Origin of the sequence: Sphingobacterium thalpophilum (genome assembly GCF_038396785.1) — a bacterium.
Lineage (GTDB): Bacteria > Bacteroidota > Bacteroidia > Sphingobacteriales > Sphingobacteriaceae > Sphingobacterium > Sphingobacterium thalpophilum_A.
Genome location: NZ_CP151087.1, coordinates 4,037,007 through 4,152,349 on the forward strand (window position 1 = coordinate 4,037,007; position 115,343 = coordinate 4,152,349).

The following is a 115,343-nucleotide window of genomic DNA, read 5'->3' on the forward strand; positions in this document are numbered from 1 at the left end:
CATCCCGGCTTTTAATATACCAAGAATGACCTGTACTACACCAGCGATCACGACGGCAAGTAGAAAGGTTTCATATGCGCCCAGGCTTTGAATAGCACCTAAGACAATAACGGTAAGACCAGCAGCTGGCCCACTTACACTGAGTGGTGATTTACTGATTGAAGCGACAACGATTCCACCAATTACACCAGTCAATAATCCTGCAAACAATGGCGCACCAGAGGCCATTGCAATTCCCAAACATAATGGAAGTGCCACCAAAAACACCACAACACTAGCAGGGAAGTCATATTTTAAGTCTCTTTTCGATAGTTTCAGAAAAGCCGACGTACGAGTTCCAAACATAAAATTTGTGTTCATCTATAAATAAAGTTTTCATCAGGCAACCTTTAGTGAGCTGTAGCTGTGTATCGTTATATCATCTGACCTTCAATAACATTGACAACGTGTCTTGCTGAGAAAGCTCAACGATAAGATTCAACCGAACTAAAGCAGATCGATTACTTCAGAAAAATCAAGGATACCGCACATGCTTTATCTTTTGCATGCGGGTCGATGGAAGTACATCCCCGAGGGATGCCTTTATTAACAGTTAGGAGGCGGTGTTGGAACCGTAGGATGGAAAGCTAAAATGCTTTTCTCATTTTTAAGATAATTCTTCTGTTTTCCTTGGTTCTCAACGATAATGGTTTCAAATACAATAGGTTCTTCTGTTTTTGTATTGAAAAATTTTGAGGCGGTTTCAAGTGTGTCGTTACTTGCACCGTTATTGTTTTCGATTTCCAGTTGTAAAACGACCTGTAAGATGGTGCTTTGATCTAAGCTGTTGGAAAAAATAGGCGAAATAGAGATGGCCATCTTTGTGAAAAAGATGATAGCACAAAGGAATGCTGCCACAAATCTAAACCGCTTATTTAACATTTTTTATTACCTTTAATCTTACTGTTTACATCGTAAAAATAGTAATTCTATGTTAAATTCAAATTAATAGTGCACTAAAAATAAAATTTGGCACGAAATTGTGACGAAGAGATTATTTTTTGAAAAGTTTTCAATTTTCTTTGATTTATAAATATTAAGCCTTTCGTATGGCAAATAAAGAACAATTTATTGAGAAGGTCCAGGCCTCCTATAATCCCAAGGGAGCATTTATCTATCTGGGAGCGGGAATGCTCAATGGTGAAATTTTGGCTGAGGCAAAAGTGAATCTAGCCTTGAAAATGATGAACCGTCACGGACTTATTGCCGGGGCCACCGGAACCGGTAAAACGCGTACGCTACAATTAATCGCCGAACAGTTGTCGGATGCCTCTGTACCTGTATTTATGCTGGATGTCAAGGGCGATTTATCAGGCTTAGCAGAACCAGGTGTCACCAATCAGGCCCTTATTGATCGGGGAAACGCCGTGGGCGTGCCGTTTGAGCCGTCGTCATTTCCCGTTGAACTGTATTCACTTTCTGGCAATAAGGGGATTCCTATGCGGATTACCGTAGAAGATTTCGGACCTGTCTTGCTGGGCCGGATCCTGGAACTCAATGAAACACAAACAGGGGTATTGGCCGCAATGTTTAAATATGCGCAAGATCATCAAATGCCATTGATCGATTTTTCAGATACCAAAAAACTGCTAAGCTACCTTTCAGAAGGACCTGGTAGCGAAGAAATCAAAAGCGATTATGGTAAGATTAGTTCCGCCAGCTCGGGAACTATCCTGCGTAAGATCGTCGCTTTGGAGCAGCAAGGTTTGGCTCATATCTTTGGCGAGAAAGAGTTTGACATCAACGATTTGTTTCAAAAAGTAGATGGGAAAGGCGTGATTAGCCTGTTGAATATTTCCGATGTGCAAGATCAACCTGTACTGTATTCTACATTCTTATTGAGTTTATTGGCACAATTGTTTAAAAATATGCCCGAAGTTGGCGACCTGGATAAACCGAAGCTGGTCTTTTTCTTTGATGAAGCCCATCTGCTGTTCAACGGAGCTCCTAAAGCCTTTTTGACACAGGTGGATCAGATTATTCGTCTTATCCGTTCGAAGGGGATAGGTGTTTTCTTCTGTACACAGTCTCCAACCGATGTACCGGAGTCTGTATTGGCGCAATTGGGAAATCGGGTGCAGCATGCATTGCGTGCCTTTACACCCAACGATGCTGAAAACTTAAAGAAGACAGTCAAAACGTATCCAAAATCTGATTTTTATGAAATTGATCAGGTTTTGACCGCTTTGGGGACGGGACAGGCATTGATTACCGTATTGAACGACAAAGGTATTCCGACAGAGGTTGTTGCTACGCATTTGGTACCAGCACGTGCCGTGATGGGGCCTGCAGCTGATGCAACAATCAACCAGATTATCAATCAGTCTGATTTGAAAGCTAAATACCAGGAGCGACAGGAAAATCGTTCTGCAGCTGAAATCATAGATGAAAGAATGCAGGCCGCTGAGCAGGAACAACAACGTGCGGCACAGGAAAAAGAAGCAGAGAAGGCAAGTCGGCCTTCTTCCAAAAGACAGACGCCTTTGGAGGCTGCACAACGAACTGCGACAACGACGCTAGCACGGGAAGGAGTTAAGTTGTTGGGCAAATTAGCGACGGGTTTATTAAACGCATTTTTAAAAAAGAAATAACAATAATTTTTTGATTCTTTTCGTTTCAATACTATACCTTTGAAGGTGGAGCTGAACTTAGCTAAATTTGCTTTTAAGGGCAAATTTAGCTAAGTTTGCGGACGAAAAGAAAATTCTATTAACGCAATTTAAATATGAGTAAACCAACCCTTTTGATTTTGGCAGCAGGAATGGCTAGCCGGTATGGTTCTTTAAAACAAGTCGACAGTTTTGGCCCACACGGCGAGACAATTATTGACTATTCAATTTACGATGCCATTTGCGCAGGATTTGGAAAAGTTGTCTTCATTATCAGGGAGGAGTTCCTAGATAAAATGAAAGAAGTTTTTGATGAAAAATTGAAAGGTAAAATAGAAGTAGATTACGCTTTTCAAGATTTTGACCTAACGAAATTTGGCGTTAACCACGTTATCGAAAGAACTAAACCTTGGGGTACTGCCCATGCGGTGATGAGCGCTAAGGATAAAGTGCATGAACCTTTTTGTGTAATCAATGCAGACGATTTCTATGGTTCGGATTCTTTTCAAAAAATGGCCGAATTCTTAACAACCGAAGTCTCTGATGAGCAAATGTCATTGATGGGCTTCCAGGTTGGAAATACCATGTCTGATTATGGTTATGTTTCACGCGGAGTATGTGAGGTTACCCCTTCTGGACATATGGAAAGTGTAACTGAACGTACAAATATATACTACAAAGGTGAAGGTGACGATCGCAAAATCGTTTATGAAGAAAATGGTGTTGAAACAGACCTAGATCCAAAAACCCGCGTTTCGATGAACTTTTGGGGCTTTACACCAAAGATTTTCGAAGTGGCGCAGGCGATGTTCCCTGCATTTGTTGAGGAAAATAAGGAGAATTTAAAAGCAGAATTTTTCATTCCTTCCGTACCGGATTATATGGTGAAACATAAGTTGGCTGATTTTAAAGTGATCCCAACTTCTTCGAAATGGTTTGGCGTAACTTATAAAGAAGATAAACCTATCGTACAAGAATCGATTTCGAAATTAGTAGCTGATGGAATATATCCTGAAAAGTTATTTTAAGAGCTAAAAGAAATAGCTTATCTTTCACCTGTATTGTCAAGCAATACAGGTTTTTTTTTGACCTGTGCGCTAGATTAATTGAGCGGAAATAGATCTTAGATGAAAAAAATTCTTAAAGTGTTTGGTTATATTATTTTAGGATTGTTGTCTTTTTGTGTGCTCTATATTGTTGCTGAATACAGCCTGTCAAGAATTTCGGCTCCAACGAAGAATATAGACGAAGAGAAGACGATTCAGGTTTTTGTTCAGTCCAATGGCATTCATACCGATATTGTATTGCCTGTCGTTAACGAAGAGATGGATTGGTCGCAACTATTTCCCTATGGGAATACAGTTGGGAAACATAGCGGATATCGGTATGTAGGTATCGGTTGGGGTGATAAAGGATTCTATTTGGACACACCAGAATGGAAGGATTTAAAAGCATCGACGGCCTTTGTTGCTGCCTTTGGATTGGGGGAGTCTGCCATGCATGTGACCTATTACAATTCGGTTCAGCAGGATGAGTTATGTTTTGCTTATCAGATCAGTAGATCCCAATATCGGGATCTGATAAAATATATAGAAGATTCGTTGGATCGAAATCAAGCGGAAACTATTTTGGTGAAAACAGATGCACAGTATGGTGACTCAGACGCTTTTTATGAAGCAAAGGGAGCCTATAGCATGTTTTATTCCTGCAATACCTGGACAAATAATGCCTTAAAGAAGGCAGCTATGCCAGCAGGTATATGGGCGACATTGGACAAAGGAATATTAAGTCACTATAAAAATAAGAAGTAGCTGGAAATCCATAAGTAGGATCTCGTTGAATGTGAAGTGAGATAGTGAAAATGATAGACATAAAAAAAGCTCCAGTGATTAATCCCGGAGCTTTTTTTATGAGGAGGAGTGATTACTTCACTTCTTCGTAATCGACGTCAGTTACATCATCACCACCTTGGTTTCCACCTTGAGCTTGACCTGCATCACCTTGAGGTTGTTGTGCACCACCTTGAGAAGCAGCATACATTTCTTCAGAGGCAGCATTCCAAGCATTTTGCAATTCTTCAGAAGCAGCGTCGATATCAGCAAAGTTTTTCGCTTCGTAAGCAGCTTTTAATTTTGTTAAGCCAGCTTCAATTGGCGCTTTTTTATCTGCTGAAATTTTATCGCCATATTCTTTCAATTGTTTTTCAGTTGAGAAGATTAAAGCGTCAGCTGCATTTACTTTGTCAGCTTCTTCTTTCATTTTTTTGTCAGCATCAGCATTTGCTTCAGCTTCTTCTTTCATGCGTTTGATTTCGTCGTCAGACAAACCTGAAGATGCTTCGATACGGATATTTTGTTCTTTTCCAGTAGCTTTATCTTTTGCAGATACTTTGATGATACCATTCGCATCAATATCAAAAGTAACTTCGATTTGAGGAACGCCACGAGGAGCTGGTGGAATGTCATTCAAATGGAAACGGCCGATTGTACGGTTTTGGTTTGCCATAGGACGTTCACCTTGTAAGATGTGAATTTCTACAGATGGCTGATTGTCTGAAGCAGTAGAGAATGTTTCCGATTTTTTAGTTGGAATTGTTGTATTTGCTTCGATCAATTTAGTCATCACACCACCCATTGTCTCAATACCTAATGAAAGTGGAGTAACATCCAATAATAAAACGTCTTTTACTTCACCTGTCAATACACCACCTTGGATAGCAGCACCTAAAGCTACAACTTCATCTGGGTTTACACCTTTAGAAGGCTCTTTTCCGAAGAATGCTTTTACAGCATCAACGATTGCAGGAATACGAGTAGAACCACCTACTAAGATAATTTCATCAATATCAGATTTGCTGAAACCAGCATTTTTCAATGCAGACTCACAAGGAGCAATTGTTCTCTTGATCAAGTCAGCAGCCAAAGCTTCAAATTTAGCGCGCGATAATGAACGAACTAAGTGTTTTGGACCAGTTGCATCAGCAGTGATATATGGCAAGTTGATTTCAGTAGAAGTTGCGCTTGATAATTCAATTTTCGCTTTCTCAGCTGCTTCTTTCAAACGTTGCAATGCCATTGGGTCTTTTTTCAAGTCAAAGCCATTGTTTTCACTTTTGAATTCTTCGTTCAACCAGTTGATGATTACGTTATCAAAGTCATCACCACCTAAGTGTGTATCACCGTCAGTAGATTTAACTTCAAATACTCCGTCACCTAATTCTAATACCGAAACGTCATGTGTACCACCACCACAGTCAAACACAACAATTTTCATGTCTTTGTGTGCTTTGTCTAAACCGTAAGCTAAAGCTGCAGCTGTAGGTTCGTTGATGATACGTTTTACAGATAAACCAGCGATTTCACCAGCTTCTTTTGTTGCTTGACGTTGTGCGTCGTTGAAATATGCAGGAACTGTAATAACAGCTTCAGTTACTTCTTGACCTAAGAAATCCTCAGCTGTTTTCTTCATTTTTTGAAGAATCATGGCAGAGATCTCTTGTGGTGTATATTTGCGGTCATCAATTTCTACACGAGGTGTATTGTTGTCACCTTTAACGATTTTATAAGGTACGTGTTCAGCTTCTTTCACAGCTTCATCGTATGAAAGTCCCATAAAACGTTTGATGGAATAAATAGTTTTATGCGGGTTAGTAATTGCTTGACGCTTTGCTGGGTCCCCAACTTTGCGCTCGCCACCTTCTACGAAAGCTACGATCGAAGGAGTTGTACGTTTACCTTCGTTGTTCGTAATTACTACAGGCTCGTTACCTTCCATTACGGCAACACATGAGTTTGTAGTACCTAAGTCAATTCCTATAATTTTAGACATATCTTGTGTTTTAATTTTTTACTTAATAAATTCTATCAGTCTATTATCAACCCTTATGCCAATCCAAAAGTTTTGTAAAAAAAACACTATTTGTCATCAATTTGTCTTTAGGTACTGCCAAACTGACATTTTCAATACACCAGTTGCTCTAATATCCTTTTTTTTGCTGACTCGTTTTGGCGATTGCGTGGCATATATCTGCCAAAGATTTCCGAAAATTCGGCAAGTTTCATTTTTTTTGATTTCTTATCCCGCCAGTCAGAAGGAATAAGTTTATTGGTATAGGCGATATTGGTAGCCCAATATTGAATGTGCATTTCTGGGATGACAAGACCCAATATCATTCCCGGGAGGCCATGGCTCAAGGCTGGTCCGGCCGATACGGGGATTTCTTCCGAATAGTAGGCAATCAGATAAAGTGAGTCTTTGGTGGCACCGTTGACTCTACGGCAATTTACACCAGCAATATTGCGGAACTCTTCGGTGAAACGCCAAGTGATGCTGTCCAATGTTTCCGAAAGAATGTATTTTTCGTCGATATCAAGCTGGATGTCTGCTGTACCAGCTTTCAGATCCTGGTAGAGGACCTTGCCATTCTTGTTGGCGCCAGCTCTAAACTGCCCCCTTTGGTTTCCTCCGCTTCGGGCCGCACCCTGAGATCTGCCCCTTCTGCCATTTGCCGAACTTATCGTAGGTGCAGCCATTTTTACTTCAGCACGTTGCTTTTCGGTACCCTCGCTTTCCTCGGGCATCAACAGGGTAGAATTCTCATCAAAGTAGAAGTTTAATTTTTCTGTATGTGAATCCGGTAGCTTGTCGAGATATTCCATCATTCCCATACCCCTGTCCATTCCTTTCGAGTTCATGTCGTTGGACATCTGCCGTATGCGTGCTTTTGTGTAGGTAACTTTGTCAAAACTGATGGTACCCCTACTTCCAAAATAGGCGTATTGTGCCTGAAGGGATAAACCATACAAGCAGCAGATGATTAGTGTTAAATATATTTTTTTAATCATTTCCTTTCCCTAGATATTTGTTGAAATCCCATTTTACACCGACCAAAAAATACTGCGTCAATACCTGTTGAACAGATTCGGAATAGTTGGTGTCACTCGCATTACGGCGTGTGTTGTTAAAGGTGTTGAAAAGGTCAAAGGCCTTTACGCTGAGTGTCATGCTCTCATCTTTCAGTACTTTTTTCTCCAATTCGATATTGGTATAAAATTGATTGATTGATTTCTTATAGAGTTTTGTAGGTCCTGTGTAGCTATAGAAAAGGTTGGCCATGACATTAAACTTCTTTGGTAGAAAGTATTTGACATAGGCCGAGGTCCCACCTTGAAAACTTGTTGCGTTGTATTGTGTGTTGATCGAGTTTTGTTGGATATTGAAGCCGGCGTTTGCAGAAAGGTCGAAATCGAACCCTTCTGAATCTTGTTCATTTAAGCTTGAACCTAGGCTAAAGTTGGTATTCTTTGCATTGTTCAGCAGAAACTCGCCACCGGATTGTCCGCCTTCAAATTTGGTGTAGCTATAGCTGTTGTTAAATCTAACATTTGCACTTTTGTTAAAATTGATACGTCGATTGGCCAAAGGCTGCATATGGTTGATATTCAGACCACCATTCCAGTTGGATTTGCCGGATAGATTTTCATAAGTACTGATCTGGGCAGAGTTGTCCAGTATGGTTGTTTTGTTGACAATCGGATTATTTACGAAAGATAAGTTTCCGTTGATATTGATGTTGGTTCCTTTCAATAAACTGAAAGCATTATAGTTGGCCGAAATATTATTGTTCACCGCACGTTTTAGGTCAGGATTACCAACTTGTTGAAACAAAGGGTTGGTCTGAGGTTGCAGCGGTTGTAACTGATCAAACGATGGAATGATATTCGAACTTTGATAAGCTAAACGTATATTTTTGCTATTTGAAAGGCGATAATTCGCATCAACATTTAAATTGTTGTCCCAAAAATTCCGGGCGAGATCGATTGACCTATAACTATCATTTAACTTCTGATTCTTATAGAACGTACGGTTGGAAAAATTGATCTCCAACTTTTCCCTACGATAGGAAAAATTCACATTAACGCCCTGATTGGTGTTATTGTCGATCTGGTTTTGAGAATACAGCGAATCAAACTTTTGGGTAATATTGTCTATCGAATTTTGGGTATTTGTATTCTTCGAATGATTGAAGCTATAACCTAAAGCTAGATTGATATAGTCACTGATTCGGTTATTGAAGTTAATTGACGAGTTGAAGTCATTTCCGCTAGTCCGTCCGTGCCGATCTTGATCAATAATTGTGCTGTCTCCTGTTTTGTAGAAATAGGTTCGCGAATAGACTTTGCTGTCTGAATTTGACTCTTTGTGGTTATTCCCGACCATTAGGTTGACGGAACGACCCGCTTTTAACCGTTTTCTATAATTTAACCGAAAATTATTGTTAGAGCTTGAAGAGTTCGATTGATTGTTCTCTCTAAAGTCGCTGATCGGATTACCTGATCCGTCGCCCGTTTTGCTGTCTGTATAGGTTAGATTAGCGTTGGTGGCCCAATTGGCATTGGATTGCAGGTCCATAGTTTGCGTGGAATCCAGTCGCATGTTAAGGTTTGACCTTAAACCATTGCTTCGACTATGCCTTTCATTATCGTTTTTGCTGTTTTTTTCCTGAATGGACTCGTCTGGCAGTACATTCTTATTGTAAGTCTCCGAGTGATTCCTGTTGCTGTTGTTGTCGTAACCATAGTTGGCATTGACTTTTAGGGCTTTTTTGAAGAACTGATTTTCATAATTGGCACCAAGGTTTGTGTTCAGAGGTTCGCCCGTAATTTGGTTGTTCATGCGTAGAGAGCCTTCACGGCCGCTTGAACTGCCCATGTTGTTGTGACTCGCGGTGATGCCAATCCGCTCAGTCTTATTAAATTTCGCCGCAAAGAGATTTCCCGCATACAATTCTTTTGATCCAGCCAATGCTTCCATGTTTCCAAAGACACCCTTTCTTGCTTTCTCTTTGAGTACAACATTAACTGTCTGAATTCTTACGCCATCATCGATGCCTGACAGCTCAGCTTCCTCCGATTTTTTCTCATAGAGCTGCACCTTGTCAACGGCATCTGCCCGTACATTTCGAATGGCTATTTTAGGATCATAGCCAAAAAATTCTTCCCCATCGATAAACACTTTCTGTACAGATTTTCCTTGAGCCGTGATACTTCCATCTCCGGTAACCGTGAAACCGGGTAGACGACGTAGTAAATCCTCTAGCTTCGCATTTTTTTCTGTTGCAAAACTCGCCGCATCATATTCGATGGTGTCGCCTTTCAGTGTAATTGGAAGACGTCGGGTGACAATCACCTCCTGCAACACATTTCTTTGGGAATTTATTTTGATATCATGCAGGTCGAGATCTTTGTCTGCAATTTGGATCGTATCACTATATAGTTCAAATTTAGGGTAAGTGGCCAAAATAATGTAGCTCCCGGGTTTGATATTTTTGACCTGGAATTTTCCTTCTTCATTGGCTCGGTTAAAATAACGGAGGACTGAATCGCGGTTCAGTAAAATAATGGAAGCATTGGTCAGGGGCTTGTCATCCGCCTTGTCTAGAATCCTCCCCTTGATGTTTATTTGGGAGTAAGCACTGTTGATGACGATAAATAGTAAAAGTATTAATTGAACTAATCTTTTCATGTACGGGTTGTATCTTTCAAAGATAATTTACTTAATCGTTAATAAATGTAAAACATCTCTTCTGAATGTAAAATCTTTGGTATATAAGGCAGAGGAAATCACATTTTTTCTTGCTCTACATGTGCTTTTTGAGCATCATTTTTTTTATTGCATTCAATACAGATTGTTGGCGGAAGGTTTTTTGAGAAAGTTAGAAGTAAAATTTACCTTTGCACAAAATTGGTATTATGACGTTTGAAAATTACTTACAACAATTCGAAGATATCTTAAATCATCCTGAGAATCACCCTGCCTATCAAGATGATGAATATTATCAGTACACAAAAATGAACTGGACAAGAATGGGCCGTTGGTTAAAACGCTTTGAACCAACGTCGACTTTTGAACAATTTGTGGAGTCAATTACTGAAAAGCAACAATGGATCATTATTACTGAACCTTGGTGCGGGGATGCAGCGCATTCGGTGCCTATGTTGGCGAAGATGGCCTCAAAAAATCCCAATATCAGGGTGGATATCCAATTGCGTGACAGCGCTCCGTTTCTGATCGATTCTTATTTAACCAACGGCGGTAAATCTATTCCAATTCTAGTGATACGTAATGGACAGGGGCAGGATTTGGCTGTCTGGGGTCCAAGACCTCAAGCTTGCCAGGAGCTGTTTTTGAAGATGAAGGCGCAAGGGGCAGATTTCTCCGAAATCAAAGAGGAGATTCAAAAGTGGTACAATGCCGATAAAGGAACCGAAATCCAAAAGGAAATCCAGGCCTTGCTAGAAAAATAAGAAAAAATACATCTTTATAATAGACTGACAATTTTTAAGTTTAACCGGATAATCATCTCAGGAGTAGACCTGGTCTTTCCTGAGCATGGTTTGAAAAAGTGGAAGAATTCGCTGTAACAATCCGCTTTTAACTCGGTATATGTAAGCCTATTTCAGTATAATATATTCTGCCTTTTAACGCTGCTTGTTCGGTGCTTCTTCGGTACTCATTCGGAGCTTCTTCGGTTACAAGCGAAGAAGCTCCGAATGAGTACCGCTTCATATCCGTCGATAATTCCTATAAATACCGAAGTTGTCCTATGCTTTTCATTGTCTAATTCCAGTTTATTCCGCATTTGTTTTTCTCTGTATCCATATCGCTTTATTGCCAATAGGTTTAATATCGCCTTTGCTAAAGATTAAAAGATTTTAAGTAAAACGATCCGCTGTTTTTGTTAGCTTTATATGGATTATTGTCCATTTTATGAAGGGCATTCAGATTAACTTAAAGGATAACTAAAACAAAAAAATATGAACATTGAAGATCTGAGAGAATACTGTTTGTCTATTGGGCCAGTTATGGAGGAGACGCCATTTGGTCCGGATACACTGGTATTTAAGGTTGGTGGCAAGATTTTTTTATTGGTGGGACTGGATCAGGTTGATGAGCTGCGGTTTAATGTGAAGTGTAATCCGGAGTGGGCAATTGAACTGCGTGAAAGGCATGAACACACAGTGCTTCCGGGGTATCATATGAATAAAAAGCATTGGAATACCATTATTGCTAATCGGGAACTTGATGATAGAAAGCTTGAAGAGTTAATTTTGCATAGCTATCAACTTATTGTCGAAAGCCTGCCTGTGAAGATTAGACAAGAAATAAGTGGACGCTAAGTGTGGTTTACGTGTAAAGAATTACGGGACCTGTATTGACAGATCCACTTTCGGCAACGCAGTTTGGTCTTCCTTTCAATCAGATACCGTTGGTTTTGGAAGGTTATTATAAATATAGTCCTGGCGCGACGGTGACGGACGAAAATATGAAGCCGGTCAATACCAAAGATTCCTGTGATATCTATGCGGTTTTTTATAATCGCAAGCAGCTGATGGATTCGGAGCCTGATCCGAAGAAGAAAGTTTCCTATTTGACTGGACATAATATTTTGAAAGATCCAAGTATAGTGGCTATAGCCAGGCTGGAAAATGGTGGCGCAACAGCGACCAATGGTTTTGTCAAGTTTACATTGCCATTTAAGTACACGGCGAAAGTAAATGATGCTGACGTTGCCAATTTGGATTATAGCATTGCTATTGTGATGTCTTCGAGTAAATATGGTGATAATTTTATTGGTGCTGTCGGTAGTAAGTTAACGGTGGATGATCTCAAAATTGTAACGAAGAAATAATGAAAATGATAAAATATACAATCGCAGTGGCTGCGATGGTTTTGATAGGGTCTGTTGCAAATGCGCAGGAAAATACATCGGGTGAAAGTAAATTAGGTTTTGATGTGATGGTTGGCGGTAAGATCGGCGGAGCCGCACCGCTTTCACTGCCACGTGAAATCCGAAAAATTAAAAGCTATAATCCGAATGTTCCCTTTTTTGTCGGAGCAAGGGCAAACTATCGTATTGATCCCAAATGGGGAGTATCTTTGGGTCTCGTCTTCGAAGGAAAGGGAATGGATACGAAAGCGACTGTTAAAGGATACAAGACGACATTCAATGCTGTGAATGCTGCAAAAGAGGAGCTGAGAGGTTATTATACGGGTGATATTACAACCAAAGTGCATAATCTGTATCTGTCTGTGCCGATTCAAGCGACTTATCAGCTTTCAAATCGTTGGAATGTGCAGGCAGGACCTTATATTTCTTTTGCGGTAAAAAAGGAATTCTATGGCGAGGCTTACAATGGCTATCTTAGACATGAAGAACCTACTGGAAATAAGATTGTTGTGGATAATGCTGATTATGATTTCTCGGAAAGTGTTAGGAGTATTGATGTTGGAATGAGTTTGGGAGCCCATTATGCTATTGACAAAAGATTTTTTGCGTTGGCACAGTTGGATTATGGCTTCAATAATATTATGAAAACCGGATTTGAAAGTATTAGTTTTGGATTGCATAATATCTTTATGAATGTCGGTATAGGTTATAAATTGAAATAGCTTTCATAGCATATAAAAAAGAAATGGCCGATTCTAGGATCGGCCATTTCTTTTTTATATGCTGTTCTGCTCATTTAAACCAATTTAAATGATGCGGAGTTTTACATTTTTAATCCGATTTCTCTTAAGCGTTCATCCAGGTATTGACCAGCGGTATAATCTTCGTAGACTTTCGGGTGTTCTGCATCGATGCAGGAATCTAATGAAGCCAAACTCATGGCGGATTTTGGATGTAAAAAGAATGGGATAGAAAAACGGGAAGTGCCCATTTTTTCACGTGGCGGGTTTACTACGCGATGCGTAGTAGATTTCAACTTATTGTTTGTTAACCGTTGCAACATATCACCCACATTGATGACGATATCTTCACCTTTGGCTTTGATAGGGAACCATTCTCCGTCTTTTGTCAATACTTCAAGTCCATCCGCACTAGCCCCAATCAATAAGGTGATAAGGTTGATATCTTCGTGAGCGCCTGCACGTACGGCATCTGGAGATAAGGCATCAGGATCGCTGATTGGAAAGTAGTGTATTGCACGTAGAATAGAATTACCATTGATAACATATTTTTCAAAGTAATCTTCTTCCAGATCAAGGTAGGTAGCAATCGCTTTTAATAAGTCCCGGCCTGTATCTTCTAATTTTTTATAGACCTCCGCTGTCACACCATTAAAGCGAGGTATTTCAGCCACTTCAGGATTGTCCGGAAAATCTGCTTTGGAGTATTCTTCACCAACGATCGTTTGACCGCGTTGCCAAAATTCCTTTAAATCAGGAGTCTTCGCATCTTTCGCTTTTTCTCTTCCTTTTGCTGTATAGCCACGTTGACCTGCAAGTTCTGGAAATTCATATTTTTCCTTCGTCTCGGTCGGCAAACCAAAAAACTCAGGCACTACCTGATATAATTCTTCAATCAGCTCTTTTGATAAGCCATGATTTGCAATCGTTACAAAGCCCGTTTCGTTAAAAGCCTTGCCAATATCTTGGATGAATTGATTTCGTTGTTCTTGGGTTCCTTGAGTATAATGTAGCAAGTCCAAGCGAGGTATGTTTACTAAAGCCATACGGTGTTGATGTTTGTTCAGGACAAAGTTAACGGAATTAATTTTGATTATTAAACAGGGGATGTTAATAAAAGTTTTATGTTTTGTTTTATTTAGTTGTATTTCAGTGCTTAAAAGTTTTCCACATTTTCTATTATTGGCAAATTCAGCTAAGAAATATGAAGCGCAGTCATGCTGACGAATATATGACAAAATTTATATTTTGGATCTTGTTATTCTGATTACTAACTGGTATATTTGTTATGCAAGCATAATAAATAGCTTGTGAGTACGCTTATGAACCAAAATCAGACAATCGACTATTTTTTAAAAACAGGTTGGCAGACAATTGCCAATAAATATAATCAAATTGCTTCGCAGTACGGTTTTACCCAGGCCGCAGGTTATATTTTGATTAACATTCATAAAGAGGGTACACCTGTTTCTCAGATTGCAAATTTGACAGGAGTTAAAACAACTAGTTTGTCTCGGGTGTTGAATAATTTGGAGTCATTGGGATTTATATACCGTGAGACGAGTGAGACCGACAAGAGGTCAGTAAAAGTATACTTGACTGAATTGGGTCGGGAGAAAAGAAGAATTGCCAAGGATGTGGTGCGTAATTTCAATCAATACTTAGCGGATAATTTTTCAGAAAATGAACGTGATCAATTGATTGCTTCTTTAGCGAAACTCAATGAGCTTGCAACCAGTTACAAGGAAGAAGTAATCGTTTAGAAGTTAAACCAAATGTACAGAAGTGCATAATAAATATGTTATGATGAACAGAAATATTAGAAAAGTGGCGGTTCTCGGTTCGGGTGTTATGGGCTCGCGAATTGCTTGTCATTTTGCTAACATTGGTGTTGAGGTTTTATTGTTGGATATCGTTCCACGTGAACTGCTGCCAGCGGAACAAGCCAAAGGTCTCACGCTGGAGAGTAAGGTTGTTCGGGACCGAATTGTCAACAGCTCCCTAGAAACGGCTTTAAAAACAAACCCTTCGCCAATTTATAGCAAGTCATTTGTCAGACGTATCAAAACAGGTAATTTTGATGATAATCTAAAAGACATTGCTCATGTGGACTGGATCATAGAGGTTGTTGTTGAGCGACTTGATGTTAAAAAGTCTGTTTTTGAGCGTGTTGAGCAATTTCGTAAACCAGGAACATTGATTACTTCCAATACTTCTGGTATTCCTATTCATTTAATGACAGCGGACAGAAGTGAAGATTTTAAAGATCATTTCTGCGGTACACACTTCTTCAATCCGCCACGCTATCTTCCTTTATTGGAGGTTATTCCCACACCGCACACGAAGCCTGAGGTCGTTGACTTTATTCTTCATTTTGGCGATAAGATGCTGGGAAAATCTGTTGTATTATGTAAAGATACACCTGCATTTATTGGTAATCGTATCGGTGTTTATTCGATGTTGGCAGTTACTCATTTGGTAGAACCTCTTGGGTTGACAGTGGAAGAGGTCGACAAATATACCGGTCCTGCAATGGGGCATCCTAAATCGGCAACTTTTCGTACGGCTGATGTTGTAGGGCTTGATACCCTGGTGAATGTTGCCAATGGACTCGCACAGAATGCGCCTGAAGATGAAGCCAAGGGTGTCTTTCAACTTCCAACATTCATCAGTAAGATGGTAGAGAATAAATGGTTGGGTGAGAAAACCAAGAAAGGGTTTTATGAAAAAGTAAAAGCTGCCGATGGTAATTCGGAGATTTTGTCTCTAAATCTAAAAACACTGGAATTTGGTTCACAGCAAAAAGTGAAATCAGCAACTTTGGAAGCCACCAAGCCTGTGGAGGATATCCGCAAGCGGATGAAAGTATATGAACAAGGGGGAGATAAAGCGGCGGAACTTTTCCGTGCCATGCATTATCCATTGTTTGAATATGTATCTCGCCGTGTTCCCGAAATTACAGATGACTTCTTCCGCATTGATGATGCCATGCGTGCTGGATTTGGTTGGGAGTTAGGACCATTTGAAGTATGGGATGCGCTAGGTGTCCGAGAGACCTTAGCTAAAATTAAGGCCGAAGAAAAACGACTTCCAGGTCAGGATGGGGAGGTTGCTTCCTGGGTACACGAGATGTTGGAGGCGGGATGTGAATCATTCTATAAAATTGAAAATGGTGTACGTCACTATTATGATATTGCGACCAAATCTTATAAAGCTATTCCCGGAACGGAAGATCTGATCGTATTGGATCATATTCGGGAAAGTAATACAATCTGGAAAAATACAGGGGTTTCTATTATTGATCTTGGCGATGGTATCATTAACTGTGAATTTCATACCAAGATGAATACCATCGGCGGAGATGTTATCCAGGGCTTGAATAAAGCTATTGATCTCGCTGAAAAGGAATATCGCGGTTTAGTGGTGTCCAATGATGGGAAGAACTTTTCTGCTGGCGCCAACATTGGAATGATTTTCATGATGGCCGTAGAACAGGATTTTGATGAATTGAATATGGCCGTCCGTGCCTTTCAAAATACATCCATGCGCTTACGCTATTCGTCAATTCCTGTAGTCGTTGCGCCATTTCAAATGACCCTCGGTGGGGGCTGTGAATTCTCCATGCATGCTGATTTTGTGCAGGCTCACGCCGAAACCTATATGGGCTTGGTTGAACTTGGCGTTGGTGTTATTCCCGGTGGCGGTGGAACCAAAGAGTTTACACTACGTGCCTCGGAGGAATTTAAGGAGGATCAGATTGTTCAAAATACTTTAAAAGATAAATTCCTGACCATTGGGCAGGCGAAAGTTTCGACTTCTGCTTATGAAGCCTATGAACTAGGCTATTTGCAGAAAGATAAATTTGCAATTACAATGAACCGTGCCCGCCTTTTGGCAGATGCCAAAGCAAAGGCATTGGAATTGGCTGATGCGGGTTATGTTCAGCCTGCTCCACGCAATGATATTAAGGTTTTAGGAAACCAAGGATTAGGGATCGTGTATGTGGGGGCTTCATCGATGCGTGAAGGTAATTATATCTCTGATTATGATCGAAAGATCTCAGAAAAACTAGGCTGGGTGATGTGTGGTGGAAATTTATCGTCACCGACCGAAGTATCTGAACAGTATCTACTGGATCTTGAGCGTAAAACTTTCCTTGAGCTTTGTGCCGAACGCAAAACGCTTGAAAGGATTCAATTTATGCTGACCAAGGGTAAGCCTTTACGGAACTAAAAATCACTACTCACGAAAAAATTAAAAATAATGGAAGCATACATAGTAGCAGGATTTCGTACAGCAGTAGGCAAAGCGCCGCGGGGAGTATTTCGCTTCATGCGGGCGGATGATTTAGCCACGGATGTTATTAAACATCTTGTATCCACTGTGCCAAATTTAAATAAAGAAGATATAGACGATGTCATCGTTGGGAATGCCATGCCGGAAGCGGAGCAGGGACTCAATATGGCTCGTTTCATTTCACTGATGGGATTGGATACGGATAAGGTCCCGGGAGTAACCGTTAATCGGTACTGCGCTTCAGGTTTGGAGACTATTGCAACAGCCGTAGCAAAGATCAAGACTGGCATGGCAGATGTTATTATCGCCGGTGGGGTAGAGGTGATGTCCGGAATGCCCTTTGGAGGTTGGAAAATTGTGCCTAATCCTGTCGTGGCAAAAGAGCATCCCGATTGGTATTGGGGTATGGGATTGACTGCCGAAGCTGTAGCCAAAGATTACAATGTCTCACGTGAAGATCAGGATGCTTTTGCACTTAAATCAAATCAAAAGGCAGTTGCAGCTATTCAAAATGGTCATTTGAAAGATGGCATTGTGCCTATCACGGTAAAGGAAAATTACTTGAAAGACGGCAAGATTGCAACACGTGAATATGTTGTTGATACGGATGAAGGTCCTCGAGCCGATACTTCCTTGGAGGCTTTAGGGAAATTAAAACCAGTTTTTGCAGCGAATGGTTCCGTGACAGCGGGGAATTCCTCACAAACTTCTGATGGGGCTGCATTTGTCTTGGTGATGTCTGAAGCAAAAGTGAAAGAGCTTGGTGTAAAACCTATAGCAAAGCTCGTTAGTTTTGCTGTAGCAGGTGTTCCACCTCGCATTATGGGTATCGGACCTATCTATGCCATACCCAAGGCTTTGGCAAAAGCCGGTCTTAAAAAGGAAGATATTGATCTCTTTGAGTTGAATGAAGCTTTCGCCTCTCAATCGCTAGCCGTAATTCGTGAACTTGGATTAGACGAAGAGAAAGTTAATGTCAATGGCGGTGCCATCGCTTTAGGGCATCCACTTGGATGTACAGGAGCTAAATTGACGGTCCAAGTCTTAAACGAGTTGAAACGCAGAGGCAAAAAATATGGCATGGTGACGATGTGTGTCGGAACTGGTCAAGGAGCTGCTGGTATTTTTGAGTTACTTTGATCTTAGGAGTAAAGAACAAGGAGCAAAGATAAAAGATGCATAATTTTAGGAATTTAGAAATTTGGAAAGGAGCAATGGATTTGGCTCAAATTCTTTTAGAAACAACCAGATTATTCCCTGTTGATGAAAAATTTGGTTTAACCAGTCAATTGCGACGTTGTGCGGTTTCCGTTCCATCAAATATTGCGGAAGGATCTTCTCGTAGTTCAAATAAGGAATTTGCTCATTTCTTAAAAATATCTTTGGGATCCTGCTTTGAAATAGAAACGCAACTGGTTCTTGCAGAGAGATTCGAATACATTCCATCAGATCATAATGTCAAAATAATTGAACAAGTGGTTACACTGCAAAAACGAATAACAACATTTTTAAAAACAATAGAAGCAAAGCAATAGGGTATTGAGAGTCAATCTTTACTCTTTATTCCTTGCTCCTTAATCTTAAACAAAATGGACAATAAAGCAATTAAAGGCGGAGAGTTCGTGATTAGAGAGACTCCCTATACAGCCGTTTTTATTCCGGAAGAATTTGATGAAGAAGCCAAAATGATTCGTCAGACCTGCTTGGATTTCTTGGATACGGAAGTATTGAACAAGCTGGACCGTATCGATGCGCAAGAAGAAGGACTTATGCCTAGTTTGATGGATAAGGCCGGTGAACTGGGGATGTTGGGTGTTTCTATTCCCGAAGAATATGGTGGTTTCGGCAAGAATTTCAACACGTCTATGCTTGTTGCCGATGCGGTAGGTGGCGGGTTTTCCTTTGCTGTCGCATTGTCTGCTCATACGGGAATCGGTACGCTGCCTATTTTGTATTATGGTAATGATGCCCAAAAGGCAAAATATGTTCCAAAGCTTGCTACCGGTGAATGGAAGGCGTCGTATTGTTTGACAGAGCCCAATGCTGGGTCGGACGCAAATTCGGGCCGTACTTCTGCTAAATTAAATGCCGAAGGGACACATTATTTGATCAACGGACAAAAAATGTGGATTACAAACGGTGGTTTTGCAGATATCTTCATCGTATTTGCAAAAATCGATGATGATAAAAACCTGACGGCATTTATTGTCGAGAAAGACTTTGGTGGCATCACGATGAATCCCGAAGAACATAAATTAGGCATCAAAGGGTCGTCAACACGACAGATCTTTTTCAATGATTGCGCCGTTCCTGTAGAGAATATGCTTTCTGATCGTGAAAATGGATTTAAGATTGCTGTAAATATCCTGAATATTGGTCGTATAAAACTAGGCGCTGCCACGATAGGTTCGGCACGAATGGTGATCAACCATGCGGTGCAATACGCCAATGAACGTGTGCAGTTTAATCTGCCGATTTCTAAATTTGGCGCCATTCGGTATAAGCTGGCTGAGATGGCAACACGTTTGTTTGCTGTGGAGTCGGCATCGTATCGTGCCGGTCAAAATATTGATGATGCCTACGATGCGTTGATTGCGGGCGGTATGGATGAAGCTAAAGCAAAATTGAAGTCTGTGGAGCAGTTTGCAATTGAGTGTGCTATCATCAAAGTATGGTGTTCGGAGATGTTGGATTATGTGGTTGACGAAGGCGTGCAGATTTATGGTGGAATGGGTTACTCGGCAGATGCGCCAATGGAACGCGCTTATCGGGATTCACGGATCAACAGGATCTTTGAAGGTACCAATGAAGTGAATCGATTGCTTGTCGTTGACATGCTGTTAAAACGGGCCATGAAAGGTGAATTGGATCTAATGGGACCTGCGCAAGCCGTAGCTGGAGAGCTTCTCGCTATTCCAGATTTTGGTGAAGAGGACGATGCGCCTTTCGCTGCAGAAAAGAAAATTGTGGCAAACCTTAAAAAAGCTGGGTTATTGATTGCGGGAGCAGCAGTGCAAAAATTGATGATGTCTCTTTCCAAAGAAGAGGAAATCCTCATGAATATTGCAGATATTATCGGGTATGTTTATATCACCGAATCAGTCTTGTTACGTGCAGAAAAATTGCTGCATACAGGATCTGATAAAGCAGACTATGCAAAAGATATGGCTAAGATCTATCTGTATGGTGCTATTGATAAAATCAGCGCTGCCGGTAAAGAAGCATTATATTCTTTTGGTGAAGGTGATGAACTGAATATGATGTTGGTTGGTTTGCGCAGATTCACAAAAGCACAGCCATTTAATGTGAAAGATGCACGTCAGCGAATCGCTAAGAAATTGATAGATGAGAATAAATATTGTTTTTGATTGATAATAGATTATTGGTTTTGGTTAATGGCCGGAGAGAAATCTTCGGCCATTTTTGTGTTACAATCCTAGAAAGTCACTGTAATTATGCTAAATTTAACCTTTTAAACCCTAACCATTATATGACATCTTCAAGATCATTTACATTTACAGAAGACTGGGTAGTCGTCATTTTGGGGATCGCTACCATATTTCTCGCACTCTCAGGAATTGTTGTGCCAGTGCCTAGTTTTTCGTGGAGTAATTCCGCCGAACTCGTCGCAACGGTTTTCGACCCGACAAATTTAATGAAGCTTTTTGAGCAGTTTATTTTTGTATTCGTTACCGCGATATTGGGAGCCTTTCTTTTGGGGAAATCTGTAAAACATTTATTCGTTGTATTTCCTATTGTATTTATCCTTACCGTATTTGCATTGGTGCTGGCAGGGAATGCAACAGTTAAAGAATACAATCTCGAAGCTGTAATTTTTAGTTTGATTATCGGTTTAGTCATCAGCAATTGCTTTAAACTGCCTAATTGGTTTAAAGAGGCGCTCAGTACCGAGCTGTATGTCAAGATAGGCCTAATTCTGCTCGGGACTACCGTGATCTTCGGGGATATCCTGAAAGCGGGATCCTTGGGGCTTATTCAAGCACTGGCTGTCGTATTGTCTGTTTGGTACTTTGCGTTCTGGATCTGTAAAAAATTAAAGATTGACAAGGAGATGTCCCTAATGCTGGCGAGTGCAGTATCTATTTGTGGTGTTTCCGCAGCGATAGCAACTTCGGGAGCAATTAAAGGTGATAGCAAAAAGCTTTCCTATGTCATTTCACTGGTCCTGATTACAGCGATTCCAATGATGATTTTCATGCCTTATATGGCGGAGTGGATGGGCTTGTCGCAAGAAGTTACCGGTGCTTGGCTCGGCGGGAGTATTGATACAACTGGTGCTGTCGTGGCTTCAGGTTCCCTGGTAGGAGAAGAAGCGTTGAAGATCAGTACCATTGTGAAATTTTCCCAAAACGTATTGTTGGGACTGGCTGCTTTTGCAATCAGTATTTATTGGACTTATGCGAAATCGGTTGATGATGAAACCAAGCGGGATAAGCCTACGCTGAAAATTATATGGGAACGTTTCCCGAAGTTTGTGTTGGGATTTGTATTTGCATCGTTGCTCTTTTCATTCGTTATCTCCCCTGAGAAGATCGACGCCGTCAAAGGAAGTTTGAAAAACTTACAGGGCCTCTGGTTTACCTTGGCATTTACATCCATTGGTTTGGAAACGAACTTTAAGGATCTTTTTGCTCAAGACAACAAGAAACCGCTATATGCTTTTCTGATTGCGCAGACTTTTAATGTTATTATTACCTTATTGATTGCTCTGGTGCTATTTCGCTAAGAAGGTAAGTGTTATGATCTGAGGCGGATCGTTAAATATGATTGTAAAAATGGCTGTCCAACAAGGACGGCCTTTTTTGTTCCGTGCTCCTCATACACTCTCGGATTCACCGCTTTTTACAGCTCACTTCATAAGTCCAAAGCCAGCCGCATGCGGTAGATCATCTTGAAGACGACTGTAGCTTTCATGATTTTTCACACCGGATGAAATGCGATTAGCCTTTTTATTCTCTTTAAGTGCCTTAAAATTAATGGTTAATGGTATTTTAAAAAAAATATTATTAAATCTATCAAATTAGTAGTCTTTTAAAAAATATTTATATATTTGTATCGTTATCTGATTTTCAGGTAAATAGAAAGGTGGGCAAAAAAGACTGACTTGACTATGAATCCAACTAACCATGAAATTGATTTTGTAGAAAGGTATGTATTTAAAGTTGTTTGAAATTGCCACGCTATAAGTGCATATATGGATTTGCTTTATGCAGTATGAAATAAAAGAAAATAACAAGATAAAAAGAATGAAACAAAATTACTCTTCAAAAACAAGTTTATTGGTTGCTTCGGTAGAAGGAGCTGTTGTTGGCCTAGAAAGTTGCCAAAAACGAATGTGTTGTTAAAATTTCTCTCTTACACTCTCTTATATTAGAAAAGGGAAGCCGAGGCTTCCCTTTCACAAAGTTTTAACAATGAAGCAAGTATCGATTGGCGTTGGCACTTGTTTAGATTCACCATTAAACTGAATAAATTTATGAAAAAAAATGCTATTTTTCGAATTAGCGTCGTTTTTAGCTTGCTTTTAACGGGTTCTTACCACAGCTATGCGCAAGTAGAAAATCCTAAACCTATTATAAATGCCTCATTAACAGGTACCGTAATTGACGCCGTAACAAAAGAACCATTACAGGGGGTAACGGTTCAGCTGGAAGCTGTTACGCACCAAGTAAAAACAGACAGTAAAGGAGTTTTTCAGTTTGTAACTGGACAAAAATTACCATTTTCATTGATCGTATCCATTGTTGGTTATCAAACTCGTCATATCGTGGTGGACCATTCTCCAGCAGTGATTGAGCTTACCCCACGATTGGAAGCATTGGATCAAGTAGTGGTCACCGCACGCCGTCGTAAGGAGCAGTTGCAGGATGTTCCGATTCCCGTATCGATTATTCGTGGCGCAGCATTGGAGGATGCAGGGGCATTTAATGTCAATCGACTAAAAGAGCTTGTACCTACAGTTCAGTTATATGCATCGAATGCACGTAATACGACGCTTAATATCCGGGGACTGGGCTCAACTTATGGCCTCACCAATGATGGGATTGATCCGGGTGTTGGGTTTTATCTTGATGGCGTATATATTGCTCGTCCTGCCGCAACTTGGCTAGACTTCATTGATATTGATCAGATTGAAGTACTGCGGGGACCACAGGGTACCCTCTTTGGAAAAAATACAACCGCCGGAGCTTTCAATATCACCTCACGTCTGCCCCAATTTACACCCGAGGCCAATGTGGAAGTCAGCTACGGAAACCAAGGTTTTATTCAGGCGAAGACTTCAATCTCAGGGCCATTGGCCAATAACTTGGCTGCGAGAGCTTCTTTCTCTGGCACACAACGGGATGGAAATTTGTTTAATGTACATACCAATAGGAAGATCAATGATATTAACAACCTGGGCTTTAGAGGGCAATTGCTGTTTACCCCAACCGAGAATATCAAACTGGTGCTTTCGGGTGATGTGTCATCACAAAAAACCGATGGTTACGGCTGGGCGGTTGCCGGAGTTGTAAAAACACAGCGTGCAGACTACAGACAATTTGATGCAATTATTAAAGATCTGGGCTACGAGCTACCCTATAAAAGTGCTTTCGAGCGTAAGATTGATTTGGATACACAATCTAAAGCTGATAATAAATTGGGTGGGGTCGCATTGAATGCCGATATCAAGATTGGAGAAGGGACACTGACCTCAACTTCTGCGTGGCGGACATGGACATGGGTTCCGCTCAATGACCGCGATTATTTAGGACTTCCGGTATACACCGTTTCAGCAGGTAATTCCGTCCATAACCAGTGGTCACAGGAGTTCAGATACTCTGGTAAAATCAGTGAAAAGGTCAGCGGGGTTGTTGGTTTATTTGGCCTTTGGCAGGATTTGGGGACAGATCCCGTACATACCGAAGAAACAGGATCTGCCTTTTGGCGTTTTCAAAAAAGCTCTACCAGTGCTTTGTGGCAGACACCGGGATTATTTGATAATTTTGGAATCAAGACCGTTTACGGGATTAAAAGCACAAGCTTGGCAGCCTATACACAGATTGATTGGGCTGTAACGCCAAAATTACATATCCTCCCAGGGCTGCGCTACAACTACGATAAAAAGGTGGCTAACTACGATAGGCAGACCTATGGTGGTTTGCAGACCTCAGATCCCGCCCTGCTTGCCTTAAAGAACGGTGTATATACCAATCAGACTTTTGATGTCAATGCGGATGCAGACAATTTCTCTGGTCAACTCTCCGCAAGATATCGCTTCAATCCGAAGATAAATGCTTACGCAACGTATTCCATCAGCTATAAACCTGTCGGTATCAACGTCGGCGGATTGCCGACAGCCAATGGAGCGGTGTTGCTTGATCTCGCCGAAGTAAAACCTGAGGCTGTACGTCATAAGGAAATTGGTGTGAAGACAAATCCAACACGCAATTCACTCCTCAATCTGACCGTCTACCAAACGGATATCAAAGACTATCAGACCCAAGTGCAGACTCCTGAACCAGGGGTAAACCGTGGTTATCTGGCCAATGCCGAGAAGGTGCGTGTAAAGGGAGTTGAATTGGATGGAAACATCAACATTGGACATTTTCTCCGATTGAATGGAGCACTGGCCTATACAGATGCCAAGTATGTCAAATTTACCAATGCACCTGTCCCTTTAGAAGAGGTTGGCGGAGCTCAGGCTTTTAAAGATATTTCTGGTGGCGTCCTTCCTGGTGTTTCCAAATGGTCTTGGTCGCTGGGTGGCGAAGCGAATAAAAGCGGTAAGCTGATCGGGATTAATGGATCTTACTTTTTGGGTGCAGACCTATTTCACCGTTCTAAATTTTCGTCCAGTTCTTCATCATCCCAATACCTAAATATTGATGCCTATTCGGTCTTGAACGCCAGGCTAGGATTCAGGGGATCGAATGGTATTTCGGTGTTTGTGTGGAGTAGAAATCTAACCAATAAAGATTACTACGAGCAGTTGCTGGCGGCACCTGGAAGTTATGGGCAATACGCAGGTGTAGTTGCAGATCCAAGGACTTACGGCGTGACACTGCGATACAATTGGAAACAAGGGAATTAAATCCGTAATTCATAGTATATTCTTATCGACCGTCTCCATTTTATCATGGGGACGGTTTTTGTATTTTCGGTAATTTTCAATAGCTCCTTTTTTTTTCTGAAAGTGTCTGATCTTATTGGCCAGAAAGAACCTTCAGTTTGCTTTCATTGCTGTTGGTGTCTGCGAAGTTATGAAGGTTTTATATATGGAAATTTGTATATTAAATCATCATTAAGGTGAATGATTTGCGCATGAACGAAAAAGAGCTCTTACAACACTATAAAACAAGCGGTGACTTGTCTACATTGGGGAAACTATATTCGCCCTATATGTCTTTGCTTTATGGTGTGTGCTTTAAATACTTACAGGATCCCGATCGTAGTCAGGATGCTGTGATGCAGATATTTGAAGAACTGATACCGAAGCTTCGTCAATATGAAGTCGATAATTTTAAGAGCTGGTTACACGTTTACAGTAAAAATTATTGCCTTATGCAATTACGTAAGGATAAGCGGACGACGCAGGTTGATATTGAAAACAATTTGTTTGAAAGCGAACAAAAGCTAAATGATACCAGTGAAGCGAAGTGGGAAGAAAAGGATTTCGAGAAACTGGAAGGCTGTATGCAAACTTTAAACCGCGAACAAGAGGAATGTGTACGTTTGTTCTATCTCGAGCAAAAATGTTATAAAGATATTGCAGATTTGACTGGATATGATTTGAATAAGGTCAAAAGTGCTATTCAAAATGGAAAGCGCAATCTGAAAATCTGTATGGAAAGGAAAGAAAATGGAAAATAATTATCAATTATCAAGGATCCATAATTACATCCATGGTTTGATGAGTAAAGAGGAGATGTTTCAGTTGGAACGTGAAGCGTTGGAAGATCCCTTTTTACAAGATGCCATCGATGGTTACCGATTGCAAAATGGTGTGGATGCCCGGCAATTGAGCCTCTTACAACAGCGCCTCAATCGTAGGGTGGAAGATACTGTTGCAACAAGACACGCCCAGTATTTCACATGGCAGCGTTTGGCCATAGGTGCTACCGCGGGTGTACTTTTTGTGACTTTATTGGCCCTGTTATATTTTAAACATTTTAGCGGTAAAGCTGAGCGCACAACGGATGTAGAATTAAGTGAACCTGAAAATAGGGTATCTGTTCAACCTTTGCTGGATGGGGGGGATGCAACACCCCGTGAAGGATGGAAAATTTTTGAACAGTACCTCAACCAGAAGTCCGTAGCGCCTGCAGGAGGTGGCGAAATTATTGTCAATTTTACGATCGACAAAAATGGAGTGCCCACTAATATTAGTGCCGAAGGGCAACCCGATCAATCACTCTATAATGAAACGGTTCGCCTTCTCCAGAATGGACCAAAATGGCAGGGAACAAAAGGACGTTTAAAGATTGTTTTCCCCGCGAAAGCGGAAAATAATCCGGCACAAGCAGCTGTCATTAAACCTCCGCATTGTTTTGGAATTGAGAAGAAATAGAAGTGATCTGATAAAAGCAGCGAGCCATTTCTTTCATAGGAAATGGCTCGCTGCTCTTTTTATAGGGTTTGAATTACTTAAAATGCATATCTCAGGCCCAACTGTACTTGATAAGGATTACCATTTAAGTTAGAGACGCCAACGCCTGAACTCATATTATAAACATATTGTTGATTCGCTGCATCAAAGCTTTTGATGGCATATAGATTTTGTTTACCCAGATTGTGTCCTACACCCCAAGTTTTTTTCAAAAGGTTGGCTACATTGAAAATGTCTATCGAAGCTTCAATGCCATGTTTTTTGTAAACTTTTAGATTTTTGGCCAAGTGCAAGTCAAATACGCCGTAAAAACCGTTGATGCCTCCGTTACGTTCGGCGATGCGGTCGAGGTTTCCATTGATGTATTTTTTGATGCTTTGCTCTGCTTTTGGATCATCTAAAATAGCTTGAATGCCGGTTTTGATGTAATCGGGTGTATTTTTGTTATTTGGATCGTATACAAAGGCAAGATCATTAGAATTTACAAAATCACCATTAACATTCCCATTGACTGCTAAAGAATAGCGTGTTCCTGCAATTCCGCTGAAACGTAAACCCATCGAAACACCCCATAATGATGGCATGGTACCATAAAAGACGACTTTATGGCGGAATTGATTGTCTGAATATGTCATCGTACTCAAGTCGCGAGGATCATCTTTGACCATCAGGGAAAGGGTGGCCGAGTTGGCAACATTACCGTTATAGGAGGTATTATCTTTTGTATCGTTCCAAGTGTAAGACATGGTGATCTGACCGTCCTTATAATAACGATAAGTTCCGTCCAGTACAACGGTGTAAGAATTGTTTTTCCCCTCACTGTTCATTTCCAGTACGCGGCCTATTTGTTTGGTTTTACGGCTATTGGTCCAGTTGGCGGCACCATTTGTCGTGTTGATGCTCGATGCTGGAACATACACCCCACGGTTACCTTCGGCAGTCAACCTAAAATAAGGGTCCTCCACCATATTGCGATCTACATACATATAATTGTTGCGTCCCCAAGTTCCGTAAACACTTAACCCGAGACGTAATGAAGGTGTGAAAAAGTGATTGATGGAAACATTGGCTTTATATACCGTCGGCACTTTCACATCCTTGCTATTGGTATTGATGGTGACAAGTTTTTCGATCTTTGGGTTGTCCAACAATTCACGTCCCGGAGCTGTATCGGGATCCTTACGATATCCCGCAAAATTTGGTTTGGGAATTAAGGTCGGGTCAGTAATATCTACACCGGCAATGCGTGAACCATCAAACAACATATTGTTTAACATAGAATAGGGGTTGAGGGCCGAACCGAATATACCAGCGCCGAAACGGATGATATTTTTCTTTTCTTCATTGATATCCCAGTTGAATTGCACACGCGGCTGTATCTGAAAAGTATTGATCCCATTGTCGGTCGAAAGCCCCAGCTCGTCATAGACCGTTTGGTTGAATGTTGCCTTCTTTAGGTATTTCGTGTTGTCCAGACGTAGGCCGCCGACAATATCAAGACCTCTTGCGATTTTAGTTTCCATTTGTCCATAAAGACCTACAGCCAGGTTGTTGACCAAGGTGTTTTCTTTGTCAGTCATATATACATCACGGGCATAGCGATAAGGAGTCAGGTTGTCGAAATTTTGCAGACCGGTAAAATAAAAACGACCATTCATTTCGCTGCCGTAGCGGAAGTCCATGTTGGTATACATGACATCTGCACCGAAGGTATATTTGATTTTATCTGTATTATAATATAGGTTGTTGACCAATTGTAACATATTTCCATTAAACCATTCTGGCGCATAACGCTGCCCACCAAGCTGTATTGAATTGGTATATTTATTTGTACCGTCTACAGATTGAACGGATTCAACGATGGCACGCGGAATACTGTGTGATTGATCAAATCCAGCAACATTATGTTGTGCTTCTGAACGTTCATAGAAATGTTGTACCTTCAAATCGTTGGTCAGTTTGGAGTTGATAGACGTCCGCAAGGAGGCCATTAGGCTATTGTTTATGTACCTTCTGTTGGTATAAGATTCAAAAGCATTGATCCCTGTATTGTCCCCTTCCTGTTGATTGTCCATGTCGTAGACAAAGTTATTACGGATTGTCAATAGGTTTTTATCGTTCAACTGCCAGTCAATGCGGGCAAAGGCAGCATCGGTCTTTTTCTTTTTGTCGAAAGAACCAAACAGACGATCGGCACTAGCGCCATATTTGCCCACGGCAATGCGGGTAAATTCATCTAAAGTTGCCTGCGTTACCTTGTAACGTGCAATATCCTCCGTTGTTTGAATATCAGCGATCTGAAGAGGGCGGGTATCCATTTGACGGTCCCAGGTTACAAAGAAATGGGCTTTGTCCTTGATGATTGGCCCACCAAGTGAAAATCCATATTGATAGGTGGAGAATTTTTGTTTACGTGCCGTTCCATTCAGGTTGTACTTGCTCGAAAGCCAGCCTGCACGAGCAAAAGTGAACGCACTTCCAGTTAACGTATTTGTACCGGATTTGGTTACGGTGGTAATGCTGCCCCCTCCGCTGCGACCGAATGTGACATCGTAGTCATTGGTCACTACTTTGAACTCTCGAATGGCTTCCATAGAGATTGAATAAGCTCCGCCGCTATTTCCACCGGCCACTGTACTGCGTGAATTCATGCCGTCTACCGTAAAATTGGTCGAGGAAGCTCGCTGTCCAGCTAGATTTGTTCCACTGCTCACAGGTGATAGATCTATGAGTGAGGAGAAATTACGCCCATTTACAGGCATTTTTTTGAGATCATTGGCCGTAATGGCTGTAGATGCCCCCAATGTCTTGATCTTGTTTTTTAAATCAGCTGCAGTTCCTTGAACAATAACTTCATCCAATTTATTTTCAGCTGATGATAAGGTGAAATCCACATTGAGCTCATCACCATAGCTTAATTTATAGTCGGTCTTTTTTTGTTCGGCATAGCCAACATGGTTTACCGATATGCTGTACGGTGACCCTAAGGGTAGTTGCGGAAAGGTATAAATACCGTTTTGGTTTGTCAGTGTTGTTTGTTTAAACCCGGTAGATTCGTTTTTTACCGATACGGACGTTCCTTTTACAGGGCCATTGTTGTCCATGATACGACCTGTAATGGTTGCCTCCGTACCCTGAGCCCAGCTGTTGGTTGGAATTTGAAAAAATGTAATGATGGTCAATGAGATTAACCAAATGATCTGTCTTTGCATAATAATTTCACTTTTTAGTTGATTAGTGTCTGTCACAAGTATGTTGCGAAATTATCCCTGCAAGATTGTTAAATGGTTAAGGGTGCATTATTAAATATTTAATAAAAATGGATTATAGCTGCCTATTGCGTATAATTAATTAACCTATACACAGAGCGGGCGACTCGGAAGAATCCGAGCCATTTACTATTAGAATATCTTTAAATAGATAAATATATGTTGTTTTTGTTCAGTGCAGTGAACGATTTTTTATATTTTTGTTTATTATAATAAACAAAATAGACATTTTTCAAACAAAATAAACATTATCACATGGAAGAACTAGTTCAACAATTTAAACGACGTATACGGTTTGTGGATATGAATTTTGTGCGAAATATAATGTATGAAATTAATTGGTCCGCTCGTTTAATTGGGATCAAAGGAGCAAGGGGAATCGGTAAGACGACCTTATTGCTTCAATACATTAAGCTAAATTTGTTCGACAGGTTGGACGAAGTGCTTTATGTCAGTTTGGATGCAGTGTGGTTCAATAATAAGTCTTTGCTGGATTTAGTATATGAATTCGATCAAAAAGGAGGAAAGTATCTGTTTTTGGATGAAGTACATAAATATGAAGGCTGGGCCCAAATATTAAAAAATATTTATGACGACTACCCTGAGATGAAGATCATCTTTACTGGCTCCTCCCTTTTAGAAATTCTGAATGCCCGTGTTGATTTAAGTCGTAGGGCAGTAGTTTACAAAATGCAGGGATTTTCCTTTCGTGAATTTCTTTCATTGGAAACAAAAACTACTTTCCCAATATTTAGCCTGGATCAAATTTTAGAAGAGCATAGCAAAGTGGACTATAAAATCAATGCCATGGTTAAACCTTTTCAGCATTTTGAGAAATATTTGAAATATGGTTATTATCCTTATTACCGAGAACAGCTTGATTTATATGAGATGCGAGTAATGGAGGTCATTAATATGATTCTGGAAATTGAATTGCCGCTCTTACGAAATGTAGATATCGCTTATGTTACTAAGATTAAGCAATTGCTTGTTATCATTGCTGAATCTGTCCCTTTTGTGCCTAACATCAGTAAGCTCAGTGAAAAGATTGGTATTAGCCGGACAACTCTGTTGTCTTATCTCTACTATTTGGATGAAATTAGTTTAACGCATAATCTCTATAAGGTGGGTGAAGGTATAAGTCAGTTACAAAAACCATCTAAAATTTTTCTAGACAATACCAACCTTTCCTTCTTATTTGCACATGAAAATGTTAACCCTGGAAATCTAAGGGAAACATTTTTTGTTAACCAACTTGCATTTCAACATCAGGTGAACTATGCGGAGCAAGGAGATTTTATTGTTGATGAAAAGTACACCTTTGAGGTAGGAGGGAGAGACAAGTCCAATAAACAAATTAAAGGAATAAACAATGCCTACATTGCAGCAGATGACATTGAGTTTGGTCATCAAAATAAGGTCCCACTATGGTTGTTTGGCTTTTTATATTAATAGCATACTATTTGATGCAAATGGTAGCAAGAAAAAATCAGAAGCGGCCTGGAAGTGTGGCTAGACCGCTCTGTATTTCTATATAGAGATTTACTCTTCCCAACGAATTTTATCTGCAATAGGTGTACGGATAGGTTCACGCGCCTCAGCTTGGTGGTGTCCTAAGTAGAATAGACCGATACATTTTTGATTTTCCTCGAGATTTAAGAAACCACCCAAGTGATTGATTAAACCTGGAGTCGCCCAGTATCCACCGATATTTAGCGAGTGTGCAGCCAACCACATATTTTCAACTGCAGCAGCTGTACAAGCCAATTCTTCCCATTCAGGAACTTCACCCGTATAATTGACAACAATCGCAATGGCAACGTTCGATTGTGTTGCTTTTTTGCCCATTGTTATTTCTGTTGCTTCAGTATATTTCTCTGTCGGTGTTACTGACTTGTAGATACGTGATAATTCGGTGCCCAAACGTTCTAATCCTTCTTTGCGGAAGATCACAAAACGCCAAGGTTGTGTTCTTTTGTGTGTTGGAGCAGCATTGGCCGCTTCCAAGATACTCAAGATATCTTCTTTACTGACTTCTTCTTCAGTAAAGGAAGCTTGAAATACGGATCTTCTGTAGTGTATTGCTTTTAATACGTCGTTTTTCATTATAATTTATTTTTCCTTTATGCTTTTTCTTCCCATAAAGATACAACATGCAAAATTGTTTTGACGGCTTTTTCCATATCTTGTACAGCTACCCACTCTTGTTTTCCGTGGAAGGCATGCCCTCCAGCAAAAATATTTGGACAAGGTAAGCCCATAAACGAAAGGCGGGAGCCATCTGTTCCACCGCGGATACTTCTTCTTTCGGCCACCATTCCTGCACGGTTGATGGCTTCCATACCGATTTCCATAATTTCAGGATGCTGATCCAGCACTTCTTTCATATTACGGTATTGTTCTTTTACGACAAAAGTATAGGTGCAGTTTGGATATTGTTCCACAATCGATTTTGCGATGCCTTCCAGCTCATCTTCATGTTTCTTTAGATTGGCTGTAACGTGATCGCGTACGATAAATTGAATTTCAGCTTTTTCCACAGATCCACTGATATGAACAGGGTGTACAAAGCCGTCTTTTTTGTTGGTGCTTTCAGGTGAAAGTCGGTCTTTTGGTAGTGCATCAATTACCGCACTGGCGATTTTGATGGCACTTTGCATTTTACCCTTAGCAAAGCCCGGATGTACGGATACACCATGAATAGTCAATGTAGCTCCATCCGCTGAAAATGTTTCATCCTCAATGGTTCCCGCTTTTTCGCCATCCATTGTATAAGCAAAATCTGCTGCTAAACGTTTTAAATCTGCTTTATCAACACCTCTGCCAATCTCCTCATCTGGTGTGAAAAGAATTTTGATGTCACCATGTTTGATTTCAGGATGTTTCATTAATAAACGGGCAGCATCCATGATTTCGGCCACACCTGCTTTGTCATCTGCACCCAACAAAGTGGTGCCACTCGCTGTAATGATATCATTGCCAATTTGATTGGCTAGATCGGGATGTTCGGCGTATTTGATGATAATACTCTTGTCGTCAGGAAGCACAAGATCCTGGCCCTGATAATTAGGATGAACCAGTGGTTTAACATCTTTTCCAGAAGAGTCCGGAGATGTATCCATATGAGAACAGAAGCAGATAACAGGAACTTGCTTTGCAGTATTGGATGGAATAGTTGCATAGATATATCCATTTTCATCCATTGCTGCGTCTGAAATACCCAATGCTAGCAACTCCGCTACAAGTAACTTTCCAAGGTTCTTTTGCTTTTTCGTAGAAGGACATGTTGGTGAATTTGCATCAGATTGTGTGTCAATCTGTACATAGCGTTGAAATCTTTCGGATACCGAAAAATAACTTATGTTGTTGATCTCAAATGTGCTCATTTTCTAATAGCCTTAATGTGATAAGGGTGGTCAAACTTAGATAAATTGCTTTTTATTTGCAATTTAATTTGGTTGCATTTACAAACAATTTGTCCCTACTCAATAGGTTTAATTCTATTTGTTAACAAACTGACAATAACTGAAACTCATAGGAGGGGGCACGCCCCCAATTCCCGCTGAAAGGAATTTATTGTTATCTATAATTTATTGCTACATATAATGTGCAGTAGCGCTTTTGAACAGTAAGTTTTACCCATAGCTATGTGAAAAAGAAATCTTGGATGATCCCACATCAAAAAAAAGACCTATCAAATCGTTGACAGGTCCTTTTTTATTGTATCGTTCTCTATTTCTTTTCGTCTGCGTAACCAAATACTTTCTGTAAAATATTGGTATTTCTGCTGCCGCCTATGTTCTGTCTAATTTTTGACTCCTGGTCGGCAACTTTAATGAAAAGACCATCTATTGCTTTCTGCGTAACGTAGGCTGTAAGATTTGTCTCCACTTTATTGCCTAAAGGGAGGTTGTTGTAAGCTGAGGTCAATTGTGTCCAATACTGGTCCACATTGTTTGTACCCATGGCAGATTTGATAACAGGACTAAATTTGTTCGTTAATTCTGTCGATGTATTTGTTTTAAAAAACGTTGTCGCGGCGTCTTCTTTGCTGCCTAGAAGAATATTGGTCGCATCTGTAATTGTCATCTTTGAAAGTGCATTGACAAATACGGGGGCAGCCTCTTTAACGGCTCCCTCAGCAGCTCTGTTCATGCTCTGTATAAACTGATCGCATAATTTTCCCATACCAACAGCACGAAGTGTTTTTTCTACTTTCTGTGCTTCGGCAGGCATCAAAATCTTTACTGCCGCATCACCCAAAAAACCATCCTTCTTGGCTAAAGATTCGATACTCAGATTTAAACCATTGCTTAAAGCCTGTTTGATCCCCAATGAAGCATCTTTGTTGGATAAAGACGTCAAGGTATTGGATTTGGATGCTGTTGCTTTAGTATTTGATGCTGTCGTCGTTTTAGTACTGTCGGTTTGGCCCTGATTTGCTTTTGTCAATGTTTCACTGATTTTTTTAAAAATCTGCGCTTTACTTGCATTGGAATAAAGTAGTCCTGAGACAAATAGTGTACAATATAATAGTGGAAATTTCATCATGTTAAGTTTTGCTGTCAAAATTAAGTATATCGACTGTTAATTTATGTGAAAGTTTAAAGCAATTGCTAGGAACCATAGCTATTGTCAAGAATCGTAGCAGATGCGCTACATCGTGCTGAATCGCTATCCCTGATGCGGTATAAATAAAAAGCTGTCCCACAAAATAAAACAGCAGATTCTAAGCGAACCTGCTGTTTGTGTTATAGGGTTGTTGTAATTAACATGATATTATTTCCAGGAGAGCGTCGTTGCTACTGGAAAGTGATCTGAGGGGAATTTATTCATATACGTGTCCGTCAGGATACCATATTTTTTAACCTGGAAAGGTTTGGTAATAAAAATATGATCAATGCGGCCTGTTGGTCTGATGCTTTTGCCCCAGCCATTGAAGGAAGAATTGGGTTCATATTTGAATGTTGCCAGTTCATGTACGTCAGTGACTACTTTGCTATTGGCTAATGTGAAATAAGCCGCATCTTTTTCATCCACATTGAAGTCGCCGGTTAAAATCAAAGGTAGGTCTTTGGCAAACTCTTTTGCTTTCGCCAGAATCAACTTGGCACTCTCGGTGCGTGCAGTACGGCCGATATGGTCAAAGTGCGTATTCATGAAGATGAAGCGTTTTTTGTTGGCCTTGTCTTCAAAAATACCCCAGGTACAGATCCGCGGTAGTGCTGCATCCCAGCCTTTATTCGGGTGTTGGGTATCTGTTGCCGAAAGCCAGAAAGTTCCGCTCTTTATTGCTTTAAAGCGATTTGTATTGTAATAAATAGCTGAGTGTTCGCCCTCTTGTGCACCATCGTCGCGACCAACACCCACGTAATCAAATCCAGGGAGGAGCTTTTTAAGATCTTCAACCTGATCAAAAAAACCTTCTTGGATACCAAAGATATCAAAGCCATGGTATTTAATCAGATTGGTTAGCGGAACTTTACGGTCGTTCCACATGTTGTCAACATCGACGGTATTTCTTTGACGGATATTATAGCTTGCTGCAATAAATTCCTGTGCATAAGACAGAAAGGATAGGCAGAGCGCTAAAGCGAGAATAATACTTTTTTTCATTTAGAATCTAGTTTTTAAAAAGGTACTGAAACGGTCATGCTCATCAAGTCGGCCTGATAAGAGGTCGACTGATTAGGATCCATGATTATTTCAACGGTATTGTTATTTCTTTAATACGCGGAGCAACAACTCAGGTTCATCAGTGGTAATAAAATCAATTTTCTGATCGATTAGATTTGTCATTTCTTCTTCTGTGTTTACGGTCCATGCATTCACTTTCATACCAAGTTGATGCGCATCTTTCAGCCATGTCGCATTCTTTTTAAAGACGGAAAAGTGATAATCCACCCCATTAATCCCAGCAGCTTTTACATCTGAAGGAGATTTATCTCCTGTAAGATATTGGATATTAGCCTTAGGAGCCAATTCGTGGATCTTTTGACAAGCTTCAAAGCTGAAGGAAATGTAATCCGTAATTTTCTCAGCTTTTAAGCTTTTGACCATTTCAACCGTTTTTGTGGTCGCTTCAAGCGTACGCTCGACCCCAAGTTTATTGATTTTCAACTCAAGGATAAGGCGTAAACCCTTTAATTTTTTTCCAGCATTAATATATTCTTCCAACGTGGGAATGGATTCACCGTTAGGATGTTTCTTTTCTAAGAGCTCTTTGTAGGTTGCCGTTGCGATATCAATGCCGTAGAAATCATTGTCATGGTTGACCACAAGAATATTGTCTTTGGTCAAATGTACATCAAACTCGGATCCAAAGAGCTTAAGATCGTGGGCCGCTGTTAAGGAAGCAATGGAATTTTGCGGAAGATGGCTGTTTTTCCATACGCCACGATGTGCAATGGCTTTCGTTTGTGCGAATAATGCGGAGGATGAGATTACCATAGCCAGTGTCAGACAGCTAAAAATATGTTTTTTCATGCTATAATTATGTATGAGTGTTTGTTTTCAACGGCATAATCTGCACGTTCCACTCGGTGATTTATTCCTATTCTATTTCTCTTTTTGGGCATTTATATTACCAATTAAGATGTTTATGGTAAAAAATCGACCCCTAATGATAGGATCGTTTCTTACAAAGCTGTTTAAAAGCTGATTTTACATAGGACAAAAAAAAGTGGTACTTTTTATCTCGATGTACAAGATCTAAAGTACCACTTTTATATTTAGGAATTGTTAAGTGTAATTTATTTTTTACCGTTCCATTCGGCCATGAACTCATCGAGGAAGCTGAGCATATATTCATGGCGATGCGCTGCGATTCTTTTCGCGGCTTCTGTATTCATCTTATTCTTTAACAATAGTAGCTTTTCGTAGAAGTGATTGATTGTGGGAGCTTCCGAATGCTTGTACGCTTCCTTATCCTTATATTCCTGAACGGGAATGTTGGGATTATACATCTCACGGCCTTTGTTTCCACCAAAGCTAAACGCGCGGGCAATACCTATTGCGCCAATAGCATCTAGACGGTCAGCATCTTGCACGATCTCCATTTCTTTTGAATGGAATGAAACTTCACCTAAACTTGCTTTGAAAGACATGTTGAAGATGATTTTCTTGACATGGTCAATGATCTCAGGCGAAATTTCTAGACTTGCCAAAAACTCTCCGGCAACACGAGGGCCGATTGTTTCGTCGCCATCATGGAATTTACTGTCAGCGATGTCATGTAATAGCGCCGCCAATTCGCACACCATAACATCTGCTTCTTCATCTTCTAAAATTAACTTCGTATTGTTCCATACGCGTTGAATATGCGACCAATCGTGGCCTGCTTCTGCAAATTTCAACCGGTCTTGCACAAATGCTACTGTGCGCTCAATAATGTTATTCATACAATACTTTTGTTTTTTCGCGAGTACCCTCGTATAATTCGTATTCTAATAATCTACAATCTAATTTACCATTATAAAATTCTATACGTCGGGATGCGCGCAACCCGATTTTCTTTGCCAGATCTGGATTTCCAGTAAATATATAGCCTCTATAACCTTTGCATTCCTGTTTCATGAAATCTCCCATACGCTTATAGGTAATTTCTAGCTTGCTGTGTGTGCCCAAACGTTCACCATATTCAGGATTGAATAAAATGACACCTCCTTCTTTAGGAACGTGTGTTTCGGCAAAATCGCATACTTCAAATGAAATTAATTGCTCTACACCAGCAGTTCTTGCGTTCATCTTGGAGACGTTGATAGCCTCTTCCGAAATATCACTTGCGATAATTTGCGGAGCCGCTTTTTTATTGATCTGATCTTTAAGTACGCGACGCTCCTGGAAGAAAACTGTTTCATCATAACCTATGAAATGCATAAATGAATAGTTCATGCGTAATAACCCTGGTTTTCTGTTTGTCGCAATCAGAGCTGCCTCGATAGCTAAAGTTCCGGACCCACACATCGGGTTCACAAAAGGAGAATGACCATCCCATTTGGACGCAATAATAGTAGAGGCTGCCAGAGCTTCTAACATTGGCGCTTTTCCAGGGATCTTCCGGTAGCCATGTTTCGCTAGTGTTTCACCTGAGGTATCGAGAAAAATTTCAGCACGGTCATCTTTCCAGTACAAGTGCACAACCGCTTTATTATTGTCCGGACCTGAGTTAGGACGCATACCCTTTTTTTCCTTGATTCGGTCCACGATTGCATCTTTAACCTTGACGTTTGCAAATAATGGTGTGCTGATTGTCTCATTGTCCACATTGGAGCTGACAGAGAAGTATCCGTCAAATTGAATGAGTTCTTCCCATGCGATTTGACTCAATTCGTCATAGAGCTCCGTCGGATTATTGGCCCTAAACTCTTTTAACGAATACAAAATCTGAGATGCTGTGCGCAGGTTCAGATTGAGCTTGATCGTATCGTTTATACTGGCCTTTAATTCTACTCCTGTCGGAAATGCCCTGACAATGTCAAAACCTAACTCTTTAACTTCCTGTTGCAAATAAGGAGATAAGCGCTTATTGCACGTTATAATAACTTTATTGGGGGTGTTGAAAACTTCCATCATATTTTGTACAAAGTTAATTAAACTCTTCCTCAAAAATTGCTTAATTTTACGCTTTAATATTTATTTTTTTGATTATGGAAATTAGAGGAAAAGTACACGAGATAGGAGCGACACAACAAGTGACAGAATCATTCAAAAAACGCGATATGATTGTAGCTTATGCCGAAAACCCACAATTTGTTGAGTATATCCGTTTTGAATCAACACAAGACAGAACGTCAATTTTTGATAACCTAGCAATTGGTGAAGAGGTAGAAGTATCTTTTAATCTTCGTGGTCGTCCTTGGACTAATAAAGATGGCGTAACAACTTATTTCAATTCATTGGTCGCATGGCGTGTAACAAAATTGGGTAATGCTGCTCCAGCACCATCTTCTCCAGGTTACGCAGATATGCCTGCTCCTGTAGATTTGGCTGGTTCATCAGATGATGATGATCTACCATTCTAATCTGAATAGGATTTTATGCACTATCGCCCTTGCGGTAGCCAATAGATTAGATTATTTGAACTGTAAACAATCCAGTTCTTTACAATAGAAAGGCTTCTTCACGAAGCCTTTTTTCTTTCATAGCATCAGCATGGGCACCTGATTTTTCTTGGCGCTGAAATTGCTTGCTATACGGTGTCGTACATCAAAAAAACAATAGATATGAAATTATCCGTATTGTTCTCTTGCTTAGCAATGATTTCGCTAAGTGCATGTAATCAAACCTCAAAAGATAGTCAGCATACAACCGCAGATTCCACTGCACATGAGACTGTGGCGGTAGATACTGCCCATACATCGCAGAATTCGTTGGATTGGGCCGGTACCTATGAAGCTACTATTCCCTGTGCCGATTGTGAAGGTATCAAAACCAATATCACCTTAAAGAATGATAATACCTTTGCCATTGTCAGTGAATATATTAACAAAAATACCAAGTTTGAAGATACTGGCAAAGTCATGTGGCATGACAACGGATCCGTTGTTCATCTCACGGGGAAAGAGACAAATATGAAATTGAAGGTCGGCGAAAATAAGCTGATTGGACTAGATCAGGAAGGCCATGAGATTGATGGTCCCAATGCACATCTCTATGTGTACAATAAGGTCGAAGGAGAGAAACTGTAAAATAAAGCTCCGATAACTGAATTAGCCGCTGACGTATTTACCGTAGGGAACTTTTCGGAGAAGATACGTCAGTAAGGCGCTCGCCAACAGGGTGAGCACTGTTGCTGCAGGGATTTTCCACAAAGTGGATAAGGGGAGTAAAGGATGGATATAATTCAGCAATAAAATATGGCATAAGTAAATACCAAAGCTGTGAATGTCGATAAATTCCCAGAAGGCCTTGAGCTGTTCTGGGAGTTTAAGGCCTTGCACGAAGATGAATAAAAAGCCTGCACTCAATGCGATATTTGGTGAAAGATAGTTGTAAAGTGTCGGATCAAATTCCCTTCGTGACACACTTAAATAATATGTTCCCAAAGCTGTAATTATACAGCAGATCAGAAAAAATGTAAAACTTGATAATTTGACCATGGGGATTGGATAATTACGTAAATAGTGCCCCAAGACCAGGTAGCCCGCATAGCCAGAGAAAAAGGTCAGATCAAAGTTTGGTAAGTAACTATTGAACCATTTATTCGTAAAAAATAACGCTGCAAACCACAACCCCAAAAAGATCTCAAGCTCTCTTTTACTGCAGTTGCCCACAATTTTGCGTATGAAAGGAACTGCGAGGTAGAGCCCAAGTATCATATATAGATACCAAAGGTGTGCATTCGTTCCTGACTTTAAGCGAATTAACACAATGTTAATAACTTGTGGAAAACCGATGTAGTCAAAATCAATGTAGCGGATAAAATAATAGAGAAGATAGACGATCGTCCAAAAAAGAAAGGGCGGGACAATTTTTAACAGACTTTTCCGATAAAATTGTCCCGTGCTTTCGTCTTTCTGTAGCAGCAGAGCGCCTGAAATAATGACAAACAGGGGTACTGCAAAGCGCGAGAAGCTATTGATCCAATTGGCATAACTCCAGTCGAATGACTCAAATTCATTGCTGTTTAGGTAGCCCGAAGAGGAATGAATCAAGATAACGAGGAATATCGCAACAATACGTAGTACACTGATATAACTGGTTCGCGCCATTTGATTATGCTATTTTTATTGACTTTTACTGTCGTAGGCTTTCAAATACAGCAGCGTTAGGAGTGCGCCAATGCTCGCCATGCCCACGCCAACAAGCGAAGGTGTGTTATAAGCTAAACCCCAGGTTATTGGAATTCCACCTAAAAATGCACCTAAGGTATTGCCCAGGTTAAAGGCAGCCTGGCCACCTGCCGCAGCCAGCGTTGCAGCTTCTTTTGAAGCGCGAATTAACATCAGTTGTGTCGGCGAACCAATGGTGAAGGATACCAGTCCAGTAATAAATGCCAAAGGATAGGCTGTCCAGCCCAATGGCGATATAAAGTAAACCATCACAAGGCATAGCGCCATGGCGGAAAAACTAGCGATCGCAGCTTTGGTTGGGGAGATTGTATCGGCCAATTTTCCGCCGATAAGATTCCCGAAAAACATACCAACACCGATCAGGACCATAATCAACGGTACGCGATCAGCAGCGATGCCCGACACATTGGTCACTAAAGGTGCGATGTAACTGATCCATGCAAAAAGTCCACCGGTACCGATGGCGATAATAGCCATTAATAGCCAGGCAATTTTTTTGTTGAAGAAGTTGAGCTGGCTAAAGATGTTATTCCCTTTGGAAGCTTCAATTTTTGGCATCCAAGCATAAATTGCTGCAAAAGTGATTAACCCCAATATACTGATGATACCATACGTCAAACGCCATGAATAATGATGGCCGAGGTAGGTTCCTAGCGGTACTCCAGCCAAATTGGCAATGGTCATTCCTGTAAACATGATAGATATAGCCTGGGCTTCTTTTCCCTTTGGTGCCAACCGAGCAGCAACAACAGATCCAACACCAAAAAATGCACCATGCGGAAGCCCCGCCATAAAACGGGAGAGGCTGATCAAAAATTGACCTGGAGCAATACTAAATAGGCCGTTGAAAATAAAGAAGAGCAACATTAAAAAAAGTAATACCTTCTTTGGCGGATATTTTCCCGTAAATAGGACTAATGTTGGGGCACCTACAACAACACCCAGTGCGTATAGTGCAATCAGGTGCGCGGCAGTAGGGATCTCGATATGAAGATCTTTGGCAATATCAGGCAAGATACCCATCATCGTGAATTCGGTCATTCCGATGGCAAGTCCGCCAAATGCCAAAGCGATAATTCCTTTGTTCATTGTATTTTAAGGTTGAGGTTGTACGATAATGGTACGAAGATAATAAATAGTCGTTCCTTAACAAAACCCACTATTTAATTTATATTTAAAAACAGGATTAGAAAACAGCATAATTTGTATCTTATAAAATAAGAAAATAATTTTCTGTTTCAGTAGTTCCATCATTTTCTTCATGTTCCAAGCGGTTGCAGCTAGTAATGCATTGATTTGTGGTCCCGTTTCTCCCATGAAGTAATTTTTTGCCAGCCTAAAATCGGTTTTTAAATGTCCGATGATAGGTTCTATTGCCGCTCTGGTTCTAAATTTTTTGCGCTTTGTCTGCTTTTGATAAGCAGTGTCTTTTTTTCTTGGAGTGCTTGGGATGGAGATTTTCACGCCCTTTATTTCTGATTTTCCTCTGCCACCTCTATCGTAAAGGAGTTCTTTTGGGAGCTTTTGACCACCGGTTTCCATCTGTTCCAAAAGTGGTTCTATGGTGTGACCATCGTAAGGAGTTTGCAAAAATGCTTTAATCCCGAGAATGATTTTCTTGCCTTTGTTGGCGGTGGTTATCAAACCTACCTTATTCCCAAATTCATACTGGCTATGCGCTTTTCCTTTGGCAATACATCGGGTAAAAGGCTTGTGAATGCTGTAAATTTTATCGGCATCGTTTCTTTTTTGTGTGACAACCTTGGTGTACAATGTCATTAAATCTTTATAAAATTCTTGCTGTTCTGCATTAAAATTCCGTTGCAATTCACGAATCAGTCTCATGGCGATGGTTTTGAGCTGTCTTTGAGATTTCCTTGCCGCTTTTGCCCGCTTGGGATGTTTTCCGTTGTAGGTGTTGCGCACCATTTGTTTGCTGACTTTTGTGTAGCGTTGTCTTTGTTTTATGCCTTCATTTCCGGCTATTTTGTTGCAATAATCAATCACTTTTTTGCACAATTTTGCATCGGTAGGAAAAGAGGTATTATTCTCCTGAACGGTAGTATCGGACAAAACAAAATTTGAGGTGTTCGTCTTGGCATCGTGCATTCTTACGCTGTAGGCAAAGATTTTTTCGATACCTTTTTCGCCAATTCTTTTTCGGAAATGAACAAAATTACTCGGGTCACAAGGAAATTCGTGTTCAAAGAAAACCCTGCCACAAAAATGCTGCATATAAGGATTCATGATCCAGGCTTTTTCCAACGTCTCATCGCCCAAATTATACAAATGTTTCAGTAGCAAACAACCCACCATAAACCGAATCGGATGGCTCGGATTGCCCACTTTGGAATACAAGGGCGAAAATTCTTTCTCAAAATAATTCCAATCTATTTTTTCTGAAAGTAGAACAAGTTCATGCTCGTGGTCAATAAAATCCACCAACATTGGGCGAAATAATTCTGGCTTCTTTTCTGGATTTTTCCCCAACATATTTGCAAGGTTTTAAAGCTCTAAGATACAAATTCTTGCAATAAAAAACAAGCTATTTTAAATCCAAAATACTAATAATCAGTAAATTATAGGTAGTTTAAGGAGAGACTAAATAGATTGTACTAAAAATTATTGATACCTTTTTTGAGGGACACAAGTAACATTTTTAGTTTTTCTTAAGATGATCTGACGTTGATCTAATCTGCTTTCCAGTACCACCGAATCCGCAGCATGATAAACAACTTTAAAGCGGGGGATATACTGGCCGGAAAGATAGCAGCCTGAAATTTTCTGCTTGCCATTCTCTTTGGTATAAATACCATCGACAATGATGGAGTCTCCACGCAAAACATAAATACCCTTTGCATGTTCTGTCCAGGATCCATTTTTGTAACAGCTATCCGGAATTGTTTGTACCTTATTGTTGACGTGCATGGTCGCGTAAACAGAATCACAGGTAAACTTGAAATCGGTCAAGGTATATTGCATCATCTGCTGTTGTCCTGGAATACTGTCTTGGACCCATCCTCCCTGTAAAAAGGGTGCGCCTTCGTTCTGCATATCCGAATTGAATTTGCAGGCAGTAAAAAAGAAAAACATACCTATGGCAAGTGCCAATAGGTATGTTTTTGTTCGTATGTTTTTTATTGAAATAAAAGTCACAGCTTATTTTAAACTTCCAACCATATCTTCTGGTTTTACCCAGGCATCGAAATCTTCAGGAGTCACATAACCTAAGCGTACGGCTTCTTCTTTAAGCGTAGTACCATTTTTATGTGCTGTTTGTGCGATTTCTGCTGATTTGTAGTAACCAATTTTTGTGTTCAGTGCCGTTACTAACATCAATGAGTTGTCTACCAATTCTTTGATGCGTTTGTAGTTAGGTTCGATACCAGCTGCACAGTGCTCTTCAAATGAAACACAAGCATCACCCAATAGGCGAGCAGACTGTAAGAAGTTTGCGGCCATCAATGGTTTGAACACGTTTAGTTCATAGTGACCTTGCGTTCCACCAATTGTAATAGCCACATCATTACCCATCACTTGCGCCGCAACCATTGTCAATGCTTCACATTGCGTTGGATTAACTTTACCTGGCATAATCGATGACCCTGGTTCGTTTTCAGGGATCAAGATTTCACCGATACCTGAACGTGGGCCAGAAGCCAACATACGGATATCGTTTGCAATTTTATTTAATGAAACAGCCAATTGCTTTAATGCACCGTGTGTTTCAACGATTGCATCGTGAGCAGCCAACGCCTCAAATTTATTTTCAGCGGTTACGAAAGGTAGGCCTGTAAATTCAGCGATATATTTAGCAACGACAACGTCATAGCCGTTTGGTGTATTTAATCCTGTACCTACAGCAGTACCACCCAATGCAAGTTCTGACAAATGCGAAAGTGTATTTCTTAAAGCTTTCAGACCATGGTTCAATTGAGCGACATAACCTGAAATCTCTTGACCTAGAGTCAATGGAGTAGCATCCATTAAGTGTGTACGGCCAATTTTAACTACGTTTTTAAACTCCTCAGCTTTTTTTGCCAATGTGTCACGCAATTTTTCTACACCTGGAATGGTAACTTCAGCAACAGCTTTGTAAGCCGCAATATGCATTCCTGTAGGGAAAGTATCGTTAGATGATTGTGATTTGTTTACATCATCATTTGCTTTTAACACAGGTTCACCTTCACCAATTTTATGTCCAGCCAATACTTGTGCACGGTTTGCCACAACCTCATTCACATTCATATTGGATTGTGTACCCGAGCCCGTTTGCCAAATAACCAATGGAAATTGATCATCCAATTTGCCCGCCAAGATCTCATCACATACTGTAGCGATCGCATCACGTTTCTCTACAGGTAATACCCCCAACTCGTGGTTAGCATAAGCAGCTGCTTTTTTCAAATAAGCAAAGCCTGCGACGATTTCGTGTGGCATTGAAGCTGCCGGTCCGATTTTAAAGTTGTTGCGTGAACGCTCTGTTTGTGCACCCCAGTATTTGTCTGCAGGTACTTGAACTTCACCCATTGTGTCTTTTTCAATTCTGAATGACATAGTATGTAAGTATAAGTAAAACGTAAAAATTAAAAGCATATGTGCAAAGCACATTATACATCACTCACAAAGTTACAGGATAATACAGTAAAGAACAAGGATTAAAGCATAAAGACACAATAAGCAGGCTTTAAAAACCAAGACGTTTTGTCAAGGAATCATTCACATGGTGGAAAACCTGTTTCGGTTTTAACGTCCGCCAGGGAATTACGTTCAATGTACCACCGAAATTAATGTAATAATCTATATTTTGCTGTTGGAATTCTTCAATAACATGCTCTCGGAAACCAATACCCGCAATCCATCCGTCCTCGATATCCTGAAACCATTCCTCGTAGTAAGAGTCGTCTGAAGCATGAAAATTCAGTACATTCTCTCCGATGAGAATAAAATACTTGATCCCTTGACTGATCAATACATCGATAATCTCTCGCTTGAGTAACATGATGTCATTGTAGATTGCATCATTCCATTCACCAATCAGTTCGATAATACAGTATTGTTTTTCATAGTCTACAAATAGTATTTTCAGATATAAGGTAAGCGAACCGAATTCGTCCCATTGTGGGTGCAGAAGAAAATTATAGATCTGTTTGTCAAAATCGAATTCGCTGTAGACTGTACCATAAAATGGGGATTGTTCATCTTCAGCGGCAATGTAATAGTCCCGCCAATTGTAATAAGGTTCGATTTCGTGCATAAAGTGGAATCTTTTTCAATTCAAACTAAGATAAATTTACGCGAATTTGCAAGTTAAATTATAGAGATCATTGTCATCTGTTGAAATTAAATGTTTGGCACTCCTATGAGCTGTTTGGTTATGATTTTTGATAAAGACTTTTAATCATGGACAGCTTTGTTCCTTGACCAAAACAAGGACGTGAACTTTTTGTTTTTAATGTAAAAATATGGGTTCAAAAACTCGTTTAACCGAATAAACTTGCTATTTTTGATAAAGTAATTAATTGTTGAATAGTTTGTCTCATCTTCGGTAATTCATGAAGATTTCCCATGCAGAAAAGTATTAAACGAAATATTTTTGTAGCCGCTACATATGCTGCAGTATTGCTTCTCGGCTTGCTGTTGGGACAAAATTATGCCGAGGAGCAGGGAAGTAACCAGAAAACCACCTTTTCAAGTTTGCGCTCCAATGGCAATTCCGATAAATTACAATATCTCATTCAGTTAATTGCTGAGAATTATGTCGACAATGTCAGTATAGACACCGTTCAAGACGAAGCCATTGAGCATGTTGTTTCCCGCCTGGATCCTTTTTCCACCTTTTTGAAACCCAATCAAGTGCTAGCAAAGCAGGAAACTCTTGAGGGAACATTTGATGGTATCGGAGTAGAGTACTTTCGCCTGAAAGATACGCTACTTGTTGTTGGGATGGTGGCTGCTGGTCCTGCAGAAAAAGCAGGTATGCGTATTGGTGACCGCATTTTAAAGATCGGAAATAAGGATCTTGTCGGAAGAAAGGTGACTGAATCCGAAATTGAAAAACTTATCCGTGGCAAGAAAGGGACAGCAGTTTTGATTTCCATTCAACGCAATGGGGAGGTATTGAGCAATCCAATTAAAGTTATTCGGGATCAGGTAAATGTATCGAGCTTAGATGCATCCTATATGATCGCTCCAAAGACAGCTTATGTGAAGATTCGAAGGTTTGGACATAAAACTGCCGACGAATTCAGACAGTCACTCATTGATTTACGAAAAAGCGGTGCTCAGGATCTTATTTTGGATCTACGCAATAATGGTGGCGGATTTGTCCATACAGCGATTGATCTGGCAGGTCAATTTTTCAAAGAAAAAAGGCTATTGATGTATACCGAAGGTGCCAATGAACCTCGCCAGGATTTCTATTCCGAGAAAACTGGCGATTTTGGCGATGGCCGTGTCATTGTGCTGATCAACGAAAGTACAGCTTCAGCAAGCGAAATTTTGGGTGGTGCGCTTCAGGATCTGGACCGGGCAACGATTGTCGGCCGCAGGTCCTATGGTAAAGGCTTAGTACAAGAACAATTTGACTTTTCGGATGGCTCTGCAATCAATCTGACTGTAGCTCGCTACTATACCCCTCTTGGAAGATGCATTCAGCGAAAATACACACGCGCCAATTTTGATGCTGCGAAATACATGACAGGCTTCGATCTATGGACGATGGACACTGAATTCAGCCAAAAAGAAATGTTTACCACCAGCAAAGGGAAACTTGTTTTTGGTGGTGGTGGTATTCTTCCGGATGTTACTATTCCGATTGACACCAACGAAACCAGTGCCAAATACCGCGAGATATTTCATTCCAATGCGATCGAAGAATTTGTTTATGATCGCTTCACGAAACATTTGCCCGCATATTCTATAGAGAATTTTATTAGCGGTTACCACTTACCGACAACAGAATTTGATCTATTTATTTCATATCTCAACAGTCAGAAGCGGATTTCGGTCACCGCCAAAGAAGCAAAAAACTTACATGATTTGATTCAATCCGATATCGAAGCCTTGGTCGGTCGATATTATTTTGGTCGTGAGGCCTATTATAAAATCAAAAATCGAAGGGATAAATTTATTGAAATAGGACTTAAAACATTGGGGTATCAGATGCCTAAGGTTTAAGCCTAAGATCAGACCATACAGGGTAATGATCCGATAATTTCTGTTTGACAATCTGATAATTCATTACCTGAAATTTCTGGCTAGCAAAAATATAGTCGATCTGAAAGATCGGTAGGAGGGCATGATGGGTCACTCCCCAGCCGTTACCTTTCTCCTTAAACGCATTGTACAGCCCATCTCCAATTAAATTGACCGAGTAGCTCATTGGCGTATCGTTGAAATCACCTACGGCAATATAAGGATATTGACATTCATTCATGTGCTTCTTTAACGAATGCGCCTGTTCGCTGCGTAGCTCGAAGGCACTTTTAAGTTTGCGGCTCAATTTACGGGTCCTCGAATTATCCGATTCATTATTATTGGACAGGTTTTGGATAAATTCCTTGTCTTCATTTTGCAGCGCAAAAGAACGTAAATGTATATTGTAGATGCGGATCAGGGTGTCCTGCTTTTTGATATCAACATAACTAATCCGGTTGATTCCGTAATCGTTGTCTCTGATGGTTCCTGAATCATAGATCGGGAAACGCGAAAGAACAGCCATTCCATACGCCTCATAATCGTTTTTAGAGCTCGGTTCAAAGAAAAAATAGTCATATCCCAATTTATCTTTGAATTCCTCAGAGAAAACATGTTTTCCCTTAATCTTGCTAATATATTCCTGAAAGCAGATCACATCAGGAGAGATGCTGTCAATAATGCGGACAACGTCGGCTTTGAAGTTCTTTTTCTCATCGTTTACCTTCTTGAACAGATGAGCATTGAAAGTCATGATGCGAAGCGTACGTACCTCCGATGATACAGGGGCATTCTCTTTGCGAATATTCCAATGCTTAGTTAAAAAAGGCCACCCAATGAGGATCGTTATGAGCGAATAAAGCGCAATTTTCCGTTTGCGGAGTAGCCAATAAAAGATAAATCCAATATTGATAAGGAGGATCGGAAGGTAGCCTAAGCCCATAAATGCAATCGGCCAAAAGGATTTGGGATTAATGAAGGTCGCCGTATAACTCATAAGTAAAGCAACGATCGCAAGCATATTTGCCAGGAACATTGTTTTACTGATAAAGCCCAGTTTTCTCCTTAAAAATGTCCTTCTATCCATCAACCTTGTCACCACTATTGCTTGCCCTAAAGAGCGTTTCTTTTTCATGGTTCGTTAGACTGTCATAGCCAGAAATAGAAATTTTATCTAAGATAGCATCGATTTCATCCTGATTGGGTAAGTCATAACGATGTTTCCGATTTGTCGGTATATTGTTACCCACAACAACTTTCATTTTTGCAGGCTTCTGTTGTTTTTTCTGAAAAATTGTAGACCAGTCCATCCCCGATTTTAGCGCATAAGTGAAGCCCATTCCAAAAAGGACAACCGCAAAATACGAAATGGCAGCAGGTCGATTCGTCATCGTAAGGGCAAGAAATTCTAGGCCAAAATAGACAATGGCCACTAATTTTAGCTTGATGTTACCCAAAAGCAAAAGCCGTAGCTCATACTTGGGAACCAAAGTCACAATCGCGGCTAATACCGCTGCCAAGGGGAGAGAGCCTCCCATGAGCTGTAAGTTACTTGGCATGGGAATAAGTGACCCAAAGCCCATATAGAGCACGCTGCCGAGCAGCCATGAGGCAATATAGACAAACAGAAATTGCCGGGTGTTTAAGAAGGTAAAAAAGATCTGACCGACCCAATAGAGCCAAAGACTATCAAAAAGTATGGTCCAAAGCTTGACGTAAACGAAATTCGATGTAACCAATGACCAGGGTTGTGCAATAAAACTTGAGAAATTACTCGGTAAACTTAATAGACGCACCGTAGGTTCCAAAAAGCTTTGTGGTACAATTTTTAATTCGAAGAGTAGGTCTAAAAAATAAATGAGGACAAATAAACAAACCTGGATACTGATCACCAAAGGTACGGGCGAGCCAGTTTTATAGGTTTGTCTCCAAAAATCTTTTAAACCGATGTTATTCATTGCGCACGATATTAATAAATTCCTTTTCTAATCTTCCACAGTTTAAGCAGTAGATAGCCAAATAGTGCACCACCGACGTGAGCCAGGTGAGCCACAGAATCTCCTGGTCTAGATAAGCTCATGTATATTTCGATGAGGATAAATCCACCGATCATATACTTCGCTTTGACTGGTACAGGAATAAACAAAAATTGAAGCGGTATGTTTGGAAAAAGGTAGGCAAATGCCAATAGTACACCATAAATAGCTCCCGAAGCACCCAACATTGGAATAAGGTAGGTTAATGCTTCGTTGTTCCCAGTATTGGCCATGGAAATAAGTTCGTTCCCGCTCATGCCATGTAGCGGAGCGAAAGAACCCGTCGCATTATAGAGTTGTATGCCATTCACAGCCGTATAAAGAAACCAAGCACCGATTCCTGAAACCAGGTAGAAATTTAAAAAACGTTTTGACCCAAGCACCTGCTCAATCATAGGACCGAACATGACCAGGGAAAACATATTGAAGAAGATATGGGTAATGTTGTTTTTGTCATGCATAAACATGTGCGTGATCACTTGCCAGATTTTAAAGCAAGGCGAGTCGGGGTAATAGACCGCAAGATAATCATAAGCTACAGGTACAAGTTGAGATCCAATATAAAATATAATATTGATGATCAATAAATTCTTGATAACAGGTGTCAGTTGTGGAAACATATATTTTATCTTCTAATTTTTACCAAATTTTTCCGCTAATTCTTGCAATGTAAATGTTACAATTACAGGATTTCCATAGATGGAGATATTGGGTGAGTGACAAGCAAAAAGTCTGTCCACAAGCTCTGCCATTGCTGTATTGTCCAATGCGGTGCCAGGTTTAATGGCCGCATTACGGGCCAGGCTTTTTGCGAGGTTTTCGCGCTTAGCGAGCTTATACTCAGATTGATTGTTTTTGTAATCCTCCAATATTTTCTCAATCATTTTTATTTCGTCGAATCCTGTCCCTAAATCTGCAGGAATTCCGTCAATAATATAGGAATTTTTTCCAAATTCACGAATTTGAAAGCCTAAGCCGTTGATGTCCTCCAGGAGGTCCTTCATTAATTCATTATCTGCAGCATTCAGATCCAAAGTCTGGGGAAACAAACTTTGCTGACTTAGACCTTTATGTTGGTCCAGCTGTGAAAGAAATTGCTCAAAGAGAATACGTTCATGTGCCGCTTGTTGATCGATCAGGATAAATCCGGAGTGAATCTGCGAAACAATATATTTATTATGCAGCTGGAAAAAGAGCTTCGACGATGATTTATCTTCAACCTGAATGATCTGTGGGTCATCGGTGCGTAATTCCGGCTCATCATGCAATGGCAGCTGAACAGATTCCTCTTCTTCGACGATTTGGTACAGGGAATCCCAATTGCTGGGTATGCCACCTGTTTTCTTGTTAAGTCCTTCAGCGTAGCTTTCTGAACGGGTGTAGCTCGAATTGGATTTCGATTTGTCTGTATCAAATGGATTGAAGTCTGGATTAAAAGTTACCGTTGGAACGATAATTTCATCCAATGCCTTTTTTGTAATAAGATTGGTGAAGCTTGTTTCCTGTTCAAAATCCAAAGATGGCATGATATTGTACCGTCCCAACGATCTTTTTACGGCTGAACGGATAATGGCGTAAATAGCCTTATCGTCTTCATACTTAATTTCGGTCTTGGTAGGGTGTACGTTGATATCGATGCGTGCAGGATCTATGTCGATAAATAATACATAGAAAGGGAATGTTTCGGCCTGTAAAATATCTTCATAAGCATTCATGACTGCATGGTGCAGGTATGGATCACGTACAAAGCGTTTGTTGACAAAGAAAAACTGTTCACCACGTGTTTTTTTTGCAAATTCAGGTTTCCCAACAAAACCTTCTACCTTGATGATGGACGTATCTTCTTCCACCGGGACAAGTCGCTGATTGTAATTGTTGCCAAAAATATGGACAATACGTTGTTTCAGCGTCTCAGCCGGCAAATGGTAGATCTCATTTCCGTCGCTATGTAGGGTTAGGAAAATCTGTGGATTTGATAAGGCAATACGTTGAAATTCATCAATAATATGACGCATTTCTACCGAGTTGCTCTTTAGGAAGTTTCTCCGTGCAGGAATATTGTAAAAAAGATTTTTAACTAAAATATTTGTTCCGGCAGCAACAGCTTCCGGGTATTGGTTGACAACTTTTGATCCCTCGATCTCAACAACTGTACCCAGTTCATCTTCAATGCGGCGTGTTTTGAGCTCTACCTGTGCAATCGCAGCAATGGATGCCATTGCTTCGCCACGGAAACCCATCGTACGGATAGCGAATAAGTCTTCAGCCTTACGAATTTTCGATGTTGCGTGACGTTCAAAACAAAGACGAGCATCAGTTACGCTCATGCCACAGCCATTGTCAATGACCTGGATCAATGACTTGCCTGCATCTTTAACAATAAGTTTTATTTTGTCAGCTCCAGCATCAATAGCATTCTCAATCAATTCTTTAATGGCAGACGCTGGTCGCTGCACCACTTCTCCCGCCGCAATCTGATTAGCAACATTATCTGGAAGTAATTGAATAATATCCGACATATAATACAAAGTTAAGAAATATCCATATTTACAGCGTATAAACACTGATGAAAATCAACTGGACATTCCGTATGTTCTTTAAAAACAAAAACCTTTAATGTGTTCATTTATACAAATGAAAATGGAATAGCAACGACCAACTGTTTACAGCCGCAAAGAACCTATAAACGTATTTATTCATGAAATATGCCGCCATCCAGTGGACGTCAAGTCAGTGTGCATTGTCTAATACCTGTGTAAAACACAGCTGATATCGAGCTGGAAAAATATTCCCTTCGCAATAACCGAGCCACCTTACGAACAGAAACCGCATAATTCGCAGCTGCTGTTTTGTTGATATTACATTTCCAATTTTAAGAAACGTGCTGTTTCGCTTTTATTATTTTTAATTAAGTTTTCAGGTGTTCCTTCAAATAGAACCTGCCCGCCGTCTTTGCCACCTTCGGGACCGATATCAATGACCCAATCGGCCGATTTAACGACATCAAGGTTATGCTCAATAATCAAAATGGTATTCCCGCGCTCGACCAGACGATTGATAACGCCCATAAGGACATTGACATCTTCAAAGTGAAGACCTGTTGTCGGTTCATCAAGGATATAGAATGTATTTCCAGTGTCTTTTTTAGAAAGTTCAGTAGCCAATTTTACCCGTTGTGCCTCACCTCCCGATAAGGTTGTGGAGGACTGTCCTAAGGTGATATAACCCAAACCTACATCCTGCAGTGTTTTGATCTTTCGGTAAATACTCGGTACATTTTCGAAGAAATCCACAGCATCGTTAATGCTCATATCAAGTACATCGGAGATGGATTTTCCTTTATAGCGTACCTCTAAAGTTTCTCGGTTGTAGCGTTTTCCGTGGCATGTTTCACAAGGAACCTGTACATCGGGAAGGAAATTCATCTCAATGACTTTCAATCCGGCCCCTTGACAGGTTTCACAACGGCCGCCTTTGACATTGAAGGAAAAGCGTCCTGGTTTATAGCCCCTGATCTTAGCTTCTGGCAATTGAACAAACAAGGTTCTGATATCCGAAAATACGCCTGTATAGGTCGAAGGGTTGGACCGTGGTGTACGGCCGATAGGACTTTGGTCGATCTCGATGACTTTGTCAATATGTTCTAACCCTTCAATTTTTTTGAAAGGAAGTGGAATTGCTTTGGCTCTGAAAAAATGTTTATTCAAAATCGGGTATAAAGTACCTGTGATTAGGCTTGATTTACCCGAACCTGAAACACCCGATACAACAATGAGTTTTCCTAATGGAAAAGAGACAGACAGATTTTTTAAGTTATGTCCGGTTGCTCCATGTAATGACAATGTTTTTCCATTGCCCTCACGGCGTTTCTCGGGAATCTTAACCTCTTTTGTCCCGTTGAGGTAAGCTGCTGTTAAAGAGTTCGATTTTAGGATTTCTGTTGGTGTACCTTCGGCAACCACAGTCCCACCATGAACGCCTGCAGCAGGTCCCATGTCGATAACATGGTCGGCATGTAGGATCATGTCTTTGTCATGTTCCACAACAAGGACCGAATTGCCAATATCGCGTAGGTTTTTAAGCGCATTGATCAAACGTTCGTTATCCCGCTGATGGAGCCCAATACTCGGTTCATCCAGAATATAAAGTACATTCACCAGTTGGGAACCAATCTGTGTGGCCAAACGGATCCGCTGTGCTTCACCACCCGAAAGTGTTTTAGCTGTACGGTCCAAGGTCAAGTAATTTAGGCCGACATCCAGCAGGAAGCCTAAACGTGCGCGGATTTCCTTTAATATCTCCGTTGCAATAATGAGCTGGCGTTCATCAAGTTTGCTTTCTACCTGATCAAACCATTCTTTGATGGATGTAATGTCCATCGTTGAGAGCTCATGGATGTTTTTATCCGCAATTTTAAAATGTAAAGATTCTTTTTTCAGACGAGCTCCCGCACAGGTTGGACAGGTCACTTTCGTTCTGAAGTCATCTAAAGAAGGTGCCTCATCCGATGATTTTCCCGAAAACTCTTCCAGCATCTTAAAGATTCCTTCAAATTCAACACGATATTCACGTGTGCCATAACTTCCATAAGATACCGTGACAACGATAGGCTCTTCCTTATTGCCAAATAAAAGCTGGTCAATCTGTTCTTCAGTTAGTTTTTCAAGCGGTGTTGTAATGGTAAAATCTAATTTTTTTGCGACAGCTTTCAATACTTCCGAAGTCCAATTTTCCCGGGTAGGTCCCAGAGGGGCCAAACCACCCTTTTGAATACTTAGTTTTTTATCCGGGATAACGGCATTCTTATCAATTTCAAAAATATAGCCCAAACCATCACATGTAGGACACGCACCGTATGGGGAATTGAATGAGAAGGTATTTGGCTGTGGCTCATCATAAGAGATCCCCGATTCGGCATCCATGAGATAACGGCTATAGAATTGCTCTTGATTATCTTTCGTGGAGACCTTGATGATACCTTTCGCTGTTTTCATCGCCTGCATCACGGAAGTTTGTAAGCGCTTTTTATCTTCACGCTCTACTTTCAGACGATCTACGACGATTTCAATATCGTGTATTTTGTAGCGGTCGACCTGCATTTTTGGAACAAGGTCCAATATTTCTCCATCCACACGTACCTTCACATAACCTTGCTTACGGATTTGTTCAAACAACTCACGGTAGTGGCCTTTACGCCCCTTAACCACTGGTGCCAGGATGTTCAGTGCCTGTCCTTCAAACTCAGTCAAAATCCGTTCGATAACCTGATCGTCCGACATACGCTCCATTTTCTTCCCAGTCACATAGGAGAAAGCTTCTCCTGCTCGGGCAAATAGTAGACGCATAAAGTCATACACCTCAGTAATGGTTCCAACAGTGGACCTCGGGTTTTTGCTGGTGGTTTTCTGTTCAATGGAGATCACTGGACTTAAGCCCGATATCTTGTCCACATCCGGACGTTCCATGCCGCCCAAAAACTGACGGCTGTAGGCACTGAATGTCTCCATATACCGACGTTGTCCTTCGGCATAAATGGTGTCAAAAGCCAAGGAAGACTTTCCGCTGCCACTTAAACCTGTGATAACAACCAATTCATTTCTCGGAAAAGAAACATCTATATTTTTTAGATTATGCGCACGCGCTCCAAATACCTGAACTTCACTTTGTTCGCCCAAATCTGGGCTTCTTTTTACTGCCATGAAAACTCCTTAAGGTCCCGTGTGAGGGATTAAATGCAAAACATGCAAAATTACAGATTTTAAAGGAATTATGCGAGCCTTTCTGACTTTTGGAACAAAATGTGATATACAAGTGATTTAAAAAAATAATGTACCTTGCACAGTAAATCTAAATTTATGCGAAAATACGACGTCAGCAAACAAGAGAAACAATCGATCGACGATATTGTCCAATTTTGGAAGAAAGAGAACTTATTAGATGAGCAAAAAGCGAACGAGCTGATGGATAGTTTAGACGTGAAAAGTTTTGATTGGGGACAACTGGCTAGATATGCCTTTTGGATTGCCTTGGCATCTCTGGTCTTCGCTGTCTTTTCGTTGTTTACAGATGCATCATTCTTGGCCTTTGTGGATACCCTCTACGAAGCACCTAATATCCTATTTTGCTTCTTTTTCGCTGCCGTGGCTGTATTATTCTATACGCTGGGTTTTCGGTATAAGAAACGCTATCCTTATAAAAATCTATCCACGGAAACCATGATGCTGATTGGGGTTTTCGGAACTGCGGCCTGTATCGGGTTTATGGGTAAAGTATTGGATAAAGATACGATGCACTATTCCCTGTTATTTTTACTCTCCGTGGCGATTTATGGCTTTCTTGCCGTCAAGCTCGAGAGTAAGCTGATTTGGACGTTTATGCTTTTGGCCTTGGGCGTATGGTTTGCGACCGAGACCGCCTACCATAGCAATTGGGGATTTAAGTTTTGGGGGATGAACTATCCGCTGCGTTTTACCATTTTTGGGGCACTGATAACCGCGTTGGCTGTTTGGGTTCAACCCAGGTTTGAAAGGTTACAAATCTTTCAGCCCATCAGTTATATTGTGGGATTGATCTATCTGATGGTATCCTTGTGGACCCTTTCTATTTTTGGAAATTATGCTGATTTCTATGAATGGACGACTGTACGTCAATACCATATGTTCTACTGGGGTATTTTATCCACTGCCGTGTCGGTATTCCTGGTTGTCTACGGCTTAAAAGCGAAAGATAACGTCAGCAGAGAAGTAGGCTTTGTATTTTTAGTGCTCAATATCTATACCCGCTATGTCGAGTATCTCTGGGATAATATCAATAGAGCAGTGTTCTTTTTAATTTTGGCCGTGTCCTTTTGGTTTGTCGGCCGTTGGGCAGAGAAATTATGGAACAAACGGAAGGAAGAGATTGCTGGATAACTCTTAAAATTGAATCGTAAATCCGACACCTCTATTCGAACTGATGCTCAGATTAGGATCCAGGCTTAAATATTTGCGGATCCGGGTAATAAAGACATCCATGCTCCTTCCTGTGAAGAAATCTGCATTTCCCCATACTTTTTCAAGGATTTCTTCACGCGTGACAAGCTGATCATTGTGTTGCCATAGAAAGAGGAGAAGTTGGGCTTCACGTTCAGTGAGCTTATATTGTTTCGAAGCATGGCTTAATAATAATTGTTCAGGATGGAATAGATAGCTCCCGATGGCGATCGATTTTGGAGTACTATTTTTCTGATTCCGCTTTAATATATTCTGTATGCGAAGCAATAGTTCCTCGGGATCACAAGGTTTAGTGACATAATCATCGGCACCGATTTTTAGTCCCGTGAGCTTATCTATTTTTTGCTCTTTGGCTGTTAAGAAGATAAAGGGTAAAGCAGGGTATAGTGCATTGATTTCTTTGGCGAGGCTAAAACCACTGATTTGAGGAAGCATAACATCCAGTATAACCAGATCGTAATCGGCTAGCTGCTGGAAATTTTCCGTAAGATCATTGGGCTGTGCTATCCAGTCTATGGCAAATGTGGATAGCTCAAGGTATTGCTTAAGCATAAAACCAAAATCGGGATCGTCTTCAACGAGTAATATTTTATTCATTTTTGTTTTCAGTAGTTGAGTTAATATAAATACTTTAGTCTATGGCCGTCTATTGTCTTTTCACAGCTTATCCTTGTTTTTGGTCATATTTCCGATGATGGGACAAGCGCATGCGGCAGCTGGATTTTAAACGTAGTCCCGACATTGGGTTCGCTGGTTACAGTAAGCTGTCCGTGATAACGATCGACGATTTTTTTTACAAGGAAAAGACCGATTCCCAGGCCTTTGGTGTCGTGAACATTGTCTTTTTGGATGCGGTAAAACTTGTCGAAAATATAGGGTAGCTCGGATTCCTCCATGCCATAACCATTATCCTGTATATAAACCGAGAGTTTACCTTTCTGATCCTCAAAAGAGATATTAATCCAAGTTGCACCATATTTTACGGCATTGTTCATCAGGTTCTGAAATAATGTTGTCGCATCATTTGGGCTCAGGCATAGTTTGCCGTCAGGCAAAGGACTTAATTGGAATGCGATAGCCGGATTGGTCAATTGATAATCGTCGAAAATAGCTTGTAGTTCTGTGCTTTTAACAGGAGGCTGATCAATAGTTTGAAGATTTTCGTTAAGTGGATCAAGGGTTTGTTCCAAGCGATTTACTTGTCGTTCAATGACGGTTATAATGCTTTCGTCTGTTGATTTCCGAAGTGTTTTAGCAGCAATTTTCAGGGTTGCAATAGGTGTTTTGAGTTCATGTGAAATATTGTCGACGACATCGTGCAGTACAGTGATCTGTTTCTGCTGTTTTCGGAGATTCTGAATGGTTCTATAAAAAAGCCAAAGAAAAGCGGCTAGAATAAATAAGGTGCTCAATAGGAGCGAAGTAAGTTCTTTGAACAATATCCAGTTGAGATTCGTCACCTCAAAGGATGTCTTCCTATGTACAAGAAAGGTATATAAGACTTCTTTGCTCTGGATGCTGTTTTCGATTTTCTGTGTTTCTGTTTTTTCTGTTATCCACTCGCTTGAGGAAAGTTCAACGGGCCGCCGAAAAGCTCCAGACGTTGTGTAGATGGTAATGGGACCCGCTGCGATCTGTTTTTCTAAGCTCTTGAAATAGATGCCCAAAATTTCTTTTTTCAGAATGACATCCATTCCAAGTGGCTGAAATAGACTGTCGACATATTGCGTTAGCCTCTGGGATGTTTTATGTGCATTTGCACTGTAAAGTCCTTTCAGTTTTTCAGCCGTAATCTCATTTTTAACCAATTTAATATAATAGTCTCTGGCGATGTCCTTGCTCATTAAATCATCATCAAAAAGCTTGTCATTGTCATGAAGCTTACTTAGCTTACTTTTTACAGTGGCAAAAATATCACGCTGTTTGAGCTGATAGGTATTGTACAATTGATACCCCTGTATGCCAATAAGTACGGCAAAAAATAACGTGAATAGGACGATATAACTTTTGGGTTTCAATTCCATACACAAATATAATTGCTGAGGGCTAAGATAATGTACCTTAACCCAGTATTAACCCTTTATTAACCATCATTTGTCACAACTATGGGGACTTTTGAAGCATAGCATATCAGTATGAAATGGCCGCGATTGTCAAATAGGTATGACCGCAAAACTGGCCTACGTATTACAAAACATAGATTCTAACAAATAGAATAATGCGAATAAGCTATACTAGAATTAAAAGACTAATTATTTGTACATGAAATTGATCCTATTTTTTCTGACTTTCCCCCTGTTGCTTTCGGCGCAGACTAAACAAATCGGGGGACAAGTACAGGATGCAAACAAAATTGTGCTGGCGGGTGCGACCGTTATGCTATTGGATAGCAACTATCAAGAGATCCGTGAAGTGAAGACTGACCATTTTGGAAAATTTGTAGTTACGCTGGATCATCCTAGTGGATACTATCTACGGACAAGCTATCTGAACTTCAAGTCTCAGGAACTTTTTTTTCGCAGCGATACCATTTCACGCCCTTTGTTACTTGAGCTCCTTCCCGAAGCAAAGGTACTTGAAGAAGCGCAGGTCGTGGGTCGAGCTCCCCGATTGATCCGTAAGTTGGATCGCTTAGAGTTCAACGTTCAGAATTCCAATCTTTCAGCACTGAATAGCTGGGATATTTTGAAGCGTACGCCCTTAGTGATGGTGAATGGTGCGGATTTAATGGTCCGTGGAAACAAAAATATTGTTGTCCTCATTAATGACAGAAAAGTAATGCTCACGGGAGACGAACTGAAAACCTATCTGGAGAATACAGCAGGTAGCGACGTGCAATCGATTGAGGTTATTACCAATCCACCTGCAAAATATGAAGCTGAGGGAAGTACGATTATCAATATTAAACTTTCCAAATCCAACCTATATGGCTATAGAGGCACGGTGGTTGCATTGGCCGAAAAAAGCAGTACCTGGAAGCAACTGTTTGGACTCACTCAGTATTATAGAAATGAAAAATTCAATCTTCGTGGTACTTATAATTTCGGACGAGGGACTTACGCACGCTATGAAACGAATTATGTTTATTATCCGAATGATCAAACCTCATGGGAAGGTGTCATGGATCGATTTGATACCAATAACAGTCAGAACAGCTATGTGTTTTCGATAGACTATACACCCGATACAACCTGGACGGTTAATGCTGGACTAAATGGTTATTACGGACCGAAAACCTATGGTATTTATGAAGTGCCCACCATTATATACGATAAAAATCATGTACAGGAGTCCAGTTATTTTACCACCAATGATCATCAACGATCGACAAAAACGAATAACCTCTACCTTCAGGTAGCAAAGAAGCTTAATTCCAGGTGGAGCATAAATTGGTTATCCTACTTCACTGACAATCATTCGACAAATGATCAAGACGTGCTGACGGCACTGCGATTTAAGGGGGAGGAACCCACAGATACCCGATTTATCAGTAATAATGGAAATAAAAATCGGCTTTTTTCTTCCCAGATAGATTTCACCGGAAAAATAAAGAAGCTGGGGCTGGAGTTTGGTGGAAAATTTAGCGATGTGAAAACGACGAGTACCCTTGCTTTCTTTGATGATGAATCAGGAGAGCTCGAGCAAAGGCCTGATAAGAGTAGTGTGTTTGATTACAAAGAACGTAATGTGGCTTTGTATGGCTCATTGGACTATGCCTGGAAAAAATGGAGCTGGAAAGCAGGCCTAAGGGGAGAATATACCGATTTGGAAGGTATTGTATCCGAACCAGCTGATATCAATAAGCGTGATTATTTTGTGCTCTTTCCGACATTTTACATGCAATATGCCTTGACTGACGATCAGCAGTTCGGTTTTTCCTATGGAAAGCGTATTAGTCGACCAGCATACTCCTGGCTTAATCCGGCTAAGTCCTACTATAATCGCTTTTCCTATTTTCAGGGAGATCCACGTTTAAGGGCGACGATCGTTCATAACCTGAATCTGACCTGGACAAAAAACAACTGGAATATCGATTTATTCTACCGATTTGAGAAGTGGCCGAATATGGAAATTTCCCTTCAAGATAACAACAATCACCAGCTGATTTTCCAATATACCAATATCAAGAAAGGACAAGGGGCGGGTATAGACCTGGGTAAGAGTTTTCAGCTGACAGGACGCTGGGGATTGAATCTACAGTTGGAAGGAATGTATAACGAGAATTACTTTATCGGTACTGATGACGTATTGCACAAGAATGATGTGTATATCGGCAACGGAAACGTAAGCACCAACTATGTGCTGAATAAGGATGACGGTTGGAATCTTGAGCTAGGGAATACGTTTACATCGCCCACGATACAGGGGCCATTTCATATTACAGGGTATTCAAGTACCTATGTGATGACAAATCGAAAATTCTTTAAAAAGAAATTTGAAGTAAATCTATCATTTATGGATATTTTCAAAACAGAGAAAATGACAATATCATCCAAGTACGGCGATCAAAATAATTTTTATAGGGACTATCGGGATACTAGAAAAGTAAATCTGACGCTGCGCTATCATTTTGGAAATCAGAAAGTCAAAAGCATTAATCAGCCCACTAGAACAGAAGAGCAGAATCGTTTGTAAATCAGTTAACCCTAGTAAAGTGAAATCCTTCCGATTCCCTGTATCTATTTTATTCATAATACATTGGTAAAGGAAATGGATGTAGCATTCATTAAAAACAATAATCCTCCACATCGCATGTGGAGGATTATCAGATGCTAAGAAAGTATTTTCTTAGTTTATTTTCAAAGAATACGTGATATTGATACCACCAGCGGCAAGCATATCGTGTACTGAGCAATATTTTTTAACGGCTAATTCAGCCGCTTTGGCTGCTTTTACCTCATCAATTTCACCTTTTAGGAAAAAATTAATGTGTATATCTGTAAATACTTGTGGAATTTCTTCCCGGCGTTTACCTTCTACTTCGACCTGGATATCGTCAATTTGTTGGCGTTGTTTTACCAATATGCTATGGAGGTCAAAGACGCTGCAAGAACCCAGTGCAATTAAAACCAATTCCATTGGACGCACACCTTTTCCTTCACCGCCGATAGCTTCTGAACCATCGATGTTGACTTTGACGGGGGATAATTCACTGCTGGCTTCGAAATGCACAGCTTGGTTGACACGGTTTAATTTGATTTTCATCTTATTTTATTCTTTTTTGCTCGTTTAGGCTGTGGAACGTGAAACGAGTTTTTTTCTGTTCAATCTATACTAAACAAACTTAGATAAATTACCTTTTATATACAATATAATTGCGTAGTATATAAAAGTAATTTATCGATCTCTCCTCTGCCTATTGAGGAACTTATTTATAGAGGAAATATACAAAAAAGGCAGACGATTATTCGTCTGCCTTTTGTCAGTATGTAGATCACTCTTTATTTTGTGACGGTATCCGGTAGTTTGACACCGCGATATTTCGCTACATCAACCTGTGGAATCTTTGAGCCATATTTAGAATTGATGGCGCTGATAAAGATGTTGGCCATTAGGGCGTTTCCAATTGGTGTTAAGTGAATACCATCTAAAGAGAATGCATTTCCGGTAATGTATTTTGCACTCACCGCTAGTCCGTTGATACGAACACCATCTTTTACATTATTCAAGAATTCATGCACATCAGCTAAAGCTAGGCCTTTTGAGTTTGCAGCAGCTTTGATAGCAGCATTATACTCGTTGATGCGTTGTACGACCGTTGCTGTTTCGCTTACATCAAGCACGTATTTGTCTTCCACGGGGTTCAGTGGGTGTAAGCCGTATGGAATTTGTGCCGCATTTGGTTTCCCCAATAATCCTGTTGAAGAGAAAGGGAGAACAAAATAATCTTGATCAGTAGCTGCACGAGAACCTGACTTTGTGGCAATGTAGATATTTGTTACCGGTGTCGGCGGATTTGTTGCATTCACAGCTGCCAATAAAGCAGCACGGGTTACCGTCGTAAAATAAGGTGTTGCTGTTACATCAGGAATTGTAGCCAATACTCCTTTTCTATCCCCTTGAGTCAATGCCTGTACATAACCATTGAGAATCGCAGTAAACTGAGCTGTTTCTGTCAACACAGTTGTCGGATCCGGTTTATTTGTTATTGGGTTAATGTTCACCACACCACCGTTAGTTGCCCAGCCGAGCGCATCATTATTGCCGAGCGCAAAACTAAAGAAGGTGTGGTTTTGAGTCGTGGAATAAGTGAAGTACGTTTTCATTGCATCTGCATCGGGCAGCAAGCGCTCAAAATACATGTTTCCGGCGGACGAACCCATACCTGCTACTCTAGAAAGGTCCATACGCATACCCGGTACACCAAGGTTGTTTATCGGGTCGGTATATTTGGTCAACAATTTTGGTGAAGCCGAGCGATAAGCCAATTTATCGGTTACCTGTGCCGTTATTGGCTGGCCATTGACAAGTGCTGTAAGCGTAATATAGCCAGAACCATTGGCTTGATCTTCACTGAAAAATGGCGATTTGAACTCACCTCCACCCACTTGTTTCAATTGCTCCGCAATTAAATTGGGGTAAGCCACCTTTTGGCCCTCCAAGTAGAGCCCGCCATCGGCATAACCTGCTGTCAATGAATTTCCGATGGCAACATATTTTGAAAAATTAAGCGATCCAGCCGAAGGCGTATATTCGTCCAAGGTAGGTTTACATGAGGCGATCGTTAAAAGTGCTAACGCGGCAGCTATATAAAGTTTGTTTTTTTTCATCTTAGTCAAATTTGGCTGTTAATTACCATTTATAGCTTACACCAATACCAGGAGCAAAAATATTTGTCGCATAAGTCCCCGAAAGATGACTCTCCACATTGGTTGATTGGCGAGCCACGATGCGTTGGTATGCAAAGGAACCTGTGACGTCAAATTTTGGTGATGGTTTTATTGTAAAACCTCCTGATATCAAATACCTGGTGTTATCTGGTGTCTCGGGATAAACATAGGCGCTCTGTTGCACCGGTGTTGCGATTACACCACCACCTATCCGTAATTGCAAGCGGTCGGAAGCAATGTATTCCAATCCTGCTTTGACGGATCCTGCTTTATCGTATTTTTTTGGTGAATGCGTATCTTGCAATACCGGCGTGTTTTCTTTGTAATCGAAATCTAGCGCTTTATAGATGTCGTAGTTGATGAGCGTTGCATCAAGAGCCATCTTCAATTTCTCCGAAATAGGGAAGGCAATGCCTGCGGCAAATGTGGATGGTAGCGGTAATTCAGCACTGAATTTGTTGCCCGAAGGGAAGTTGCTTGCTACCGATTCAGGAACGTCAAAAGTCGCATCTCCATTTTTAAGTTTGGTGACGACTTTTGAGCGGTAACTTACCGATATAGCGAATTCGTCTTCTAAGTTATAATGAATACCCACGTTATACCCCGTTCCAGTTCCAGTTCCTTTTAGGGTTGCCAATCCGGCGTGACCGTCCGGATAGAATACAGGAACAGAATTTTCGAGGTCTACGGTACCAATGTTGTATACAAAACCACCCCCAACACTAAAATTTTCAGTCAGTTTGAAACTTAATGTGGGCTGAATATAGATTGCACGTAGCGAAAGGCTGACCAGACTGAATTTACCTACCCAATCTTTTCCCCAATCGACGGCACCACCATACGGTGTGTATACTCCAATACCGGCTTTCCACCAGGAGTTTTTAGGGCCGAATGCGGCAAATAATGAAAAAGGAGTTGAAATCTGATTTCTAGTATGATAAACAACTGTACTTCCAACCTCTTGAAATGCAGATTTGTACATCACGGCATTACCGGCAACTGAAATAGCGTTATGGTCCATTTTTGCTAAAGCACCCGGACTATAAAAAATGGAAGACTCATCTAAAAAGTAAGCAGAACCTGCTCCCCCCATTCCCACAGCTTTGGGACTTTGTAGATTCACTTGAGATCCTTGTGCAAACAGGAGTGACGGACTTGCACAAAGTATTGAAAATAGCAGTTTCTTCATACTAGTGTTTATTTTTGGTTAACATTCCTCTTTCAAATACAATGCTAACATAATAAATGTTTGACTAAAATTAATAAATGTTGTGTAATATTTTTTTTGCTCGTACCTTTCCTCTATAAATTAACTATAATACAGTCCCCTTGCGCATTGGGTTTTGCGATTTTCCTCTTCGAGTTTGGTCAGCCGTAAGGCTGGCATTAACTCATGCTTGTGTACTTATAGCCTTTTCAGGCATTTGCATTGGCCAATTTAAAAACGGGGTCTTTTAGCCACCATAAAGATACCCGGCCTTTACGCAAAAAATTGTTATGGTTTAAGTTTCGCTATGCGTTCCATTTCTTTTTGGTGATACCGTATCCTGGCATCTAGTTTGGCTGGTTCGTAGATCACCTGTAGTGCCGGATTATAAGGGGTTAAGTCTTTTAGGATATTCCATACAACAACGGATATTTTTCGTGCGATAGCGATCAGGGCCTTTTTCGAGGATTTTCTTATACTTAGACGGTTGAATTTGTCTTTAAAATAGGAGCCTTTACAGCGGCTTGCCGCCCAGGCAACCTGTACCAGTATTGGCTTGAGATATCTGTTTCCTTTAGTGATTGCTGTACTTTTATATTTCCCTGCGCTTTCATCATTCTTTGGTCGTAATCCGACCCATCCGCTCAGTTTACCGCTGTTTTCAAAAACTTTCATGTCTGCGCCGGTCTCGGCGATGATCACAGCGGAACTGATACGGCTAACGCCGGGAATCGTCTTTAGCAAGGCACTCTGCCGTGGAAAATCACGCAGGCAGATAGCTTCAATCTTTTCTATATACTCAGCAGACTGCTTGATCAACAGGTCGTATTCAGCTTTTGCCATCTGCAGGTTGAAGCGGTGGTGCTCCTTCATGCAGCCGGTTAGTGCTGCTGCCAGCTTTCCGTTTTCTTTGTTCTTCTTACTGGCATAGACCAGTTTGCTTAAACGTACGGCATCACGCTCCCCGGCTATCAGGGCATCAATGACACTCAGCATACTTTTCCCTCCGATATCGGTCACAAGACTACCCAAACGGATTCCGGCCTGTACGAGGATATTGTCCATTTTGGTAAGCATACGGACTATCCGCTGTTGCAACTTGCTATAGGAACGGGTGTAGCTCCTGAGTTCCTGTATTCGCTCACCGGGCACAAAACTCCCGCGAAGCATATCTTTGTGAAGTAGCTGGGCAATCCACTGTGCATCCTTTACATCGCTTTTGCGGCCGGGCAGCTGTTTGATTAAAAAGGGATTCACCAGCATCAGATCAAAGCCCATTTCAGAGAGAATATTCCAGACCGGGATCCAGTAAATACTGGTACTCTCCATCGCTACTCGGAGAACACCCGCAGCCTTCAAGTAGGCTCCCAACTGTCGAATGCCCGTACTGAAGGTTTCGAAAACCTCCACATCCGAATAATGCTTCCCATTAAATACCGCACAAAAAATACTATCTTTATGCACGTCAAGTCCTGCTGTTTTCATATAACTTTTTTTTTCAACATAAAGATAAGCAGCGGGACTTGCTTTGATTGCGATAGCTCTCGCCAATTTTTATCCGCTTGTGTGTAATCGGAAAATTAAATGTAAATTTAAGTGCAAGGATACTAAAAATTAAACGATCATATTATATGGCTACAATCACTTTTAAAGGCAATCCAGTAAACACAAAAGGCAGTTTACCACAGGTTGGCGAGCAAGCTCCTGATTTTAAATTAACTGCGGGCGATCTTTCCGATAAGTCTCTTACAGACTTCAAAGGAAAAAAAATTGTATTGAATATTTTTCCTAGTGTAGATACCGGAACTTGTGCCGCTTCCGTACGTGCATTTAATAAAGAGGCTTCTCAGTTGGATAATACTGTCGTGTTATGTATATCGAAAGATTTGCCTTTTGCACAAGGTCGCTTTTGTGCGGCAGAAGGTCTAAATAATGTCGTGACATTATCAGAGTATAAAGATTCAAACTTTTCTGACGCTTATCAATTGGCTATCGCTGATGGACCTTTGGCGGGTTTATTGAGCCGTGTTGTCATCACATTGGATGAAAATGGAAAAGTATTGTACGAAGAGCAAGTCGCAGAAATTGCTGATGAGCCAAATTATGCTGCAGCGATCGCATCGTTGAATTAAGTAGGATGAGACTGAATAAAAAAAGCCTTTGCTTATGCAAAGGCTTTTTTAGTTAATGTATATTCGCTAACTATAACAAAGCGAACGTTTATTTTGTTTTCTCCAAAGCCTGCAAGATATCGTTGATGATATCTTGTTGATCTTCCAGACCCACAGACAGGCGGATACTGCCCGGTTTGATGCCCAGATTCAAACGTTCTTCTTCCGACAATTTTGAATGCGTCGTTGAAGCTGGATGCGTTGCGATTGATCTTGAATCTCCTAAATTAGAGGTGTATAAAATCATTTCCAAATGATCCACAAAGGCTTTTGCTCGCTCAAAACCACCTTTGACAACAAAGGTTACAATACCGCCACCAGCTTTCATTTGTTTCTTGGCCAGCTCATATTGTGGATGGCTTGGTAAAAATGGATATTTTACATCCTCAATTTCCGCATGATTTTCCAATGCCTCGGCCAAAGCCAATGCGTTAGAACAATGACGGTCCATACGGATGCCCAATGTGTCTAAACTTTTTGATATGATCCAGGCATTGAAAGGCGATAATGCGGGGCCTGTATGACGGATAAAGAACATCAATTTATCGATAAGCTCTTGTTTTCCGACAACAATACCGCCCAAAACACGACCCTGTCCATCCATATATTTGGTCGCCGAATGGATAACCAGGTCAAATCCATATTGAATCGGTTTCTGAAGATAAGGTGTGGCAAAGCAGTTGTCGATCGACAGAATGATGTGGGGATATTTCTCCTTGATTTTACCCAACCATTCCAAATCAACCAATTCTAGACCTGGGTTGGATGGTGACTCTAAAAAGATGATTTTCGTATTTGGCTGGATTGCTTTTTCCCATTCTTCGGGATTAGCTGCGTCTACGTAAGTTGTTGTAACGCCCCAACGTGGGAAGAGTTCCGTAAATAACTGATGTGTAGAACCGAATATTGCACGTGAAGAGACAATATGGTCTCCACTTTCGATAATTCCTGCAAAGGAGGCAAATACTGCTGCCATACCTGACGCAAAAGACAATCCTGCTTCTGCACCTTCAAGAATACAAACTTTGTTGATGAATTCTGAAGTATTTGGATTAGCATAACGGGAATAAATCATTGCATCCTCTTCGCCAGCAAAGACCGCCCTACCTTGTTCAGCGCTGTCGAAGATAAAACTTGATGTAAGGTATAAAGGAGTCGAATGTTCGCGAAGTGCTGAACGATCGACCTGTTCACGTATGATTTTAGATTGATCTTGTTTCATGATGTGTAAAGGTACGAGATGAAATTTTTATATTTGTATAATTAGCAATGAAATAACCCATTTTATGAAAAAAATATGGCTTTTGCCTTGTACTATATTCCTAGTGCTTTGCTTTTCCTGTTCAAAGGATGAGGAAGGAACTTTTGAACAAAGACCAATGCAAATTCCGATCTTGTATCTAGAGTCATCTACCGCTGAATTATTTATGTCTAACGTGAACGAAATGAAATTGAGTTATCGTGGGAAACAATTGGATCGCATTATAGGAGGATTTTTAGAGATACCTACCACGAACGGATTTGCCCCCTTTTTTACGGATAAGGTGTACTGGGACGTTCGTGTAAACGGAAATCGGATGATACTTGAAAAAAAGAGTTTTAATAAGGAACTTATATTTTCAGACAGACAGAAGTTATTATTTGAGGGCGGGAAAATTGTCGAACTTATCAATACATAGGTGATTTGCTAAAAGGGGAGTACAGCTACGTCGACGAGCAACTCAGGTCCTAAAAAACGTTCTATTTTAATTCAGCGAAGAACCTAGATAGCCTCGTTGTAAGTTATCCTAATTCAGCCTTTAAAACTGTTCAGATATTTAGTGACTATGATGCCAAGCCTAATGAGATCAAAGGAGTTATGGTGCTGGAAGAGTTTCTCCCCCGAGCCTTGTCGACAAACAATTATTTAAGAAAAAATACAGTTTCGATTTCTGAAACTGGCGAGCGGGTTCAAACTGGCCGGGCCACATGTGCTGAACAATTGTTCTACTAGTGCCAAGTATTATTACAGCATTCATGTTTTGCATATTTTAATCAATCGATTGATTAAAACAAAGAATACGATTTGACCTAGGGATAAATTCTGTTGGAGCTCAGCATCGATCGGTTTTGTACGCAAATGTTACATACAGCATTTTGCAAAACTTCTTATCTTAGGGCTTTACAACCTAATTTTCTAGCACATAAATATAGACTATGTTGACAATCTTGTTATCCTCCATTTTACTTTCCAGCGGGCCATTCGCCAAATCAGATACTTTAAAAGCTTACGGGGCCTTGCCAACCGAGCGTCAATTAAAGTGGCAAGAGATGGAAACGTATTGTTTGATTCATTATACGCCGACAACTTTCCAAAATAAGGAGTGGGGTTATGGTGATGCACAGCCCTCATTGTTTAATCCTTCGGCTTTTGATGCAAATCAAATTGCTAAGGCAGCTGCAGCAGGTGGTTTCAGGGGCTTAATTAGTGTGGCAAAGCACCATGACGGATTCTGTTTGTGGCCAACCAAGACAACATCCTATAGTATCGCTTCCTCACCGTGGGAAAACGGGAAAGGTGATATGGTCAAAGAATTTATGCAAGCGACCCATCGCAATGGGATGAAATTTGGTGTATATCTTTCTGCTTGGGATCGTCACGATGAACGTTACGGCACACCGGCCTATGCCGATGCCTACAGACAGCAGCTGACCGAACTGATGAGCAATTATGGCCCATTGTTTACCTCCTGGCACGACGGAGCAAATGGTGGTGATGGCTTTTATGGTGGCCATGAAGGAAAGCGTATCATCGATCGAACAACTTACTATGAGTGGCATGAAAAAACCTGGCCAATTGTACGAAAATTACAGCCTGAAGCGGTTATTTTCTCAGATATCGGTCCCGATATGCGTTGGGTGGGTAATGAAAAAGGATTTGCTGCTGAAACTTCATGGGCAACATTTACGCCGATTGGCTTAAACGGAAAAGTCGCTGTACCCGGAGCGACAGAATCACATAATGCCGAAACAGGTGACCGTAATGGTAAATATTGGATACCTGCTGAATGTGACGTGCCACAACGTCCGGGATGGTTTTATCATGAAGAACAAGATAGCCGTGTAAAAACACCAAATCAGCTTTTTGAGATCTATTTAAAATCCGTTGGAAGAGGAGCATGCATGAATCTTGGCTTAGCACCGATGCCTTCTGGTACATTACATGAGAATGATGTGAAGTCGCTGCAGGCTTTTGGGAAAAAAGTGAAGGAAACTTTCCGTACCAATTTAGCCAAAGGAGCGACCATCACGGCATCCAATGTCCGTAACGGTGATTCAAAATCCTATGGTACTTCATTTATTACCGATAACGACCGCTATAGCTATTGGGCAACAGACGATTCCAAAACATCGGCTACATTGGAAATAAAATTAAAATCCCCAGCGAAGTTCGACCTTATTCAGTTGAGAGAGAATATTAAGTTGGGACAACGTATCGATAGTGTTTCGATTGAACGTTGGGAAAATAACAGCTGGAAGCCTTTGGCCAAAGCAACAAGTATCGGCGCAAACCGCCTCATCAAACTCGAGCAACCTCAAACTGCAAGTAAATTACGTCTTCATGTTTATGCTCCTGTAGCGATTACGCTCAGTGATTTTGGATTGTTCAAGGAGTATAACGAGCCTTTTGCATTTAATACCAAAGAGGTGAAAAAGCTGACTGGATTTAAGATTTCGACAGGTAGATCCAATAATAATGCTTATTTATCTGACGGAAAACCAAGTACTTTTGCGACTGTTGCCGATCAAGGTGTAATCGTTGTCGCTACAGACAAACCTGTTTCTGGTATCGGCTTCCTTCCTCGTCAGGATGGAAAGAACGTAGGGACACCAACACATTATAAAATATCAACCAGTACTGACGGGAAAACATGGACCCTTGTTAAAGAGGGTGAGTTTTCCAATATTAAGGCGAATCCGATTTTGCAACAGGTGTTTTTCGATACGAACAGCGCAACCAAGTTTATCAAATTTGAACCAAAACAATTTATTGATGGCAATGAATTAGCCATAGCGGAATTTGAATTGTATGGTAAATAGATTTTTAATGCTTATCGTGGTATGTATATGTCATACCACGATGCTTTTTGCTCAACAAAATCCACTCGTACTTTGGTATAATAAGCCCGCGAAGGTTTGGGAAGAGACCTTGCCATTAGGAAACGGACTTATCGGCATGATGCCAGATGGAAATCCTAGTCATGAAAAGATCGTACTCAACGAGATTAGTATGTGGTCGGGCAGTCCAGAGGATCCCAATAATTATGAAGCCTATAAAAATGTTGAAGCTATTCAGGCTCTGCTTAAGGCCGGTAAAAATGATGAAGCCGAAAAATTGGTCAATGAAACTTTTGTGACCAAAGGCAAGGGGTCGGGTTTTGGTAATGGGGCAACGGTTCCCTACGGCTGTTATCAGCTATTCGGCGACCTTATACTCGATTATAAATTGCCTGCTGGAACGATCGAAGGTTACAAGCGTTCCCTCGACTTAGCGACGGCCTCTGCACAAACTTCATTCAAGATCAACGGGCAGCAAGTCCAACGCCGTTATTATACTTCTTTTGACAACAATGTCGGTGTTATTCAATTAAGCCAACATAAAGATGTGGTACAGCAGTTAGGCATATCATTCCAGCGCCAGGAAAATATTGACCGTTATACCTTGTTGGACGATGGGATTCTGGTTGAGGGATCTTTGCCTGATGGAAAAGGTGGTAAAAATCTGAAATTCGTTGGATTTATTCAGGTTAAAGGTAAAAATCTGCAGATCAACAAAAAGGATAAAACCTTAGAAGTGTCGGCAAATGGTGGTCTTACGATCTATTTCTCAGCAAGTACTTCCTATTATGGAAAGGACCCCTTACCTGTTGTCAAAGCGGCTGTTGCAGCCGCAAAAACTGCTGACGAACAGAAAATATATAAAAACCATCTCGCAGTCTATCAAAAGGTCTTCGATCGGGTAAGTCTTAATCTGTATGGAAATACAGCGAATAACGCTATTCCGACCAATGAACGCATTGCTAATTTTTATAAAAATCCGGTTGCTGATCCCGATTTGGCAACGGTTTATTACCAATATGGAAGGTATTTGAATATTTCAAGTGCTGCCCCGAAAAATACAAAAGCGCTCCCGCCAAACCTTCAGGGACTATGGGCTAATCAGATCAATACACCTTGGAATGGTGATTATCATCTCAATATCAATGCACAGATGAATCATTGGGGCGTGGAGGTCAATAACCTGAGCGAATATCATAAGCCTTTTATTGAAATGATAAAGCGGATTGCAAAAACTGGCGAGCAGACAGCAAAGGCTTACTATAACGCACCGGGTTGGGTGGTCTATATGATGACGAATATCTGGGGGTATTCCGCTCCGGGTGAGCAGGCTTCCTGGGGAGCGAGTACGGCCTCAGGCTGGCTATGTAACCATCTCTGGGAACATTATCTGTTTACCGGGGATAAAAATTACCTCAAAGAGATTTATCCGATACTCAAAGGAGCGGCAGAGTTCTACGATCATACATTGGTTCAGGACCCTAAAACAGGATGGTGGGTCACTTCACCGTCGGTGTCGCCGGAAAATGCTTTCCGAATGGCCAATGGAAAAGTTGCTGCGGTTGTGATGGGACCTACCATTGATAACCAGATCGTACGGGAGTTATACCAGGCGGTGATCAAAGCTGATTCTATCCTTACGACGACCGACAGTTTTGCCGGCGCCTTGAAAGCGAAGCTGAAGGATGTCCCTCCGCCTGTAGTTGTTAGCCCATCGGGGCGCGTAATGGAATGGCTCGAGGACTATCAGGAAGTTGAACCTAAACATCGACATGTATCACATTTATATGGTCTGTATCCCGCGGCATTTATCTCGCCACAGACGACACCTGAATGGGCTGACGCAGCACGTAAGACTTTAGCTGTACGTGGCGATGAAGGAACCGGCTGGTCTAGAGCATGGAAAATATTATTTTGGGCGAGATTACAGGATGGTGATCATGCACTCGAAATTCTAAGGCAGTTGCTTAAGCCCGCTTTTACCAATGAAACAACCTATCAGGGAGTCGGGGCAGGTACCTACCCTAATTTGTTCTGTGCGCATCCGCCTTTTCAGATCGATGGAAACTTCGGCGGCGCAGCCGGGATTGCCGAGATGTTGATACAGAGCCACAATGGTTATATCCATCTATTACCTGCGCTACCTAAAGCCTGGTCAAAGGGTGAAGTTAAGGGACTTAAAACCCGTGGAAACTATACCGTAGACATCAAGTGGGAAAATGGAAAGGTTTCCGCCTTGCAGATTAAAGGTAAAAAAGGAAAGCTTCGTCTATTTGAAAACGGAAACTATAAAGATTATGAAGTTCGTTAACTATTTTTGCTTGATTTCTGTGCTGGCCTTGGGGGCAACAGCCTGTACACAAAAGTCCGAATCGGCGAAGACAGCCGCCTTATTGAATAGCTTTAGCTATAAGATAACCGGATAAACCACTGCCGGGGACGGGACTCAGGTGAGCCTCGTCGATCACGACAATAAACTGCAGCAATTTGTAAAAACACAGGTTGCTAATGGGCAATTTGTTTTGGAAGGCGAACTAGCCATGGCCGGATTCTATGATATTCAGATAAAGGGTATGGAGGCCTATACATTATTTGTCGAAGACGGGAGTGACTATGATCTGAGTGAAAACCAGGGCAAGTTTACCTTGACAACCTCTTCGCAGAATGCCAAGGATTTCATACAGTTCAATGCGAACTATAAACAGCGTGAAGAGGAGGAAAAAAATAAAACGGCAAATAAAAGCCAACGGGTAAGGCAGTTGGAGAGTCAGTTGCCTTCGATGGCTGCAAGAAATGATGGTTCCTATGAGAAAACAGTCGATGAAATACAGCGCTTAAGTGGTAATGCCGCATTTAATCCACGCACACTATACGCCGATTTTATTCTCGATAGTACCCACCGTTCATCCTTAGTATTGCCTTATTTTTTTAAATACATCTCCTTGGATCAGACGAATTATAAAAAATTCGATGCCGCATTGCTGAGTTTTAATACGGATTTGCAGAAGCATCCTTATGTTAAATTTGCCCGCGAAAAGGTCGATAGGGTGAAAGACTTCTACGAGAATATGCCTGTATTTCCTGCTATTAGCCCGATGAATGTAGAACGGGATAGTTTGAATTTAAAGGATATTCCAAAGGCTAAAATGCTGATTGCCGCGTTTTGGAGAACTTCCAATACCAATAGCAAGGCCGATATGGAGATGTTACGGAAAAAAGAATCTCAATTGAACGCTATGGGGGTAAGGGTTATCTATTTTTCGCTGGATAAGGATCTGGATAAATGGATCAAATCAAGTAAGGAGCTGGCCCTAGGAAAGCAGAGTTACTTTTTGAATTATAATGACCAGGCAACGATGGAAAATGATTTTAGTATAGATCGTACGCCAAGTTATCTATGGATAAATCCGCAGACCTTCCAAATTTTATCCTTGAGTGGTGAGGATCCAGCAATGCCACAGTTTTTAGGGAAGGTAAAGGAATTTCTTGCTAAAAATTAACGATTATTGTCTTAAAAAAGCTTACTTTTGAATTAACTGTTTAATATTTGTTATTTCAATACATAATGAAAGTCGTTCAATTTACAGTTCCGGTTGTTTACCAAGGATCTATTTGTGTGCAGGAAGACATTCTGCCTTCATTCTACAGCAACTATCACCGACACAAGGAAATCCAGCTGACCTATATCCTGAAAGGGCGGGGAACCTTTATGATTGGCAACTTTACACATAGTTTTGAAGAGGACGAGATCTATATCGTTGATGCAGATGAACCGCATATGTTCAAAACGGGGGAAGATATAAGGGATGGCATTCATGCCATCCATATTTTTTTCGACTACGAACATTTTAAACCCTTTCTGGATTTTCCTGAATTCGATGATGTTAAGTATTTCCTGGAACACATCAACGTCAGTAAAAAATTGGATGCGGAGCATTCCGTCGCGTTGAAAGAAAAATTTGTACAGATTAACGTGAGTGCGGGCATAGATCGTCTCCTCTCGTTTGTGAAGCTGATTAATTTTTTAAGTAAAAAAGTAGATCAATGGACTTCGCTGTATACAGGTATTCCACAAAAGAAGTTCTCAGACGCCGAAGGATTGCGAATCAATGAAATATTCCAATATACTTTCCAGCATTTTGGAGACAAGATTTCCTTGGAAGATATAGCAGCGGTAGCACACATGACACCACACGCATTTTGCAAGTATTTTAAGAAACATACCCGGAAAACCTATGTTACCTTCCTCAATGAAATCCGGATTGAACGTGCCTGTAAAATGTTGATTGACGAATCTTCGGAAAGTGTTTCTAATATCGCTTTTAAAACAGGATTTAACAATGTTGTCAATTTCAATCGGGTGTTCAAGAAAATAATCAAACTGTCGCCGAGTGAATATGTACAGGAACATCGTATGCGCTACTAGGTTGTTTGGCGGATGTTACTATGCCGTTTAATGGAATAGTCTATGGAGATTTCCGAGCTATAACTGGATCCTCATACCGTTGATTTTTGGTGGGCTCCCCTCCACGGAAATCGGAAGAATGGTTTTGTTGACAATATCGGAGAAAGACTCGTCAATAAAATTTAAAAATAGCAGGTGCTAAAATGGTATTTTTGAGTTCTAATGATAACCATTCCGATGAATAAAAATCTATTTATTGCACTCCTAGTTTTATGTATATCTGCGCTGCAGCTCCGGGCCCAATCTTCTCTTTTTAAGATCGATACGCTGCAATACCAAGGGACGGATAAGCATATCGTCAATTTGGTCATTTTGGGGGACGGTTACACCAAAGCACAGCTGGATGACTACGCTGCCGATGCAAAGTAGTTTACCAACTATTTTTTCTCGATCGAACCCTTCAAGCAATACAGCAGTTTTTTAATGTGTTTGCTATTCGTACGATCTCCGAGGAATCTGGTGCAGTGCACGACTGCAAAGTGGGTGACTGTGTACATGGTGAAGAATGCTAAGCGTTGGAGCTAATACGTTGAAGGTGATGTTTCAAGATACGACCAATCTATTACGTAATCCATCCTATGTCACCATCGAGATTCGGTTGTGTGGACATTTAATTGGTTGAAATTGATTGATTTAGCGAGACTAGCGATCACATGAGGCGATACATTGGAAACCTGGTATAGTGGTGCTCAGGTGCTTACGGTAAAGCATCCTATTGCCGGATTTCAATATCGCTGGTATGATGCCGCTACAGGGTTTTGGGAAGAAAGGGGCAATAATATTTTTTTACAAAATATTGTGGAGTCAAACGTATACCTCGTCCGTGGTATTTGGGATGACCGGGTTTCCGAGAAAACAAAAGTTTACATCAACACATTGGACAAAATTGATTAGCCAAAGAATATTCAGGTTAAAATCGACAATAAGAAAAACACAGTACAATTGACAGTAAAGGATAAAGTCGATGCGCGTTATAGCGATATCTGGTTGAATGAAGAAGGTAATCCGATCTATGAATGGGACGAATTTAATGGCGAGTATGTACGTCCAACAGGGGTGAATAATGTGCTCAAAATGAAATTAACAACCTCTTCTGGAAAGATATACGTTCAAAAAATAGATAAAGAGACCACTTGCAAAAGTGAGAAAAGGATTGTAACTTTTTAGTTATACTATTGGAGTGAAATGATTTATAAGTTAATTTTAATCTGCCGGTTAATTAACTTATAAATCATTTATATTTATGAAAAGAAAATCCAAGTCAACTTGGGGAATTCTTTCATGTGTATTCATCCTGGTTTTAGCCGCAATGCCTTCGTGCAAAAAGCATGTAAAACTTCCCGATGAAAACGATGAAACAATTCATGCGGTAAAATTCAAAGTCAAGGATTTTGAAGCGATTGTTACTCCTCTAAAAAAACAATCAACCACGGCAAAACGAGCTGCGCTGAGCAGAGCTTCTTCCGAAAACGAATTGCTGTATCATTGGACCTTTGATAACAGCGATGTTGTTCCCGAAAATGCACTTGATGATGCCGTTCTGATCGATTACAACAATGGAAAGACAGACTATGATTTTTTAGGCGGTTGGCCTGCAACGGGAAAAGCCATTAGTTTCAAAGGTGGTAAAGAGATCCTAGTCAAAATCCCTGCCACAGGTATTCATTCGCTGGGTAGCTGGACCTTTGATTGCAATAGTTCGAGTACAGGACCAAGGGCACTGCTTTTGAGTTATTCCCTGGATAAGGGGAATAGTTTTTTGATGCTCTCGGATACAATCAATTATCCATCGAATGTGTCACTTTCAGCCAAAATCCCTGTGAGTGCATCATTGGCAGATATTTCGTTTGGCAACAGCAAGGAGCTCTGGTTGAAAATTTCATTATTTGCCGGTAGCAGGGATGGAGGAGCGGGTTACAGCCCAACGACTGGTACATTCAAGATGGATAACTTGATGGTTTACGGACAAGTCAACCCGGCCGCTTTGCCCAGCAAATTTTACTATCATGTGTTTGATGCAAAATCGAAGGCTATGATCAAATCGGGCGTACTTAATTCGCAGGAAGCTTTCGATGTTGAATTGCCGAACGGAACCTATTACCTAAGTCTGATTGCTAAAAATTCGACATTGCCGCTGATCCTGGCAGGGGCGGTGGATTTTGAGCACTTTTATGCGACGAATGCTTTTTCAGAACAATCTGCAGAGTTATTTGCTAGCCGGGATACCTTTGAGGTTAAAGGGGCTATGGAACGGGTCCTAAACTTAAGTCGGATCTACAGTGAGGTCAAGTTGACTTTTACAGACAGCGAAGATCTGAGCGCAATTGATAGTATTCAGGTGAAGCAGCTTCATCCTGTGTTTCATTATTATCCTTTTATGACGCATATTAACGACCAGGTTGATGAAAGTCTTTTGACGGTTATCCCACATTTTACGGCAGCTGATCAAAGTTTTTCGTTCAACCAATTTATGGGCTATTATCTCAACAATACCGCTATTAAATATCAGTTCCAAGTTTTCAAGGAAGGTAAATTGCTGCGTACATTTGAACTGGAAAGCGAAATCCGAAATAATGTTCAAATACAGTTTAAGGGCAAATTGCTGGAGACTGCCAATGGGAATTTGGGTTTTCAGATCGTGAAGAATGAACAGTGGGACGATCATATTGTGATAGAATACTAGCACAGTTATTGTACTTAGCATCTAGCCGCCCTACATCTATTAAAACAAAAAGGTGTCCAGCAATGGACACCTTTTCTGTGATAGCATATTGGCTATATCAATTTTTTTAGCAAGGTATTCCAACCAGCCAAGTCATTCAATATTTTTTCAAGATCGGCAATGGCAACACGTTCCTGTGCCATCGTATCACGGTGACGGATGGTTACGGTGTTGTCTTCCAATGAATCGTAATCGACTGTGATACAGATTGGTGTTCCGATTGCATCTTGACGACGGTAACGTTTTCCAATGGCATCTTTTTCGTCATATTGAACGTTGTAATCCAATTTTAGTGTATTTAGGATCTCACGTGCTTTTTCTGGTAAACCATCTTTTTTGGTCAATGGTAAAATTGCAGCTTTTACCGGTGCCAATGCTGGTGGAAATTTCAATACAACGCGCGAATCTTGTTTTTCTGCTGTAGAAAGATCTTCTGTTACCAAAGAGTTACATAATACAGTTAAGAAAAGGCGATCCAATCCAATTGAAGTTTCAATGACATATGGAATGTAGTTTTGATTGATTTCAGGATCAAAATATTGCATTTTCTTTTTAGAAAATTCCTGATGTTGTTTCAAGTCAAAATCTGTACGGGAGTGGATACCTTCAACTTCTTTGAATCCGAATGGGAAGTTGAATTCAATATCAACTGCAGCATTTGCGTAATGCGCTAATTTATCGTGGTCGTGGTAACGGTAGTTTGATGGATCGAAGCCCAATGCCAAATGCCATTTCAAACGTGTTTCTTTCCATTTGTTATACCATTCCAATTCAGTACCCGGGCGGCAGAAAAATTGCATTTCCATTTGCTCGAATTCACGCATACGCATGATAAACTGACGTGCAATTACTTCGTTACGGAAAGCTTTACCAATTTGTGCAATACCAAAAGGAATTTTCATACGTCCTGTCTTTTGAACGTTCAGGAAGTTGACGAAAATACCTTGTGCAGTTTCAGGACGAAGGTAAACCTGATCAGCTCCATCTGCCATAGCACCCATTTGGGTTGCAAACATCAAATTAAATTGACGTACTTCAGTCCAATTTTTGGTACCTGAAACCGGACATACGATATTATGTTCTTCAATGATGGTTTTCAGTCCAGCTAAATCGTCTGCATTCAATGCGGTATTCAAAGCGTCTAATAGGGCAGCAGCTTCAGCTGTCTTACCATCTGCTTCATAACGTGCAATCTTATCTTCGATCAATTGATCGGCACGGTAACGTTTTTTTGAATCCTTATTGTCGATCATTGGGTCGTTAAAACCATCAACGTGACCAGAGGCTTTCCATGTTGTTGGGTGCATGAAAATTGCGGCATCAATACCAACAATGTTTTCGTGCAATTGCACCATGGATTTCCACCAATAAGTCTTTAGGTTGTTTTTTAATTCCGAACCTAATTGACCGTAATCGTAGACGGCACTTAATCCGTCATATATTTCGCTCGATTGAAATACAAAACCGTATTCCTTCGCGTGTGATACTACACTTTTGAAAAAGTCGTCTGTCTGTTTGCTCATAAGTGGCAAATATAGATATTAGTTTTAGATTTTAGATATAAGATTCTTGATAAGAGGTATTCTTTAAATGCCTAAATCACGGATCTGCTGGGACGCATTTTTGTTATCTACTTTTTTGATGATATGTTGGATAATGCCATCTGCATCAATCACAAAAGTGGTACGTGCTGTGCCCATATACTTTTTGCCATACATGTTCTTTTCGACCCATACACCATAGGCCTCTACAAGGCTCTTGTCTTCATCTACAAGCAGCTGAAAAGGAAGCTCATGTTTGCTGATGAATTTTTGGTGCGATGCTTCGCTGTCCACACTTACGCCGATGATTTCAAAACCATCTTTTTTCAAAGACTGATAATTGTCTCTGAAATTACAGGCTTCCGTGGTGCAGCCTGGTGTATTGTCTTTTGGATAAAAATATAAAATAACTTTTTTCCCTTTGAAATCCGAAAGATGTACCGTTTCACCATGTTGATTTTTTGCACTAAAATCCGGTGCTTGTTGTCCTATTTCTAGTGTTGCCATATGTATTTCGATTTAGTCGATTAAGATACGAAATTATAACAATAAATCTATCCGATGGTATGCTTAAGCATTTTGGTTAACGTGCCTGCTGCTACTCGTGAAGTCGACAACTTGGTTCTCGCCAAGTAATTTGATAAAAGATCTGTCGGCTGGTACAGTGAGGATAATTTTTTAGAAAATCAATTTTTCTATCGACACATAAATTACTATTTTTAAAAAAACATGGAAATGGAACTATCATCTTTTGAAAAACAGATCAATAGTACGATTTTACAGCGAGGTAAAGTCTACTACCAAAAAGGACAGGTTGAATCTCTTGGAGAAACAGAAGATGGTGTATGGGTTGCAGTGGTAGCAGGGTCGGACGATTATTTTGTAGAGATTGAAATTAGCAAAAAAGGATCAGTAGGAGATTATGGATGTGACTGTCCCTACGATGGCGATTTGTGCAAGCACGTGGTTGCTGTCTTGTATGCTATACGGGATGAAAAAGCGATTGCTCCTGAGGATGTACCTAAAACTACCAAGAAAAAAACAAAACTATCCTTTCAAAAACTACTGGACAATATCAGTAGCGACGAGCTGAAAGCATTTATTGTCCAGTACAGCAAAAAGGACAGTAGCTTTAAATCTGATTTGGAACTATTCTTTGCAGAAAAAGATGAAAACTTTGACATAGAAAAGCAAATAAAGGATCAGATTAGGAAAGCGATCAAGACCTACAGCAAACACGAATTTATCGATTATGGTTCAAGTGGTAAGCTAGCACGGGAATTACAAAAAATTCTGATGCAAGGTCAATATTATCTATCCAAAAATAACATCCTAAACGGTAGCTTGTTATGCATGGCGTATATACAGGAAGTTATGCCAGTGATTACTTACGCCGACGATAGCAATGGATCTATAGGAGATGCTATCGATAGTGGTATATCCTTATTGACAGATATTGCGGTGCAGTCCCCCGTCGATTTGAAAGAAAAGATTGCTGTGTATTTGAATAAAGAGCTGCAACAGGATCTGTACTTTGACTATGGCGATTTCGGATATGATATGACAGATCTTTATGCGCAGCTATGTCTGGATTTAAGTAAAATAGATGATTTTCTGCACTTTGCCGATGTGGCTATTCATAAAGCTCGTTTAGACCGTTATGATTACCGTAGTAGTTTTTTTATACAGATTAAAGCCTCCATCCTTCAAAAAGGAAACAGGACAGAAGAGGTACAGCAATTGATAGAACAACAAATCCATTTGCCACAAATGAGGAAGGTTCAGGTCGAAAAAGCTATTGAAAACGAGCGCTTTGAAGAGGCCAAGGAATTGCTGGTTGAAGGAATACGACTAGCGGAAGAAGCACAGCATCCTCGTGTAATAAGGGACTGGGAAGAAACCCTTTTGCATATTGCCGTTCTGCAAAATGACATTCCAATGGTGCGCTCTTTTACAGAAAAATTCGCTATAGGTTACTCTTTTAGCAGCCACTATTACAACCAGTGGAAAAACACCTATACCTCAGAAGAATGGAGAAGTGTCATTAACGACAAAATCAACTCGATTCGCGCAAAATCAACCGGAGAAAAGAGTTCCTATTCGAAACACCAAGACTACTGGCTTTTGAACGAAATAGGTCCTATCTATATTGAAGAGAATATGTTCGACCAATTACTTGCACTGGTGCAACGGCAGACCGATCTGGAAACCATACTAAACTATCATGAGCATTTATATAAATTGTATCCTGCGGAACTTATGAAATTGTACTCATTCCTATTGGATCAACATGCTGAGTCTGCCAATAAACGTAATGCGTACCAACGATTGATGGACATCGTATTCGCTATATTTAAAGATATACCTTCCGGTAGGGAAACACTCTTGGCCCAAATGCTTCACTGGAAAATGATCTACAGGCACCGTCCTGCGATGATGGATGAATTAACGAATATACTGGACAAAATCAATGCACAGGGGGAGTAGATGAATACATGTTCATCTAGGCCCCGATATCTGCATTTTGGTTAACTTGCTTGATTAAGCTCATGAGTTTGACAACATTGTTTTCGTCAAATAATCCGATAACCCCGCTGTCATCTAGCTCCGTAAAAGGAGGTTCCATGAGATCGACGGTTTCTAGATAACCGTTGGTTACGAAATAACGTATTACAGTGTCCATAAACTTGATCTGCTTGGCCGAAAGGTTAGCTTCGCCAATAAAATTTGTGAAATGAGCCTGTATAGCCTCTTGATCCAAGCCGATAATGGACCGAATAAAAGTTCCTAGCGGCTGATCACCAAATTCTTTTATAAACTCTTCCTTGGACCCCAGTGCCTCCGCTACGAGGTATTGTTCTAACTGCTGTAATTCGAAAGCATTGATCGGTTGATTTTTATGCAATTTGTCGATCACAAGATGATGCTTATTCTTTTTGATAAAGGCGGTTACTCGATCTTTATAACTTTGTAGATTTTTAAAATTTGCGATAATATCATACCCGATAATTTCTTCCTTTAAAAGATTATCATCAAGCTTTGTATAAATAGGTTTAATGTTATTCTCCTCTTTGAGCAAGTGTATTAGATCTCGAATTTCCTTTCGTAGATTTTCAATTTTTGATACTGATGCATCTTGCCAAAAATCTATGGAGGCCATCTCTCTTATGACGATTTCTTTAGCAGCGACAGCAGGTACATTTCGCTTTTTTAATAGTCTCTTTCCTATATCCATAAAGTTCTGGATAAGGACGGTCTGCCGCGGAGATTTATTAATCATTGCTCCTTGCAGTTTATAACTATTTAGATCGAATCGTTTAGCCATTTCATCTATGTCTTCAGTGTAAGGAATAAGATGAGACAGTTCCGTTTCTATAGCAATGATAGCAGATTTATTGAGGTTGTCCCACTTGCTTCTATCTGCAAATTGATGCACTACAGCGAGATGCTTTCTGACCTCATACCGAGCTGTATCCAGCTGCGCTACTTTGGCATGTAGTTGATTGATATATTCCTTTGCTAAAGCTAAATCTTGGTTATTGGCATCCATATTCTCCTGAATAAGGTTAGCAACATGTAATTGTTCCAGAAACAACAGTTGACTTAAAGGTCTTTGGGTATTCGTTTGATAACCGTCCGGATTCTCCTGAAAGAACTCAAGGTTTCGGCAGTAGTCAAATAGTAGGAAGAATTTTTTATCCTCATGGGGTCCAAATAAATCACGACGTAAACGAGTACCCCTTCCTACCATTTGCCAAAACTTAGCATATGATTTTACCGGTTTAAAAAAGATGAGATTCAGTACGCTAGGTGCATCGACTCCTGTATCCATCATATCGACCGAAATAGCAATCTGAGGTTCTAGTTCTTCTTTGTCATAACAGAACTTTTCAAGTAAATCTTGCGCTTTGTCATTGTAATTGTCAATGACCCGGCAAAAGTTGCCTCCATATTCGGGATAGTTTTTGTTAAATCGCTCTTCGATAAAAACAGCATGACGATGGTTTCTGGCAAAAATAATCGTTTTGCCGACCTTATCGCCAGAAGCTACTTTTAACCCATTATTCATGAGGTGATCCAAAACAAGATCTACTGTAGGTTCATTAAATAAAAAAGAATTAATCTGAGACGCTCCAACTTCAAATTCCTGAAGGGCTTCATCAGATACCGCGGTCAATCCCAACTTTTCCTCTAATTCGGCCTTATCCTCATCGCTTAAATCTTTGTATTTCACGCCATCCCTTACCATCTGTACAGGGACAGCATACGAGCGTGGCGGTACTAAAAAGCCGTCGTTTACGGCAGTATCTAATTCGTAGGCAAAAGTGGGTATATCATCCTCTAATTGAAAAAATGAATACGTATTTTTATCAAGATTTTTTTTGGGTGTAGCCGTTAACCCAATCAATAAACCATCAAAGTAATCGAAGATAGATTGGTATTTTTGATAAATGGAGCATTTAAATTTAGTGCTACAGCAACCGCCAACCTTACACCAATTGGTAGAACAGTTGACCGAAAAAACACGCTGACTAACAAGGAACGGCTGATGCATCAACTCAAAGACTCACCCCAGAAACGCTACGAAGATTTTGTATCAAATTACCCCAATATCTACAATCGCATTCCGCTTTATATGATCGCTTCTTACCTAGGTATTTCAAGAAAAACACTGACAAGGGTTAGGGGCGGGAAATAATTAGTCGCTTTATCACCATCTACACTCCTGATAAAAAGGTTTATCAAAATAATGATGATAAAAAAGGCTAAATTAACCGTAGTTCAGTTAGCCTCTTCTTACAACGTTGACAATAAAAAACCTTATGGATTGGTAGACCACAAACTGAATTCTTTTACAAAAGCACGTTTTGGCAATTTCAGATGGTGTACGACTAGGGTCGCCAAATCTTCCGGCTGTAATACTTTTTCTTCGTTTCCATCGGTGAAGTTGGCGTTCACCGTCATATCTGTGGCAATGGTACTCGGGTTGATGGTCGATACACGAATGTTGGACTTGCGGCCTTCTTGCATCACACTCTCGGTAAGATTGATCACCGCTGCTTTTGATGCTCCGTAGGCACTCATTTTTGCAGAACCTTTCAAACCTGAGGTAGATGCTATGTTAATGATATCACCACCATTGTTTTTGACCATTTCCGGGAATACCTCGTGGATCATATAATACGTTCCAAATACATTTATTTTGAAAGATTGCTCCCATTGCTCAACTGGCAATTCGTTGATACCTCCTACAGCCAAAACTCCGGCACTATTGATAAGAATATCAATAGTTTCAAAAGTTTCCAAAATACTTTTTACCGTGTCTTGTACACCTGTATAATCTGAGACATCCAAGGCATAAGTTTGCACTTTTACATCGCTGTTAATGGCACTGATTTCAGCAGCTACCCGTAGCAAATCTTTTTCTGTACGACCTGCCAGAGCGATATTGACCCCTTCTTTTGCCAATTCCAAAGCCATCGCTTTACCTAACCCCTTACCAGCACCTGTGATAAGGGCATTCTTATTTTTTAAATCTTGCATATTTCTATTTTATATATCGCAAAATTCTGTTTTTATTTTATTATAAACGACTATTGAGTATTAAAATGTAAATTTGTTCCGTAATAATGAACAAAACATGATACAGTCGCTCGAGAAGCTATTTCTCATTATGGATTATATGGTACAAAACGGTAATCGGGTGCGTATACAAGATATTGCATCAGGTTTGGATATGAAAAAATCTACGGTACATAATTTTGTTAAAACCTTGGTGCATATGGGCTATGCAGATCAAGAGGAACTTTCTACCCGATATTACCTCACAGGCAAAATGCATCACCTCATCCCAACGGAATATTCTACCGCTACACTGAAAACAGACTATCGTCCTATCGTAGAAAAAATAACCGAACTCACCGGTGAAACCGCTTATCTAACCATACAGCTAGGATCCTATATGCGGCACGAACTAAAAAGCGATCCCAAACGCTCTGTACGTATAAGTCTAGAAGTAGGTAAAGAAATGGATGTAATGAATTCGGCTTTGGGTAATGTTTTTATGGCACATTCACCGAGTTTGACCAAACAATTAATGGTTAATCTCATCGAGCCAGAACAAATCAAATTGCAAAAGCAACTCGATAATGTAATAGAAAAAGGCTATGCTGAAGATTATGAACGTTTGGAAAAAGAGATGAATTGCGTAGCGGTACCAATTTATAGTAATAATAAATTATTGGCAGCAATTGGTATTTCAGGCCCATCGTATCGTTTTGGAACTAAAGAAATGCAACAGGGAATACAGATCATTCAATCATTATTAAAGAATAAGGTATCTTAATCTACACGATAATCGTTCTATAGCGTGTAGATGGAATGCATCATGCTTATTGTACTGTGACAATTAAAATTGTAACATTGATTATTGTTGAGTAAAGGAAAAGAGTCCTCGCCAATTCCAGGACTCTTTTCCTTTACTCATTTTATCATTTCCCTTTTGTTTGAACCAAAATTCGAAAATTGCAATTAATGTAGCAGATCAGGTCGGACAAATGTTGTAAGTTTGAAATTAGCTATTAACGCGATGTGGAGAATGAAGCCTCGTAGACCTTCAAATTCCCTTTGTTGTCTTTCACTTCAAGTTTAAAGTCGTGTCTGCCACTGCTGAGTTCCGGTTCGAAGTCATGCCAGATATGTCTTGTTTTAGGGTCATATTTCATTAAAGCCCATTTCCCGTCAATATAAGCGTCAAAAGTAGCTATACCCGATAGATTGTCACTGATGGTAAAATCGATGGAGCGTTGATTGGAAACATTCTTGCCGTCGGTAAGGTTACGCGCAGTGATATTTGGTGCAATGGTATCGACAGCGATGTAAAAACCACCAAATTCGCGTACGTTGGCTACCACCCAGCCGTTCTCATATTGACCACCTTGTGCTCCGCCATCAGAAGAAACAATCAAGGCTTTGTCATAAAGATTTTCAGACAAGCTGTAGTCTGGTTTGATCATGAGCTTGTAATATCCGAACACCGGTGTATAAGCGTTGTGGATATAGTGCATTGCCGAGTAGCCTTTTGCAGGTTTTGCTCCCTGCGAATAATTGAAGTAAAGGTCGTCATACAATATATTTTTGCTCATATAAACCCGAGCATTCTCCGCTTCATATTTGTTTTCATCGGCATAGTGAAACATTTTAAGCCCCTTCGCATTTGGGCGGCTGATGGAAAGTGAAGGGTTATTCTGCACCTTAAAATTCAATTCGCTCGTATTCCCTTGAACATCCTTGACCACATATTTTACCTCATGGACCTCATTGTCTTTCAACGTTATTTTACCGAGGTTATCCAAGTTTTTGAAGATGTTGATCGGATTGTTAGGATCTTTGAAGCTCTTTTGCACGCGTACCCCTGACTTTTTTAAATAAGGGTAGTCTACGTAGGACTGTATCGCACGGGTCTGATCAAAAGGAATGGATTCGAACAGTACCGTGCTGATGTTTTTATTGTCCAAAAATAGTTCAATCGAATACACACCATATGTAAAAGAGATGCCTCTCCGTTTATCAACCGTGTTGATTCCCAACCCAAAGGTACCATTCACAGAGATAGGGGCGTTTGTTGCTAAACTATAATTGCCGCTACCAACAGATCTGATGGTTTGATGCCTGCGGGGCGTATTTTCATCAAACAGTTCGGAACCCAAATCGTAGACCGTCATACCGCGGATAATCGGTTTTACACCGTCTGGAAACAACAGGCCAAACAATTGCGGATTGAGCGGCAATTGTGCTTTTGTATCCCGGATTTCAAAATGAAGATGTGGACCTGCAGACCCGCCTGTATTGCCCGAATTTGCAATAAACTCACCTTTTCTTACAAGTACTTGGTTGGGTTTGAGAAATATATCGACATCAAAACGTTTTTGCTTGTACTGCTCATCTTTGATGATTTTCGCAAGATCAGAATTGAAACTTTCGAGGTGCATGTACACCGAGGTGTAACCATTGGGATGATCAATGTAAACATAATTACCACCACCACCTATCTGTACCCTGACGCGGGATACAAAACCTTCCGCCGCTGCATGCACAGGAATATTGATGCGTTGTTGTGTCCGGTAATCGTCTCCACCATGGAAATGCGTTGCGCGCAATTCGCCGAACGATCCTGAAGCCTGCGGCGCTAGGTCCATGGGCCGTACAAAATAATTTTGTGGATAATTGCGGCTTTTGATAATATCTTGTCCCTTGCTTAGACCTGCCATGCAGGCCAGCAGGGAGAGCATTGCTGTCGTTTTTTTTATCATGCTATTCCCAGCTATTTAATTTTACAGCTAAACATCTTCTGTTCGCCAATGAAACCTTCCAATAAATCGCCGATGGCTACAGATCCGACACCAACTGGAGTTCCGGTGTAAATGAGGTCACCTTTGCGTAGGGTAATAAATTTGGAGGTATATACAATCAGATCTTCGTAGGAGAAAATCATGTCCTTGGTATTTCCCTGCTGAACTTTTTGCCCATTTTGCTGCAGGGAGAAATCAATCGAATTTACTTCCGCAAATTCTTCTTTAGGAATCAGGTTGCTGATCACTGCAGAATGGTCAAATGCTTTTGCCAATTCCCAGGGAAGGCTTTTTGCTTTTAATTCTTGCTGCACGTCCCTTGCGGTAAAGTCAATCCCTAGGCCGATAGCATCGAAATAGGTTGATGCAAATTTTGGTGTCACATGTTTTCCTTCCTTACAGACCCGGAGGACAACTTCGGTTTCGAACTGAATGTTTTTGGAGAATTCGGGGTAATAGAAATCTTTGTTATCCTTTAAGACCGCTGTATCGGGTTTTAAAAATATAATGGGATTCTCTGGGACTGGATTATTGAGCTCTTTCGCGTGGTCGATGTAATTGCGACCGATTGCAATTATTTTCATGATATAAATTTTTAAGGCAATGAAGCTTTCAGATTTCTTGCGAACTCATGAGCTCGGTTTTCATCGCGTGTACATTTGAGGCGCTATTAGAAAGTACTATATGCTATTTGTGAATTACCTACACTTGGCCGGAATGCGCTATGCTAACGAACGTCATGTGAGGAACGATATGGTTATCTTCTAAAAACTTATCGTGCATCCATACTCGGTATACTTTAGTTTTCGTTTACCACAACAAACTTAATAAATGTCCAAAGCTTATCCAAAATTGGAGAAAAACAACTACATGCGTAATTTAGATCAAAGTATATATTTATATAGGTTTTAGTTAGGTTTTGTTTAGGTTTTAGTTAGGTATAGTATAGGTTATAGCTAACTAAAACCTATAGTATACCTAATCTAATACTAGTTCATACCTAATTTAATTTAAACATTAATACAGATCGATTGTTAAGAGATCATTGTTAAGATGATAATTAAACAAAAAAATTAAAATATGGCTATAATAGAAGATGGGCCCAATGGTGGCTTTCGAGGTAAAGTTGGTTCGATATATGGATACAATCGTATGGGGCAATGGATTATTCGCGGAGCAAGGAGAAAAAACAGTAAACCTCCGACTGAAGCTCAGCGATTACATCGTCAAAAAATGAAAGCTATCGGAAAATTTTGTGCGGAGAACAAAGCAGTTTTTGATTTTGGCTATGGGCTAAAAAAAGAAAATGGATCTAAATATGGTGCATTTCAGCTCGCGCAAAAACATGTTTTCAATGATGTACTGGCTTTTGATGCCGATCATAATCCTGTTGTGAATTTTGAAAATTTGAATGTGTTTGTGGGGGATCTAATACCGCCCACGGGTACTAAGGTAAGTGTGAATGAAGGTCGTATATTTTTGGAATGGATACCAAACCCAGCGTATGATGATGAAATTTATAAGTTAAATCTAGCATTTGTTAGCTTAAATGATTTCTGTTCCTTAAAACCAGCAGTTGCATCTGCTAGGGATGGCCAATGTTTTGTGGACGTACCGGTTGAATTAAGCAAAAAAGCTGATTATCATGTCTACATCGGTTTTTGGGATACGTATCATGGTGCATTCTCAAATTCTACCTATTGTGGCGTCATTTAATAGGATTTTTCCACCTACTTGTGTATCTTTAACACTATGAATAAAATACAGGCGGTATTGTTCGATCTGGACGGTACGTTAATTGATTCGGAATATTTCTATTTCAAAAACTGGGCACCTATATTAAAACAGGAATTTAACCTTCAGATCAACTATGAAGATTGGATTCGCGATTTTGCTGGACATACTTTAGCACATAATGTCAAGCGTCTTACCGAGGACTATGGCTACGACGTGACGGAAGAACATATGTGGAAGCGTACACGTGCGGCTTATGCCGATTCTAACATGAGCGATATTGAATTGATGCCTGGAGCACGAGAAATTTTAGCTTTTTTGAAAGCAGAAGATATCCGTATTGGGCTTGTGACCTCGAGTTATAGAAGCACAGTCGATACTGTTTTGGGCAAGCACGAGCTTTTGGATTATTTTGAGTTTTTTGTCACGCGTGAGTGTGTGGAGCTGCCAAAACCCAATCCGGAACCTTATCGTTTGGCATTGACACATCTGGGTCTACCAGCCGACCGCTGTGTGGCTATTGAGGATACGTCAACAGGAAGTACATCGGCATTGGGAGCAGGGACGCAGTTGATTGCAGTTACGAAGCAAGAGGTAGAACGTGCTAGACTAACAGCTGTTGATAACATTGTGGAAAACTTATCTGAGGCGAAAGCCCTGTTGGCGCAATGGATTTGAGGGTTGTAAAATAATTTAATCGTTTTAGCATTTGTATTTTTATTCGGATATATGTAATATTACCGACTTGTAAAGGGAACTCTGATTATGAACCGTAGAACCGCAATAAAGCAATTTTTCATTATCGCTGGCGGACTGACAATTTTGTCGTCCTGTCTGAATGATGGAGGTGCATCAATTGTATTAAATAAGCTGAAGATTTCGGCGGAAGATGAGCAATTTTTGGGCGATCTGGCTAACATCCTGATTCCGAAATCGGATACACCGGGAGGAAAGGATCTGAACCTACATCTTTTCGTCATCAAAATGGTGGATGACTGTGAGTCGCCAGAAAATCAGGCTAAATTTGTCGCTGGTTTCAACAAATTGAGAAAACAGTTGAATTTAAAAAATAACAAAGAGACTGAGACCACTTTGGCGGGGTTAAAAGACCAAACCGACGAGAAGGCTTTTTTTGAGACCTTCAAATCGCGTGCAATTCAGGGGTATATGAACTCAGAATACGTGATGAAGAATAAGGTGATCTATAAACTTATTCCGGGTCCGTACAATGGTGCGGTAAAAGTTAAGGCATAAATAGCACATGGCAAATCTAAATATTGACAGTGAAAAAAACAGAACCTACGATGCGATCGTGATCGGTTCGGGAATTAGTGGCGGTTGGTCCGCAAAAGAGTTGTGCGAGAAGGGCTTGAAAACATTGGTTTTGGAACGCGGACGTGATGTGCAACATATCAAGGATTACCCAACCACCAATATGATGCCTTGGGAGTTTGAACATCGGAATGAAATGCCTTTCAAAGTAAAAGAAGAAAATCCGATTGTCAGCAAATGTTATGCATTCCATGAAGATGCAGCCCATTTTTTTGTAAAAGACAAGGAACACCCTTATATTCAAGAGAAACCTTTTGACTGGATCAGAGGCTATCAAGTTGGCGGCAAGTCGTTATTATGGGCGAGACAGACGCAACGTTGGTCTGACTTTGATTTCGAAGGGCCAGCGAGAGATGGTTTTGCCGTAGATTGGCCGATACGTTATGCTGATTTAGCACCTTGGTATGCTTATGTCGAAAAATTTGCTGGGATTGCAGGTAATCACGATGGACTTCCTGAATTGCCTGACGGTGAGTTTTTGCCAGGGTACCCATTAAATATTGTCGAGAAGTATTTTAAAGAAAGCGTCCAAAAGAAATTTCCGGAGCGCAAAGTGATTTCAGCACGTTGTGCACACCTATCAAAACCAAATCAGATTCACATCGAACAAGGACGTGTACAGTGTCAGAATCGCGTACTTTGTCAGCGAGGATGTCCTTTTGGTGGATATTTCAGTTCCAATGCAACGACAATTCCTTGGGCGGCCAAAACCGGAAATATGACGCTACGTCCATTTTCGGTTGTTCATTCGATTCTCTATGATGAACAAAAGGGAAAGGCAGTGGGTGTACGTGTTATTGATACCAATACAAAAGAGGAAATTGATTTTTATGCCAAACTGATTTTTGTCAATGCGGCTGCAATCAATACGAATTTGATCTTATTGAATTCTAAATCGAACCGTTTTCCAAATGGTTTGGGTAATGATAGTGGTGTGCTCGGAAAATATGTTGCCTTTCACAACTATAGTGCACGCATTTATGCAGAGTATGAAGGGATGTTGGATTTTACGGCCGAAGGGCGGAATCCCGCAGGTGGAGGCTATATTCCACGTTTCAGAAACTTGCACAAACAGGAAACGGACTTTTTAAGGGGCTATGCTGCCGGTTTCGGAGCTTCGCGTAGTAAAGAGTCGGATCGTTCGGGTTTAGGGCTAGATCTGAAGAACAATTTGTTGAATCCTAAATTAGGTGTTTGGCAGGTTGGATCTCACATGATGGGTGAAACGATACCAAAAGAATCAGGAATGGTTTCATTGGATAGCAGTAAGAAAGATGACTGGGGTATTCCATTGTTAAAAATTGCTGTCGATTATGATGAGAATGATGAAAAAATGAAAAAGGATTACATCGCTGTCATGACGGAGATGTTTACGGATGCTGGCTTCACAAACATTCGCCCGGATTCACACTGGCAGGCTCCAGGTTTGGATATCCATGAAATGGGCGGTGCACGTATGGGGCACGACCCGAAAACTTCGGTATTGAATAAATGGAATCAGATGCATGCTGTGAAAAACGTTTTTGTCACAGACGGTGCAAGTATGACCTCGACATCAACACAAAATCCTTCATTGACCTATATGGCATTTTCGGCACGATCTGTCGATTATGCGATTAGCGAGATGAAGAAAGGAAATATTTAGTTTACCGGGGAAAGGTTTTGAAAATAAATCTTTCCTCTGTAAAATTAAAGTGCTATCTTTCCACCCGCATAGCACGTTAAAACCAAGAAAGAATAACCAAAAAGGAAAACAATAACGAATAAACAATTAATGAACCAATAAGTAATCAAAAAAAAGCAATTAAAAAACCAAAATAGGAAACCAAAAAATTTTACAACAAAAGCAAAAGCGATTTAGCAGACTTTATTGCAGATTCTATGCGGCAATAATACCATAGACATTTGAACCCAAACGTTTTCTGTTAAGTGAAAGCAATGGAATATAGCAGGCAATTTTAAGAAAGCAGATCGATTTTAAAACGATTAATTAAGGGAAACTAAATTAAACTAGACGTTCTAAGTATCTTTTTGCTAAAACGTTTTTATAAACCAAATCACTATTAATATGAGCAAAGTTGACGTAAAATCACTTGCGCAGCTTGGGAAAAAATCAAAGTTATTTTTCTCATTGGCTGTCATTGCTGGTACTTTCCAACAAGTCAATGCCGCAGTCGGAACTTCTGCCAATTACGATGGCAAATCCTTCGTAAAAGAAGTAAACCATGTGCAGCAGCAAGTTAAAGGAAAAGTATTGGATGCTACTGGAAAACCAATTTCAGGAGTTAACATCGCCGTTAAAGGTACTTCAAAGGGCACACAATCTGATGCTTTGGGTAATTTTACATTGGATGCTAAATCGGGGGATGTATTGGTGGTTTCTTCCATTGGTTACAAAGCCAAAGAAGTCACTGTTTCCGGTGCAACTGTTTCTGTACAATTGGAAGATGATCAGAGCCAATTGGACGAAGTTGTCGTTGTGGGTTATGGTACCATGCGTAAATCTGATGTAACAGGTTCTATCGCTATGGTTAAAGGAGCCGACATGATCAAAGATCAGAACTTTAGTCCCTTGGATAACTTAAGGGGTAAGGCTTCGGGGGTTAATATCTTTTCTAACTCGAGCCAACCTGGTGCTTACGCCAACCGTGTGGTCATTCGTGGTGTAGCCACGATCAATTCATCATCCAATCCACTCTATGTTGTGGATGGGGTTGTAATGGAAGACTTTCAGTTGTTGAATCCGAATGATATCGAGAATATCGAGGTATTGAAAGACGCATCTTCGGCAGCGATCTACGGTGCACGTGGTGCAAATGGGGTTATCTTAGTAACGACAAAACGCGGAAATAAAGATGGATCCAGAACAATTAACTATCAAGGTTCAGCTGGTGTGAGCTCCGTTCAACGTTATATGGATCTATTGAATGGGCAGGAATGGGTAGATGCCTTTATGATCGGCTTGGAAAATGAAAATAAGTATCAGGGGAAATCCTGGTCCTTGGATAAAAAGACCTGGTTTAATGATCCCAACTATTTTGATGCTAATGGTAACCCTTTGTATAATACAGATTGGCAGCGTGAAGCAACGCGTACAGCCATTTCACATAATCATCAGTTAAGTGTACAACAAGGCGATGATAAATCATCTGTTGGGGCTTTCTTAAATTATACCGATCAACAAGGTGTAATGAATAATACTTGGAATAAACGGGTAAATGCAAAAATGGCCTATGACGCTAAACCGACTTCTTGGCTGTCTACGGCGATTAATTTAACCGTTAACCATACTTGGGGACGTTATACACCAGAAGATGGTGGCGGACAGGAGGCACGTCGTACCATGATTGAAATGCTTCCTTGGTATCCTGTGTACGATAAAAATGGACAATATACATTTTCATCATCTTCGACTGTTTCGGACAAATTAGGGTTTGAAGGAATGGCTAATCCAGTGTCTATCCTAGATTTGCAAAAGAGGATGCGTTATAATACACAGATATTTGGTAATGCGGCACTAACATTTCATCTGGCCGATGGTTTGGATCTTAAGACACAATTGGGGATAGATAATCATAAAAAAGCGTATAAAGGATATTCTTCCATTACCTTGAATAATATCTCAAGACCAAATGGCTGGGCTGAAATGAACAATACCAATACCCTATATTGGCAAGAAGAGACTTATCTGACCTATAATAAGCAGTTTGATAAACACCGCATTAATGCTATGGCAGGTTTATCCTGGCAAGAAAGAACTTACGACTTCAATAGTTCTAGAACCGAAGGCTTTTTCGACGATGCTTATGAATACAATAATATGGGAATTGGAATTACACCATCGACACCAGGGTCTAGGTGGAACAAATGGGCTATGAATTCCTATTTCTTAAGAGCAGCTTACTCCTATAACGATCGTTACTCGGCGACAATTACAGGACGTTATGATGGATCATCCAAATTCGGTAAGAATAATAAATATGCTTTCTTCCCATCTGCTGGTTTCGCATGGAATGTGTCGAATGAGGACTTTTTGAAAGACAATACCACCGTTAGCAATTTAAAGGTCCATACAAGTTACGGATTAACAGGTAACTCGGAGATTGATCCGTACAAGTCCCTGGCAATTGTTGATGCCGGAACGATATTGCTAAACAATTCAAGAGCACCATATTCCTTTGTGAATTCTATTTCGAATCCAAATTTGAAATGGGAAAAAACCGCTCAGGTTGATGCTGGAGTTGAATTGGGCTTATTTCAAAATCGTTTAAATTTTGATGTGTCTTTCTATCATAAGAAAACGACCGACTTGCTACTGGATGCGCCAATTCCAACCGCATCAGGATTTAGTACAGTGATGAAAAATATCGGATCCGTGCAAAATCAAGGTTTAGACATTATGGTTAAGGGAACCATTATCAATAAAGAAGACTTTAGCTGGAATGCCTCACTTAATGCCAATTACAATAAAAATAAGGTGTTAAAATTAGGCGAGAACAATGCCGATATCCAAATGAATAGCTGGGTAGGCGGTGCTAATAGTGTTATCCGTGTTGGTGAGAACTTAAATAGTTTTTATGGTTACAGAAGATTAGGGGTATATACTCAAGCTGATGTGGATGCCGGAAATGCGACGGTAAGTCAAATCGGACGTGCAAAAAGAACGACTGAGAAAGAGATTATTGGTAAAGGATTGCCCGACTGGACAGGTAGTTTTATCAACAATTTGAAATATAAGAACTTCGATTTTACCTTGGATCTGCAATTTGTTAAAGGTGTCGATGTGATGCAACAATTTTTCCATTCGACTTATGACCGTTTTGGTATCACCAATGGTTTGAAAAATATCTTAACCGACGCGTATAATGGATCAAATCCGAATACCATGCAACAGGCTATTTATTTGACCAATAATGGACATGCTGGACAAGATACCAATGTGGATGATGCTTGGGTAGCTGATGGTTCCTATTTACGGGTAAACTTAATTCAACTGGGGTATACATTTAACCCAGAAGCCTTAAAGGGTATCGGTCTAAAACGTGTTAGAATCTACGCAAATGCAAATAATCCGTTTTTATTCACTTCAAAAGAATTTTTAGGATATGATCCTGAAAGTACTTCACAAGGTGAGAGTAAGTTTGGACAAAACATAACGTTTTTCTCTTATCCAAGAGCGAAGACTTTTTCGTTGGGTCTGAATGTAACATTTTAAAAATTAGAAAATAAGGAAATGAAAAATAAATTTTTTATGTTGTTAATTCTTGGATTAGGTTTAACGACGTCATGTAACAAATTTTTGGAAGAAGATCCGAAGTCTAATTTGTCTCTGGACGGATATTATCAAAATTCTGCTCAAGCACAGGCTACGGTGAATTCATTATATAGAAGGGGAGCTCCACAACGCTATTCGCTAGCGGGAAGTGCGTATGTCGGGCCAGCTGCGTCGGTCAATACCATGTTGACAGGATATTTTACAAATAGTTATGAGGGGCAGGAACGAGTATGTTTATTTGCTAGACAGTTAACTAGACAGCAAAATACAAACCTGATCACCGGCTCAATGAACACCATTTGGGATGAAAGTTATAAAGCAATTAATATTGCAAACGCCGGAATAAAATATATTCCTACTATCTCATTTGTTTCCCAAGATCAGCAAAAATCTTTATTAGCAGAAGCGAAGTTTTTTAGAGCCTATAACTACTTTTATCTGGTTAAGACGTTTGGTGCCATTCCGCTCAGCACAACGCCTGTTGAAACATTAGAAGATAATCTCTATCTAGAAAGAACAGAGGTTGCGAAAGTGTATCAGTTAATCGAGACTGATCTTAAAGAAGCTGTACAAGATTTACCTGCTAAAACGTTTGCTGATAATGGACATCGAATTACAAAATATGTAGCGGCCATGACATTGGCTAATGTTTATTTACAAGAAGGCAAGTATAGTGAAGCTGCAGAGATGGCAAAAATTGTTGTCAATTCTGCTCATAAAATGACTGAAAATGTCGATCTTAAAATGAGTAGCGCTTATAATAAATTGCGTACAACGGATGATTTAAGTGAAGTGATTTATGCACAGGAATATGACGCAACAATTAGCACAAGCAGCTGGTGGACAACGTATGCATTTAGTTCTTCGGCAACATCCGTGTTTGATAAATATTCGATATTTGAACGTGTTTTTGGGCCTACAAAGCAATTTTTAAATGTCTACGATACGAAAGACCTGCGGATTCAACCAAATCAGTTTTTCCATTGGAAATATACAAACCCGGTGAACAACAAGACCTGGGAATCTACGGAAGCCGGCATCTGGTATTATTTTGATGAGCAAGCAACTACTGTTACTGGTCGAGGAACCAAAGACTGGAACTTCTACCGTTATCCTGAGGCCTTGCTTATAGCTGCAGAAGGAATCGCTAAAACATCTGGTGTGAGTGCCGAGGCTGCAGGTTATTTAGCTCAGGTAAAAGCACGGGCAAATACCGAAGGAAAATCAGTTGCTGCTTATACAACCGAATTGCAAACATTATCAGCAGATAATTTTGTGAAAGAATGCTGGAAAGAGCGTCTCCGCGAGTTCCCATTGGAATTTAAAATGTGGGACGATATTGTTAGAACTAAAATGTTCCCTGTAATTTCAACGACTGACGCTGGTAAAGTCGATTTCGTGCCATTGATTGGAGCTAAGAACGGATCTGGTGCAACATTCAAAGAAACAGATTTATTATGGCCAATTTCTCCTGATGAAATTCAGCGCAATAATAAATTGACACAAAATGCAGGCTATCAATAGTCTTTTAAATCTGGGTTTAAAATGGCCATCAATTGATGGCTATTTTTTTTATAAACAATGGCTAAAGCAATCTAGTGACAATAAATGGAGCAATTATTTGTTTAGGTAACATCTATAGCGACACTGTTTAAAATTTTTAAAAAACCTTTTCCCTTTAAAATTAAAATCCTATCTTGAATCCACAATCAAACACTTAAACTAAAAACAATAACCAAAAAGAGAAAAATCAACAAAACATATAATTTAGATAAAATCACATTCGCTTTTTTTTATTCAAATAGCAAAACCGCTTTTGCTTTGTTTTTTTCAATGATTATATGCTGAGTTGTTCCAGCTTAGGTGCATTTTTACGTTTTTTTTAAAATAAATAATTAATAATCCGTATGGTTTAATCTATTAAGATAGAAATGAGACTCAAGTATTCGTATTAATTATTGAAGATGATACTAATTAAACATGATCGTTTAAGCTTATCAAAGCTAAAACGTTTTATAAACCAAAATCACTAGTTATATGAGCAGAATCGATTTAGAATCATTTGCCCGCTTAACGAAAAATACCAAGCTGTTTTTTTCGTTGGCTATTATCGCCGGGACGATACATCAGGCAAATGCGCATGTCATCGCCAAGGGGGAAGACCCAAAAGAGACCTTTACCCATAAGATCGCTAAGTTTCAGGGTTTAATTAAAGGAAAGGTACAGGATGCAAAGACTGGAGAAGGGGTCTCCGGTGTTTCGGTTACCGTCAAGGGATCCGCAAAAGGTACAACATCGGATGGCCAAGGTAATTTTGCCCTGCAAGCCAAGATAGGAGATGTCCTGGTCGTGTCGTCCATTGGTTATCGAACAAACGAAGTCAAAGTAATAGGAAATGCCCCGATTGATATTCGACTCTCCGCGACAGAAGACCAATTGGAGGAGGTTATTGTTGTCGGTTATGGTACGCAAAAGAAAAGTGAAGTGACTTCAGCAGTGGCCTCTGTAAAAGAAAAGGATTTCAATCAAGGTGGTATGCGCAACCCAATGGATCTGGTGCAAGGTAAAGTTGCCGGGCTAAATGTGACGAGAACCCAGGGCAGTAATCCAAATGCTGGTTCGGATATCCAATTGCGGGGTATGGCGTCCATGAAAGGTGGAAACTCCCCGCTGATAGTCATTGATGGTATTCCTGGTGGAAATCTAGATTTGATCAAGCAAGGAGATATTGAATCTATTGACGTGTTAAAGGACGGATCTGCAGCCGCTATTTATGGGACGCGTGGTAATGGTGGTGTAATTTTAGTGACCACTAAAAAAGGCAAATCCGGAGAGCCGCGATTTGAATATTATACCTATGGTCAACATGAGTCTGTAGCAAAGAAACCTTCCATGCTGAATGCACAGCAATTTAGAGACTATGTAGTCAAGGGGCAGAATAAACCTGATCTTGACCTGGGTGCATCAACAGATTTATATGATGAATTGATCAATAAAGGTAATTTTTCAACATTCCATAATTTTGTTGCCAGCGGTGGTGGGGATAAATCCAACTACCGTGCTTCAATTAACTATGAAAATGCCGAAGGTATTGCAAAACAGAATGGACGTCAGCAATTTGGCGGTCGTGTCAATTTTTCCCAAACTGGATTAAAAGATCGATTGACTTTCTCCGGTAATATTGCTGCCAATTTCAATAAAGCAGATCTTTTGGGTGGAAAACCGGAATATTTCGAACAGGCAATCCAGCGCAATCCAACTGCTCCACTATACAATCCCGACGGAAGTTTCTACCAAACCCAGGGGTATAATAATTTTAATCCGTTGGATCGTATGGCCAACCGTGTAGATCAACGCAATCAGGAAACTTTTTCGGGAGACGCCCGTATGAAACTCAAGATTATAGAACCATTGAGCATCTCAGCCTTCGGATCCTATCTTAGAAATAATTGGAACGATCGTCAATATCGGTCGATCAAAGATTGGGACCAACGCCAAAATTCTGAGTATCAGGGTATGGGCTATGCCTGGAAAAGAAATGAGTTAAATTGGTCCAAGACCTTTGAAACCACAATTGATTACAACCAGACATTCAATGAAAAGCATAATATAACGGGTTTACTCGGTTACAGTTTTCAATATAATGGTTATGAGCGATTTGAGATGTCCAATAATGGTTTTACAACAGACGCTTTTCAAGACTGGAATATGGGAAGTGGTACGGCTCTGACAAATACAAAACTTCCGCGACCATCGATGGGATCATTTAAGGAAGACAATAAACTGATTGCCTTTTTTGGACGGGTAAATTATAATTATGACCAAAAGTATTTTGTGAGTGCAATTCTCCGGCGGGAGGGCTCCTCACGATTTGGTGCTAATCATAAATGGGGTAATTTCCCGGCGATTTCTGCGGGATGGACCATTACCAATGAAGACTTTTTCTCCAATAAAGAGCTTGTCAACAATCTGAAGCTCCGTGTAGGGTATGGGGTAACCGGTAATCAGGGTTTCCCGAATTACAATTCATTGATCTTGTTGGGAACAGGCGGGGTATATCCGCAGGATGGCATCTATTATCAAACGTATGGACCGACACAGAACCCCAATCCAGACTTAAAATGGGAACAAAAAGCCGAATTGAATATCGGGCTTGATTTTGGTTTGTGGAATAACCGACTAACAGGATCTCTGGATGTCTATAATCGTAAAACCAAAGATTTATTATACCAATATAAGGCGCAACAGCCAGCCTATGTGAGTACAAACATTTGGTACAATGTAGGCGAGGTTTCGAATAAAGGTGTTGAATTGCAATTGTCTGGAGTTCCAATTCAAAAAGAAGATTTTAAATGGACGGTGGATTTTGCCGGAAGTTATCAAAAGAATAAACTCGTTACCATGTCCAATGATATCTTTAAGAGTAATTGGATGACTTTTGGCGGTCTACCCTCTCCAGGTAATCTCGGAGATGCCATTCGTCTTGAAGAAGGCGGTGAAATTGGTTCCTTCTATGGAAAACGTTATGCGGGTCTGAATGATGCTGGAGAATGGCTCTTCTATAAAGCCGACGGCTCCAAGGCTACCATTGCCGATATAAATGATAATGATCGCGCCTATATTGGAAATGGTGTTCCCAAATTCAATGCGTCGCTAGGTAACCGGTTTACCTATAAGGGCTTCGATCTGACCGTGTTTTTCAGAGGTAAATTTAAGTATGATATCTTAAATACAGCGGATATGTTCTTTGGTAATCAAAAATGGTTGCCTAATAATGTGTTCGAAAGTGCTTTTACTAAGCATGCCGACCTTAAACAGGATCCACAGTATTCGGATTACTACCTTGAGAACGGAAGTTTTGTGAAACTGGATAATATTACATTGGGATATAACTTTAAACTAAAGACCGATTATATCAAAAGTCTGTATGTATATGCAACTGGAAGAAATATTGCAACCATGACCAAATATACGGGGATTGATCCGGAGCTGCAGGATACAGGTTTTGAAGCAGGGATTGATTCGCGCAGTTTCTACCCAAGAACAAGATCTTGGACAATTGGTTTAAATGTTGGATTTTAAAATAGTAAGGTTATGAAAAAAACAAATAAATATTTATGTTCCATCCTGAGCGCTGTTACCTTAGGTATCTCTTTTAGTTCCTGCACCAAGTTGGATGAGACAGTCTATAGTCAGATCAAGGATGATAATTTTTACAAGAATAAACGGGAGGTTATGCAAGCTGCGCTCCGCCCTTTTACGCATATGCAGGCCTGGCTTGCACCCACAGGTGGAAATGGCTTTTATTATCATTCCGAATTAAGTGCCGATCAAGTGGCCTGGCCGCAAAAGGGACGCCATGGATATGACGGTGGAGACCATATCCGGCAGCACTATCATACGTGGACAAGCAATGAAAGCCGGCTGCGTGGGGCCTGGGAGTTGATGTGGGGTGGCGTTGGCTATGTCAATAATGCTATTCAGGATATTGAGAAACTGGACATTACTAAAATTGCCGATCTGACGGAGGAAGAACGCACTCAGATACTTGTGCAATTAAAAGTAATGCGAGCCTTCCACTATATCAAAATTATGGATCTTTGGGGCAACGTCCCTATCGTGACAAAGGTAGCCGATCCAATTAACCCTGAAACCAAACCGAGAACAGAGGTTTTTGCATTTGTGCAGAAGGAACTGGAAGAAAATGTGGATAAGTTGCCTAAAACCTCGGCCAGTAATATCGGTCAGGTATCTATGGCTGCAGGTTATGCCATGCTGGCTGAACTCTATCTCAATGCCGAAAAATGGTCGGGTAAAGCAATGAATGATGAATGTATCGCTGCTTGTGATAAGATTATTTCCGGACAGGCTGGCGGCATTGGAGGGGCTCCCAAATTGAGCCCTGATTTGAATGCATTGTTCAGTAATACCAATTCGGCGAATCCGGAATCCTTATTTCAATTTCAATATAGCAGACAGGCGGGGTTTACATTCGATTGGTCGGGATTCTATATGAGTTATGACTATATGAAGGAAGTGCTCAAAGTTGGTTACGGTGGATGGAATGCATTTGTTGTTATCCCTACCGCATTTAATGCCTATGCTGAAAATGACTTGCGGAAGAAAGAATGGTTTTTGTTTGGACCACAATATAAATACGGCACCACTACACCTGTATTGGGAACGGAAGAGTATTCAGGTAAACCGCTGGTGTTTGTCAATTCGATCCGCAGAGAAAGCGAAGGTGATAAAACTTCAGAAGGTGGTATGACAAAAGGAGAAGAGAATTCTGGAGCTCGATTTAATAAATATAAATCAGGTACCTTGGACGATGCCAACTACTGGGAGAATGATTATATTATTTATCGTTTAACGGAGATCTATTTCGATAAAGCTGAAGCACTTATGCGTAAGAATGGTGGAAAAGCCAGTAGTGAAGCTGTGGAATTGGTCAATGAATCCAGAAAAAGAGCATTTAGTACGGCTGACTGGCCTATGGCGCAGTATACTGTCGCTACATTGACGCTGGATGAATTACTGGCGGAACGGGGACGTGAATTTATTTTTGAAGGAAAGCGCCGGACAGATCTAATCCGATTCGGAAAATATATATCCGGATCTTGGTGGGATCATAAAGCTACGAACGATAAGAATAAAGAACTATATGCGGTACCGATGGATCAACTGGCAATCAATCCCAATTTAAAACAAAACCCTGGTTATTAATGTTCAGGAATAGTAGATGCCGTATAGGTATCTACTATTCTTTTACCTAAAACACATGAAAAGATATTTTACGTTGTTTCTTTTGAACTTTATTGGTGTAACCTTATTTGCACAGAAAAATAATTTTCAGAACTATGCTATCCAAACTTTAGATAGCATCTATAGCAAGTTTGGAAATACCAAGAATCAGCTCTTGGCTGAAAAATATCCCTTTGATGAAAACTTTAAAGCTGATTATCTGGATAATAATCAACAGGCAGCGCAGCAAAAGAAATATGCTTATCTATGGCCTTTCTCGGGTAGTTTCTCGGCTGTAAATGCCTTGATGGAATTGCCAAAAACAAAAAAGGCATTTCAGTTCATACTTGACAAAAAAGTCCTGGTTGGGCTACAGGAATATAGGGATGAAAGTCGGTCGCCGGTTGGTTATGCTTCTTATTTAAATACAGCTCCTCCCTCGGATCGTTTTTATGACGATAATATCTGGTTGGGTATCGATTTTACCGATAGCTATATCCATACAAAAAAAATAAACTACCTGTCTTCGGCCAAAGAGATCTGGAATTTTGTAAAGAGTGGGGAGGATGATAAACTCGGCGGTGGCATTTATTGGTGTGAACAGAAAAAGGAATCTAAAAATACCTGTTCGAATGCACCAGCAAGTGTATTTGCACTTAAGTTATTTATGGCAACCAATGATAGGTCCTATCTGCAAGAAGGGGAACGTCTTTATGAATGGACAAAAAGAAATCTTCAGGATCCCGAAGATAAGTTATACTGGGACAATATGCAGCTCAATGGAAAGATTGGAAAAGCTAAGTTTTCGTACAACGCCGGACAAATGTTGCAGGCAGCAGCCCTGCTTTATAAGTTAACGAAAAATAAACGGTACCTTGAGGATGCACAACAGCTGGCTGAGGCCTGTCTAGGCTATTTTTTCGAAACGGATGCGAAATTGAATTTCCCAAAATTGAAAAATAGCAATTTGTGGTTTCATGCCGTAATGATGCGTGGTTACATCGAGCTCGCTGCGGTGAATGGCGACCAAAGGTATCTCACCGTTTTTGCGAAAAATCTTGAATTTGCCTGGCAGCATATGCGCGATAAAGAAGGATTATTTAGTGCAGATTGGACCCTGAAAGATCAGCATAAATCGAAATGGCTGCTCGATCAATGTGCTTTTGTCGAAATGTACGCACGGTTGGCAAAAGCTGGGTATTAAAATCGATGTAAAACGGTATAAGGTTAAGACGCTGAAAATAATTTTTCAGCGTCTTTTTTTTGTTCTGTAACATATTGGTTAGAGAGATTAAATAATGTTTACTTAACATAATAGATGCTGTAAAATTTCTATTTGAACACCACCGTGGATATCATAAAAAAGGAGAAACCGACGATTACTTTTGTGCATTTCGACCAACCTGATGGCGTAGGCCATAATATCGGGCATAATACACCGGAATACTATGCCGAACTAAAACAGGTCGACAGACGTATTGGTACCTTGCAGCAAGCTGTAAAAGACGCAGGAATTGCAGACGAAACAATTTTTGTTATTGCTGCGGATCATGGTGGTACCGGAAAAGGACACGGTGGTAAATCGCTGGCCGAGGTGGAGATTCCTTGGGTAATGACCGGACCAGGTGTACCAAAAGGAAAAGAAATCAAGGAAACTTTGATGATTTATGATATCGCGCCTACGTTAACTTGGTTGCTTGGTGCACCGCTTGATGCCGCTTGGCGCGGACAGGCAATCAAAGCATTCCAACAATAGTTGTTTCCCGTCAAACAAAAAGCCCCAAAGAATTTTCTTTGGGGCTTTTTGTTTGACGAATCGTCAATATTATATATCTACGACCACATCCATTTTGAAGTCGTCATCTTTTAGATGGACAATTTCCGTTGCTTTTTCGTAGTTAGTTGATTTCTTGGAGAAGAAGTCATGTTGTGTCGTTTCAGTATTCAAACCATTCAATACGATTGGGTTGACTTGTTTTACTTCGAAGATCGGATCAAAGCCTAAATTCATCAATGCTTTGTTGGCATTGTAACGAACATATTCTTTTACCTCTGCAGTTAAGCCAACTTCAGTATAGATCTCTTCTGTATATTTCAGCTCATTTTCATACAAATTGTAAAGCAAGGCCAAGAAACGAGCTTTTACCTGATCTTGATTTTTTAATTTTTTGAATTGATCTTGGGCTATTAATCCAACGAATACACCGTGAATGGATTCGTCTGCGATAATTTTCTTAATGATATCGGCAGAAGCAACCATTTCACCTTGTCCACATAACCATAATGGCAAGAAGAATCCAGAATAAAATAAGAATGACTCCAATAATACAGATGCAGCCATCGCCATATAAATCTCCTCGTCCGAAGCATCTTCTTTATCGATTGCGCGGTAGTAACCATCAATCGTTTCTGCTTTGTATTGAAGATATTTATTTTGTTGAACCCATTCGAAAATGTCGTTTATTTCGGCGGTTGTAGAAACTGTCGTGAAAATAGTGGAATACGATTTTGCGTGGATAGCTTCCATCATACACATATAGGACAACACAGCTTTATTCTGTAATGTATCGATATGATCGATGATTTTAGGCATACCTGTGTGGCTTTGAAGAGTATCCAACAAGGTTAATCCACCTAAAGCTTTTTTATACGCATCTTTCATTTCTGGGCTGATACGTTTCCAGCTATCGATATCTTTTGAAGGAATGTATTCCGTATCGATCCAGAATTGACGGATATTTTGTTCCCAGAACATCAATACATAATCGTTCTCAGGGGTATTCCAGTTGACAGCTTTATATGTTTTACTCATTTTTAGTTTAAAGTATTAGGCATTTATTATCACGTATTTGGATTGTTGATTTTAGATAAGCCAAAAGCCGCCAATGGCGTAGGCAACTTTTGACTTTCTCCCATTATATATCCAAATACTAAAATCTCAAAATTAAGCTGAACAAGAGACACATTCGTCGATGGTCGATTTTCTTGTCCGTGTATAATAAAGGGATTTCAACCCCAATTTATGTGCATAGATATAATATCTAGATAAATCTCTTGTCGAATCCTTTGAGTTTGTATGCAAAATTGTAGATACACCTTGATCAATATGGCGTTGGATAACCGAGATCAATTTTAAGACCTTGAATTGATCCATATCATAAGCCGATTTGAAATAGAAATAATTATCGTTTGTCAAGTATGGCATTGGATAGTAAGTTGTACTATCTCCATACTCACGTACCTCAATGATATCGACGATTGGCATAACTGATGCAGTTGCATTCATGATATACGAAGTCGATTGATTTGGAGCAATAGCCAAGCGGTAAGCATGATAAATACCATGTTCTTTGATTTTCGCTTTTAATTCCAACCAATCTTCGACTGTTGGAATATGTATTCCTTCAAATAACTCCGTTACCTTAGCTGTTTTAGGCATGTAATCGCGGTTTATGTAATTGTTGAAATACGTACCATCGGCATAGGCTGATTTTTCAAATCCAACAAATGTTTTACCACGTTCTTTGGCAATTTCCATCGATGCTTCCAATGAATAATAGTTCATCATCATAAAGAAAGTATTGGCAAAATCCAGTGCTTCGTTAGATTCATACATGATGAAGCTTTTTGCAAGGTAACCATGGAGGTTCATTGCACCTAGCCCTACAGAATGCAACTCGCGGTTTGCTTTTGCAATAGATGGAACCATATCGATATTGGTCACGTCTGTAACGACAGTCAAAGCACGCATAGCCGTTTTTACGGTCTCTTTGATACGTTTGTTGTCCATTACAGTCGCGATATTTAAGGAGCCTAAGTTACAGGAGATACCATAACGGATCGTGTCCTGTTTGCCATAGATCTCAATATCGGATACTTGAGATACTTGCATGATTTCAGTACACAAGTTTGAGAATTTCACTTGACCGATTTCATTCAATGCATGGACACGGTTGGTGTTCTCTTTGAAGAAAATATAAGGATATCCCGATTCTTTTTGTGTCTGAGCAATTTTAACTAAAAGGTGACGAGCATTGATTTTTTTCTTTTTCACGTTTGGATTCGTGATCAATTCGTCGTACATTTTGTCCATATCCATCTCATCCAAGAATTGTCCATACTCTTGCATCACCGTATGTGGGTAGATCAAATAGCATGGTTCATCTTTTTCTGCCAATTCCATGAATTTATCGGGAACGATGATACCGATCGACAATGATTTGATACGTACTTTCTCGTCAACGTTGATTTTTTTACAATCTAAAAATTCTTCGATGTCAGAGTGGAAAATATTGAGGTATACTGCACCAGCACCCGGACGTTGTCCCAACTGGTTAGCATATGAGAATGTATCTTCCATAATCTTCATGATTGGAAGTACACCGCCGGCACGGCCTTCAACACCTTTGATAGCTTCTCCGCGAGCACGGATTTTAGAGATATTGAACGATACACCACCACCGATAGAAGACAACTTCATTGCGGAATCAACAGCATAACCGATACCATTTAAGTTGTCGCCGATTTCATCCAAGAAACATGATACTAATTCACCCGAGCGTTTCTTTCCTGCATTCAAGAATGTAGGGGTCGCTGGCTGATATTCTTGATTGATCATGATTTCTGCATATTCAATTGCTTTTTGAACACCCTCTTCTCTTGCTAAGAACAAGGAAACAGCAACTACACGGTCTTCATAACGCTCTAAAAACTTCTCGCCAGAATCGTCACGTAAAGCGTAGCTCTGGAAGAATTTGAATGCCGCCATAAAAGATTCGAAACGGAATTTCTTCGCATACACATAGTTGAATACCGTTTCCATTTCTTCAAATGTAAACCATTGGTAAAAGTCAATATAATAGTTGTTTTCTACCAAATAGTCTATTTTTTCTTTTAATGTATAAAAGAACACGGTGTTCTTATTTACATATTCCAAGAAATATGCACGAACCGCTTCCTTATCTTTATGTAAGCTGAATTCGTCATCATGCTTAATCATGATTTCATTATTAAGCAATATCCAGTTTTTTGCTACTTCGTTTGCTACCATCGCAAAAGTTCTTTAAGATGTCAATAAATTGATTAATATCTTCCATTGTTCCGGACAGTTCAAATTTGAACGCCAGTGGAATGTCGAAATCCTGTGAAATGCGATCAGCTGCCAGACCAAAATTCGGTCCCCAGTTGCGGTTGCCACTGGAAGTAACAGAATAGATATTTTTAGCTTCGCGTTTCATGAATTCTTTTGTGTTTTCGGGCACCTGTCCAAAATTTGTGGTGAAAGTGACCAAATGCCCAGGGGCTTTTACCGTTAAATCGGCGGTGATCTTATGGATTTGCCAACCCGTTATCTGAGCTACTTTATCCATAAAACGTTGTACGTTCCCCGTTCTGGAATCATAATAAATGTGTATCATGTCACTGTTTAATTTTAATGATACGCTGAATTTATTAAAGTGCAATGGCAGCCAATTCCTCTGGTTTAAAGCCAATGATACGGTGTTGAATCTCTTCATTTTCCAACACAATTACCGTAGGAACTGTGCGGATTTTGAATCTTGCGGCCAAGTCTGGTTCATCAAAAGGATTAACCGTTTCATATTGGATACCTTTTTGATCCAAATAAGCCGATACTTGCGCACAAGGAGCACAATCGTTTTTCTCAAATTTGATAATTCTTGCCATGTTTACTTGTTTATTTTTTTATTCCAATCTTTATAGAAAAACTCGGTACGAAGTTAATGGTATCAATTTTAATCGGGGAGACCAGATTGAAGGTTAATCTAGCCATTAAAAATAGACAATTCGTCAAAAAGAAAAGTCTGTGTTTCGATACTTAAAAACTTCGTTGAGTTGCCAATTCTTTCATTAGCTTAACAAATATCTTATATTTTCTTTCGATGCGGTAGTTTGACTTTTCCACATTTTGGGCAAAAGTTTGTCAGAGAATGCGTTTGCTGCAGATTAGTGTTTGTAAGTTGTTGTTTTTCTGTGTTTTATAAATGTGGATAACTTTAAATTCGTAATTTTTACCACTATTTTACAAATGATTTAAGTTTAATTTTACTGTCATAAAAAAGCTACAAAACTTGCTTTTTTATGAAATTTTTATTATCTTATTTTGCCCTAATTTGAAAAATAAATTTATGAAGAAACTATTCTATGGTCTCTTGCTTCTAACGTCGCTACAGACGCAAGCGCAGGAAAACATTACCTTTCAAAAACCCTCTACTGAAATTTTGGCCTTAGCCGATTATGTGCGCCCCCCTCAGATAAAAATTTCTAGCGATAGAAATTGGATGTTATTTACGTTCCGGCCTACGTATAAAAGCCTGGCAGACTTAGGCCAGGAAGAAATGAAACTGGCGGGATTGCGGATTAATCCAAAGACCAACATGGAAAGTTCGACAATCTTTTTCGATAAGATTGCCTTGAAAAAAATAGGACAAAATATGGAATTTTCCGACTTCACGGGAATGCCCGAAAAAGCGGCGATGGCCAATTTTGTGTTCTCTCAAGACAATAAGCGTTTGGCATTTAGCAATACAAATGAAAGCGGAACTGCCTTATTTGTCATTGATCTTGCAACGCGAAATGTCAAACAGTTGACTGCTTACAATTTGAACGGAACATTGACAGCACCATTTCAGTGGCTGAGAAATTCTTCCGGTTTAATAATAACAAGTCTGCCAAAGGATAGGGCGGCACTGTTGGATCCTTCAAAAGATTTGCCGACAGGACCTATTGTCTCAACAAGTGATGGGAAGGTGTCTCAATTGAGGACATACCAAGATCTGCTTAAAAATCCGCAGGATGAAGTGAATTTTGAAACATTGGTACAATCCAACCTTGAACTTGTAGATCTGGACGGCAAGATTTCTTCCTTTAAAGATAAAGCCATTTATACGGGGATCAGTTTCTCGCCGGATGGTGAGTATGTGATGATCACGACCATTACAAAACCTTATTCCTACGTAGTTCCGGTCTCGTCTTTTCCACAGCAGGTTCGTATTTATGATCGATCGGGCAAGGAAATAGCGCTGGTGAATGAGACCCCCTTGACAGAGGTAATGCCCAAAGGTTTTTCGTCGACACGATCGGGAAAACGTGCCTGGCATTGGCGGAGTGATCAGCCAGCTACGTTGGCTTATGTAGAAGCCTTGGATGGCGGGGATGCGAATAAACCTGCGGAGTTTCGTGATGCCTTATATACTTTATCGTACCCTTACGATGGTGCGGGAAAGCTTATTTTTAAAATCAAAGACCGTTACGCTGGTGTAACATGGGGGAATGATAAATATGCATTGATCAATTCGCAATGGTATGATACGAGAAACGCAAAAACTTTTGTGGTGAATCCTTCCTCGGGAGAATCTAAACTATTGCATGACCGGAACAGTCAGGATGTCTATAACGATCCGGGAGATGTGTATATGGAAAAAAATAGTTTAGGCACTTATTCGATGTATATAGATAAGGATAAAGTACTGTTTGTAGGTAAGGGCTTTACTAAAAATGGTGAGTTTCCTTTTGTGGATGAGCTTGATCTGCATTCGCTGAAGAAAAAACGCATTTACACTGCTCCAGCATCTGAACTGCAGGAACGTATCACCCAACTAGTGAACCCTAAAACTGGTGATCTGTTGATTTCGCTTCAGTCAGCATCGACTTATCCGAATTATTTCATGAAAAATATGAAATCGGGGAAACAGGTGACGCTCACCACGTTGGAAAACCCGTTTAAATCGTTGGAAAAAGTTCATAAAGAGATTTTAAAATACAAGCGCAAGGATGGAGTCGAACTTTCCGGAACATTATATTTACCTGCCGGTTATGATTTTACGAAGAAAGAGAAGTTGCCTCTGCTAATGTGGGCTTATCCAAGGGAATATAAGGACAAGAATACAGCCGGACAAAGCACGGCCAATCCGAAGGAGTTTACCTTCCCAAGTTATGGCTCTTTTATCTACTGGGTATCGAAAGGCTATGCTGTATTGGATAATGCGGCCTTCCCTATTGTTGGAGAGGGAACAAAAGAACCGAATGATACCTTTATTGAGCAACTTGTGGCAAATGCCGAAGCTGCAATTGATGCGGTAGATCATTTGGGTTATATCGATCGGAAAAAAGTTGCTGTGGGTGGGCATTCCTATGGTGCGTTTATGACAGCACATCTGTTGTCCAATTCAAAATTGTTTGCCGCAGGAATAGCGCGTTCTGGAGCATACAATCGGACCTTAACACCATTTGGTTTTCAGAGTGAACAACGTAACTTCTGGGATGATCCAGCCTTGTATATGACCATGTCTCCATTTGTGAGTGCTGATCGGATGAAAACCCCACTTTTGTTGGTTCATGGCGGAGCCGATAATAATCCCGGAACATTCACCCTGCAGACGGAACGCTATTTCCAGGCCCTGAAAAATTTGGGAGCTCCCGTGCGTATGGTCATTTTACCACGCGAAGCTCATGGATATGTCGCCAAAGAAAATATCTTCCATTTACTTTGGGAGCAGGATCAATTTTTGGAAAAATACCTTAAAAAATAACCGGTCGATTAACCAGAAGCAATAGTGTTAAGGTGTACAAGGATTCAATGTAAAAGAAGGTGTCTAAAAAGTAAAAACAAACCCTCTGAGAATTGAATATTTGAAAAGTACCTGTATAGGGATTCGGTAAAAATTCAATATAAAAGGGGCTATCCACCTTGGACTGCCCCTTTTATATTGAATGAAGTATTTGTTTTATTGATTTGTGTTTTTTTTACTAAAGTATCAATAGAATCAATCGTTTGGTTTATCGCGAAATGCAACGAATTCATTGGTCTGAATAAACCTTGCGCTTGCATTTATACAACGGTAGGCTTCCGTAATCATAAATAAGTTTTTTTCGCTATTTACTCGCTTTAACCGTAAATGGAACGACATACTGTCCCCACTCCAAAGAAACAGTTCCTTGTGGCGTCGCATTGATCTTAAACTGTTCCTGTGAATTGCTTGCTGTGGCATTGCTAACAGAAACACGTAGGGCATCTTCGTTAGCATCATATTTTGTTCCCCACTGATTCCACACTTTATTAAAAATAATTGTTGTTTCGTGTTCCCCAGGGATACTGTAAAGACCATATTTTCCAGCGGCTAATTTCTTGCCTTCAACCAATACATCTTTATTAAATTCGATGGTGGTCGCTTCATTCGCTCCAGTACGCCATACAATGCCGATAGGGGCGATATCAACACCAAGCTGACGGCCTTTCAATGAAGGGCGGCTATAGTTAATGTCGATCGTGACACCATCGGTGGTGGTTACTTTGGTGTTGTCTGGAGGACTCGGGCGTTTACTTTTGTCGGTCTGCGCAAAGGTAAGTTGCCCAATTAAGGTCAGAATTGTTAAAATTAGTACTCTCATTTTTCGTATAGTATTGATTAAACAATTAAATATAAGGTTTTTAAATTATGGAATTGTTAGTTTTTTTTGAAGACTTTGGGTGAGGTATTTTGGTTATATAAACGGGAAAAGCCAGGATATGAATCACTGGCTCTTTTCATTTATACCTATTATTTAAACAAGATATTCAAATAGTGTCTGGTCTTTGTTGATTTCAATGACATCAAACTTATATTCTTTCATGCGTTCAATCAATGTTTCGTAATCTTCAGGCTTGTTGAGCTCTATGCCGACTAGGGCTGGACCTCTTTCGCGTTCTGTTTTTTTGATAAACTCAAAACGGGTAATATCATCCTTAGGTCCCAATACTTCAGAAACGAAGAGTTTTAATGCACCTGGGCGTTGTGGGAAACGAACGATAAAATAATGTTTGTAGCCTTCGTAAAGCAGAGACAATTCTTTGATTTCACTCATGCGGTCGATATCGTTGTTTCCACCGGATATGATACAGACGACTTTCTTGCCTTTAATTTCATCTTTGTGAAATTCAAGAGCAGCTACCGATAAAGCACCCGCGGGCTCAACGACAATTGCATCCTTATTATACAGCTCTAGGATGCAGGTACAGATCTTTCCTTCAGGAATAGAGCGTGTATCATCCAACAATTGCTTGGCAATTTCAAATGTCGTTGCACCGATCTTTTTAACGGCGGCCCCATCAACAAATTTGTTGATATGCTCGAGCTCGATCGGTGCGCCATGTGTCAAAGCCGCTTGCATAGAAGGAGCTCCTTCGGGTTCAACACCATAACATTTGATCGCTTTGTTTTTACTCTTCAGGTAATAGCTCGCCCCCGCGGCAAGTCCACCGCCACCAATTGGGATAAATATGGCATCCATATCGGGAAGATCTTGTAGAGCTTCAACGGCCACAGTACCCTGTCCTTCCACAACTTTGAGATCATCAAATGGCGGGATGAAAGTCATGCCATGCTCTGCTGTGTAAGCCAACGCCGCTTTTTGACAGTCATCAAAAGTGTCTCCCGTCAAGATAATCTCTACATTACCGTTACCCCACATTTCCGTTTGTGAGATCTTTTGGCGTGGTGTCGGTCCCGGCATAAATATCACACCTTTGATGTCGAGTTTATTGCAGGAGAAAGCAACGCCTTGGGCGTGGTTACCTGCACTCGCACATACAACGCCGCGTTGTCGCTCTTCCGCTGTTAAGGAGATAATTTTATTGTAGGCACCGCGTAATTTATAGGAACGTACGACTTGTAAATCTTCCCGTTTGAGATAGACTTCGGCACCGTATTTTTCGGACAGATGCCGATTATATTGAAGCGGAGTTCTGTTGACCACAGACTTGATGCGGTCAAGTGTAGCTTCTGAATTGATGTTTAAGGTTGATAGATTCATTGTTAGATGATTGCCTAGTTAAGGTAGCAAATAAAACGCAGATATTCGCTGTTATATGAGAGATTCTACCTATACAGTGTTTAAATTTAGTTGATTTTGAATAGAAGACCGTCTGAACACATGCTAAAATAATAATCAGCTATGCGTCCTGTGGATCCTTTTAAAAAATGTACTTATGATAAAAAAAGGCTGCATCTGCAGCCTTCCTTTTTTTATATTTTTTCCTGGATGAGGCTTTTTAGGTCATCATCACAAATATTTTTCTTTTCGTCGGCTAAAACCAGGAAACGTTGATAGCAATCTGCTAAATCATCTTTTTCAAGATGGAAACCTAAACGCTCCAAATGGTGCTTAAGGGCATGTCTACCTGAACGAGCTGTCAGGATAATATCAGCTTCATCCAAACCAACATCTTCTGGTCTGATGATCTCATAGTTTTCGCGGTGTTTTAGGAAACCATCTTGGTGAATACCCGAGCTATGCGCGAAGGCATTACGGCCAACGATTGCTTTATTCGGTTGGACAGGCATGTTCATCATTTCACTTACCTTGCGCGATAAGTACGTAAACATGCGGCTATCGATGTTTGATGTTAAGCTTCCAAACGACTGGTTGTGTACTTTAAGGATCATGGCTACTTCTTCAAGCGACGTGTTTCCGGCACGTTCACCGATACCGTTGATTGTACATTCTACCTGACGGGCTCCATTTTGAATGGCAGCGATAGAATTTGCTGTTGCAAGTCCTAGGTCA

At 40.4% G+C, this 115,343-nt stretch carries 90 protein-coding genes (2 of these 90 cut by a window edge); 45 read left to right on the forward strand and 45 right to left on the reverse strand.

Going from position 1 to position 115,343, the window contains the following annotated elements:
* Both AACH28_RS17875 and AACH28_RS17880 read right to left on the reverse strand, forming a co-directional pair.
* Nucleotides 1–345: the beginning of a SulP family inorganic anion transporter gene (locus AACH28_RS17875; RefSeq protein WP_145329051.1), read on the reverse strand. 1,200 nt of this gene lie to the left of the window's left edge; only the first 345 of its 1,545 coding nucleotides appear in the window; its start codon is at nt 343–345; the stop codon falls past the left edge of the window.
* 240 nt (nt 346–585) lie between these two features.
* Entirely contained in the window at nt 586–921 is a 336-nt protein-coding gene (locus AACH28_RS17880; protein WP_232475633.1) for a hypothetical protein, read from the reverse strand.
* Between the two features lie 167 nt (nt 922–1,088).
* Between AACH28_RS17880 and AACH28_RS17885 the strand changes: the two genes are divergently transcribed.
* The 3 genes from AACH28_RS17885 (at nt 1,089) to AACH28_RS17895 (ending at nt 4,459) form a co-directional block, all read left to right on the forward strand.
* Nucleotides 1,089–2,630 carry a helicase HerA-like domain-containing protein gene (locus AACH28_RS17885; protein WP_341831140.1) on the forward strand — a complete coding sequence of 514 codons (1,542 nt, stop codon included), beginning with the start codon at nt 1,089–1,091 and terminating at the stop codon, nt 2,628–2,630.
* 134 nt (nt 2,631–2,764) lie between these two features.
* Nucleotides 2,765–3,676, forward strand: a complete 912-nt coding sequence (locus AACH28_RS17890) for a sugar phosphate nucleotidyltransferase (protein ID WP_088163177.1) — start codon at nt 2,765–2,767, stop codon at nt 3,674–3,676.
* Between the two features lie 99 nt (nt 3,677–3,775).
* Entirely contained in the window at nt 3,776–4,459 is a 684-nt protein-coding gene (locus AACH28_RS17895) for a TIGR02117 family protein (RefSeq protein WP_088163176.1), read from the forward strand.
* 112 nt (nt 4,460–4,571) lie between these two features.
* Here the strand turns inward: AACH28_RS17895 and dnaK are convergent, their stop codons facing one another.
* The 3 genes from dnaK to AACH28_RS17910 form a co-directional block, all read right to left on the reverse strand.
* Entirely contained in the window at nt 4,572–6,476 is a 1,905-nt protein-coding gene (gene dnaK, locus AACH28_RS17900) for a molecular chaperone DnaK (RefSeq protein ID WP_075994436.1), read from the reverse strand.
* A 131-nt stretch (nt 6,477–6,607) separates the two neighbouring features.
* A complete protein-coding gene (locus AACH28_RS17905; protein WP_145329039.1) occupies nt 6,608–7,492 on the reverse strand; it encodes a GLPGLI family protein in 885 nt (294 codons plus the stop codon).
* On the reverse strand, nt 7,485–10,172 hold the full coding sequence (locus tag AACH28_RS17910) for a TonB-dependent receptor (RefSeq protein WP_341831141.1): 2,688 nt from the start codon (nt 10,170–10,172) through the stop codon (nt 7,485–7,487). The genes AACH28_RS17905 and AACH28_RS17910 overlap by 8 nt, the downstream gene beginning before the upstream one ends.
* A 227-nt stretch (nt 10,173–10,399) precedes the next feature.
* Between AACH28_RS17910 and AACH28_RS17915 the strand changes: the two genes are divergently transcribed.
* From AACH28_RS17915 to AACH28_RS17930, 4 genes are all read left to right on the forward strand, one after another.
* On the forward strand, nt 10,400–10,954 hold the full coding sequence (locus AACH28_RS17915; protein ID WP_145329043.1) for a thioredoxin family protein: 555 nt from the start codon (nt 10,400–10,402) through the stop codon (nt 10,952–10,954).
* Between the two features lie 510 nt (nt 10,955–11,464).
* Complete coding sequence (locus AACH28_RS17920; RefSeq protein WP_075994431.1) at nt 11,465–11,827, forward strand: MmcQ/YjbR family DNA-binding protein; 363 nt, start codon at nt 11,465–11,467, stop codon at nt 11,825–11,827.
* Nucleotides 11,828–11,862: 35 nt separating this feature from the next.
* Nucleotides 11,863–12,339, forward strand: coding sequence for a PCMD domain-containing protein (locus AACH28_RS17925; RefSeq protein ID WP_341831142.1), 477 nt, complete (start codon nt 11,863–11,865; stop codon nt 12,337–12,339).
* A 5-nt stretch (nt 12,340–12,344) separates the two neighbouring features.
* Nucleotides 12,345–13,100 (forward strand): porin family protein, encoded by a 756-nt coding sequence (locus tag AACH28_RS17930; RefSeq protein WP_341831143.1) that lies wholly within the window; start codon nt 12,345–12,347, stop codon nt 13,098–13,100.
* 101 nt (nt 13,101–13,201) lie between these two features.
* Here the strand turns inward: AACH28_RS17930 and AACH28_RS17935 are convergent, their stop codons facing one another.
* A complete protein-coding gene (locus AACH28_RS17935; protein ID WP_088163168.1) occupies nt 13,202–14,164 on the reverse strand; it encodes an isopenicillin N synthase family oxygenase in 963 nt (320 codons plus the stop codon).
* A gap of 276 nt (nt 14,165–14,440) precedes the next feature.
* Between AACH28_RS17935 and AACH28_RS17940 the strand changes: the two genes are divergently transcribed.
* The 9 genes from AACH28_RS17940 (at nt 14,441) to AACH28_RS17980 (ending at nt 26,985) form a co-directional block, all read left to right on the forward strand.
* Nucleotides 14,441–14,881: a MarR family winged helix-turn-helix transcriptional regulator gene (locus tag AACH28_RS17940; protein ID WP_075995002.1), complete on the forward strand. Its 441-nt coding sequence runs from the start codon at nt 14,441–14,443 to the stop codon at nt 14,879–14,881.
* Nucleotides 14,882–14,921: 40 nt separating this feature from the next.
* Nucleotides 14,922–17,351, forward strand: a complete 2,430-nt coding sequence (locus tag AACH28_RS17945; RefSeq protein ID WP_341831144.1) for a 3-hydroxyacyl-CoA dehydrogenase NAD-binding domain-containing protein — start codon at nt 14,922–14,924, stop codon at nt 17,349–17,351.
* 30 nt (nt 17,352–17,381) lie between these two features.
* Complete coding sequence (locus AACH28_RS17950) at nt 17,382–18,554, forward strand: acetyl-CoA C-acyltransferase (RefSeq protein WP_341831145.1); 1,173 nt, start codon at nt 17,382–17,384, stop codon at nt 18,552–18,554.
* A 35-nt stretch (nt 18,555–18,589) separates the two neighbouring features.
* Nucleotides 18,590–18,949, forward strand: coding sequence for a four helix bundle protein (locus tag AACH28_RS17955; protein ID WP_075994426.1), 360 nt, complete (start codon nt 18,590–18,592; stop codon nt 18,947–18,949).
* Between the two features lie 54 nt (nt 18,950–19,003).
* Entirely contained in the window at nt 19,004–20,782 is a 1,779-nt protein-coding gene (locus AACH28_RS17960; RefSeq protein WP_341831146.1) for an acyl-CoA dehydrogenase family protein, read from the forward strand.
* 122 nt (nt 20,783–20,904) lie between these two features.
* A complete protein-coding gene (locus AACH28_RS17965) occupies nt 20,905–22,161 on the forward strand; it encodes a putative sulfate exporter family transporter (protein ID WP_341831147.1) in 1,257 nt (418 codons plus the stop codon).
* A gap of 750 nt (nt 22,162–22,911) precedes the next feature.
* Complete coding sequence (locus tag AACH28_RS17970; RefSeq protein WP_341831148.1) at nt 22,912–25,509, forward strand: TonB-dependent receptor; 2,598 nt, start codon at nt 22,912–22,914, stop codon at nt 25,507–25,509.
* A 230-nt stretch (nt 25,510–25,739) separates the two neighbouring features.
* Complete coding sequence (locus AACH28_RS17975; protein ID WP_075994424.1) at nt 25,740–26,288, forward strand: RNA polymerase sigma factor; 549 nt, start codon at nt 25,740–25,742, stop codon at nt 26,286–26,288.
* Complete coding sequence (locus AACH28_RS17980; protein WP_341831149.1) at nt 26,278–26,985, forward strand: hypothetical protein; 708 nt, start codon at nt 26,278–26,280, stop codon at nt 26,983–26,985. The genes AACH28_RS17975 and AACH28_RS17980 overlap by 11 nt, the downstream gene beginning before the upstream one ends.
* Before the next feature lie 77 nt (nt 26,986–27,062).
* On the opposite strand, the gene AACH28_RS17985 is transcribed toward AACH28_RS17980, so the two are convergent.
* The gene (locus tag AACH28_RS17985; protein ID WP_341831150.1) at nt 27,063–30,236 is read right to left on the reverse strand and encodes a carboxypeptidase regulatory-like domain-containing protein; all 3,174 of its coding nucleotides are present in this window, start codon (nt 30,234–30,236) and stop codon (nt 27,063–27,065) included.
* Nucleotides 30,237–30,548: 312 nt separating this feature from the next.
* On the opposite strand from AACH28_RS17985, the gene AACH28_RS17990 reads away from it, so the two are divergent.
* Nucleotides 30,549–31,745, forward strand: a complete 1,197-nt coding sequence (locus tag AACH28_RS17990; RefSeq protein ID WP_341831151.1) for an AAA family ATPase — start codon at nt 30,549–30,551, stop codon at nt 31,743–31,745.
* A gap of 90 nt (nt 31,746–31,835) precedes the next feature.
* On the opposite strand, the gene AACH28_RS17995 is transcribed toward AACH28_RS17990, so the two are convergent.
* The 7 genes from AACH28_RS17995 to AACH28_RS18025 all read right to left on the reverse strand — a co-directional run bounded on the left by AACH28_RS17995 (nt 31,836) and on the right by AACH28_RS18025 (nt 38,864).
* The gene (locus AACH28_RS17995) at nt 31,836–32,399 is read right to left on the reverse strand and encodes a nitroreductase (RefSeq protein WP_341831152.1); all 564 of its coding nucleotides are present in this window, start codon (nt 32,397–32,399) and stop codon (nt 31,836–31,838) included.
* Nucleotides 32,400–32,416: 17 nt separating this feature from the next.
* Nucleotides 32,417–33,679 carry a peptidase T gene (gene pepT, locus AACH28_RS18000; RefSeq protein WP_341831153.1) on the reverse strand — a complete coding sequence of 421 codons (1,263 nt, stop codon included), beginning with the start codon at nt 33,677–33,679 and terminating at the stop codon, nt 32,417–32,419.
* A 346-nt stretch (nt 33,680–34,025) separates the two neighbouring features.
* The gene (locus AACH28_RS18005) at nt 34,026–34,844 is read right to left on the reverse strand and encodes a DUF4197 domain-containing protein (RefSeq protein ID WP_341831154.1); all 819 of its coding nucleotides are present in this window, start codon (nt 34,842–34,844) and stop codon (nt 34,026–34,028) included.
* A gap of 228 nt (nt 34,845–35,072) precedes the next feature.
* Entirely contained in the window at nt 35,073–35,909 is an 837-nt protein-coding gene (locus AACH28_RS18010; RefSeq protein WP_341831155.1) for an endonuclease/exonuclease/phosphatase family protein, read from the reverse strand.
* Nucleotides 35,910–36,011: 102 nt separating this feature from the next.
* Nucleotides 36,012–36,779 carry a glycerophosphodiester phosphodiesterase family protein gene (locus tag AACH28_RS18015; protein WP_341831156.1) on the reverse strand — a complete coding sequence of 256 codons (768 nt, stop codon included), beginning with the start codon at nt 36,777–36,779 and terminating at the stop codon, nt 36,012–36,014.
* Between the two features lie 266 nt (nt 36,780–37,045).
* Nucleotides 37,046–37,693 (reverse strand): HD domain-containing protein, encoded by a 648-nt coding sequence (locus AACH28_RS18020; RefSeq protein ID WP_341831157.1) that lies wholly within the window; start codon nt 37,691–37,693, stop codon nt 37,046–37,048.
* A complete protein-coding gene (locus AACH28_RS18025; RefSeq protein ID WP_341833129.1) occupies nt 37,686–38,864 on the reverse strand; it encodes a THUMP domain-containing protein in 1,179 nt (392 codons plus the stop codon). The genes AACH28_RS18020 and AACH28_RS18025 overlap by 8 nt, the downstream gene beginning before the upstream one ends.
* 77 nt (nt 38,865–38,941) lie before the next feature.
* On the opposite strand from AACH28_RS18025, the gene AACH28_RS18030 reads away from it, so the two are divergent.
* Both AACH28_RS18030 and AACH28_RS18035 read left to right on the forward strand, forming a co-directional pair.
* Nucleotides 38,942–39,316: a DUF3127 domain-containing protein gene (locus AACH28_RS18030; RefSeq protein ID WP_075994416.1), complete on the forward strand. Its 375-nt coding sequence runs from the start codon at nt 38,942–38,944 to the stop codon at nt 39,314–39,316.
* A gap of 201 nt (nt 39,317–39,517) precedes the next feature.
* Nucleotides 39,518–39,982 carry a copper resistance protein NlpE gene (locus AACH28_RS18035; protein WP_341831158.1) on the forward strand — a complete coding sequence of 155 codons (465 nt, stop codon included), beginning with the start codon at nt 39,518–39,520 and terminating at the stop codon, nt 39,980–39,982.
* 21 nt (nt 39,983–40,003) lie between these two features.
* Here AACH28_RS18035 and AACH28_RS18040 read toward each other — a convergent pair whose 3' ends face one another.
* The 6 genes from AACH28_RS18040 to AACH28_RS18065 form a co-directional block, all read right to left on the reverse strand.
* The gene (locus tag AACH28_RS18040) at nt 40,004–41,005 is read right to left on the reverse strand and encodes an acyltransferase family protein (RefSeq protein ID WP_341831159.1); all 1,002 of its coding nucleotides are present in this window, start codon (nt 41,003–41,005) and stop codon (nt 40,004–40,006) included.
* Between the two features lie 15 nt (nt 41,006–41,020).
* Nucleotides 41,021–42,175, reverse strand: coding sequence for an MFS transporter (locus AACH28_RS18045; RefSeq protein WP_120335055.1), 1,155 nt, complete (start codon nt 42,173–42,175; stop codon nt 41,021–41,023).
* A gap of 57 nt (nt 42,176–42,232) precedes the next feature.
* The gene (locus tag AACH28_RS18050; protein ID WP_341831160.1) at nt 42,233–43,579 is read right to left on the reverse strand and encodes an IS5 family transposase; all 1,347 of its coding nucleotides are present in this window, start codon (nt 43,577–43,579) and stop codon (nt 42,233–42,235) included.
* Between the two features lie 129 nt (nt 43,580–43,708).
* Nucleotides 43,709–44,197 carry a fumarate hydratase gene (locus AACH28_RS18055; protein WP_341831161.1) on the reverse strand — a complete coding sequence of 163 codons (489 nt, stop codon included), beginning with the start codon at nt 44,195–44,197 and terminating at the stop codon, nt 43,709–43,711.
* A gap of 48 nt (nt 44,198–44,245) precedes the next feature.
* Nucleotides 44,246–45,643, reverse strand: coding sequence for a class II fumarate hydratase (gene fumC, locus AACH28_RS18060; RefSeq protein ID WP_075994412.1), 1,398 nt, complete (start codon nt 45,641–45,643; stop codon nt 44,246–44,248).
* Nucleotides 45,644–45,773: 130 nt separating this feature from the next.
* Nucleotides 45,774–46,343 carry a hypothetical protein gene (locus AACH28_RS18065; protein ID WP_075994411.1) on the reverse strand — a complete coding sequence of 190 codons (570 nt, stop codon included), beginning with the start codon at nt 46,341–46,343 and terminating at the stop codon, nt 45,774–45,776.
* A 311-nt stretch (nt 46,344–46,654) separates the two neighbouring features.
* On the opposite strand from AACH28_RS18065, the gene AACH28_RS18070 reads away from it, so the two are divergent.
* Nucleotides 46,655–48,265, forward strand: a complete 1,611-nt coding sequence (locus tag AACH28_RS18070) for a S41 family peptidase (protein WP_341831162.1) — start codon at nt 46,655–46,657, stop codon at nt 48,263–48,265.
* On the opposite strand, the gene AACH28_RS18075 is transcribed toward AACH28_RS18070, so the two are convergent.
* From AACH28_RS18075 to uvrA, 5 genes are all read right to left on the reverse strand, one after another.
* Nucleotides 48,255–49,418 carry an endonuclease/exonuclease/phosphatase family protein gene (locus AACH28_RS18075; protein WP_312357288.1) on the reverse strand — a complete coding sequence of 388 codons (1,164 nt, stop codon included), beginning with the start codon at nt 49,416–49,418 and terminating at the stop codon, nt 48,255–48,257. The two genes, AACH28_RS18070 and AACH28_RS18075, sit on opposite strands and share 11 nt — an antisense overlap.
* Nucleotides 49,363–50,241 carry a rhomboid family intramembrane serine protease gene (locus AACH28_RS18080; protein WP_286769124.1) on the reverse strand — a complete coding sequence of 293 codons (879 nt, stop codon included), beginning with the start codon at nt 50,239–50,241 and terminating at the stop codon, nt 49,363–49,365. The genes AACH28_RS18075 and AACH28_RS18080 overlap by 56 nt, the downstream gene beginning before the upstream one ends.
* 11 nt (nt 50,242–50,252) lie before the next feature.
* Nucleotides 50,253–50,939, reverse strand: a complete 687-nt coding sequence (locus AACH28_RS18085) for a rhomboid family intramembrane serine protease (RefSeq protein WP_312357289.1) — start codon at nt 50,937–50,939, stop codon at nt 50,253–50,255.
* A 12-nt stretch (nt 50,940–50,951) separates the two neighbouring features.
* Nucleotides 50,952–52,838: a DNA mismatch repair endonuclease MutL gene (gene mutL, locus AACH28_RS18090; RefSeq protein WP_312357290.1), complete on the reverse strand. Its 1,887-nt coding sequence runs from the start codon at nt 52,836–52,838 to the stop codon at nt 50,952–50,954.
* Between the two features lie 339 nt (nt 52,839–53,177).
* Nucleotides 53,178–56,018 (reverse strand): excinuclease ABC subunit UvrA, encoded by a 2,841-nt coding sequence (gene uvrA, locus AACH28_RS18095; RefSeq protein ID WP_070570252.1) that lies wholly within the window; start codon nt 56,016–56,018, stop codon nt 53,178–53,180.
* A gap of 156 nt (nt 56,019–56,174) precedes the next feature.
* Between uvrA and AACH28_RS18100 the strand changes: the two genes are divergently transcribed.
* Nucleotides 56,175–57,230: a DUF2157 domain-containing protein gene (locus AACH28_RS18100; protein WP_070570250.1), complete on the forward strand. Its 1,056-nt coding sequence runs from the start codon at nt 56,175–56,177 to the stop codon at nt 57,228–57,230.
* Nucleotides 57,231–57,233: 3 nt separating this feature from the next.
* On the opposite strand, the gene AACH28_RS18105 is transcribed toward AACH28_RS18100, so the two are convergent.
* Together AACH28_RS18105 and AACH28_RS18110 are read right to left on the reverse strand one after the other, a co-directional pair.
* Nucleotides 57,234–57,908: a response regulator transcription factor gene (locus AACH28_RS18105; protein ID WP_312357295.1), complete on the reverse strand. Its 675-nt coding sequence runs from the start codon at nt 57,906–57,908 to the stop codon at nt 57,234–57,236.
* 83 nt (nt 57,909–57,991) lie between these two features.
* Nucleotides 57,992–59,335 carry a HAMP domain-containing sensor histidine kinase gene (locus tag AACH28_RS18110; protein WP_341831163.1) on the reverse strand — a complete coding sequence of 448 codons (1,344 nt, stop codon included), beginning with the start codon at nt 59,333–59,335 and terminating at the stop codon, nt 57,992–57,994.
* Nucleotides 59,336–59,573: 238 nt separating this feature from the next.
* On the opposite strand from AACH28_RS18110, the gene AACH28_RS18115 reads away from it, so the two are divergent.
* Nucleotides 59,574–61,946, forward strand: a complete 2,373-nt coding sequence (locus tag AACH28_RS18115) for an outer membrane beta-barrel family protein (RefSeq protein ID WP_341831164.1) — start codon at nt 59,574–59,576, stop codon at nt 61,944–61,946.
* Between the two features lie 153 nt (nt 61,947–62,099).
* On the opposite strand, the gene AACH28_RS18120 is transcribed toward AACH28_RS18115, so the two are convergent.
* From AACH28_RS18120 to AACH28_RS18135, 4 genes are all read right to left on the reverse strand, one after another.
* Nucleotides 62,100–62,516, reverse strand: a complete 417-nt coding sequence (locus AACH28_RS18120) for an OsmC family protein (protein ID WP_341831165.1) — start codon at nt 62,514–62,516, stop codon at nt 62,100–62,102.
* A 236-nt stretch (nt 62,517–62,752) separates the two neighbouring features.
* Complete coding sequence (locus AACH28_RS18125) at nt 62,753–64,081, reverse strand: SGNH/GDSL hydrolase family protein (protein WP_341831166.1); 1,329 nt, start codon at nt 64,079–64,081, stop codon at nt 62,753–62,755.
* A gap of 22 nt (nt 64,082–64,103) precedes the next feature.
* The gene (locus tag AACH28_RS18130; protein ID WP_341831167.1) at nt 64,104–65,330 is read right to left on the reverse strand and encodes an outer membrane protein transport protein; all 1,227 of its coding nucleotides are present in this window, start codon (nt 65,328–65,330) and stop codon (nt 64,104–64,106) included.
* A gap of 306 nt (nt 65,331–65,636) precedes the next feature.
* Nucleotides 65,637–66,833 carry an IS110 family transposase gene (locus AACH28_RS18135; RefSeq protein WP_341831097.1) on the reverse strand — a complete coding sequence of 399 codons (1,197 nt, stop codon included), beginning with the start codon at nt 66,831–66,833 and terminating at the stop codon, nt 65,637–65,639.
* 146 nt (nt 66,834–66,979) lie between these two features.
* On the opposite strand from AACH28_RS18135, the gene tpx reads away from it, so the two are divergent.
* Entirely contained in the window at nt 66,980–67,480 is a 501-nt protein-coding gene (tpx, locus tag AACH28_RS18140; RefSeq protein WP_070570237.1) for a thiol peroxidase, read from the forward strand.
* An 88-nt stretch (nt 67,481–67,568) separates the two neighbouring features.
* On the opposite strand, the gene AACH28_RS18145 is transcribed toward tpx, so the two are convergent.
* Nucleotides 67,569–68,741: an aminotransferase class I/II-fold pyridoxal phosphate-dependent enzyme gene (locus tag AACH28_RS18145; protein WP_341831168.1), complete on the reverse strand. Its 1,173-nt coding sequence runs from the start codon at nt 68,739–68,741 to the stop codon at nt 67,569–67,571.
* 64 nt (nt 68,742–68,805) lie between these two features.
* Here AACH28_RS18145 and AACH28_RS18150 point away from each other — a divergent pair, with 64 nt between their 5' ends.
* From AACH28_RS18150 to AACH28_RS18190, 9 genes are all read left to right on the forward strand, one after another.
* Nucleotides 68,806–69,198, forward strand: a complete 393-nt coding sequence (locus AACH28_RS18150; protein WP_112375002.1) for a hypothetical protein — start codon at nt 68,806–68,808, stop codon at nt 69,196–69,198.
* Between the two features lie 517 nt (nt 69,199–69,715).
* Nucleotides 69,716–71,599, forward strand: a complete 1,884-nt coding sequence (locus AACH28_RS18155) for an alpha-L-fucosidase (RefSeq protein ID WP_341831169.1) — start codon at nt 69,716–69,718, stop codon at nt 71,597–71,599.
* Nucleotides 71,589–73,928, forward strand: coding sequence for a glycoside hydrolase family 95 protein (locus AACH28_RS18160; protein ID WP_341831170.1), 2,340 nt, complete (start codon nt 71,589–71,591; stop codon nt 73,926–73,928). The genes AACH28_RS18155 and AACH28_RS18160 overlap by 11 nt, the downstream gene beginning before the upstream one ends.
* Nucleotides 73,929–74,067: 139 nt before the next feature.
* Nucleotides 74,068–75,117 (forward strand): hypothetical protein, encoded by a 1,050-nt coding sequence (locus AACH28_RS18165; protein WP_341831171.1) that lies wholly within the window; start codon nt 74,068–74,070, stop codon nt 75,115–75,117.
* 65 nt (nt 75,118–75,182) lie between these two features.
* Complete coding sequence (locus AACH28_RS18170) at nt 75,183–76,043, forward strand: AraC family transcriptional regulator (RefSeq protein ID WP_286802896.1); 861 nt, start codon at nt 75,183–75,185, stop codon at nt 76,041–76,043.
* Between the two features lie 216 nt (nt 76,044–76,259).
* Complete coding sequence (locus AACH28_RS18175; RefSeq protein WP_341831172.1) at nt 76,260–76,451, forward strand: hypothetical protein; 192 nt, start codon at nt 76,260–76,262, stop codon at nt 76,449–76,451.
* Nucleotides 76,452–76,748: 297 nt separating this feature from the next.
* Nucleotides 76,749–76,976 carry a hypothetical protein gene (locus tag AACH28_RS18180; protein ID WP_341831173.1) on the forward strand — a complete coding sequence of 76 codons (228 nt, stop codon included), beginning with the start codon at nt 76,749–76,751 and terminating at the stop codon, nt 76,974–76,976.
* Between the two features lie 48 nt (nt 76,977–77,024).
* Nucleotides 77,025–77,249 carry a hypothetical protein gene (locus AACH28_RS18185; RefSeq protein ID WP_341831174.1) on the forward strand — a complete coding sequence of 75 codons (225 nt, stop codon included), beginning with the start codon at nt 77,025–77,027 and terminating at the stop codon, nt 77,247–77,249.
* 76 nt (nt 77,250–77,325) lie between these two features.
* A complete protein-coding gene (locus tag AACH28_RS18190; protein ID WP_341831175.1) occupies nt 77,326–78,765 on the forward strand; it encodes a hypothetical protein in 1,440 nt (479 codons plus the stop codon).
* A 92-nt stretch (nt 78,766–78,857) separates the two neighbouring features.
* Here the strand turns inward: AACH28_RS18190 and AACH28_RS18195 are convergent, their stop codons facing one another.
* Together AACH28_RS18195 and bcp are read right to left on the reverse strand one after the other, a co-directional pair.
* On the reverse strand, nt 78,858–80,327 hold the full coding sequence (locus AACH28_RS18195) for a glycine--tRNA ligase (protein WP_075994392.1): 1,470 nt from the start codon (nt 80,325–80,327) through the stop codon (nt 78,858–78,860).
* Between the two features lie 63 nt (nt 80,328–80,390).
* Complete coding sequence (gene bcp, locus AACH28_RS18200) at nt 80,391–80,852, reverse strand: thioredoxin-dependent thiol peroxidase (protein ID WP_286779039.1); 462 nt, start codon at nt 80,850–80,852, stop codon at nt 80,391–80,393.
* Between the two features lie 228 nt (nt 80,853–81,080).
* Here bcp and AACH28_RS18205 point away from each other — a divergent pair, with 228 nt between their 5' ends.
* A complete protein-coding gene (locus AACH28_RS18205; protein ID WP_341831176.1) occupies nt 81,081–82,832 on the forward strand; it encodes an SWIM zinc finger family protein in 1,752 nt (583 codons plus the stop codon).
* 16 nt (nt 82,833–82,848) lie between these two features.
* On the opposite strand, the gene AACH28_RS18210 is transcribed toward AACH28_RS18205, so the two are convergent.
* Together AACH28_RS18210 and AACH28_RS18215 are read right to left on the reverse strand one after the other, a co-directional pair.
* A complete protein-coding gene (locus AACH28_RS18210) occupies nt 82,849–84,900 on the reverse strand; it encodes a type I restriction-modification enzyme R subunit C-terminal domain-containing protein (protein ID WP_341831177.1) in 2,052 nt (683 codons plus the stop codon).
* 266 nt (nt 84,901–85,166) lie between these two features.
* Nucleotides 85,167–85,889, reverse strand: coding sequence for a 3-ketoacyl-ACP reductase (locus AACH28_RS18215; protein WP_070570201.1), 723 nt, complete (start codon nt 85,887–85,889; stop codon nt 85,167–85,169).
* A 97-nt stretch (nt 85,890–85,986) separates the two neighbouring features.
* Here AACH28_RS18215 and AACH28_RS18220 point away from each other — a divergent pair, with 97 nt between their 5' ends.
* Nucleotides 85,987–86,691: an IclR family transcriptional regulator gene (locus AACH28_RS18220; RefSeq protein WP_070570199.1), complete on the forward strand. Its 705-nt coding sequence runs from the start codon at nt 85,987–85,989 to the stop codon at nt 86,689–86,691.
* Nucleotides 86,692–86,926: 235 nt separating this feature from the next.
* Here AACH28_RS18220 and AACH28_RS18225 read toward each other — a convergent pair whose 3' ends face one another.
* Both AACH28_RS18225 and AACH28_RS18230 read right to left on the reverse strand, forming a co-directional pair.
* Complete coding sequence (locus AACH28_RS18225) at nt 86,927–88,657, reverse strand: M23 family metallopeptidase (RefSeq protein ID WP_254667770.1); 1,731 nt, start codon at nt 88,655–88,657, stop codon at nt 86,927–86,929.
* Between the two features lie 11 nt (nt 88,658–88,668).
* On the reverse strand, nt 88,669–89,280 hold the full coding sequence (locus AACH28_RS18230) for a fumarylacetoacetate hydrolase family protein (RefSeq protein ID WP_070570197.1): 612 nt from the start codon (nt 89,278–89,280) through the stop codon (nt 88,669–88,671).
* A 496-nt stretch (nt 89,281–89,776) separates the two neighbouring features.
* On the opposite strand from AACH28_RS18230, the gene AACH28_RS18235 reads away from it, so the two are divergent.
* From AACH28_RS18235 to AACH28_RS18280, 10 genes are all read left to right on the forward strand, one after another.
* Nucleotides 89,777–90,412 carry a DUF6266 family protein gene (locus tag AACH28_RS18235; protein WP_070570195.1) on the forward strand — a complete coding sequence of 212 codons (636 nt, stop codon included), beginning with the start codon at nt 89,777–89,779 and terminating at the stop codon, nt 90,410–90,412.
* Nucleotides 90,413–90,448: 36 nt separating this feature from the next.
* Nucleotides 90,449–91,108: an HAD family phosphatase gene (locus AACH28_RS18240; protein ID WP_070570193.1), complete on the forward strand. Its 660-nt coding sequence runs from the start codon at nt 90,449–90,451 to the stop codon at nt 91,106–91,108.
* 87 nt (nt 91,109–91,195) lie between these two features.
* Entirely contained in the window at nt 91,196–91,684 is a 489-nt protein-coding gene (locus AACH28_RS18245) for a gluconate 2-dehydrogenase subunit 3 family protein (RefSeq protein ID WP_070570191.1), read from the forward strand.
* A 7-nt stretch (nt 91,685–91,691) separates the two neighbouring features.
* Complete coding sequence (locus AACH28_RS18250) at nt 91,692–93,407, forward strand: GMC oxidoreductase (protein ID WP_070570188.1); 1,716 nt, start codon at nt 91,692–91,694, stop codon at nt 93,405–93,407.
* Nucleotides 93,408–93,830: 423 nt separating this feature from the next.
* Nucleotides 93,831–96,977, forward strand: coding sequence for a TonB-dependent receptor (locus tag AACH28_RS18255; protein WP_341831178.1), 3,147 nt, complete (start codon nt 93,831–93,833; stop codon nt 96,975–96,977).
* An 18-nt stretch (nt 96,978–96,995) separates the two neighbouring features.
* Nucleotides 96,996–98,561, forward strand: coding sequence for a RagB/SusD family nutrient uptake outer membrane protein (locus tag AACH28_RS18260; protein WP_341831179.1), 1,566 nt, complete (start codon nt 96,996–96,998; stop codon nt 98,559–98,561).
* Nucleotides 98,562–99,074: 513 nt separating this feature from the next.
* Complete coding sequence (locus tag AACH28_RS18265) at nt 99,075–102,119, forward strand: TonB-dependent receptor (RefSeq protein ID WP_341831180.1); 3,045 nt, start codon at nt 99,075–99,077, stop codon at nt 102,117–102,119.
* Between the two features lie 12 nt (nt 102,120–102,131).
* Nucleotides 102,132–103,763 (forward strand): RagB/SusD family nutrient uptake outer membrane protein, encoded by a 1,632-nt coding sequence (locus AACH28_RS18270; RefSeq protein WP_341831181.1) that lies wholly within the window; start codon nt 102,132–102,134, stop codon nt 103,761–103,763.
* Between the two features lie 55 nt (nt 103,764–103,818).
* Complete coding sequence (locus AACH28_RS18275) at nt 103,819–104,985, forward strand: glycoside hydrolase family 76 protein (RefSeq protein WP_341831182.1); 1,167 nt, start codon at nt 103,819–103,821, stop codon at nt 104,983–104,985.
* A gap of 132 nt (nt 104,986–105,117) precedes the next feature.
* Nucleotides 105,118–105,537 (forward strand): alkaline phosphatase, encoded by a 420-nt coding sequence (locus tag AACH28_RS18280; protein WP_088163115.1) that lies wholly within the window; start codon nt 105,118–105,120, stop codon nt 105,535–105,537.
* 69 nt (nt 105,538–105,606) lie between these two features.
* On the opposite strand, the gene nrdF is transcribed toward AACH28_RS18280, so the two are convergent.
* The 4 genes from nrdF to AACH28_RS18300 all read right to left on the reverse strand — a co-directional run bounded on the left by nrdF (nt 105,607) and on the right by AACH28_RS18300 (nt 109,466).
* A complete protein-coding gene (gene nrdF, locus AACH28_RS18285) occupies nt 105,607–106,593 on the reverse strand; it encodes a class 1b ribonucleoside-diphosphate reductase subunit beta (protein WP_070570180.1) in 987 nt (328 codons plus the stop codon).
* Between the two features lie 132 nt (nt 106,594–106,725).
* Entirely contained in the window at nt 106,726–108,831 is a 2,106-nt protein-coding gene (nrdE, locus tag AACH28_RS18290; protein ID WP_070570178.1) for a class 1b ribonucleoside-diphosphate reductase subunit alpha, read from the reverse strand.
* Nucleotides 108,791–109,198 (reverse strand): class Ib ribonucleoside-diphosphate reductase assembly flavoprotein NrdI, encoded by a 408-nt coding sequence (nrdI, locus tag AACH28_RS18295; protein ID WP_083296125.1) that lies wholly within the window; start codon nt 109,196–109,198, stop codon nt 108,791–108,793. Before nrdI ends, nrdE begins: the two co-directional genes overlap by 41 nt.
* A gap of 34 nt (nt 109,199–109,232) precedes the next feature.
* A complete protein-coding gene (locus tag AACH28_RS18300; RefSeq protein WP_046673718.1) occupies nt 109,233–109,466 on the reverse strand; it encodes a co-chaperone YbbN in 234 nt (77 codons plus the stop codon).
* Between the two features lie 461 nt (nt 109,467–109,927).
* Here AACH28_RS18300 and AACH28_RS18305 point away from each other — a divergent pair, with 461 nt between their 5' ends.
* Nucleotides 109,928–112,330, forward strand: coding sequence for a prolyl oligopeptidase family serine peptidase (locus tag AACH28_RS18305; RefSeq protein WP_341831183.1), 2,403 nt, complete (start codon nt 109,928–109,930; stop codon nt 112,328–112,330).
* A gap of 343 nt (nt 112,331–112,673) precedes the next feature.
* Here the strand turns inward: AACH28_RS18305 and AACH28_RS18310 are convergent, their stop codons facing one another.
* From AACH28_RS18310 to AACH28_RS18320, 3 genes are all read right to left on the reverse strand, one after another.
* Nucleotides 112,674–113,189 carry a DUF2911 domain-containing protein gene (locus AACH28_RS18310; protein WP_341831184.1) on the reverse strand — a complete coding sequence of 172 codons (516 nt, stop codon included), beginning with the start codon at nt 113,187–113,189 and terminating at the stop codon, nt 112,674–112,676.
* Nucleotides 113,190–113,342: 153 nt separating this feature from the next.
* Nucleotides 113,343–114,590 carry a threonine ammonia-lyase IlvA gene (ilvA, locus tag AACH28_RS18315; protein WP_088163111.1) on the reverse strand — a complete coding sequence of 416 codons (1,248 nt, stop codon included), beginning with the start codon at nt 114,588–114,590 and terminating at the stop codon, nt 113,343–113,345.
* A gap of 212 nt (nt 114,591–114,802) precedes the next feature.
* Nucleotides 114,803–115,343, reverse strand: partial view of a 2-isopropylmalate synthase gene (locus tag AACH28_RS18320; protein WP_286832229.1) — the 3' end only. It continues 623 nt past the right edge of the window; 541 of the gene's 1,164 nt are visible here — the last part of the coding sequence; the start codon falls outside the window, past its right edge — the gene reads right to left on this strand; it ends in the stop codon at nt 114,803–114,805.

Coding starts and splice junctions, on each gene's coding strand:
- AACH28_RS18030 (WP_075994416.1), top strand. CDS start 38,942: ATGGAAATTAGAGGAAAAGTACACGAGATAGGAGCGACACAACAAGTG.
- AACH28_RS17920 (WP_075994431.1), top strand. CDS start 11,465: ATGAACATTGAAGATCTGAGAGAATACTGTTTGTCTATTGGGCCAGTT.
- AACH28_RS17985 (WP_341831150.1), bottom strand. CDS start 30,236: ATGCAAAGACAGATCATTTGGTTAATCTCATTGACCATCATTACATTT.
- AACH28_RS17930 (WP_341831143.1), top strand. CDS start 12,345: ATGATAAAATATACAATCGCAGTGGCTGCGATGGTTTTGATAGGGTCT.
- AACH28_RS17880 (WP_232475633.1), bottom strand. CDS start 921: ATGTTAAATAAGCGGTTTAGATTTGTGGCAGCATTCCTTTGTGCTATC.
- AACH28_RS18015 (WP_341831156.1), bottom strand. CDS start 36,779: ATGAAAAAACATATTTTTAGCTGTCTGACACTGGCTATGGTAATCTCA.
- nrdE (WP_070570178.1), bottom strand. CDS start 108,831: ATGGTAGCAAACGAAGTAGCAAAAAACTGGATATTGCTTAATAATGAA.
- AACH28_RS18310 (WP_341831184.1), bottom strand. CDS start 113,189: ATGAGAGTACTAATTTTAACAATTCTGACCTTAATTGGGCAACTTACC.
- AACH28_RS18115 (WP_341831164.1), top strand. CDS start 59,574: ATGAAATTGATCCTATTTTTTCTGACTTTCCCCCTGTTGCTTTCGGCG.
- AACH28_RS17975 (WP_075994424.1), top strand. CDS start 25,740: ATGAACGAAAAAGAGCTCTTACAACACTATAAAACAAGCGGTGACTTG.
- AACH28_RS17995 (WP_341831152.1), bottom strand. CDS start 32,399: ATGAAAAACGACGTATTAAAAGCAATACACTACAGAAGATCCGTATTT.
- AACH28_RS18225 (WP_254667770.1), bottom strand. CDS start 88,657: ATGATAAAAAAAACGACAGCAATGCTCTCCCTGCTGGCCTGCATGGCA.
- AACH28_RS18255 (WP_341831178.1), top strand. CDS start 93,831: ATGAGCAAAGTTGACGTAAAATCACTTGCGCAGCTTGGGAAAAAATCA.
- AACH28_RS18270 (WP_341831181.1), top strand. CDS start 102,132: ATGAAAAAAACAAATAAATATTTATGTTCCATCCTGAGCGCTGTTACC.
- AACH28_RS18010 (WP_341831155.1), bottom strand. CDS start 35,909: ATGAAAAAAAGTATTATTCTCGCTTTAGCGCTCTGCCTATCCTTTCTG.
- mutL (WP_312357290.1), bottom strand. CDS start 52,838: ATGTCGGATATTATTCAATTACTTCCAGATAATGTTGCTAATCAGATT.
- ilvA (WP_088163111.1), bottom strand. CDS start 114,590: ATGAATCTATCAACCTTAAACATCAATTCAGAAGCTACACTTGACCGC.
- AACH28_RS18020 (WP_341831157.1), bottom strand. CDS start 37,693: ATGAATAACATTATTGAGCGCACAGTAGCATTTGTGCAAGACCGGTTG.
- AACH28_RS17915 (WP_145329043.1), top strand. CDS start 10,400: ATGACGTTTGAAAATTACTTACAACAATTCGAAGATATCTTAAATCAT.
- AACH28_RS18170 (WP_286802896.1), top strand. CDS start 75,183: ATGAAAGTCGTTCAATTTACAGTTCCGGTTGTTTACCAAGGATCTATT.
- AACH28_RS18040 (WP_341831159.1), bottom strand. CDS start 41,005: ATGGCGCGAACCAGTTATATCAGTGTACTACGTATTGTTGCGATATTC.
- AACH28_RS18070 (WP_341831162.1), top strand. CDS start 46,655: ATGCAGAAAAGTATTAAACGAAATATTTTTGTAGCCGCTACATATGCT.
- AACH28_RS18080 (WP_286769124.1), bottom strand. CDS start 50,241: ATGAATAACATCGGTTTAAAAGATTTTTGGAGACAAACCTATAAAACT.
- AACH28_RS17945 (WP_341831144.1), top strand. CDS start 14,922: ATGATGAACAGAAATATTAGAAAAGTGGCGGTTCTCGGTTCGGGTGTT.
- nrdF (WP_070570180.1), bottom strand. CDS start 106,593: ATGAGTAAAACATATAAAGCTGTCAACTGGAATACCCCTGAGAACGAT.
- AACH28_RS18130 (WP_341831167.1), bottom strand. CDS start 65,330: ATGAAGAAACTGCTATTTTCAATACTTTGTGCAAGTCCGTCACTCCTG.
- AACH28_RS18265 (WP_341831180.1), top strand. CDS start 99,075: ATGAGCAGAATCGATTTAGAATCATTTGCCCGCTTAACGAAAAATACC.
- tpx (WP_070570237.1), top strand. CDS start 66,980: ATGGCTACAATCACTTTTAAAGGCAATCCAGTAAACACAAAAGGCAGT.
- AACH28_RS18100 (WP_070570250.1), top strand. CDS start 56,175: ATGCGAAAATACGACGTCAGCAAACAAGAGAAACAATCGATCGACGAT.
- AACH28_RS18105 (WP_312357295.1), bottom strand. CDS start 57,908: ATGAATAAAATATTACTCGTTGAAGACGATCCCGATTTTGGTTTTATG.
- AACH28_RS18205 (WP_341831176.1), top strand. CDS start 81,081: ATGGAACTATCATCTTTTGAAAAACAGATCAATAGTACGATTTTACAG.
- AACH28_RS18005 (WP_341831154.1), bottom strand. CDS start 34,844: ATGATGAAATTTCCACTATTATATTGTACACTATTTGTCTCAGGACTA.
- uvrA (WP_070570252.1), bottom strand. CDS start 56,018: ATGGCAGTAAAAAGAAGCCCAGATTTGGGCGAACAAAGTGAAGTTCAG.
- AACH28_RS18155 (WP_341831169.1), top strand. CDS start 69,716: ATGTTGACAATCTTGTTATCCTCCATTTTACTTTCCAGCGGGCCATTC.
- AACH28_RS18075 (WP_312357288.1), bottom strand. CDS start 49,418: ATGAAAAAGAAACGCTCTTTAGGGCAAGCAATAGTGGTGACAAGGTTG.
- AACH28_RS18260 (WP_341831179.1), top strand. CDS start 96,996: ATGAAAAATAAATTTTTTATGTTGTTAATTCTTGGATTAGGTTTAACG.
- AACH28_RS17955 (WP_075994426.1), top strand. CDS start 18,590: ATGCATAATTTTAGGAATTTAGAAATTTGGAAAGGAGCAATGGATTTG.
- AACH28_RS17890 (WP_088163177.1), top strand. CDS start 2,765: ATGAGTAAACCAACCCTTTTGATTTTGGCAGCAGGAATGGCTAGCCGG.
- AACH28_RS18240 (WP_070570193.1), top strand. CDS start 90,449: ATGAATAAAATACAGGCGGTATTGTTCGATCTGGACGGTACGTTAATT.
- AACH28_RS18050 (WP_341831160.1), bottom strand. CDS start 43,579: ATGTTGGGGAAAAATCCAGAAAAGAAGCCAGAATTATTTCGCCCAATG.
- AACH28_RS18215 (WP_070570201.1), bottom strand. CDS start 85,889: ATGCAAGATTTAAAAAATAAGAATGCCCTTATCACAGGTGCTGGTAAG.
- AACH28_RS18045 (WP_120335055.1), bottom strand. CDS start 42,175: ATGAACAAAGGAATTATCGCTTTGGCATTTGGCGGACTTGCCATCGGA.
- AACH28_RS18235 (WP_070570195.1), top strand. CDS start 89,777: ATGGCTATAATAGAAGATGGGCCCAATGGTGGCTTTCGAGGTAAAGTT.
- AACH28_RS18135 (WP_341831097.1), bottom strand. CDS start 66,833: ATGAAAACAGCAGGACTTGACGTGCATAAAGATAGTATTTTTTGTGCG.
- AACH28_RS18250 (WP_070570188.1), top strand. CDS start 91,692: ATGGCAAATCTAAATATTGACAGTGAAAAAAACAGAACCTACGATGCG.
- AACH28_RS17895 (WP_088163176.1), top strand. CDS start 3,776: ATGAAAAAAATTCTTAAAGTGTTTGGTTATATTATTTTAGGATTGTTG.
- AACH28_RS18035 (WP_341831158.1), top strand. CDS start 39,518: ATGAAATTATCCGTATTGTTCTCTTGCTTAGCAATGATTTCGCTAAGT.
- AACH28_RS18195 (WP_075994392.1), bottom strand. CDS start 80,327: ATGAGCAAACAGACAGACGACTTTTTCAAAAGTGTAGTATCACACGCG.
- AACH28_RS17965 (WP_341831147.1), top strand. CDS start 20,905: ATGACATCTTCAAGATCATTTACATTTACAGAAGACTGGGTAGTCGTC.
- AACH28_RS18275 (WP_341831182.1), top strand. CDS start 103,819: ATGAAAAGATATTTTACGTTGTTTCTTTTGAACTTTATTGGTGTAACC.
- AACH28_RS17950 (WP_341831145.1), top strand. CDS start 17,382: ATGGAAGCATACATAGTAGCAGGATTTCGTACAGCAGTAGGCAAAGCG.
- AACH28_RS18305 (WP_341831183.1), top strand. CDS start 109,928: ATGAAGAAACTATTCTATGGTCTCTTGCTTCTAACGTCGCTACAGACG.
- AACH28_RS18125 (WP_341831166.1), bottom strand. CDS start 64,081: ATGAAAAAAAACAAACTTTATATAGCTGCCGCGTTAGCACTTTTAACG.
- AACH28_RS18220 (WP_070570199.1), top strand. CDS start 85,987: ATGATACAGTCGCTCGAGAAGCTATTTCTCATTATGGATTATATGGTA.
- bcp (WP_286779039.1), bottom strand. CDS start 80,852: ATGGCAACACTAGAAATAGGACAACAAGCACCGGATTTTAGTGCAAAA.
- AACH28_RS18145 (WP_341831168.1), bottom strand. CDS start 68,741: ATGAAACAAGATCAATCTAAAATCATACGTGAACAGGTCGATCGTTCA.
- AACH28_RS18085 (WP_312357289.1), bottom strand. CDS start 50,939: ATGTTTCCACAACTGACACCTGTTATCAAGAATTTATTGATCATCAAT.
- AACH28_RS17970 (WP_341831148.1), top strand. CDS start 22,912: ATGAAAAAAAATGCTATTTTTCGAATTAGCGTCGTTTTTAGCTTGCTT.
- AACH28_RS18300 (WP_046673718.1), bottom strand. CDS start 109,466: ATGGCAAGAATTATCAAATTTGAGAAAAACGATTGTGCTCCTTGTGCG.
- AACH28_RS18110 (WP_341831163.1), bottom strand. CDS start 59,335: ATGGAATTGAAACCCAAAAGTTATATCGTCCTATTCACGTTATTTTTT.
- AACH28_RS18230 (WP_070570197.1), bottom strand. CDS start 89,280: ATGAAAATAATTGCAATCGGTCGCAATTACATCGACCACGCGAAAGAG.
- AACH28_RS18160 (WP_341831170.1), top strand. CDS start 71,589: ATGGTAAATAGATTTTTAATGCTTATCGTGGTATGTATATGTCATACC.
- AACH28_RS18210 (WP_341831177.1), bottom strand. CDS start 84,900: ATGCATCAGCCGTTCCTTGTTAGTCAGCGTGTTTTTTCGGTCAACTGT.
- AACH28_RS17980 (WP_341831149.1), top strand. CDS start 26,278: ATGGAAAATAATTATCAATTATCAAGGATCCATAATTACATCCATGGT.
- AACH28_RS17885 (WP_341831140.1), top strand. CDS start 1,089: ATGGCAAATAAAGAACAATTTATTGAGAAGGTCCAGGCCTCCTATAAT.
- AACH28_RS18245 (WP_070570191.1), top strand. CDS start 91,196: ATGAACCGTAGAACCGCAATAAAGCAATTTTTCATTATCGCTGGCGGA.
- AACH28_RS18150 (WP_112375002.1), top strand. CDS start 68,806: ATGAAAAAAATATGGCTTTTGCCTTGTACTATATTCCTAGTGCTTTGC.
- AACH28_RS17960 (WP_341831146.1), top strand. CDS start 19,004: ATGGACAATAAAGCAATTAAAGGCGGAGAGTTCGTGATTAGAGAGACT.
- AACH28_RS17935 (WP_088163168.1), bottom strand. CDS start 14,164: ATGGCTTTAGTAAACATACCTCGCTTGGACTTGCTACATTATACTCAA.
- AACH28_RS17940 (WP_075995002.1), top strand. CDS start 14,441: ATGAACCAAAATCAGACAATCGACTATTTTTTAAAAACAGGTTGGCAG.
- AACH28_RS18190 (WP_341831175.1), top strand. CDS start 77,326: ATGAAAAGAAAATCCAAGTCAACTTGGGGAATTCTTTCATGTGTATTC.
- AACH28_RS17905 (WP_145329039.1), bottom strand. CDS start 7,492: ATGATTAAAAAAATATATTTAACACTAATCATCTGCTGCTTGTATGGT.
- AACH28_RS18120 (WP_341831165.1), bottom strand. CDS start 62,516: ATGAAAATCAAATTAAACCGTGTCAACCAAGCTGTGCATTTCGAAGCC.
- AACH28_RS17910 (WP_341831141.1), bottom strand. CDS start 10,172: ATGAAAAGATTAGTTCAATTAATACTTTTACTATTTATCGTCATCAAC.
- AACH28_RS18025 (WP_341833129.1), bottom strand. CDS start 38,864: ATGGAAGTTTTCAACACCCCCAATAAAGTTATTATAACGTGCAATAAG.
- fumC (WP_075994412.1), bottom strand. CDS start 45,643: ATGTCATTCAGAATTGAAAAAGACACAATGGGTGAAGTTCAAGTACCT.
- AACH28_RS17990 (WP_341831151.1), top strand. CDS start 30,549: ATGGAAGAACTAGTTCAACAATTTAAACGACGTATACGGTTTGTGGAT.
- dnaK (WP_075994436.1), bottom strand. CDS start 6,476: ATGTCTAAAATTATAGGAATTGACTTAGGTACTACAAACTCATGTGTT.
- AACH28_RS18065 (WP_075994411.1), bottom strand. CDS start 46,343: ATGCACGAAATCGAACCTTATTACAATTGGCGGGACTATTACATTGCC.
- pepT (WP_341831153.1), bottom strand. CDS start 33,679: ATGAGCACATTTGAGATCAACAACATAAGTTATTTTTCGGTATCCGAA.
- AACH28_RS18175 (WP_341831172.1), top strand. CDS start 76,260: ATGAATAAAAATCTATTTATTGCACTCCTAGTTTTATGTATATCTGCG.
- nrdI (WP_083296125.1), bottom strand. CDS start 109,198: ATGATACACATTTATTATGATTCCAGAACGGGGAACGTACAACGTTTT.